This is a genomic window from Variovorax saccharolyticus (assembly GCF_030316765.1).
GTDB lineage: Bacteria > Pseudomonadota > Gammaproteobacteria > Burkholderiales > Burkholderiaceae_C > Variovorax > Variovorax saccharolyticus.
Window position 1 is genome coordinate 491,130 of sequence record NZ_JASZYT010000002.1, and the last position, 108,964, is coordinate 600,093.

The 108,964-nt window shown below is 68.6% G+C and carries 113 protein-coding genes and 1 other RNA gene (2 of these 114 only partly in view); 82 read left to right on the forward strand and 32 right to left on the reverse strand.

The annotated features are described in order from the left end of the window. The 5 genes from ligA to QTI45_RS08460 all read left to right on the forward strand — a co-directional run. Positions 1-30, forward strand: the 3' portion of a protein-coding gene (ligA, locus tag QTI45_RS08440) for a protocatechuate 4,5-dioxygenase subunit alpha (RefSeq protein WP_286372900.1). It extends 411 nt beyond the left edge of the window; only the last 30 of its 441 coding nucleotides appear in the window; its start codon lies beyond the left edge, outside the window; the stop codon is at positions 28-30. Between the two features lies 1 nt (position 31). Continuing rightward, positions 32-901: a class III extradiol dioxygenase subunit beta gene (locus QTI45_RS08445; RefSeq protein ID WP_286372901.1), complete on the forward strand. Its 870-nt coding sequence runs from the start codon at positions 32-34 to the stop codon at positions 899-901. Continuing rightward, complete coding sequence (locus QTI45_RS08450) at positions 898-1,854, forward strand: Gfo/Idh/MocA family oxidoreductase (RefSeq protein ID WP_286372902.1); 957 nt, start codon at positions 898-900, stop codon at positions 1,852-1,854. Before QTI45_RS08445 ends, QTI45_RS08450 begins: the two co-directional genes overlap by 4 nt. A gap of 8 nt (positions 1,855-1,862) precedes the next feature. Further along, positions 1,863-2,870: an aldo/keto reductase gene (locus tag QTI45_RS08455; RefSeq protein WP_286654029.1), complete on the forward strand. Its 1,008-nt coding sequence runs from the start codon at positions 1,863-1,865 to the stop codon at positions 2,868-2,870. Positions 2,871-3,011: 141 nt separating this feature from the next. Further along, positions 3,012-4,205 carry a Fic family protein gene (locus QTI45_RS08460; protein ID WP_286654030.1) on the forward strand — a complete coding sequence of 398 codons (1,194 nt, stop codon included), beginning with the start codon at positions 3,012-3,014 and terminating at the stop codon, positions 4,203-4,205. A 55-nt stretch (positions 4,206-4,260) separates the two neighbouring features. Here QTI45_RS08460 and QTI45_RS08465 read toward each other — a convergent pair whose 3' ends face one another. Continuing rightward, positions 4,261-5,067: a PaaX family transcriptional regulator gene (locus QTI45_RS08465; RefSeq protein WP_286654031.1), complete on the reverse strand. Its 807-nt coding sequence runs from the start codon at positions 5,065-5,067 to the stop codon at positions 4,261-4,263. A 74-nt stretch (positions 5,068-5,141) separates the two neighbouring features. On the opposite strand from QTI45_RS08465, the gene QTI45_RS08470 reads away from it, so the two are divergent. The 9 genes from QTI45_RS08470 (at position 5,142) to QTI45_RS08510 (ending at position 13,242) form a co-directional block, all read left to right on the forward strand. Next, a complete protein-coding gene (locus QTI45_RS08470) occupies positions 5,142-5,924 on the forward strand; it encodes a crotonase/enoyl-CoA hydratase family protein (RefSeq protein WP_286654032.1) in 783 nt (260 codons plus the stop codon). A 10-nt stretch (positions 5,925-5,934) separates the two neighbouring features. After that, positions 5,935-7,485 (forward strand): AMP-binding protein, encoded by a 1,551-nt coding sequence (locus QTI45_RS08475; RefSeq protein WP_286654033.1) that lies wholly within the window; start codon positions 5,935-5,937, stop codon positions 7,483-7,485. 85 nt (positions 7,486-7,570) lie between these two features. Further along, positions 7,571-8,779, forward strand: coding sequence for an ABC transporter substrate-binding protein (locus QTI45_RS08480; protein WP_286654034.1), 1,209 nt, complete (start codon positions 7,571-7,573; stop codon positions 8,777-8,779). Beyond that, positions 8,776-9,573: an ABC transporter ATP-binding protein gene (locus QTI45_RS08485; RefSeq protein WP_286372908.1), complete on the forward strand. Its 798-nt coding sequence runs from the start codon at positions 8,776-8,778 to the stop codon at positions 9,571-9,573. The genes QTI45_RS08480 and QTI45_RS08485 overlap by 4 nt, the downstream gene beginning before the upstream one ends. Next, the gene (locus tag QTI45_RS08490) at positions 9,557-10,273 is read left to right on the forward strand and encodes an ABC transporter ATP-binding protein (RefSeq protein ID WP_286654035.1); all 717 of its coding nucleotides are present in this window, start codon (positions 9,557-9,559) and stop codon (positions 10,271-10,273) included. The genes QTI45_RS08485 and QTI45_RS08490 overlap by 17 nt, the downstream gene beginning before the upstream one ends. A 21-nt stretch (positions 10,274-10,294) precedes the next feature. Further along, the gene (locus QTI45_RS08495) at positions 10,295-11,167 is read left to right on the forward strand and encodes a branched-chain amino acid ABC transporter permease (protein ID WP_286372910.1); all 873 of its coding nucleotides are present in this window, start codon (positions 10,295-10,297) and stop codon (positions 11,165-11,167) included. Positions 11,168-11,169: 2 nt separating this feature from the next. Continuing rightward, entirely contained in the window at positions 11,170-12,099 is a 930-nt protein-coding gene (locus tag QTI45_RS08500) for a branched-chain amino acid ABC transporter permease (protein WP_286654036.1), read from the forward strand. Between the two features lie 150 nt (positions 12,100-12,249). Further along, complete coding sequence (locus tag QTI45_RS08505; protein ID WP_286654037.1) at positions 12,250-12,675, forward strand: helix-hairpin-helix domain-containing protein; 426 nt, start codon at positions 12,250-12,252, stop codon at positions 12,673-12,675. Positions 12,676-12,789: 114 nt separating this feature from the next. Further along, positions 12,790-13,242, forward strand: a complete 453-nt coding sequence (locus tag QTI45_RS08510; protein ID WP_286654038.1) for a helix-hairpin-helix domain-containing protein — start codon at positions 12,790-12,792, stop codon at positions 13,240-13,242. A gap of 39 nt (positions 13,243-13,281) precedes the next feature. Here the strand turns inward: QTI45_RS08510 and QTI45_RS08515 are convergent, their stop codons facing one another. Genes QTI45_RS08515 through QTI45_RS08530 form a run of 4 tightly spaced genes read right to left on the reverse strand, consistent with a single transcriptional unit; the run spans position 13,282 to position 15,463 of the window. Beyond that, entirely contained in the window at positions 13,282-13,611 is a 330-nt protein-coding gene (locus tag QTI45_RS08515; protein WP_286654039.1) for a hypothetical protein, read from the reverse strand. 26 nt (positions 13,612-13,637) lie between these two features. After that, positions 13,638-13,859, reverse strand: coding sequence for a DUF7661 family protein (locus tag QTI45_RS08520; protein ID WP_286372915.1), 222 nt, complete (start codon positions 13,857-13,859; stop codon positions 13,638-13,640). 3 nt (positions 13,860-13,862) lie between these two features. Next, positions 13,863-14,516: a dihydrofolate reductase family protein gene (locus tag QTI45_RS08525; RefSeq protein ID WP_286372945.1), complete on the reverse strand. Its 654-nt coding sequence runs from the start codon at positions 14,514-14,516 to the stop codon at positions 13,863-13,865. 50 nt (positions 14,517-14,566) lie between these two features. After that, a complete protein-coding gene (locus QTI45_RS08530) occupies positions 14,567-15,463 on the reverse strand; it encodes a flagellar biosynthesis protein FlhF (protein ID WP_286654040.1) in 897 nt (298 codons plus the stop codon). Positions 15,464-15,701: 238 nt separating this feature from the next. Here QTI45_RS08530 and QTI45_RS08535 point away from each other — a divergent pair, with 238 nt between their 5' ends. The 4 genes from QTI45_RS08535 (at position 15,702) to QTI45_RS08550 (ending at position 18,597) form a co-directional block, all read left to right on the forward strand. Further along, positions 15,702-16,166, forward strand: coding sequence for a gamma-glutamylcyclotransferase family protein (locus tag QTI45_RS08535; RefSeq protein WP_286654041.1), 465 nt, complete (start codon positions 15,702-15,704; stop codon positions 16,164-16,166). Positions 16,167-16,473: 307 nt separating this feature from the next. Further along, positions 16,474-16,869 carry a nuclear transport factor 2 family protein gene (locus QTI45_RS08540; protein WP_286372918.1) on the forward strand — a complete coding sequence of 132 codons (396 nt, stop codon included), beginning with the start codon at positions 16,474-16,476 and terminating at the stop codon, positions 16,867-16,869. A 223-nt stretch (positions 16,870-17,092) separates the two neighbouring features. Next, positions 17,093-17,701: an HD domain-containing protein gene (locus tag QTI45_RS08545; RefSeq protein WP_286654042.1), complete on the forward strand. Its 609-nt coding sequence runs from the start codon at positions 17,093-17,095 to the stop codon at positions 17,699-17,701. Positions 17,702-17,865: 164 nt separating this feature from the next. Further along, the gene (locus tag QTI45_RS08550) at positions 17,866-18,597 is read left to right on the forward strand and encodes an oxygen-binding di-iron domain-containing protein (RefSeq protein WP_286654043.1); all 732 of its coding nucleotides are present in this window, start codon (positions 17,866-17,868) and stop codon (positions 18,595-18,597) included. A 77-nt stretch (positions 18,598-18,674) separates the two neighbouring features. Here the strand turns inward: QTI45_RS08550 and QTI45_RS08555 are convergent, their stop codons facing one another. From QTI45_RS08555 to QTI45_RS08570, 4 genes are all read right to left on the reverse strand, one after another. Continuing rightward, positions 18,675-19,070 (reverse strand): tautomerase family protein, encoded by a 396-nt coding sequence (locus QTI45_RS08555; protein ID WP_286654044.1) that lies wholly within the window; start codon positions 19,068-19,070, stop codon positions 18,675-18,677. Between the two features lie 60 nt (positions 19,071-19,130). Next, positions 19,131-19,994 (reverse strand): tRNA-uridine aminocarboxypropyltransferase, encoded by an 864-nt coding sequence (locus QTI45_RS08560; RefSeq protein WP_286654045.1) that lies wholly within the window; start codon positions 19,992-19,994, stop codon positions 19,131-19,133. Positions 19,995-20,072: 78 nt separating this feature from the next. Beyond that, positions 20,073-20,372: a hypothetical protein gene (locus tag QTI45_RS08565; RefSeq protein ID WP_286654046.1), complete on the reverse strand. Its 300-nt coding sequence runs from the start codon at positions 20,370-20,372 to the stop codon at positions 20,073-20,075. Between the two features lie 5 nt (positions 20,373-20,377). Further along, on the reverse strand, positions 20,378-20,800 hold the full coding sequence (locus QTI45_RS08570) for a hypothetical protein (protein WP_286654047.1): 423 nt from the start codon (positions 20,798-20,800) through the stop codon (positions 20,378-20,380). A 114-nt stretch (positions 20,801-20,914) separates the two neighbouring features. Between QTI45_RS08570 and QTI45_RS08575 the strand changes: the two genes are divergently transcribed. The 10 genes from QTI45_RS08575 (at position 20,915) to QTI45_RS08620 (ending at position 31,229) form a co-directional block, all read left to right on the forward strand. Beyond that, entirely contained in the window at positions 20,915-21,211 is a 297-nt protein-coding gene (locus QTI45_RS08575; RefSeq protein ID WP_286372925.1) for a hypothetical protein, read from the forward strand. Positions 21,212-21,369: 158 nt separating this feature from the next. Further along, the gene (locus tag QTI45_RS08580) at positions 21,370-22,053 is read left to right on the forward strand and encodes a TetR/AcrR family transcriptional regulator (protein WP_286654048.1); all 684 of its coding nucleotides are present in this window, start codon (positions 21,370-21,372) and stop codon (positions 22,051-22,053) included. A 75-nt stretch (positions 22,054-22,128) separates the two neighbouring features. Beyond that, on the forward strand, positions 22,129-23,925 hold the full coding sequence (locus QTI45_RS08585; RefSeq protein WP_286654049.1) for an acyl-CoA dehydrogenase C-terminal domain-containing protein: 1,797 nt from the start codon (positions 22,129-22,131) through the stop codon (positions 23,923-23,925). Between the two features lie 5 nt (positions 23,926-23,930). Continuing rightward, the gene (locus tag QTI45_RS08590; RefSeq protein ID WP_286654050.1) at positions 23,931-24,365 is read left to right on the forward strand and encodes a DUF2147 domain-containing protein; all 435 of its coding nucleotides are present in this window, start codon (positions 23,931-23,933) and stop codon (positions 24,363-24,365) included. Between the two features lie 33 nt (positions 24,366-24,398). After that, positions 24,399-26,798 (forward strand): 3-hydroxyacyl-CoA dehydrogenase/enoyl-CoA hydratase family protein, encoded by a 2,400-nt coding sequence (locus tag QTI45_RS08595; protein ID WP_286654051.1) that lies wholly within the window; start codon positions 24,399-24,401, stop codon positions 26,796-26,798. 11 nt (positions 26,799-26,809) lie between these two features. Next, a complete protein-coding gene (locus QTI45_RS08600) occupies positions 26,810-28,009 on the forward strand; it encodes an acetyl-CoA C-acyltransferase (RefSeq protein ID WP_286654052.1) in 1,200 nt (399 codons plus the stop codon). Between the two features lies 1 nt (position 28,010). After that, positions 28,011-28,913 (forward strand): alpha/beta hydrolase family protein, encoded by a 903-nt coding sequence (locus QTI45_RS08605; RefSeq protein WP_286654053.1) that lies wholly within the window; start codon positions 28,011-28,013, stop codon positions 28,911-28,913. Between the two features lie 28 nt (positions 28,914-28,941). Further along, the gene (locus QTI45_RS08610) at positions 28,942-29,772 is read left to right on the forward strand and encodes an acyl-CoA thioesterase (RefSeq protein WP_286654054.1); all 831 of its coding nucleotides are present in this window, start codon (positions 28,942-28,944) and stop codon (positions 29,770-29,772) included. A gap of 42 nt (positions 29,773-29,814) precedes the next feature. Next, a complete protein-coding gene (locus QTI45_RS08615) occupies positions 29,815-30,408 on the forward strand; it encodes a 2-hydroxychromene-2-carboxylate isomerase (RefSeq protein ID WP_286654055.1) in 594 nt (197 codons plus the stop codon). 56 nt (positions 30,409-30,464) lie between these two features. Continuing rightward, on the forward strand, positions 30,465-31,229 hold the full coding sequence (locus QTI45_RS08620) for an enoyl-CoA hydratase (RefSeq protein WP_286654056.1): 765 nt from the start codon (positions 30,465-30,467) through the stop codon (positions 31,227-31,229). An 18-nt stretch (positions 31,230-31,247) separates the two neighbouring features. Here the strand turns inward: QTI45_RS08620 and QTI45_RS08625 are convergent, their stop codons facing one another. Beyond that, positions 31,248-31,670, reverse strand: a complete 423-nt coding sequence (locus QTI45_RS08625) for an acyl-CoA thioesterase (RefSeq protein WP_286372935.1) — start codon at positions 31,668-31,670, stop codon at positions 31,248-31,250. Between the two features lie 61 nt (positions 31,671-31,731). Between QTI45_RS08625 and QTI45_RS08630 the strand changes: the two genes are divergently transcribed. Beyond that, complete coding sequence (locus tag QTI45_RS08630) at positions 31,732-33,564, forward strand: ABCB family ABC transporter ATP-binding protein/permease (protein ID WP_286654057.1); 1,833 nt, start codon at positions 31,732-31,734, stop codon at positions 33,562-33,564. A 32-nt stretch (positions 33,565-33,596) separates the two neighbouring features. Then, the gene (locus QTI45_RS08635) at positions 33,597-34,541 is read left to right on the forward strand and encodes a 2-hydroxyacid dehydrogenase (RefSeq protein ID WP_286654058.1); all 945 of its coding nucleotides are present in this window, start codon (positions 33,597-33,599) and stop codon (positions 34,539-34,541) included. A 235-nt stretch (positions 34,542-34,776) separates the two neighbouring features. On the opposite strand, the gene QTI45_RS08640 is transcribed toward QTI45_RS08635, so the two are convergent. Further along, a complete protein-coding gene (locus QTI45_RS08640; RefSeq protein WP_286654059.1) occupies positions 34,777-36,219 on the reverse strand; it encodes an amidase in 1,443 nt (480 codons plus the stop codon). Between the two features lie 60 nt (positions 36,220-36,279). Between QTI45_RS08640 and QTI45_RS08645 the strand changes: the two genes are divergently transcribed. The 7 genes from QTI45_RS08645 to QTI45_RS08675 all read left to right on the forward strand — a co-directional run bounded on the left by QTI45_RS08645 (position 36,280) and on the right by QTI45_RS08675 (position 41,351). Beyond that, a complete protein-coding gene (locus QTI45_RS08645; RefSeq protein ID WP_286372939.1) occupies positions 36,280-37,230 on the forward strand; it encodes a LysR substrate-binding domain-containing protein in 951 nt (316 codons plus the stop codon). Between the two features lie 253 nt (positions 37,231-37,483). Then, on the forward strand, positions 37,484-38,386 hold the full coding sequence (locus QTI45_RS08650; RefSeq protein WP_286372940.1) for a transporter substrate-binding domain-containing protein: 903 nt from the start codon (positions 37,484-37,486) through the stop codon (positions 38,384-38,386). A gap of 90 nt (positions 38,387-38,476) precedes the next feature. Then, on the forward strand, positions 38,477-39,205 hold the full coding sequence (locus tag QTI45_RS08655) for an amino acid ABC transporter permease (protein WP_286654060.1): 729 nt from the start codon (positions 38,477-38,479) through the stop codon (positions 39,203-39,205). Between the two features lies 1 nt (position 39,206). Next, positions 39,207-39,872 carry an amino acid ABC transporter permease gene (locus QTI45_RS08660; RefSeq protein ID WP_286374638.1) on the forward strand — a complete coding sequence of 222 codons (666 nt, stop codon included), beginning with the start codon at positions 39,207-39,209 and terminating at the stop codon, positions 39,870-39,872. Positions 39,873-39,901: 29 nt separating this feature from the next. Continuing rightward, entirely contained in the window at positions 39,902-40,639 is a 738-nt protein-coding gene (locus QTI45_RS08665) for an amino acid ABC transporter ATP-binding protein (protein WP_286654311.1), read from the forward strand. Between the two features lie 194 nt (positions 40,640-40,833). Then, positions 40,834-41,136: a type II toxin-antitoxin system MqsR family toxin gene (locus QTI45_RS08670; RefSeq protein ID WP_286654061.1), complete on the forward strand. Its 303-nt coding sequence runs from the start codon at positions 40,834-40,836 to the stop codon at positions 41,134-41,136. Then, positions 41,133-41,351, forward strand: coding sequence for a type II toxin-antitoxin system MqsA family antitoxin (locus tag QTI45_RS08675; RefSeq protein ID WP_286654062.1), 219 nt, complete (start codon positions 41,133-41,135; stop codon positions 41,349-41,351). Before QTI45_RS08670 ends, QTI45_RS08675 begins: the two co-directional genes overlap by 4 nt. Before the next feature lie 43 nt (positions 41,352-41,394). On the opposite strand, the gene QTI45_RS08680 is transcribed toward QTI45_RS08675, so the two are convergent. The 13 genes from QTI45_RS08680 to QTI45_RS08740 form a co-directional block, all read right to left on the reverse strand. Continuing rightward, the gene (locus QTI45_RS08680) at positions 41,395-42,429 is read right to left on the reverse strand and encodes a DctP family TRAP transporter solute-binding subunit (RefSeq protein WP_286368809.1); all 1,035 of its coding nucleotides are present in this window, start codon (positions 42,427-42,429) and stop codon (positions 41,395-41,397) included. A gap of 31 nt (positions 42,430-42,460) precedes the next feature. Beyond that, on the reverse strand, positions 42,461-43,759 hold the full coding sequence (locus QTI45_RS08685; protein ID WP_286368810.1) for a TRAP transporter large permease: 1,299 nt from the start codon (positions 43,757-43,759) through the stop codon (positions 42,461-42,463). After that, entirely contained in the window at positions 43,756-44,316 is a 561-nt protein-coding gene (locus tag QTI45_RS08690; protein WP_286368811.1) for a TRAP transporter small permease, read from the reverse strand. Before QTI45_RS08690 ends, QTI45_RS08685 begins: the two co-directional genes overlap by 4 nt. A 144-nt stretch (positions 44,317-44,460) precedes the next feature. After that, positions 44,461-45,396 (reverse strand): electron transfer flavoprotein subunit alpha/FixB family protein, encoded by a 936-nt coding sequence (locus QTI45_RS08695; protein WP_286654063.1) that lies wholly within the window; start codon positions 45,394-45,396, stop codon positions 44,461-44,463. Positions 45,397-45,407: 11 nt separating this feature from the next. Next, entirely contained in the window at positions 45,408-46,157 is a 750-nt protein-coding gene (locus QTI45_RS08700; protein ID WP_286654064.1) for an electron transfer flavoprotein subunit beta/FixA family protein, read from the reverse strand. Between the two features lie 30 nt (positions 46,158-46,187). Further along, entirely contained in the window at positions 46,188-47,174 is a 987-nt protein-coding gene (locus tag QTI45_RS08705; protein ID WP_444813258.1) for a Bug family tripartite tricarboxylate transporter substrate binding protein, read from the reverse strand. Between the two features lie 34 nt (positions 47,175-47,208). Continuing rightward, entirely contained in the window at positions 47,209-49,149 is a 1,941-nt protein-coding gene (locus tag QTI45_RS08710; RefSeq protein ID WP_286654065.1) for an acyl-CoA synthetase, read from the reverse strand. 66 nt (positions 49,150-49,215) lie between these two features. Continuing rightward, positions 49,216-50,214, reverse strand: coding sequence for a Bug family tripartite tricarboxylate transporter substrate binding protein (locus QTI45_RS08715; protein WP_286368815.1), 999 nt, complete (start codon positions 50,212-50,214; stop codon positions 49,216-49,218). A gap of 19 nt (positions 50,215-50,233) precedes the next feature. Next, positions 50,234-51,433, reverse strand: coding sequence for a CaiB/BaiF CoA transferase family protein (locus tag QTI45_RS08720; protein ID WP_286534002.1), 1,200 nt, complete (start codon positions 51,431-51,433; stop codon positions 50,234-50,236). Next, positions 51,433-52,569 carry an acyl-CoA dehydrogenase family protein gene (locus QTI45_RS08725; protein ID WP_286368817.1) on the reverse strand — a complete coding sequence of 379 codons (1,137 nt, stop codon included), beginning with the start codon at positions 52,567-52,569 and terminating at the stop codon, positions 51,433-51,435. Before QTI45_RS08725 ends, QTI45_RS08720 begins: the two co-directional genes overlap by 1 nt. A gap of 10 nt (positions 52,570-52,579) precedes the next feature. Continuing rightward, complete coding sequence (locus tag QTI45_RS08730) at positions 52,580-53,788, reverse strand: acyl-CoA dehydrogenase family protein (RefSeq protein ID WP_286654066.1); 1,209 nt, start codon at positions 53,786-53,788, stop codon at positions 52,580-52,582. Positions 53,789-53,798: 10 nt separating this feature from the next. Beyond that, positions 53,799-54,989, reverse strand: coding sequence for an acetyl-CoA C-acyltransferase (locus QTI45_RS08735; RefSeq protein ID WP_286654067.1), 1,191 nt, complete (start codon positions 54,987-54,989; stop codon positions 53,799-53,801). Positions 54,990-55,028: 39 nt separating this feature from the next. Then, a complete protein-coding gene (locus QTI45_RS08740; RefSeq protein WP_286654068.1) occupies positions 55,029-57,152 on the reverse strand; it encodes a 3-hydroxyacyl-CoA dehydrogenase NAD-binding domain-containing protein in 2,124 nt (707 codons plus the stop codon). 130 nt (positions 57,153-57,282) lie between these two features. Here QTI45_RS08740 and QTI45_RS08745 point away from each other — a divergent pair, with 130 nt between their 5' ends. The 11 genes from QTI45_RS08745 to htpX all read left to right on the forward strand — a co-directional run bounded on the left by QTI45_RS08745 (position 57,283) and on the right by htpX (position 65,941). Then, the gene (locus QTI45_RS08745; RefSeq protein ID WP_286368822.1) at positions 57,283-58,176 is read left to right on the forward strand and encodes a LysR family transcriptional regulator; all 894 of its coding nucleotides are present in this window, start codon (positions 57,283-57,285) and stop codon (positions 58,174-58,176) included. After that, entirely contained in the window at positions 58,173-58,337 is a 165-nt protein-coding gene (locus QTI45_RS08750; RefSeq protein ID WP_444813259.1) for a type 2 periplasmic-binding domain-containing protein, read from the forward strand. Before QTI45_RS08745 ends, QTI45_RS08750 begins: the two co-directional genes overlap by 4 nt. A 54-nt stretch (positions 58,338-58,391) precedes the next feature. Further along, positions 58,392-58,742, forward strand: a complete 351-nt coding sequence (locus tag QTI45_RS08755) for a DUF6463 family protein (protein ID WP_286654069.1) — start codon at positions 58,392-58,394, stop codon at positions 58,740-58,742. 68 nt (positions 58,743-58,810) lie between these two features. Further along, positions 58,811-59,137 (forward strand): type II toxin-antitoxin system RelE/ParE family toxin, encoded by a 327-nt coding sequence (locus QTI45_RS08760; RefSeq protein WP_286368823.1) that lies wholly within the window; start codon positions 58,811-58,813, stop codon positions 59,135-59,137. Positions 59,138-59,141: 4 nt separating this feature from the next. Next, positions 59,142-59,453 (forward strand): helix-turn-helix domain-containing transcriptional regulator, encoded by a 312-nt coding sequence (locus QTI45_RS08765; protein ID WP_286368824.1) that lies wholly within the window; start codon positions 59,142-59,144, stop codon positions 59,451-59,453. Positions 59,454-59,563: 110 nt separating this feature from the next. After that, the gene (locus QTI45_RS08770) at positions 59,564-60,826 is read left to right on the forward strand and encodes a putative DNA modification/repair radical SAM protein (RefSeq protein ID WP_286654070.1); all 1,263 of its coding nucleotides are present in this window, start codon (positions 59,564-59,566) and stop codon (positions 60,824-60,826) included. After that, on the forward strand, positions 60,826-62,268 hold the full coding sequence (locus QTI45_RS08775) for a UdgX family uracil-DNA binding protein (protein ID WP_286654071.1): 1,443 nt from the start codon (positions 60,826-60,828) through the stop codon (positions 62,266-62,268). The genes QTI45_RS08770 and QTI45_RS08775 overlap by 1 nt, the downstream gene beginning before the upstream one ends. A gap of 27 nt (positions 62,269-62,295) precedes the next feature. Beyond that, on the forward strand, positions 62,296-63,336 hold the full coding sequence (gene pyrC, locus QTI45_RS08780; RefSeq protein ID WP_286654072.1) for a dihydroorotase: 1,041 nt from the start codon (positions 62,296-62,298) through the stop codon (positions 63,334-63,336). After that, positions 63,333-64,136, forward strand: a complete 804-nt coding sequence (locus tag QTI45_RS08785; protein ID WP_286654073.1) for an NYN domain-containing protein — start codon at positions 63,333-63,335, stop codon at positions 64,134-64,136. The genes pyrC and QTI45_RS08785 overlap by 4 nt, the downstream gene beginning before the upstream one ends. Positions 64,137-64,143: 7 nt before the next feature. Then, positions 64,144-64,914 carry a DUF3025 domain-containing protein gene (locus QTI45_RS08790; protein ID WP_286654074.1) on the forward strand — a complete coding sequence of 257 codons (771 nt, stop codon included), beginning with the start codon at positions 64,144-64,146 and terminating at the stop codon, positions 64,912-64,914. 151 nt (positions 64,915-65,065) lie between these two features. Continuing rightward, positions 65,066-65,941 carry a protease HtpX gene (gene htpX, locus QTI45_RS08795; protein ID WP_286368831.1) on the forward strand — a complete coding sequence of 292 codons (876 nt, stop codon included), beginning with the start codon at positions 65,066-65,068 and terminating at the stop codon, positions 65,939-65,941. On the opposite strand, the gene QTI45_RS08800 is transcribed toward htpX, so the two are convergent. After that, a complete protein-coding gene (locus QTI45_RS08800) occupies positions 65,942-67,606 on the reverse strand; it encodes an NAD(P)/FAD-dependent oxidoreductase (protein WP_286654075.1) in 1,665 nt (554 codons plus the stop codon). A gap of 77 nt (positions 67,607-67,683) precedes the next feature. Between QTI45_RS08800 and QTI45_RS08805 the strand changes: the two genes are divergently transcribed. Both QTI45_RS08805 and QTI45_RS08810 read left to right on the forward strand, forming a co-directional pair. Then, the gene (locus tag QTI45_RS08805) at positions 67,684-67,950 is read left to right on the forward strand and encodes a ribbon-helix-helix protein, CopG family (RefSeq protein ID WP_286654076.1); all 267 of its coding nucleotides are present in this window, start codon (positions 67,684-67,686) and stop codon (positions 67,948-67,950) included. After that, on the forward strand, positions 67,925-68,347 hold the full coding sequence (locus QTI45_RS08810) for a type II toxin-antitoxin system VapC family toxin (protein ID WP_286654077.1): 423 nt from the start codon (positions 67,925-67,927) through the stop codon (positions 68,345-68,347). The genes QTI45_RS08805 and QTI45_RS08810 overlap by 26 nt, the downstream gene beginning before the upstream one ends. A gap of 94 nt (positions 68,348-68,441) precedes the next feature. On the opposite strand, the gene cysK is transcribed toward QTI45_RS08810, so the two are convergent. Then, positions 68,442-69,362: a cysteine synthase A gene (gene cysK / locus QTI45_RS08815; RefSeq protein ID WP_286654078.1), complete on the reverse strand. Its 921-nt coding sequence runs from the start codon at positions 69,360-69,362 to the stop codon at positions 68,442-68,444. A 72-nt stretch (positions 69,363-69,434) separates the two neighbouring features. On the opposite strand from cysK, the gene rnpB reads away from it, so the two are divergent. After that, positions 69,435-69,771, forward strand: an RNA gene (gene rnpB, locus QTI45_RS08820) — RNase P RNA component class A. A gap of 41 nt (positions 69,772-69,812) precedes the next feature. On the opposite strand, the gene QTI45_RS08825 is transcribed toward rnpB, so the two are convergent. From QTI45_RS08825 to QTI45_RS08835, 3 genes are all read right to left on the reverse strand, one after another. Beyond that, the gene (locus tag QTI45_RS08825) at positions 69,813-70,304 is read right to left on the reverse strand and encodes a tetratricopeptide repeat protein (protein WP_286654079.1); all 492 of its coding nucleotides are present in this window, start codon (positions 70,302-70,304) and stop codon (positions 69,813-69,815) included. A 129-nt stretch (positions 70,305-70,433) separates the two neighbouring features. After that, positions 70,434-71,144, reverse strand: a complete 711-nt coding sequence (locus tag QTI45_RS08830) for an RNA pseudouridine synthase (protein ID WP_286654080.1) — start codon at positions 71,142-71,144, stop codon at positions 70,434-70,436. Next, the gene (locus tag QTI45_RS08835; RefSeq protein ID WP_286654081.1) at positions 71,141-72,826 is read right to left on the reverse strand and encodes an MBL fold metallo-hydrolase; all 1,686 of its coding nucleotides are present in this window, start codon (positions 72,824-72,826) and stop codon (positions 71,141-71,143) included. The genes QTI45_RS08830 and QTI45_RS08835 overlap by 4 nt, the downstream gene beginning before the upstream one ends. 108 nt (positions 72,827-72,934) lie before the next feature. Between QTI45_RS08835 and QTI45_RS08840 the strand changes: the two genes are divergently transcribed. The 3 genes from QTI45_RS08840 to QTI45_RS08850 all read left to right on the forward strand — a co-directional run bounded on the left by QTI45_RS08840 (position 72,935) and on the right by QTI45_RS08850 (position 76,093). Further along, positions 72,935-74,257: an NfeD family protein gene (locus tag QTI45_RS08840; protein WP_286654082.1), complete on the forward strand. Its 1,323-nt coding sequence runs from the start codon at positions 72,935-72,937 to the stop codon at positions 74,255-74,257. Between the two features lie 21 nt (positions 74,258-74,278). Continuing rightward, positions 74,279-75,046: a slipin family protein gene (locus QTI45_RS08845; RefSeq protein WP_444813265.1), complete on the forward strand. Its 768-nt coding sequence runs from the start codon at positions 74,279-74,281 to the stop codon at positions 75,044-75,046. A gap of 72 nt (positions 75,047-75,118) precedes the next feature. Then, positions 75,119-76,093, forward strand: a complete 975-nt coding sequence (locus QTI45_RS08850) for a magnesium and cobalt transport protein CorA (protein ID WP_286368841.1) — start codon at positions 75,119-75,121, stop codon at positions 76,091-76,093. Between the two features lie 14 nt (positions 76,094-76,107). On the opposite strand, the gene QTI45_RS08855 is transcribed toward QTI45_RS08850, so the two are convergent. The 3 genes from QTI45_RS08855 to QTI45_RS08865 are packed head-to-tail and all read right to left on the reverse strand — an operon-like array spanning position 76,108 to position 79,111. Continuing rightward, complete coding sequence (locus QTI45_RS08855; protein ID WP_286654084.1) at positions 76,108-76,788, reverse strand: response regulator; 681 nt, start codon at positions 76,786-76,788, stop codon at positions 76,108-76,110. 10 nt (positions 76,789-76,798) lie between these two features. Then, the gene (locus tag QTI45_RS08860) at positions 76,799-78,412 is read right to left on the reverse strand and encodes an ATP-binding protein (RefSeq protein ID WP_286654085.1); all 1,614 of its coding nucleotides are present in this window, start codon (positions 78,410-78,412) and stop codon (positions 76,799-76,801) included. Positions 78,413-78,472: 60 nt separating this feature from the next. Next, positions 78,473-79,111, reverse strand: a complete 639-nt coding sequence (locus tag QTI45_RS08865; protein WP_286654086.1) for an ATP-binding protein — start codon at positions 79,109-79,111, stop codon at positions 78,473-78,475. A gap of 180 nt (positions 79,112-79,291) precedes the next feature. Here QTI45_RS08865 and QTI45_RS08870 point away from each other — a divergent pair, with 180 nt between their 5' ends. The 28 genes from QTI45_RS08870 to ftsZ form a co-directional block, all read left to right on the forward strand. Then, a complete protein-coding gene (locus QTI45_RS08870; protein WP_286368845.1) occupies positions 79,292-80,491 on the forward strand; it encodes an amidohydrolase family protein in 1,200 nt (399 codons plus the stop codon). 23 nt (positions 80,492-80,514) lie between these two features. After that, a complete protein-coding gene (locus QTI45_RS08875; protein WP_286368846.1) occupies positions 80,515-81,015 on the forward strand; it encodes a nucleoside deaminase in 501 nt (166 codons plus the stop codon). Positions 81,016-81,040: 25 nt separating this feature from the next. Then, the gene (locus tag QTI45_RS08880) at positions 81,041-81,541 is read left to right on the forward strand and encodes an ABC transporter ATP-binding protein (RefSeq protein WP_286654087.1); all 501 of its coding nucleotides are present in this window, start codon (positions 81,041-81,043) and stop codon (positions 81,539-81,541) included. A gap of 51 nt (positions 81,542-81,592) precedes the next feature. Then, positions 81,593-82,468, forward strand: coding sequence for a diaminopimelate epimerase (gene dapF / locus QTI45_RS08885; protein ID WP_286654088.1), 876 nt, complete (start codon positions 81,593-81,595; stop codon positions 82,466-82,468). Then, positions 82,465-83,154 (forward strand): DUF484 family protein, encoded by a 690-nt coding sequence (locus tag QTI45_RS08890; RefSeq protein WP_286368849.1) that lies wholly within the window; start codon positions 82,465-82,467, stop codon positions 83,152-83,154. Before dapF ends, QTI45_RS08890 begins: the two co-directional genes overlap by 4 nt. Then, positions 83,151-83,768: a YdcF family protein gene (locus QTI45_RS08895; protein ID WP_286368850.1), complete on the forward strand. Its 618-nt coding sequence runs from the start codon at positions 83,151-83,153 to the stop codon at positions 83,766-83,768. Before QTI45_RS08890 ends, QTI45_RS08895 begins: the two co-directional genes overlap by 4 nt. After that, the gene (locus QTI45_RS08900; protein ID WP_286654089.1) at positions 83,752-84,783 is read left to right on the forward strand and encodes a tyrosine recombinase XerC; all 1,032 of its coding nucleotides are present in this window, start codon (positions 83,752-83,754) and stop codon (positions 84,781-84,783) included. The genes QTI45_RS08895 and QTI45_RS08900 overlap by 17 nt, the downstream gene beginning before the upstream one ends. After that, the gene (locus tag QTI45_RS08905) at positions 84,780-85,982 is read left to right on the forward strand and encodes a class I SAM-dependent rRNA methyltransferase (RefSeq protein ID WP_286654090.1); all 1,203 of its coding nucleotides are present in this window, start codon (positions 84,780-84,782) and stop codon (positions 85,980-85,982) included. Before QTI45_RS08900 ends, QTI45_RS08905 begins: the two co-directional genes overlap by 4 nt. A gap of 95 nt (positions 85,983-86,077) precedes the next feature. Beyond that, on the forward strand, positions 86,078-87,130 hold the full coding sequence (locus QTI45_RS08910; RefSeq protein ID WP_286368853.1) for a CobW family GTP-binding protein: 1,053 nt from the start codon (positions 86,078-86,080) through the stop codon (positions 87,128-87,130). 425 nt (positions 87,131-87,555) lie between these two features. Further along, complete coding sequence (dksA, locus tag QTI45_RS08915) at positions 87,556-88,215, forward strand: RNA polymerase-binding protein DksA (protein WP_444813260.1); 660 nt, start codon at positions 87,556-87,558, stop codon at positions 88,213-88,215. Positions 88,216-88,245: 30 nt separating this feature from the next. After that, positions 88,246-89,817: an STAS domain-containing protein gene (locus QTI45_RS08920; protein ID WP_286654091.1), complete on the forward strand. Its 1,572-nt coding sequence runs from the start codon at positions 88,246-88,248 to the stop codon at positions 89,815-89,817. A gap of 53 nt (positions 89,818-89,870) precedes the next feature. Then, positions 89,871-90,419: an ATP-dependent protease subunit HslV gene (gene hslV / locus QTI45_RS08925; RefSeq protein ID WP_286368856.1), complete on the forward strand. Its 549-nt coding sequence runs from the start codon at positions 89,871-89,873 to the stop codon at positions 90,417-90,419. A 17-nt stretch (positions 90,420-90,436) separates the two neighbouring features. After that, positions 90,437-91,759: an ATP-dependent protease ATPase subunit HslU gene (gene hslU, locus QTI45_RS08930; RefSeq protein WP_286654092.1), complete on the forward strand. Its 1,323-nt coding sequence runs from the start codon at positions 90,437-90,439 to the stop codon at positions 91,757-91,759. Positions 91,760-92,019: 260 nt separating this feature from the next. Further along, positions 92,020-92,448: a division/cell wall cluster transcriptional repressor MraZ gene (gene mraZ / locus QTI45_RS08935; protein ID WP_286654314.1), complete on the forward strand. Its 429-nt coding sequence runs from the start codon at positions 92,020-92,022 to the stop codon at positions 92,446-92,448. Between the two features lie 8 nt (positions 92,449-92,456). Beyond that, positions 92,457-93,383 carry a 16S rRNA (cytosine(1402)-N(4))-methyltransferase RsmH gene (rsmH, locus tag QTI45_RS08940; RefSeq protein WP_286654093.1) on the forward strand — a complete coding sequence of 309 codons (927 nt, stop codon included), beginning with the start codon at positions 92,457-92,459 and terminating at the stop codon, positions 93,381-93,383. A 1-nt stretch (position 93,384) separates the two neighbouring features. Further along, on the forward strand, positions 93,385-93,726 hold the full coding sequence (ftsL, locus tag QTI45_RS08945) for a cell division protein FtsL (protein WP_286654094.1): 342 nt from the start codon (positions 93,385-93,387) through the stop codon (positions 93,724-93,726). Next, positions 93,726-95,474 carry a peptidoglycan D,D-transpeptidase FtsI family protein gene (locus QTI45_RS08950; protein WP_286368860.1) on the forward strand — a complete coding sequence of 583 codons (1,749 nt, stop codon included), beginning with the start codon at positions 93,726-93,728 and terminating at the stop codon, positions 95,472-95,474. Before ftsL ends, QTI45_RS08950 begins: the two co-directional genes overlap by 1 nt. Positions 95,475-95,479: 5 nt before the next feature. After that, a complete protein-coding gene (locus QTI45_RS08955; protein ID WP_286654315.1) occupies positions 95,480-96,982 on the forward strand; it encodes a UDP-N-acetylmuramoyl-L-alanyl-D-glutamate--2,6-diaminopimelate ligase in 1,503 nt (500 codons plus the stop codon). Next, the gene (locus tag QTI45_RS08960) at positions 96,979-98,436 is read left to right on the forward strand and encodes a UDP-N-acetylmuramoyl-tripeptide--D-alanyl-D-alanine ligase (protein ID WP_286654095.1); all 1,458 of its coding nucleotides are present in this window, start codon (positions 96,979-96,981) and stop codon (positions 98,434-98,436) included. The genes QTI45_RS08955 and QTI45_RS08960 overlap by 4 nt, the downstream gene beginning before the upstream one ends. 54 nt (positions 98,437-98,490) lie before the next feature. Next, positions 98,491-99,669 (forward strand): phospho-N-acetylmuramoyl-pentapeptide-transferase, encoded by a 1,179-nt coding sequence (mraY, locus tag QTI45_RS08965; protein WP_286368863.1) that lies wholly within the window; start codon positions 98,491-98,493, stop codon positions 99,667-99,669. Between the two features lie 4 nt (positions 99,670-99,673). After that, entirely contained in the window at positions 99,674-101,449 is a 1,776-nt protein-coding gene (gene murD, locus QTI45_RS08970; protein ID WP_286654096.1) for a UDP-N-acetylmuramoyl-L-alanine--D-glutamate ligase, read from the forward strand. After that, positions 101,446-102,738, forward strand: coding sequence for a putative lipid II flippase FtsW (gene ftsW, locus QTI45_RS08975; RefSeq protein ID WP_286368865.1), 1,293 nt, complete (start codon positions 101,446-101,448; stop codon positions 102,736-102,738). The genes murD and ftsW overlap by 4 nt, the downstream gene beginning before the upstream one ends. Then, positions 102,735-103,796, forward strand: coding sequence for an undecaprenyldiphospho-muramoylpentapeptide beta-N-acetylglucosaminyltransferase (gene murG, locus QTI45_RS08980; protein WP_286654097.1), 1,062 nt, complete (start codon positions 102,735-102,737; stop codon positions 103,794-103,796). The genes ftsW and murG overlap by 4 nt, the downstream gene beginning before the upstream one ends. Beyond that, positions 103,793-105,244 carry a UDP-N-acetylmuramate--L-alanine ligase gene (murC, locus tag QTI45_RS08985; protein WP_286654098.1) on the forward strand — a complete coding sequence of 484 codons (1,452 nt, stop codon included), beginning with the start codon at positions 103,793-103,795 and terminating at the stop codon, positions 105,242-105,244. The genes murG and murC overlap by 4 nt, the downstream gene beginning before the upstream one ends. Continuing rightward, positions 105,241-106,224, forward strand: a complete 984-nt coding sequence (locus QTI45_RS08990; RefSeq protein ID WP_286368868.1) for a D-alanine--D-alanine ligase — start codon at positions 105,241-105,243, stop codon at positions 106,222-106,224. Before murC ends, QTI45_RS08990 begins: the two co-directional genes overlap by 4 nt. Beyond that, positions 106,221-107,003 carry a cell division protein FtsQ/DivIB gene (locus QTI45_RS08995; RefSeq protein WP_286654099.1) on the forward strand — a complete coding sequence of 261 codons (783 nt, stop codon included), beginning with the start codon at positions 106,221-106,223 and terminating at the stop codon, positions 107,001-107,003. The genes QTI45_RS08990 and QTI45_RS08995 overlap by 4 nt, the downstream gene beginning before the upstream one ends. A gap of 22 nt (positions 107,004-107,025) precedes the next feature. Then, positions 107,026-108,255 (forward strand): cell division protein FtsA, encoded by a 1,230-nt coding sequence (gene ftsA / locus QTI45_RS09000; protein WP_286368870.1) that lies wholly within the window; start codon positions 107,026-107,028, stop codon positions 108,253-108,255. Positions 108,256-108,417: 162 nt separating this feature from the next. Continuing rightward, positions 108,418-108,964 carry the beginning of a cell division protein FtsZ gene (gene ftsZ, locus QTI45_RS09005; protein ID WP_286368871.1) on the forward strand. Its footprint extends 659 nt past the window's final position, so 547 of the gene's 1,206 nt are visible here — the first part of the coding sequence; it begins with the start codon at positions 108,418-108,420; the stop codon falls past the right edge of the window.

Genomic DNA, 108,964 nt, shown 5'->3' on the forward strand with positions numbered 1-108,964 from the left:
CAAGGCGCCGCTGGAAAAAAAGGCAACTGACATGGCCCGCATCACCGCATCCGTCTACACCTCGCACGTGCCCGCCATCGGCGCCGCGCTCGACCTCGGCAAATCGCACGAGCCCTACTGGCAGCCGCTGTTCGCGGGCTACGACTTCTCCAAGCAGTGGATGAAGGACAACAAGCCCGACGTCATCTTCCTGGTCTACAACGACCACGCGACGGCCTTCAGCCTGGACATGATCCCGACCTTCGCGATCGGCACCGCCGATTCGTACCAGCCGGCCGACGAAGGCTGGGGCCCGCGCCCGGTGCCGACCGTCATGGGCCACGCGCCGCTGGCTTCGCACATCGCGCAGAGCGTGATCCAGCAGGACTTCGACCTCACCATCGTCAACAAGATGGACGTCGACCATGGCCTCACGGTGCCGTTGTCGCTGATGTGCGGCCAGCCCCCGCAGTCCGACTTCCGCTGGCCCTGCCCGGTGATCCCCTTCGCGGTCAACGTGGTGCAGTACCCGGTGCCGAGCGGCCGCCGCTGCTTCATGCTGGGCCAGGCGATCCGCCGCGCCGTCGAGTCCTACGACGAGGACATCAATGTCCACATCTGGGGCACCGGCGGCATGAGCCATCAGCTGCAGGGTCCGCGCGCCGGCCTGATCAACGCCGAGTGGGACAACAAGTTCCTCGACCGCCTGATCGCCGACCCCGACGGCCTCTCGAAGGTGCCGCACATCGACTACGTGCGCGAAGCCGGCTCCGAGGGCATCGAGCTCGTGATGTGGCTGATCGCACGCGGCGCGATGGCCGACGTCGCCGGCGGCAAGCCGCCCAAGGTGGCGCACCGCTTCTTCCATGTTCCCGCGTCCAACACGGCCGTGGGCCACCTCATCCTGGAGAACCAACAATGACCAAGACCATCAAGGTTGCCCTCGCCGGTGCCGGCGCCTTCGGCATCAAGCACCTCGACGGCATCAAGAACATCGACGGCGTCGAAGTCGTCTCGCTGGTCAGCCGCGAACTCGACAAGACCCGCGAAGTGGCGGCCAAGTACGGCATCGGCCACGTCACGACCGACCTCGCCGACTCGCTGGCGCTGAAGGAGGTCGACGCTGTCATCCTCTGCACGCCGACCCAGATGCACGCCTCGCAGAGCATCGCGGCGCTCAGGGCCGGCAAGCACGTGCAGGTCGAGATTCCGCTGGCCGACTCGCTCAAGGATGCGCAGGCCGTGGTCGACCTGCAGAAGGAAACCGGCCTGGTCGCGATGTGCGGCCATACGCGCCGCTTCAACCCCAGCCACCAGTGGGTGCACAAGAAGATCAAGGCCGGCGAATTCAACATCCAGCAGATGGATGTGCAGACCTACTTCTTCCGCCGCACCAACATGAACGCGCTGGGCCAGGCGCGCAGCTGGACCGACCACCTGCTGTGGCACCACGCCGCGCACACGGTCGACCTGTTCGCCTACCAGGCCGGCAGCCCGATCGTGAAGGCCAATGCGGTGCAGGGCCCGATCCATCCGACCCTGGGCATCGCGATGGACATGTCGATCCAGCTGCAGGCGGCCAACGGCGCGATCTGCACGCTGTCGCTGTCCTTCAACAACGACGGCCCGCTCGGCACCTTCTTCCGCTACATCGGCGACACCGGCACCTACATCGCGCGCTACGACGATCTCTTCACCGGCAAGGAAGAAGCGATCGACGTCTCGAAGGTGGACGTGTCGATGAACGGCATCGAGCTGCAGGACCGCGAGTTCTTCGCCGCGATCCGCGAAGGCCGCGAGCCGAATTCGAGCGTCGCGCAGGTGCTGCCCTGCTACCAGGTTCTGCAGCAGCTGGAACAGCAACTGCAGAGCTGAGCCGCGCCATGCACAAGCGTCAACTCGGCCCGTTCTCGGTCAGCGCGATCGGCCTCGGCTGCATGAACCTGAGCCATGCCTATGGCGTGCCGCCGTCGGCGGAGCAGGGCGAGCGGCTGCTGCTGGCGGCGCTGGATGCCGGCGTGACCTTGTTCGATACTGCGGCGCTGTATGGCTTCGGGGCCAACGAGCAGTTGGTCGGGCGGGTGTTGAAGCCGCACCGCAGCGCCTTCACGCTGGCCAGCAAGGGCGGCATGGCGGGTGTGCGCGGCGACGACGGCACGCTGCGCCGCGTGATCGACGGCCGCCCGGCCACCTTGCGCCGCAACTGCGAAGACAGCCTGCGGAACCTGCAGACCGAGGTCATCGATCTCTACTACCTGCATCGCTGGGACAAGTCGGTGCCGATCGAGGACTCGGTCGGCGAGATGTCGCGCCTGGTCGAAGAGGGCAAGGTGCGCGCGCTGGGCCTGTCGGAGGTCTCGGCGGCGACCTTGCGGCGCGCGCATGCGGTGCACCCGATCGCTGCCGTGCAGAACGAATATTCGCTCTGGAGCCGCAACACGGAGATCGCCGTGCTCCAGGCCTGTCGCGAGCTGGGTGCGGCGCTGGTGGCCTTCAGCCCGCTGGCGCGCGGCTTCCTGTGCGACGTGTTGCACGACGTGTCGACGCTCGACGCCAAGGACATCCGGCGCGCGATGCCGCGCTTCTCGGCCGAGAACTACGCGCGCAACCTGGCGCTGCTGCCGGCCTACACCGCGCTGGCGAAAGAGGCCGGCTGCACGCCGGCGCAGCTGGCACTGGCCTGGCTGCTGTCGCGCGGCGAGCACGTGATCCCGATCCCCGGCACGACCCGCCTCGACCACCTGCAGGAAGACCTGCAGGCCGAGCAGGTCCGGCTGTCGCCCGAACTGCTTGCGCGGGTCGATGCGCTGATCAACCAGCGCACCGTGAGCGGGGCGCGCTATGGCGCGCAGAGCAGCACCGAGGTGGATACCGAGGTGTTCGAGGCGTGAAGGCGGCGGGGCGAAACCGGAAATGAAACCGGAAACGGAAGTGGGCGAATATCGATGAGAGTACAAATAAGTATTTGATACTTAAGGCATTTCTGGCGTATAAGACAGGAAATCCAACCGGAATCCATGTCGCAAAAGCCAGTGGCTCTCTCGGTCTATGACCAACCCCATCAGTTCGAGCCGCTGCTGCCCGCGCAAAAGCTGGACGAACTGCGAGAAGCCACGCGCCGAGTATTCGAGAAGTCCTCGGAGCTGAGGGCGGCATCCAGTCCCGAGGCGCGCGACTCTCTGCGCGAGATCGTCCGATCGATGAACTCCTACTACTCGAACCGCATCGAGGGGCAGGGGACGCATCCCGCCAACATCGAACGCGCGCTTCGGCATGACCTCTCTGAACGCCCTGACGTCGCAAGGGGCCAACGCGTGGCGCTGGCGTACATCGAGGCCGAGAAGGAACTGGAGCAGCAGGCCGGCACCGAGGCCGAGGCGCTCGCCAGCGGCTTTCTTCGCCAAGCGCATGCCAGCCTGTACAGCCGTCTGCTGCCTGATGATCGGCGCACCGACGATGGTCGGGTGATTGTCCCGGGAGAACTTCGCCAGCATGACGTGATGGTGGGCCGGCATCAACCCCCGGCTTGGCGGTCGATCCCGCAGTTCCTGCAACGCATGGATGCGGTCTATGGCCGGCTCACCGGCGTCGACGCCGTGATCTACACCATCGCCGCCGCGCATCACCGCATGGCCTGGACCCATCCCTTCGAGGACGGCAATGGTCGTGCGGTCCGACTGCAGACCCATTGCGCATTGTTTCCATTGAGCGCCGGTCTCTGGTCGGTCGATCGAGGCCTGGCGCGGCAGCGAGAGCGCTACTACGAACTGCTCGACAGCGCCGACGGCGCACGGCAGGGCGACCTCGATGGCCGCGGCAACCTCAGCCAGAAGATGTTGTGGGAGTGGTGTCGCTACTTCATCGAGCTTTGCGAGGACCAGGTGGCCTTCATGGCGACGATGCTCGACTTGCCGAAGCTCAGGGACCGCATTCGCGCCTTCGTGCTCGTCCAGCGTGCGACCACCGGCCTTGCCGAGTACCGCGAAGAGGCGATTCTTCCGCTGCAGACGGTTGTCGCAATGGGCTCGGTGTCGCGCGGCGACTTCATCCGGATGACCGGGCTCGAGGAGCGCACGGCACGCAAGGTCATCTCCCGATTGCTGGCCGACGGCCTGTTGGCCAGCGACGGTCATCGTGCGGAGCTGCGCATCGCCTTTCCGCTGTCATCGCTGGGCATCCTGTTGCCCAATCTCTACCCCGAAGCCTCGACCGCGCCGTCGGACTGAGACCGACACCGATTTCCGGAAGCCGCGTCGGCGGCGTTCGCGTCGGCAGATCGTCTCAAACCTCCAGCACCTCCCGCCAAAGCTCACGCGCCCGCGCCTGATAGCTGCGGGTCGCCTCGATCAGCGCCCGTCGCGGCGCGCCGGGCTGGATCGCCTCGGGCAGCAGCGGATCGCGCACGATGCCGCGGATCACGGTGCGGCCGACCAGCAGCGTCTCGCGGGCAGAGGCCTCGGGCGCCAGGCGCGGCAGGCGCGCGTTGCTGTCCTCGATCAGCTTCAGCGCGCCGCGGTAGGCGGCCGACAGCGCCGGCACGTCCCACAGCGCCCGCATCCGCGCAGCGGCGTCGGCGTCGAAGCCGCTGCCGCCGAACACCAGGCTGCCCGCCGCCAGGCCGAGCCGGGCCAGCGCCGCGCGCATCGCCTCGGCACCGCCGTCGAGGTTGTCGGGCCGCACCGAGAGGCCCGCCGCCAAGGTGCGGAAGCCGTTCAGGTCGAGCGCCCGCAGGTGGTGCCGCCAGGCGGTCTTGTCGCTGCGCGGCACGTCGCCGTCATGCACCAGCAGCCAGCCGCCGGCCCAATGGCCCATCCGGCTCTCCTTCTCGAACCAGTGCTGCACCTCGTAGTGCACCGAGTTGCCCTGCAACTGCACGGCATAGCAGCCGCGTCCGGTCTTGACGATCCGGTCCTGGCTCAGCAGGCGCGTCAGCGCCACCCGCACGCTGGGCGTGCTGAGTCCCATGATCTCGCCCGCACGCGCGAGCGTCTGCACCGTCATGTGCGGCTCGGGATGGGTGATCAGCAGGTCGAGCACCAGGTCCGCAGCCGAAGGTTCGCCTTCTTCGATGTTATGAAGTATGTCCATCTAGGTGAAAACGTGTAATCTTTCTTATTCTGCCGCCGATATCATTTTCATTGAAATATCAATGGAGCAAGCGAATGGCGGGTTCTTTCATCCGGACCGAGGTCGACGGCCCAGTGTGCACGATCATCCTGGACCGCCCCGCGGTGCGCAACGCGGTCGACGGCCCGATGGCGATCGAGCTGCGCCGCGCCTTCGAGGCCTTCGAGGCCGACGACGCGCAGCAGGTGGCGGTGCTGTGGGGTGCCGGCGGCCATTTCTGCGCCGGTGCCGACCTGAGCGCCGTCGGCGATCCTTCGCGCCGCCATGAGCTAGATCCCCAGGGCGGCGGCAGCGGGCCGATGGGGCCGACCCGCATGGCGCTGTCCAAGCCGCTGATCGCCGCGGTCAGCGGCTATGCCGTGGCCGGCGGCCTCGAACTCGCGCTGCTGGCCGACCTGCGGGTGGTCGAGCGCGATGCGGTGTTCGGCGTCTTCTGCCGCCGCTGGGGCGTGCCGCTGATCGATGGCGGCACGGTGCGGCTGCCGCGCATCGTCGGCATGGGCCGGGCGCTCGACATGATCCTGACCGGCCGCCCTGTGGGGGCCGAAGAAGCATTCGCGATGGGTCTGGCCAGCCGCCTGGTCGACCCAGGCACTGCGCGCGAGGCCGCCGACGCCCTGGCGCGCGAGATCGCTGCCTTCCCGACCCGCTGCATGCTGGCCGATCGCGCGTCGGCCTATGGCCAGTGGGATCTCCCGCTGGCAGAGGCGCTGCGCGCCGAAGGCGCCCAAGGCGTCCCGGTGGTGTTCGAGGAAGCCGTGGCGGGTGCCGCCCGCTTCGTCCAGGGCGCCGGCCGCCACGGCAGCTTTGGCAAATAGGAACCCGAACATGGCCCCCACCACCCTCGACCTGATCCGCCGCGGTGCCGCCCAGCACGGGCCCCGCACTGCCGTCAGCTTCGGCGGCCGCAGCCTGAGCTTCGCCGAGGTCGATGCGCTTAGCGCCCGCCTGGCCCACGCACTGCGCGCCCGCGGCGCCGAGCCCGGCACGCGCATCGCGCTGCTGGTCAACAACAGCCTCTACAGCGTGCCGCTCGACTTCGCCTGCGTGAAGGCGGCGCTCAACCGCGTCCCGCTCAATGCCCGGCTGTCGCTGCCCGAGCACGTGCGCATGCTGCAGGACACCGGCTGCCGCCTGCTGGTGTTCGGGGCCGACTTGGCCGAGCGCGCCGCCGCCCTGCGCGAGGCCCTGCCGGGCCTGGACTGCCATGGCCTCGATGCCAGCCTGCCCGGCGGCACCGACCTGATCGCCGCGGCGGCGCAGCAGCCGTCGCGCGACCCCGATCTTCAGGTGAGCGCCGACGACGTGATCCTGACCCTGTTCACCTCCGGCACCACCGGCACGCTCAAGGCCGCGCAGCACACGCAGGGCTCCTATGCCGCGATCTGCCGCAACGTGCTGCTCAACCTGCTGCCCGCGACGCCCGACGACGCGATGCTGCATGCCGCCTCGCTGATCCACGCCAGCGGCGTCTTCGTGCTGCCCTTCTGGCTGCGTGGCGGCCGCACCGTGATCCTGCCCGGCTTCGAGCCCGAGTCCTTCCTGGCCGCGATCGATCGCGAGCGCGCGACCGCGATCAACCTGGTGCCGACTATGCTGCAGATGCTGGTCGAGACGCCGGCCATGGCGACCTGCAAGGTCGATGCGCTGCGCTACGTGATCTACGGCGCGTCGCCGATGCCGCGCCCCGTGATCGAACGCGCGATGGCGCTCTGGGGCCAACACCGCTTCTGGCAGTACTACGGCCAGACCGAGGTGCCGCTGTGCCTCGCGGTGCTGCGGCCCGAAGACCATCATGGCGAGCGGCTGGGCGCCTGCGGCCAGCCGGCCATCGAGGTGGAAGTGCGGCTGCTCGACGAGTCCGGCCACGACGTGCCGCCGGGCCAGCCCGGCGAGATCGCGGTGCGCGCGCCGTCGGCGGTGGCCGGCTACCACGCGGCGCCCGAACTCACGGCACAGACCTTCAAGCCCGACGGCTGGGTGCTCACGCGCGACGTCGGCGTGTTCGACGAGCACGGCTTCCTGTTCCTCAAGGACCGCACCTCCGACATGATCGTCAGCGGCGGCTACAACGTCTATCCGCGCGAGGTCGAAGAGGCGCTGCTTGCCCATCCCGCGGTGCGCGAATGCGCGGTGGTCGGCCTGCCCGACCACAAGTGGGTGGAGGCGGTCACCGCGGTGGTGGCGCTTGCCCCCGGCCACGCCGAAAGCGATGCGCTGGCGGCCGAACTGATCGCGAAGGTCGCTGGCCAGCTGGCGTCGTACAAGAAGCCGCGGCGCGTGATCTTCGCCGAGCAGATCCCGAAGACCGCGGTGGGCAAGCTCAACCGCCGCGCCCTGCGCGATCGCCTGCGCGCCGCATCCGACCCGCCGGCCTGAAGCGCCGGCCGGTCAGCGTGGAACAAGAGACGGCCGAAGCCGTCCGCCGCCACACCGATCTGTCACACCACCCAGGGAGAGAACAATGCAGACACGCGACATTCGAAGGGCCGGCCGCTGGCTGGCCGTGGCCGTCCTCGCAGGCAGCGCCCTGCTGGCGCAGGCCCAGAAGCGCTACGACCCCGGCGCCACCGACACCACGATCAAGATCGGCAACACCATGCCGTACTCCGGGCCGGCCTCGGTCTATGGCACCGTGGGCAAGAGCGCGGCCGCCTACTTCCGCAAGGTCAACGCCGAGGGCGGCATCGGCGGCCGCAAGATCGAGTTCATCTCGCTCGACGATGCCTACAGCCCGCCGGTGGCCGTGGAGCAGACCCGCAAGCTGGTCGAGCAGCAGAAGGTGCTGCTGATCTTCGGCCCGCTCGGCACGCCCACCAATGCCGCGACCCAGAAGTACCTCAACATCAAGAAGGTGCCGCAGCTCTTCGTGAACTCGGGCGCCGAGCGCTGGGGCGACCACCGCCAGTTCCCGTGGAGCATCGGCTTCAACCCCACCTACGTGACCGAAGGCCGCATCTATGCCGCGCACATTCTGGCCAGCCGGCCCGATGCCAAGGTGGCGGTGCTCTACCAGAACGACGAGTTCGGCAAGGACATCGTGCGCGGCTTCCTCGATGGCCTCGGCGACAAGGCCAAATCGGTGGTCGTGGCTCAGGCCAGCTACGAGGTCAGCGACCCCACGGTCGACAGCCAGATCATCAGCCTCAGGAGCTCGGGCGCCGACACGCTGATGAACTTCTCGCAGCCCAAGTTCGCGGCCCAGACCATCCGCAAGATGGCCGCGATCGGCTGGAAGCCCGCGCACTACCTGACCAACGTGTCGAACTCGGTGGCGGCGGTACTCAAGCCGGCCGGCGCCGAGCATGCGAAGGGCATCCTCACCGCCACCTACCTGCGCGATCCGAGCGATGGCCGCGACACGCCGGAGGGGCGCGACTTCGCGGCCTTCATGAAGCAGTACTACCCCGAGGGCGACCCGAACGACACGCTCAACGTCACGGGCTACTCGATGGCGCAGGCGCTGGTGCAGCTGCTGACCCAGGCCGGCGACGACCTGACCCGCGCCAACCTCATGAAGCAGGCCGCGAGCCTCGACATGACCTTGCCGATGCTCTATCCGGGCATCCGCCTGAAGACCGGGCCCGACAACTTCTACCCGATCCGGCAGATGCAGCTGGTGCGCTTCGACGGCACCGGCTACGAGAAATCCGGCGACCTGCTCGGGCAGTGAACACGCCTTCAACCGGCGCGCCGCTGCTGCGCGTGGAGGCGGTGTCGGTGCGCTTCGGCGGCATCCTGGCGCTCGATGCGGTGTCGTTCAGCGTCGAGGCGGGCCAGATCTGCGGCCTGATCGGCCCCAACGGCGCCGGCAAGAGCACCGTCTTCAACTGCCTCTCGCGCATCTACGACTGCGGCGCCGGAAGCATCGAGTTCGATGGCCGGCGCATCTCGACGTTGCCGCGCCACCGCATGGCGGGCGAGGGCATCGGCCGCACCTTCCAGAACCTCGCGCTGTTCGGCAGCATGAGCGTGCGCCAGAACCTGCTGGTCGGCTGCCATGGCCGGCAGCCGGCCGGTTTCGTGGGCGCCCTGCTGCGCCTGCCCGCCGAGCGGCGCATGGAGCGCGAGGCGCAGGCGAGGGCGGACGAACTGTTGCGCTTCCTGGCGCTCGAAGACTGCGCCGAGCGCATCGTGGCCGACCTGCCCTTCGGCACCCAGAAGCGGGTCGAGCTCGGCCGCGCGCTCTGCGGCCGGCCGCGCCTGCTGCTGCTCGACGAGCCGGCCTGCGGGCTCAACCACGAAGAGCTCGAAGGCCTGGCCGCGCTGATCCGCGAGATCCGCGACCGGCTCGGCGTCACGGTGCTGCTGGTCGAGCACCACATGGGCCTGGTGATGGCGATCTCCGACCAGGTGGTGGTGCTGAACTTCGGCCGCAAGATCGCCGAGGGCACGCCCGCCGCGGTGCGGCAGCACCCCGAGGTGATCCAGGCCTACCTGGGAGGCGCCCATGCCGATGCTGCTTGAAGTTGAGGGGCTGCATGCGGCCTATGGCGCGAGCCGCGTGCTGCACGGCATCGACCTGTCGATGCGGGCCGGCTCGGTCACCGCGCTGCTCGGCGCCAACGGCGCCGGCAAGACCACGACCCTGCGCGCGCTGTGCCAGATGGCGGTGCGCACCACGGGCACGATCCGCATCGGCGGCGAGCGCGCCGACGGCCGGCCCACCGAGCGGATCGTGCGGCTCGGCGTCGCCCACGTGCCCGATGGCCGCGGCACCTTCCTCGCGCTGAGCACCGAAGAGAACCTGCGCCTGGGCGGCTACGGGCGGCGCGACCGCGCGGGCGTCGCCGAAGACTTCGAGCGGGTCTACGGTTACTTCCCGCGGCTCCGGGAGCGCAGCGGCCAGCAGGCCGGCACATTGTCCGGCGGCGAGCAGCAGATGCTGGCGATCGGCCGGGCGCTGATGTCGCGGCCGCGCCTGCTGCTGCTCGACGAGCCCTCCTTCGGGCTCGCGCCGCTGGTCGTGCGCGACATCTTCGAGATCATGCGGCGCATCAACGCGGAGCAGGGCGTCTCGATCCTGCTGGTCGAGCAGAACGCCGCGCTGGCGCTCGACATCGCCGATTCGGTCTATCTCATGGAGAGCGGCCGCATCGTGCTGCACGGCACGCCGCAAGAGGTCCGCGGCAACGACGCGGTGCGCCGCGTGTACCTCGGCGGCTGAGCACGAGCTCAAGGAGACAACATGCAAGCATTCCTGCACCAGCTGCTGGCCGGCCTGGCCACCGGCGGCATCTACGCCAGCGTCGCCCTGGCGCTGGTCATGATCTACCAGTCGACCCACCTCGTGAACTTCGCGCAGGGGGAGATGGCGATGTTCTCCACCTACCTCGGCTGGGCGATGCTGCAGGCCGGCCTGCCCTACTGGGCGATGTTCGGCCTCACCGTGGGCCTGTCCTTCGTGATGGGCGCGCTGGTCGAGCGGATCGTGATCCGTCCGATGCGCCATGCGCCGGTGCTGTCGGTGGTGGTCGTCTTCATCGCGCTGCTGATGATCTTCCACAGCCTGGCCGGCTGGTTGTTCGGCTACACGATCAAGCAGTTTCCCAGCCCGTTCCCGGAGCGCGCCTGGTACGGCACGGCGCTAATGTCCGCGCACGAGGTCGGCGCGATCGCGATCACGCTCGCGGTGATGGCGCTGATCTTCGGCTTCTTCCGCTTCACCGCACTCGGCCTCGCGATGCGCGCGGCGGCACAGAACCCGGTGTCGTCGCGGCTGGTCGGCATCGACGTCGGGTGGATGCTGATGCTCGGCTGGGGCCTGGCCGGCGCGGTCGGCGCGGTGGCCGGCATGCTGGTCGCGCCGGTGGTCTTCCTCGACCCCGGCATGATGGGCGGCGTGCTGCTTTACGCCTTCGCCGGCGCGCTGGTCGGCGGCATCGACAGCCCGGCGGGCGCGGTGCTCGGCGGCTTCATCGTCGGCGTGCTCGAGAACCTGATCGGCAGCTACGTGGTCGGCACCGAACTCAAGCTTACGGTGGCGCTGGTGCTGATCGTCGGCGTGCTGATCGTGCGTCCGAGCGGGCTGTTCGGCCGGACCATCGTGGTGAAGGTCTAGCCATGAGCCTCGTCGAACGCACCGCTTTCGCGCTGCTGCTGTTGCTGGCCCTCGCCTTTCCCTTCCTGGCTGAGGGCTACGCGGTGTTCCAGGCCACCATGGTGCTGTCGTACGCGGTGGCGCTGCTGGGGCTCAACATCCTGACCGGCTACAACGGGCAGATCTCGCTCGGGCATGGCGCCTTCTATGCCTTCGGGGCCTACACCGCGGCGATCCTCATGGACCGCTTCGGCCTGCCCTACTGGGCGACCATCCCGGCCGCGGGCGCGGTCTGCCTGGTGGCCGGCGTGCTGTTCGGCCTGCCGGCACTCAAGCTCGAAGGCCTGTACCTGGCGCTGGCCACCTTCGCGCTCGGCGTGGCGATGCCGCAGCTGCTCAAGTACAAGCACCTGGAGCCGTGGACCGGCGGCGTGCAGGGCCTGGTGCTGGCCAAGCCCGATGCACCCTTCGGCCTGCCGCTCACGCAGGACCAGTGGCTCTACCTGTTCGCGCTGGCCGTGGTGGTGGTCTTGTTCGCGCTGGCGCGCAACCTGCTGCACAGCGGCGCCGGCCGGGCGATCGTCGCGATCCGCGACCATCCGCTGGCGGCGCAGGCGATGGGCATCGACAACCGGCGCTACAAGGCCGGCGCCTTCGGCATCTCGGCGATGTACACCGGCATCGGCGGCGCCCTGTCGGCGATCGCGGTGCAGTTCGTGGCGCCCGATTCGTTCACGATGTTCCTGTCGATCTCGCTGCTGGTGGGCGTGGTGGTCGGCGGCGTCGGAACGCTCTCGGGTGCACTCTACGGTGCCCTGTTCCTCGTGTTCGTCCCGACTGCGGCCGAGAAGATCACCCAGTCCGCGCCGTGGGCGATCTACGGCGTGGTGCTGATCCTGTTCGTGTTCGTGATGCCGGGCGGGGTCGCGCGGCTGCTGCACCGGCGCGGATGAACCGGCCGCGTCGGACCGCGGCCGAACCAGCCATCAAATCGCAATCCGCTCGATGCGGACACTAGGGAGAATCCGCGCAGCGCTCCCTGCGGCCGAGCGTTGGAAAAGCACTAACGTTGAAGGCAAAAAAATGTCAGGGAGGAGCCCAACGTGTCACGTCGCATCGAGTCGGTTCAAGACCTTGCGCAACTGCCCCCGGAAGAACTGCTGCCCTGTCTCAGGGCACTGCGGGGTGCCATCGGCGAGGCCAGGCGAAAACGTGCGGAGGATCGGCGAGAGGGGCGGGTCGCCGCCGATGTGCCATTGAGTTTCCCCGCCTTCGACTGGTATCCCCGAGGGAGCCGCCGGATATCGCTTCCTGCCCGGATCGATCCTTCGACCCCGATCGACGAGATCCCGATACGGAGCGGGGCGAGGGCCGCGCTCAAGAGCCTCGGCATCTTCTATCTGGAGGATCTCTCCGCCATCACCGAGAGGGAACTGCTGGTGAAGGAGTCGATCGGGCGCCACACCGCCGAGCTTCTGAGGGAGGTCCTGCTGCGCGTGGGACTGGACTTCATGCCGAATCGAAGCTGAGCGCGCCGGCGCCGAGCCATCGTGTTGCACCAAGGTGCAGCCGCACACGCACCATGGTGCGAACACTTTCGCGTGGTGCTCGACTAAGCTCGTCCGAACGCGAAAGGTGCCTTCATGTCCTGCACGATCCGGTCTGTCAATGACCTCGCCCAACTCCCCGACGACCAGTTGCTCGGTTGCCTCAAGGCGCTGCGCGCGGCCATCCATCGAGAGAAGCAGGCGCACTCGGCCGCGCTTCGGGCGCATCGCATCCCGGCGGGAAGTCCTTTCGCCTTCGAGTCCTTCGACTGGTCCCCGCGCGGCGCCCAGCGCTGGGATATCGCCCAGGTCGAACCCCAGACACCGGTCGAGGAACTGCTGGTGCGCGCCGGCGCCAGGGATGCGCTCAAGAGGCTGCACATCTTCTGCCTGGAGGATCTGTCGGCCATCACCGAGCGCGAACTGCTCGACGAGCAGGCGATCGGCGTCAAGACGGTGGCGCGCCTGCGCGAGACGCTGGTTCGCGCCAACCTCGACTTCCTCCAGGATCCCGAGGCCGAGTTCAAGACGGCCTCCAGGCGCGCCTGAAGGCGCCGCAGCCGCCTTGGGGCGGCCCGGCGGCGGTCTTCACTGGCCGGTCGCAGGCTCTCCAACGCGGTCTGCTTCGAGGGAAGCCGCCGGCTCGACGATGAGACTCTCGGAGTCGGATGCGGGCGGCAGCGCGAGCTGCTCCGTGACATGAATGCGGCGCACCACCAGTTCGTCGATCTCCAGCCGCCGGATCCGGACCCGGCCGACCACCAGCCGCCCGATCGACAAGGCACCGATGGCCACCCCACCGATGGCGACGGCGCCGATCGCGATGGTGCCCAGGGCTCCGGTTCCGACGGCCTGCGCGCCGGTCGCGGCGGCGGGCGATTTCCGAGTGCGTGCGAACTTCGAATGCATCAGTTTCATGGCAACTCTTTGAGGAAGCGGGACGGTCAATGCCTCTGAACCTCGAAGACGTCGCCGTTGGTGGGCGATGCATCCTCGTGATAGACGTCATAGAGGTACTGCGCGAGCTCTTCGCGCGCGAGATCGGCGGGGATGGCGAGCTCGACCTTGCCGCGCTTGCCATCCGCCCCGATCAGATAGCTGGCCCATCGGCCATCGAGCCTTTCGATGGCCATGATCCGGCCGAAAACATTGAACAGATGCCGCATGGCCTAGTTCCCCTGGCGCCGGAGCACGACGTGGGTGGCTTTCTCCGTCGCGACGAACTGAACGCATTCGTATCCCAGAGCGCGCATGTCGATGCCTTCGAACAGCCGCTCTCCCGCGCCCAGCAGCACCGGCGAGATGGCGAGGTGCAGCTCGTCGATGAGGGCCGCACCCAGATACTGGCGGATGGTGTCGGGTCCGCCGCCGATGCGCACATCCATTCCGTTGGCCGCGTCGCGCGCCCGGTCCAGCGCCTCGTGAATGCCGCCCGTGACGAAGTGGAACGTCGTGCCGCCTTCCATCTGAATGGGCGGGCGCGCGTGATGCGTCAGGATGAACGTTGGAACGTGATAGGGCGGGTTGTCCCCCCACCAGCCTTTCCATTCCATGTCGGGCCAGGGACCGCGAATCGGTCCGAACATGTTCCTTCCGAGAATCCAGGCGCCCACGTTGTCGAAGCCCCGCGCAGCGAAGTCGTCATCGACCCCCGTCGTGCCACCGTCGGCGCCAAACAGGGTCTGTTGGAACGTGCGTGTCGGGAGCAGCCACTGATGCAGATCCGTCCCACCCACGCCGAGCGGATTCCCGAGATCCTGGTTCGGACCAGCGCCGTATCCGTCCAGCGAGAGGGTGAAGCCCTCGACTCGCACGCGTGCCATGTTCATGCCTTTCTGGCGATTGACCGCCAGGCGCAATATAGCCGCCTGCCTCAGCGAGCGGCGCCTCGTGTCGAGTAGTCGAACTGCGGCCCCGGCCCGGCCGCGATCGGCGGCCCCGGGTCGTTGCCGGCCGCGCTGGACGGGGCCCGAACCGCCGGGCGCCCGAAGTTGTACAGCGGCCCGGGGCCCGGCACGACGGGAGGCCCGGTATCCGCGAACCGTTGCGACGGCGCCTGCCCGCGGTCGTACAGCGGCAAGGGTCCGGCCGCGGTCGGCGGGCCGGGATCCGGCTCGACGCGCAAGGCGGAGCGCTCGGCCGCGCTCGGTGGCGGCGTCTCGGCCGGGCTGCGGCGCTGCGGCGAAGCGACGGCCGTCCGCGGCCGGGCGACCGGTCGCGGTGTCGCGGCAGGCGGCGGATTGGGGCGCGACGCCTGCGGCGCGGCGGCCTGGACCGGCCGCGCCGCGCTCTCGGCGGCAGGAGCAGCGGCAGGAGCGGCGGGAGCCATGCCCAGGGCGTCCAGCCGAGCGTCCTGCGCGGCGTCGGTCGATGCGCTCGAGACCGGTGGCACAGGGGCAACCGGCGCAACCCTGGAGGGCGGCGACTCCGGCAGCACGAGCGCCAGGATCTGTTCCTGCAGAGGAGGTGCGCCGGGCTTGTGCGTGACATGGAAGCACCAGGCCGCGAAGCCCACGACCATGGCCAGACCGACACCGCCGGCCTTCATCCAGAAGGCGGCGGTTTCCGCCGGCAGCACGGGAACGGCGGCGCCGTCGCGGCCGCCTTCACCACTGCGCGGCGCGGCCTCGGCGGCGGGGCGGATCGCCATCACGGCATCGAGCGCGGCGGGTCCCGAGGGCGTGAATCCGGGCAATGGATGCGCGCAGCCCACGCAGTACTTCGCCTTCGAGCGGTTGGCGCTTCCGCAGACATTGCATACGACCGGCATGGCCACTGGCTCCCTTGGCGACTGACACGAGTGCCTACTCTGCACGGCTGTGCGCCGCTGTATGTCGGTCGGCGCCTACACGGCGTGTCCGTGGGCCTTGCTTGCTTCTCGGGATGAAGTCGAGGCGGCAGCCAGAGGCTCAAGCTGGCGAACGGCGACAGTCGACCAGAGCCAGGCACTCGCATCCACTGCAAAATTCGAACGAGCTGGGTCGCAGCGATTCGCAGAAACTGAACGTATGCCGAACTACTTCGCCTATGGGTCCAACATGTCGCATGACCAGATCTGTGCACGTTGCCCGTCCCACAAATTCATCTGCGCCGCCGAGCTGCCCGGCTACAAATTGGCGTTCACCAGGTACTCACCCAAGCGCGAGTGCGGCGTCGCTGACATCGTCCCGGCGCCAGGGCAGTCTGTATGGGGCGCGGTGTTCGATGTGAGCGGCGAGGATTTGGCCGCACTTGACCGGCACGAAGGAGCCCACTTGACCCCGCCGGCCTATGTGCGCGTTCAAGTGCGGGTCGCTGCTGCGGATGGCCGCTCGCTGGATGCGATCACCTATGAGGTCCTCGACAAGGCGGCCTCCGGGCATGCCCCAAGCGGGGAGTACCTTGGCCTCATTCTCGATGGCGCTCGCAAGTGGGGCCTGCCACAGGCCTATCGAGAGGCACTGAGAAAGTTCGAGGGCCAATCTCAACGGTGAGCGCTGACACTGGCCGAGCGCGAGGAGATCTCACGTGCCATGGCGGCTGGCTTCTCGATTCGCTCGATCGCGAGCGGCAAACGCGATACGTGATGTGGGTCCAGATGGATGGCAAGGTCTCCCAGACCGTCGTCAATGCAATCATCGGCGGGGCGCTACGGGTGTCCGTTGATGGCCGATTTCAGGCGGTACTGGGCAGGCTCACGGAGGCACCAGATTCCCGCGGCAATCGTTACAACTGAACCGACTGCTGCGCACGATGTAGTACTAAGCTACTCGCCCCTTCAATCAGCCGAGGAGCGAAACCATGGGAAAACCAACCGAAATCGCCAAGCAAGCCTATTCTGCTTTCGCGACCGGCAACATACCCGCGCTTCTCGAAATGCTCACGGAAGACGTGGAATGGCGATTCTTTGCCAACCCGGAAACGGGAACGCCCTACGGCGGCACCTTCAAAGGCAGGCAGCAGGTGGTCGGGTTCTTCACGAAGCTTGCGGAGACGGTCGAGCTACTCGAGTTCGAGCCTCGCGAGTTTCTGGAGGGGCCCAATCACGTGACGACCATCGGCCGCTCCAAGGGAAGGGCTCGCCCCGATGGCAAGGTTCACGACACGGAATGGGTGCAAGTCTGCATCCTCGACGGCAATTCCAGAATCAGCCGCTGGGTCGGCACTGAAGATAGCGCAGCAAGGTTGGACAAGTAGCGGGCGGCGCCCGGCCAAGGGGCTTCGTTGTGACGCGAACTTCGTCGGCCGGAGCCCTTCAAGAGTACGGAGGGCCGACATCAAATCTCGCACCCGCCCATTCGAGAAACTTGGACCTGGCAAGCCCCGATGGCGCCCGACCTATGGCTACTTCGTACCACCTGTGGCAAGGTTCGTGGTGTCGAAATCACATTAGGCGGCGCGCCTGCTCTCAAGCACTTCCATGCCATCCGATACCCTGGTTCAACAACTCGCGTTCCTCCGCGAGATCGACAGGCTCAAGTCCGTGATACGGCAGTCACCGCTCTTGGATGGCAGTCGCAAGGAGAACAGTGCAGAGCACTCTTGGCACCTGGCCATGTATGGCTTGCTTCTGCGAGAACACGCCAGTTCAGGGGTCGATTCTGAACGAGTGATCAAAATGCTCTTGATACACGACATCGTCGAAGTCGACGTAGGTGATACGCCGCTACACGGCGGTTCCTCGCCGACCCTGCAAGCTGAACTGGAGCACAAGGCGGCCTGCAGGCTGTTTGGTCTGTTGCCCGAACCCCAAGGCTCGGAATTTCTGGAACTCTGGCAGGAGTTTGAAGAAGGCGACTCCGAGGACGCACGTTTTGCCAAGGCGCTCGATCGCGTGCAGCCACTGATTGCCAATGTCCTCACCGGCGGAGGAACGTGGACTGATGGTCGTGTCGACCTCATCCAGGTGCTGGAGAAGTACGGTCCCACGATCCGCCGCGGTTCGCCAGTACTCTGGAGCGCCTGCGAGGCCATGGTTCGCGAGCACTTTGCTCGCGACAGGCCGCCTTCGCGCACAGGTTCTGCCTGATTGGCGAACGGCCGGTTTTGTCCGCATTCTTGCCGGAGACTCCGGTTCCCTCGCACGCCATCTTTCAGTGCACAGCTCCCTCTGGCGCCGGACTATCAAACTGGAGTACTGTTTCGCCCTGACGACGTATCAGGTCGTCGCTCCGTAACGCACAGGAGACGCGCATGGTCACGAATTCACAGTCGGGCACCAACGTGCAGGAAATCGCGACGGACATATTCCGCATCAACACGCCGGTGCCCCTGCCCGACGGCAACCTATTCAGCTTCAACCAGTACCTCGTGGTCGACGACGAGCCGCTCTTGTTCCACTCCGGACCGCGCCAGCTTTTCCCGCTGGTGTGCGAGGCCATCGCGAGCGTGATGCCGGTCGAGCGTCTCCGCTACATCGGGCTCTCTCATGTCGAGGCGGACGAGTGCGGCGCCATGAACTTGCTTCTCGCGGCAGCACCGCAAGCAGTGCCGTTGTGCGGCAGCATTGCAGCCATGGTCTCGATGAGTGACCTGGCAGACCGACCACCGCGCGCGCTTGCCTGCGGTGAGGAGATCTCGCTCGGCAGCCACACGATGCACTGGTTCGACACGCCCCATCTTCCGCATGGCTGGGAATGCGGGCTGATGATGGACACGCGCACGCGCACGTTCTTTTGCGGCGACCTCTTCACGCAGCCAGGCGACAGCGAGAAGGCGCTCACCGATGCCGACATCCTGGGCCCCAGCGAGGCGTTCCGAAAGCAGATGGACTACTACGCGCATGCGCCGCAGACGGCCGCATTGCTGGCCGGGCTTGCGGAGCAGGAACCCCGCACGCTTGCCTGCATGCACGGCAGTGCATGGCAGGGCGACGGCGCCGCACTGTTGCGTCAGCTTTCAGTGGCGTTGTCGGCGCAGCGTTGAGTCAGGCGCACGGCCTCAGCGAAGGCCAGGTCTTGGCCGCATGCAGCCGGTCGCGCCCTCGGGCTCTCTTCGCCGCCTTACGCCTCGCCGGGTTTCCAGTCCGGGCTGTAACCGCCAAGCGCCGGGTGGTACATCTCGTCCCCATCGTGCTGAGTGAACTCGACGTTGAGTCGGTTTTCCTGCAGGCCGAGAATGTCGATGCAGTGCCGGCAGAGGGCCTTTGCCACTTGCATTCGCAGCTCGGCGGGTCGACCTCTGCGGATGTCCAGCATGAGCAGTGAGACGGGAGTCGGCTCGTCCCCCAGTTCTGGAATACGCCACAACCCGCCCTCGCCCAGCTCACGGATGGCGACGCTGATTCGCCGAATGTCCACGGACATCATGCGCGCGTAGGTCTCACTCATCGCCGCGGCCAACCGCTTCTTGTCGTCGACGGAATAGCTGCGGGTCACGTCCAGCTGAAGGTACGGCATAGGAACTCGATTGAACGAAGTGAGCGGATGTCCGGTTGAGGCCGGATTCTGCCCGACGCGTCACCGACGCCGGCGGCCTCCTGTTGGCACTTTCCGTGCCACCGTTTCTTCGCGATGTTCCCCGTTCCAAGGCATTGCTCGCACGCTTCCACAAGAAGCTGAATTGAGCCCGCTGTCCCGGCTTGTCAGCAGAGACACCTCATGCAGTCGCTGGTGGGCGAAGCCATCCCACGCGATGGGCTGTTGGCTCTTCGCGTGCAGGTAGTGGTGGGTAAACACTGCCAGGTAGGCTTCCAGCGTTTGCTCGGCAACAGGTTCACCAGCCAGGCTCATGCACAAGGCGGCCACCTCGCTGGTGCAGAAGTGGTCGGTGCGCCCGGAGTTGCGCAGCTTGTATTGCGAGGTCTGCCTGGGCTCCAGGCTCAACACCGGCAGTCGGTCCAGGTAAGGGCTTCTTCGGAACATCTTGCGCGCCTCGGACCAGGTCCCATCCAGAAGGATGAAGAGCGGGCGCGTCTGCCGGGCCTCATCCCGGAGGCCGTCGGACGGTTGAACGGTGCGCACCACCCGCTCGGGCTCTGCGTACTGGCCCGGGAACACCACGTAGGGCTGCCATTGCGGGTCACACAGCAGGGCCAGGAGGTCCGGGTCGGTTTCGGTGCGCGTCCAGCCGAATGCGAAGGTGTCGGCCACCACATCAGCGACCAACCAGCCCGTGTTGCTGGGTTTGAGCGGCTCGATGTCCGCCATGAGCAGGCACACCCCGGCGCGCGTGATCAACGAGGGGCGCAAGCTGCACATGCAATGGCTGGGCACCAGCCGGCAGTCCACGCAGCGCTCGCGCTTGAAGCCGCCACGAGCGAGAAAGGGTTTGGCGCTGCGCGCCAGGCGGGCGGCGCGCAGGTGGGAGACTGCGTGGGGCATGCGGAGATTCTCGTGCATCGCGGCCGAACCATGGGTTCTGGCCGACGCCAGCCGTCGCGGTTTCCCTAGCTTCGACCTCTAGCCCGCACTGTCCTTGCTGCGCTCCGCACGTCGGCGCAACCAGCGCAGCAGCCAGATGCCCAGCAGCAGGTTGAAGGACATGCAGGCCGCCAGCAGGATGCCCGCCAGCCAGGGCGAGTTGCCCGGCAGCATGCCCAGCAGCGGCAAGCCCCACGGCGAGGCAAGCACGATGGCAAACACGGCGGCGAGCGGGTCGGGCTCCGATCCGAACCATCCCTTGGCACTGACGGGGATGATGAGGAGCGAGAGCACGCCGACGACACCGTAGGCTTGGAGCAGCATGCGAAGGGCGCGCATGGGGCTCAGTTCACCACGGCAATCTTGAGCGTGTACGCAGCCGACTTGCCCTGGCGGGCGGCAGCACGATTGAGGAAGACGCGCACCCGATAGTCGCCGTTGGCGGGCAAGGCTCCCGACCACCTGGGTTCGCCAGCCACCTCGCCGCGGTAGAGCGCCTCCTCGCTGCCAGGCGCCAGCACGTTGAAGTAGGCCGAGGTGGACTTCGTCTGCATCTCGACGGTCATCTTCTGCCCTGCGCCAGCACGCACGACGTAGTCGCGTGCAGCGGCATCCGGACCTTGAAGCTTGCCTTGGACCGCCGCGCTCGAGGCGCCCTTCTTGAAGGCCACCGTGGTGGACGGGACGGCGGCGGGCTGGGCCGCAGTCATCAGCGGCGAGAGCAGCAAGGCAACGACAAACAAGGCTGCAGGGATTCGTGAGCGCATGCGAGGTCCTTTCGTGGCGGCCGACGCTGAGGGCCGACGAAAGAAATGTTACCTCCGCCTTGAAATATGGGAGCCAACGTATGACATTCGGACACCAGACGCCAGGCCGGCGAAATGGCCGGCAGCCAACCCCCTGTCGAAAGGGCCGATGTGGACATCTCGCTTGTCGAACGATTCCATTACCAGGGATGGCGTGTGCTGGTCTACGTCTGGTGGGACCGGCCCGAACAGCGATTTTCCGGCAGGGCCGAGCTCTACCGGCAGGGCGTGTTCAGGTGCCGGATCGCATTGGGCAAGGAGTTTGATTCCGCTGAAGACGGAGTCGCCTCGTTGCGGAGCAGGGCCCGCGCATTCATCACGGATTGGGAGCGACGTCTGCACGACGCCGATAGCGAGTTCAGTGAGTTGTAGCCCTCCCGGAGGGAGGCTGCCGAAGTTCGATTCCTGCGAGAACGCTCGCCACCAAGTGGCGTAAAGACCCGCGAAGTTCGTGGGTCATTGCACTTGGGGAACCCGGAAATCTCCTGCAAAATAGCACGACCGTTCGTTTTATTCCTTTCGCCTTCCTGATGCCCGACACCGCCACTTCCGCCAAGTCTTCCCGCGCGCCCGCCAAGGGCCAGCAGACCAAGGCCGTCATCATCGACGCGGCGCTGGGCCTGGCGGCCCAGATCGGCCTCGAGGGCCTGTCGATCGGCGCGCTCGCCGAGGTCACGAAGATGAGCAAGTCGGGCGTCTTCGCGCACTTCGGGTCGCGCGAGGAACTGCAGATCTCGGTGATCCGCGAGTACCACCTGCGTTTCGAGCACGAGGTGTTCTTTCCGGCGCTGCAGGCGCCGCGCGGCTTGCCGCGGCTGCGGGCGATGTTCGCCAACTGGATGAAGCGCACCTCGGCCGAGATCGACTCCGGTTGCATCTACATCAGCGGCGCGGTCGAGTTCGACGATCGCACCGGGCCCGTGCGCGACGCGCTGGCCGACTCGGTCAATACCTGGCTGGCCGCGATGTACCGCGCCGTTCTGCAGGCCCAGACCGAGGGCCACCTGCGCGAGGACGCCGACGCCAAGCAGATCGCCTTCGAGGTCCACGCGCTGATCCTGGCGCTGCACTACGAGGCCCGCTTCCTGCGCTCGCCCGATTCGCTGGCGCGTGCCAACGCGGGCTTCGACAACATCCTGCGCCGCTGCGGCGCCACCGACACCTTGCTCGCCGCGCCCGCACCGGCGCCGCGGCGCCTCAAGACCGCGCGCTGATCGCGCGCGGCCGGCTTCCCGCCTTTCGTTTTTCTTTTCTTTTTCTCTTCCCTCAGCCTTTCCGGAGACCTTTACATGCCCGCCTACACCCCACCTCTGCGCGACATGCAGTTCGTGATGCACGAAGTGCTCAAGATCACCGACGAACTCAAGGCCATGCCCAAGCACGCCGAGGTGGACGCCGACACCATCAACGCGATTCTGGAAGAGGGCGGCAAGTTCGCCTCCGAGGTCACCTTCCCGCTCAACATCGGCGGTGATGAAGAAGGCTGCGTGCTCGACAAGACCACGCACGAGGTGAAGACGCCCAGGGGCTTCAAGGATGCCTACGCCAAGTTCGTCGAAGGCGGCTGGCCGGCACTGTCCTGCGATCCGGCCTACGGCGGCCAGGGCCTGCCCTACGCGGTCAACCAGTGCGTCTACGAGATGCTCAACTCGGCCAACCAGGCCTGGACCATGTACCCGGGCCTTTCGCACGGCGCCTACGAGGCCCTGGCCGCGCACGGCACCGACGAGCAGAAGAAGACCTACCTGCCCAAGCTCACTTCGGGCGAGTGGACCGGCACCATGTGCCTGACCGAACCCCATTGCGGCACCGACCTCGGCCTGCTGCGCACCAAGGCCGAGCCGCAGCCCGACGGCACCTACAAGATCACCGGCAACAAGATCTTCATCTCGGCCGGCGAACACGACATGACGTCGAACATCATCCACCTGGTGCTGGCCCGCCTGCCGGACGCGCCCAAGGGCAGCAAGGGCATCAGCCTGTTCGTGGTGCCCAAGTTCAACGTCAACGCCGACGGTTCGCTCGGCAGTCGCAACGGCATCTTTTGCGCCGGCCTCGAGCACAAGATGGGCATCCACGGCAACGCCACCGCCCAGATCGTGATCGAGGGCGCCACCGGCACCCTGGTTGGCCAGCCCAACAAGGGCCTGGCGGCGATGTTCGTGATGATGAACGCGGCCCGCCTGGGCGTCGGCAACCAGTCGCTGGGCCTGACCGAAGTCGCGTTCCAGAACGCGCTGGCCTATGCCAAGGACCGCACCCAGATGCGCTCGCTGTCCGGCGTCAAGGCCAAGGACAAGGACGCCGACCCGATCATCGTGCACCCCGACGTGCGCAAGATGCTGATGACCGCCAAGGCCTATGCCGAAGGCGGCCGCGCGCTGGCGATCTTCTGCACCCTGCTGCTCGACAAGGAGCACAACCACCCCGACGAGAAGGTGCGCAAGGACTCGGGCGAAGTGGTCGCGCTGCTGACGCCGATCGTGAAGGCCTTCATCACCGACAACGGCCACACCGCGACCAACGCCTGCATGCAGGTCTTCGGCGGCCATGGCTTCATCAAGGAATGGGGCATGGAGCAGTTCGTGCGCGACAACCGCATCAACATGATCTACGAAGGCACCAACACCATCCAGTCGCTGGACCTGCTGGGCCGCAAGATCCTCGGCAACAACGGCGCGACCCTGAAGAAATTCGGCAAGCTGGTGGGCAAGCTGGTCGAGGAAGAGGGCGTCAACGAGAAGATGAGCGAGTTCATCACGCCGGTGGCGGTGCTGGGCGAGCAGCTCACCAAGTTCACGACCGAGATCGGCTTCAAGGGCTTCCAGAACCCCGACGAAGTCGGCGCCGCCGCGGTGGACTACCTGCGGGTCGCGGGCCACTTCGTGTTCGGCTACATGTTCGCGCTGATGGCGCGCACCGCGCTGCGCGAGATCGCGGCCGGCAACACCGACCCGTTCTACGTCGCCAAGCTGCAGACCGCGCGCTTCTATTTCGCCAAGCTGTTCCCCGAGACCGCGACGCTAATGCGCACCGCGCGTGCCGGCAGCGCGCCGCTGATGAACACCGACGCCGCGCTGGCCTGAACGCCATGAAAGCCCTGCTCGCAGCGATCGCCCTGGCGGCTTCGGCCGCCTCCGCCCTGGCCCAGATGACCCCGGTGGGCGTCTGGCGCAGCGTCGACGACAAGACCGGCGAGTCGAAAGCGGAGATCCGCATCGCCGAATCGGGCGGCGCACTGGCCGGCCGCATCGAGAAGACATTGCGCAAGGACGCCAAGCCCGACGCGGTGTGCGACGAGTGCACCGACGAGCGCAAGGGCAAGCCGATCGCCGGGCTGGAGATCATCCGCGGCGGCAAGAAGGCCGAAGGCAAGGACGTCTGGGAAGGCGGCCGGATCCTCGACCCCGAGAACGGCAAGGAATACCGCGCCAGCTTCACGCCGATCGACGGCGGCAAGAAGCTCGAAGTGCGCGGTTACCTGGGCCCCTTCTGGCGCACCCAAACCTGGATGCGTGTGCAGTAAGCACGCGCGTTCCACATCAAGAAGCAAACCACCATGTCCAGATTCCAAGTGAAAAAGGTCGCCGTGCTCGGCGCCGGCGTGATGGGCGCGCAGATCGCGGCCCACCTCGTCAATGTGCGCGTGCCGGTCGTGCTGTTCGATCTTCCTGCCAAGGAAGGCCCGAAGAACGGCATCGTCATGCGCGCCATCGACAACCTCAAGAAGCTCAAGCCTGCGCCGCTGGCCGACGTGGCCGATGCCGCCCTGATCGAGCAGGCCAACTACGAGACCGATCTCGCCAAGCTCGGCGAATGCGACCTCGTGATCGAAGCCATTGCCGAGCGCATGGACTGGAAGCTCGATCTCTACAAGAAGATCGCGCCGCACGTCGCCAAGCATGCGATCCTGGCCTCGAACACCTCGGGCCTGTCGATCACCAAGCTCAGCGAGGCATTGCCCGAGGCGCTCAAGCCGCGCTTCTGCGGCATCCACTTCTTCAATCCGCCGCGCTACATGTTCCTGGTCGAGCTGATCAATACGCCGACCACCGAGCCCGAAGTGCTCGACCAGCTCGAGACCTTCGTCACCAGCGCGCTCGGCAAGGGCGTGGTGCGAGCGCACGACACGCCCAATTTCATCGCCAACCGGGTCGGCATCGCCGGCATGCTGGCGACCCTGAAGGAAGTCGAGAAGTTCGGCCTCACGCCCGACGTGGTGGACGACCTCACGGGCAAGAAGCTCGGCCGCGCGAGCTCGGGCACCTTCCGCACCGCCGACGTGGTGGGCCTGGACACCATGGCCCACGTGGTCAAGACGCTGCAGGACAACCTCGACGAGAAGAGCGATCCGTTCTACACCAACTTCGCGACGCCGCCGGTGCTCGCCAAGCTGCTCGAACTCGGCAACCTGGGCCAGAAGACCAAGGCCGGCTTCTTCAAGAAGGCCGGGCGCGACATCCTGCGCTTCGACCTGGCCAAGGGCGAGTATGTGCCCTCGGGCGACAAGGCCGATGAGGTCTACGGCCGCATGCTCAAGAAGCCGGCGGCACAGCGCCTGAAGCTGCTGCGCGAGAGCGAAGGCGCACAGGGCCAGTTCCTCTGGGCGATCCTGCGCGACAGCTTCCACTACGCCGCGGTGCACCTGGCGACCATCGCCGAGAGCGCGCGCGACATCGACTTCGCGATGCGCTGGGGCTTCGGCATGAAGCAGGGCCCGTTCGAGCTCTGGCAGGAAGCCGGCTGGACGCAGGTCGCCAAGTGGATCCAGGAAGACATCGATGCGGGCAAGGCGCTGTCGACCGCACCGCTGCCCAAGTGGGTGTTCGAAGGCCCGGTGGCCGAAGCCGGTGGCGTCCACACGCCAGCGGGTTCGTGGAGCGCTTCGAAGAACAGCTTCGTCGCCGCCCGCAAGCTGCCGGTGCATGAACGCCAGCTGTTCCCCGAGAGCGTGCTTGGCGCCGATGCGCCCGACGCCAACAAGGCCGGCACCACGATCCAGGACGAGGGCGACGTGCGCCTCTGGACGCTCGACGGCGAGGTGCTGATCGCCAGCATCCATTCGAAGATGCATGCCATCAGCCCGGACGTCGCCGAGGCCCTGGCGGCCGGCGTCGAGCTGGCCGAGAAGGAATACAAGGCGATGGTGATCTGGTCGCCCGACGAGATGTTCTCGGTCGGCGCCGACCTGCAGGCGATGCTGCCGGCCTTCGTGGTCGCGGGCATCGGCGCGGTCGAAGGCGCCGAGCAGGAGCTGCAGAACGTCATGCTCAAGATCCGCTACGCCAGCGTGCCGGTGGTGTCCGCCGTGCGCGGCCTGGCGCTCGGCGGCGGTTGCGAACTGGCGGTGCATTCGGCGAAGCGTGTCGCCGCAATGGAAAGCTACATCGGCCTGGTCGAAGTCGGCGTTGGCCTGATCCCCGGTGCTGGCGGCCTGACCTACATCGCGCGCCGTGCGGCCGAGAACGCGGCCGCATCGACCGGCAGCGACCTGCTGCCCTTCCTGACCGAAGGCTTCACCGCCGCGGCCATGGCCAAGGTCGGCACCAGCGCGCTCGAATCGAAGAAGCTCGGCTACCTGCTCGACAGCGATGTCGTGGTGCCGAACAAGGACGAGCTGTTGTACGTGGCCTTGCAGCAGGCCAAGGCGATGGCCGACGCCGGCTGGCGCCCGCCGCTGCGCCGCCAGTTCAAGGTCGCGGGCCGCAGCGGCGCCGCCACCATCAAGGGCCAGCTGGTCAATATGCGCGACGGCGGCTTCATCAGCGCGCACGACTTCCACATCGCAAGCCTGATCGCCGAAGTGGTCACCGGCGGCGACATCGATGCCGGCTCGCTGGTCACCGAGGAATACTTGATGGCGCTGGAACGCAAGGCGTTCTGCTCGCTCATCGTGCACCCCAAGACGCAGGAACGCATCATGGGCATGCTCAGCACCGGCAAGCCGGTGCGCAACTAAGGACAGACACCATGAGCAAGCAAGTACAAGACGCCTACATCGTCTCCGCCACCCGCACGCCGATCGGCAAGTCGCACCGCGGCTACTTCCGCAACTACCGCCCCGACGACCTGCTCGCGACCACGCTGAAGGCGGCGCTGGCGGCCGTGCCCGGCCTCGATCCGAAGGCGATCGAGGACATCATCTGCGGCTGCGCGATTCCCGAATCGCAGCAGGGCCTGAACGTGGCGCGCATCGGCGCCGTGCTCGCCGGCCTGCCCAACAGCATCGGCGGCATCACGGTCAACCGCTTCTGCGCCTCGGGCCTGTCGGCGGTGCAGATGGCGGCCGACCGCATCCGCGTCGGCGAGGCCGAAGTGATGATCGCCGCCGGCGTCGAGAGCATGAGCATGGTGCCGATGATGGGCAACTCGCCCTCGCTGTCGCCCTCGATCTTCGAGCGCGAAGGCGACGTCGGCATCGCCTACGGCATGGGCCTGACCGCCGAGAAGGTGGCCCAGCAGTGGAAGGTCAGCCGCGAGGCGCAGGACGCCTTCGCGCTCGAGTCGCACCGCCGGGCGCTGGCCGCCCAGCAGGCCGGCGAGTTCGCCGACGAGATCACGCCGATCGAGGTCACCGACCGCACGCCCGATCTCGCCACCGGCGAATCGAAGGCCAGGAGCCGCATCGTCAGCCTCGACGAAGGCGCGCGCCCCGACACCACGCTCGAAGGCCTCGCCAAGCTGCGCACCGTGTTCGCGGCCCGCGGCTCGGTCACGGCCGGCAACAGCTCGCAGACCTCGGACGGCGCCGGCGCGCTGATCATCGCCAGCGAGAAGGCCTGCAAGCAGTACGACCTGAAGCCGCTGGCGCGCTTCGTGAGCTTCGCCAGCAAGGGCGTGCCGCCGCACATCATGGGCATCGGCCCGATCGAGGCGATCCCGGCGGCGCTGCGCTATGCCGGCCTGACGCAGGACGCGATCGACTGGATCGAGCTCAACGAGGCCTTCGCGGCGCAATCGCTGGCGGTGATCAACACGCTGGGCCTCGATCCGGCCAAGGTCAATCCGATGGGCGGCGCGATCGCGCTGGGCCATCCGCTGGGTGCCACGGGCGCGATCCGCTCGGCGACGGTGATCCACGCGCTGCAGCGCAAGAAGCTCAAGTACGGCATGGTCACGATGTGCGTGGGCATGGGGCAGGGCGCGGCGGGGATCTTCGAGCGGGTGTGAGATGGAGCACCGCAGCCTGCAGGTCGACGAGGGCGTGCGGATCGCCGTGCGCCTCTATGAGCCGGACGGAGCGCCGCGCGCCAGCGTGGTGATCGGCGGCGCGATGGGCGTGCGGCAGGCCTTCTACGAGCCTTTCGCACGCTGGCTCGGGCAACAGGGCCTGCGGGTCTGGACCTTCGACTACCGCGGCTGCGGCGATTCCCGTCCCGCCGATGCCGGCGCTTCGCTGCGCGGCTTCGAGGCCGATCTCTTCGATTGGGCGCGCGACTACGAAGCCGTCATCGGCGAGGCCAGGGCCTCGGGCCCGCAGCTTCCGTTGTATCTGCTGGGCCACAGCCTCGGCGCCCAGCTGCCGGGCTTCCTCGAGCGCCCGCAGCAGGTCGACGGCCTGCTGAGCATCGCCGCCGGCAGCGGCTACTGGCGCGAGAACGCGCCGCGGCTGAAGCGCAGCATCCTCTACTTCTGGTTTTTCCTGGTGCCGCTGGCCACCCGGATCTGGGGCTACTTCCCCGGTCGCAAGCTGCGCAAGGTGGGTGATCTGCCGCGCGGCGTGATCCTGCAATGGCGCCGCTGGTGCCTCGACCCTCGCTACGGTATGGGCGCCGAGGGCGAAGCGGCCGTTCGAAGCTACGGCAAGGTCCGCTTCCCGGTGCTGGCGCTGTCGATGACCGATGACGAACTGATGACGCTGGAGGGCACGCAAAGCCTGCTGAGCTTCTACAGCGGTGCACCCAGCGCGCTGCAGCGCATCGCGCCCTCGGATGTGCAGGCCCGGCGGATCGGCCATTTCGGGTTGTTCCGCGAGCAGTTCAGCCAGAGCCTGTGGCCGCGGGTGGCCGACAGCCTGCACGACCTGGCGGCGCTGACTGCGCCGGCCAGGAACGTCCCGCACACGACTGCGTGACAGGCCCTCACGGAGGCACACTGCGCCCATGAAGACACACCCCCTCGACAAGGCCCTCGACCTGGTGCACAGCGACATCCAGGCGGGGTGCTTCACCGGAGCCACCAGCCCGGACTACTGGAACATGGTCGGCCCCTTCGGCGGCACGACCGCCGCCGTGATGCTGCAGGCCGTGCTGAGGCATCCCGACCTGCTCGGCGAGCCGGTGGCGGTGACGGTGAACTATGCGGCAGCCGTGAGCGAGGGCGCCTTCGAAGTGCTGGCGATCCCGGTGCGCACCAACCGCTCCACCCAGCACTGGACGATCCAGATGTCGCAGGCCGGTGCCGACGGCAAGACCCATGTGACCACCACCGGGACCGCGGTCACCGCGCTGCGGCGCGAAACCTGGGGCACCAGCGATTTCCCGATGCCCGAGGGGCCGCTGCCCTCGGCGGTCGAGCGCGCCACCATCGGGCCGGCAAGGGCGGCCTGGATCGCCCAGTACGAGATGCGGCCGATCATCGGTTCGATCCCGACCGTGTGGGACGGCGGCGGCGACTCCAGCGAGACGCGGATGTGGCTGCGTGACGCCGAGCCGCGGCCGCTCGATTTCGCCGCGCTGATGGCGCTCAGCGACACCTTCTATCCGCGGGTCTGGCTGCGGCGCGCCACGCCGGTGCCGATCGGCACCGTGTCGATCACGACCTACTTCCATACCGACGCCGCGATGCTGGCCGAGGTGGGCACCGGCTACCTGCTGGGCCGGGCCACCGGGCAGCAGTTCCGCAACGGCTACTTCGACCAGGCGGCGCAGCTCTGGGGCGAGTCGGGCGCGCTGCTGGCCACCAGCAACCAGATCGTCTACTTCAAGGAATGAGTGCCCTGCCGCGACAATGATCGGCAGCACAAGGAGACCCGCATGACGACGAAATCCGTCGATTTCTATTTCGACTTCGGCAGCCCGGCCGCCTACCTGGCCTATACGCAGCTGCCGCACCTGTGCGCCGACACCGGCGCTGCGCTGGTCTGGAAGCCGATGCTGCTGGGCGGCGTGTTCCAGGCCACCGGCAACCGTTCGCCGGCCGAGGTGCCGGCCAAGCGGCCCTACATGAACGCCGACCTGAAGCGTTTCGCCGCGCGCTATGGCGTGCCATTCAGGCACAACCCGAACTTCCCGATCAACACGCTGCTGCTGATGCGCGGCGCCACCGGCCTGCAGATGCGCGAGCCCGAGCGCTTTCGCGCCTATGTCGATGCCGTCTACCACGCGATGTGGGTCGAGCCGCAGAATCTCAACGATGCCGCGACCGTCGGCGCCGTGCTGCAGGCGGCCGGCTTCGACGCGGCCCAGCTGCTGGCCTTGGCCAATGACCAGGAGGTCAAGGACCGGCTCAAGGCCAACACCGAAGAAGCCGTGCAGCGCGGCATCTTCGGCGCGCCGACCATGTTCGTCGGCGGACAGATGTTCTGGGGCCAGGACCGGCTCGACTTCGTTCGAGAAGCCCTGGCCTGACCGTGGGCCCCGCCCGGCGGCGGCCTGATCCCCCCCGTTTTTTTCAAGGACCTCCCATGAGCGACATCCTCGTCCACACCGAAGCCGGTGTGATGACCCTGACCTTCAACCGCCTCGACAAGAAGAACTCGATCACCAGCGCGATGTACGGCGAACTGGCCGACGCGCTGGCCCAGGCCGAGCAGGACGGCGCGGTGCGCGCGGTGCTGATCCAGGGCGACGCCACGATCTTCAGCGCCGGCAACGACATCGGCGACTTCCTCAACAAGCCGCCGTCGACCGAGGAATCGCCGGTGTTCCGCTTCCTGCGCGGCATCGCGAGCTTCCCGAAGCCGATCGTGGCGGCCGTCTGCGGCCCGGCGGTGGGCATCGGCACCACGATGTTGTTCCACTGCGATCTGGTCTATGCCGGCGACAACGCGGCCTTCTCGATGCCCTTCGTCAACCTGGGCCTGTGCCCCGAAGCCGCATCGAGCCTGCTGGTGCCGCAGATGTTCGGCTACCACCGCGCGGCCGAGGCGCTGCTGCTGGGCGAACCCTTCATGGCCGAGGCGGCGCTCGAGGTCGGGCTGGTCAACCGCGTGGTGCCGCCGACCGAAGCCAACGGCATTGCCCAGGCGCAGGCGCGCAAGCTCGCGGCCAAGCCGCTGAGCGCCCTGATCGAGACCAAGCGCCTCATGAAGAAGTCGCAGCTGCCGGCGCTGCTCGAGCGCATGGGCGAAGAGGGCCAGAGCTTCGGCCGCATGCTGCGCGAGCCGGCGGCGCGCGAGGCCTTCACGGCCTTCATGGAAAAGCGCAAGCCCGACTTCTCGAAGGTCTGAGCGGCCCGGAGGCCGCGGTCAGTCCTTCTCGATCGGCCGGGGCCGGCCGTCGTCGTCGATCGCGACGTACGTGAAGGTCGCCTCGGTCACCTTGATGTATTCGCCCTGCGCCCGGAAGCGCTCGGCGAAGACCTCGACCGTGACCGTGATCGAGGTGCGCCCGATGCGCACCAGCTTCGAGTAGAACGACAGGATGTCGCCCAGCCGCACCGGCTGCTTGAAGATGAATTCGTTGACCGCCACGGTCGCCATCCGGCCCTTGGCGTAGCGCGCCGGAATCACCGAGCCGGCCAGGTCGCACTGCGCCATGACCCAGCCGCCGAAGATGTCGCCATTGGCGTTGCAGTCGGCCGGCATGGGGATCACCTTGAGCACCAGCTCCATGTCGGCCGGTAGGCTCTTGAGCGTGGCGGGGAGGTTGGCGCTGGAATCTGCGGACATGGGCACAATCTGGGGTCGGGTCGTCAGACCCTTCTGAAAACAACAGCCACGATTGTCTCCCATGCGCCGCAGCGGCGAAGCACTTTCCTCTCCCCACCCCACCTCGGCGGGCACGCCCGCCCGCAGCGACCGATCCGACTGGGCGACGCTGCGGCGGCTGTTTCCCTACCTCTGGCGTTACAAATGGCGCGTGATGGCGGCGCTGGCCTTCATGGTCGGCGCCAAGGTCGCCAATGTGGGCGTGCCGGTGCTGCTCAAGAACCTGGTCGATGCGATGTCGATCAAGCCCGGCAGCGCCGCCTCGCTGCTGGTGGTGCCGGTCGGGCTGCTGGTCGCCTACGGGCTGCTGCGGCTGTCGACCGCGGTCTTCAACGAGCTGCGTGAGCTGGTCTTCGCCAAGGCCACCGAGGGCGCGGCGCGCAGCATCTCGCTGGAGGTGTTCCAGCACCTGCATGCGCTGAGCCTGCGCTTCCACCTGGAGCGCCAGACCGGCGGCATGACGCGCGACATCGAGCGCGGCACGCGCGGCGTGCATTCGCTGATCTCGATGTCGCTCTACAGCATCGTGCCGACGATCATCGAGCTGACGCTGGTGCTGACCATCCTGGGCGTGAAGTTCGACTCGGGCTTCGTCTGGATCACGCTGGCCGCGCTGGTGGTCTACATCTCCTTCACGGTGGTCGTGACCGAATGGCGGACCCAGTTCCGCAAGACCATGAACGAGCTCGACTCGGTGGCGCAGAGCCGCGCGGTCGATTCGCTGCTCAACTACGAGACGGTCAAGTACTTCAATAACGAAGGCTTCGAGGCCGGCCGCTACGACGCCAGCCTGGAGCGCTACCGCAAGGCGGCGGTCAAGAGCCAGACCACGCTCAGCATGCTGAACGCGGGCCAGCAGTGCCTGATCGCGGTCAGCCTGGTGGCGATGCTCTACCGTGCCACGCAGGGCGTGGTCGACGGCCACATGACGCTGGGCGACCTGGTGATGGTCAACGCCTTCATGATCCAGCTCTACATTCCGCTCAATTTCCTGGGCGTGATCTACCGCGAGATCAAGCAGAGCCTGACCGATCTCGACAAGATGTTCGTGCTGCTCGAGAAGGAGCGCGAGGTGCGCGACGCGCCGGAGGCCCGGCCGCTGGCGGGCCGCGATTCGACGGTGCGCTTCGAGGACGTCAGCTTCGCCTACGAGGCGGCGCGGCCGATCCTGAAGCACGTGAGTTTCGAGATTCCGGCCGGCAAGACGGTGGCCGTGGTCGGCCCGTCGGGCTCCGGCAAGTCGACGCTGGCCCGATTGCTCTACCGCTTCTACGACGTCCAGCAGGGCCGCATCACGATCGGCGGCGAGGACATCCGGCAGGTGACGCAGGCCAGCGTGCGGCAGGCGATCGGCATCGTGCCGCAGGACACGGTGCTGTTCAACGACACGGTCGAATACAACATCGCCTACGGCCGTCCCGGCGCTGGCCGGGAAGAGGTGGAGGAGGCCGCGCGGGCGGCGCGCATCCACGACTTCATCGTCCACACGCCCAAGGGCTACGAGACCATGGTCGGCGAGCGCGGGCTGAAGCTCTCGGGCGGCGAGAAGCAGCGGGTGGCGATTGCGCGCACCCTGCTCAAGAACCCGCCGATCGTGATCTTCGACGAGGCCACCTCGGCGCTGGACTCGGCCAACGAGCGGGCGATCCAGTCGGAGCTCAAGAGCGCGGCGCGCAACAAGACCACGCTGGTGATCGCGCACCGCCTGTCGACGGTGGTCGACGCGCACGAGATCCTGGTGCTCGAGAGCGGCGTGATCGTCGAGCGCGGCACCCATGCGCAGTTGCTGGAAAGCCAGGGCAAGTACGCCCAGATGTGGCGCTTGCAGAAGCTCGAGGCCGAGCCGGTGCTGTGAACCCTTTTTGTTGATTCAGGAGCATGTCGAGAATGTCGGAAAAGATTCCCCTGTTGGTACTCAACAGTCTGTCGCGAGCCCACCAGGCGCAGCTCGCCGCGGTCTACGACCTGACCTACCTGCCGCTGGCGGCGCAGGCCGAGCGCGAGGCGCTGCTCGCCGCCCAGGGCGGGCGCTTCCGCGCGGTGCTGACGATCGGCTCGATCGGTCTCACGGCCGCGGACATCGCCGCGATGCCGAAGCTGGAACTGGTGTGTTGCATGGGTGCGGGCTATGAAGGCGTTGCGCTGGAGGCGGCGCGCGCGCGGGGCATCGCGCTCGCGAACGGCGCAGGCACCAACGACGACTGCGTGGCCGACCACGCCATGGGCCTGCTGATCGGCGCGATGCGCCACATCCGCACGCTCGACCGCCTGTGCCGCGAAGGCGTGCGGCGCGAGACGATTCCGCATCCGCCCAACGTGTCGGGCAAGCGCCTCGGCATCGTGGGCCTGGGCATGATCGGCCAGAAGATCGCGCGGCGCGCGGCCGGCTTCGACATGCCGATCGGCTATCACAACCGGCAGCCGCGCGAGGGCGTTGCGCACCGCTACTTCGACAGCGTGCGGTCGCTGGCCGACTGGGCCGATATCCTGGTGGTCGCGACGCCGGGGGGTGCCGGCACGCGCCACCTGGTGGACGCGGCCATCCTCGATGCGCTGGGGCCGCAGGGTTTCCTGATCAACATCTCGCGCGGCAGCGTGGTCGATACCGAGGCCCTGGCGGCGGCCCTGCGCGAAGGGCGCATCGCCGGGGCGGGGCTCGATGTCTACGAGAGCGAGCCGCTGCCGCCGGAGCCCCTGATCGGACTCGACAACGTGCTGCTGACGCCGCACATGGCGGGCTGGTCGCCCGAGGCTACGCAGGCCTCGGTGGACCGCTTCATGGCGAATGCCGAGGGGCACTTTTCGGGGCGTGGGGTGGTGTCGCCTATCTGATCTGTTGGCGGCGTGGGCTGTGTGGGCGGCGGTGGCGGACGGTATGCCCCGGGCCGGCCGACGTCACCGGCCGCTGCGCGGCTGCCCTGCGCTGCTCACGGTACGCGGGGTCCGCGCAAACTCGCTTCGCTCAAACACGCGCGGCCCTTTTTCCGCGCACCGCTGCGCTGCTCGGCGGTGCCTCAACGGCCAGCCCGGGGCATACCGCCCACCACCGCTGACAGGTCGAGGCTCCTCAACCAATCGCGGAAGGCTTCAAGTTCCCCCACCCGCAGGCCAGGTCATACGCATGCCCCAGCTGCAGCACCGCCATGTCCGCGTGTGCCGGCCCCGCGATCTGCAGGCCCATCGGCAACCCCTCGCCGTTGAATCCTGCGCGCACATTGAGCGTCGGCAGCCCGGCCAGCGTGAAGGGCGTGACGATCTCCATCCAGCGGTGGTAGGTGTCGCTCTCCACGCCGCCGACCGACTTGGGCCAGGTCAGTGCCGCGTCGAACGGAAAGACCTGCGCCGTCGGTGCCACCACGAAGTCGAAGCGCTCGAAGGCCCGCAGGAACGCGCGGTAGACGTTGGAGCGATAGACCGAGGCCTGGTACAGCGCCGCGGCGTCGAGCAGGAGGCTCTGCTCGATCTCCCAGCGCGCCTCGGGCTTGAGCTTGGCGCGCAGCGTCGGGTCGGCATGCGCGGCGCCCAGCTTGCCGCCGACCAGCAGTTGGCGCAGCCGCAGCCAGGCGGTCCAGTTCTGCTCGCGCGGCACGTCTAGCTGGCACGGCTCGACCTCGCAGCCGAGATCGTCGAAGGTCTTCAGCGCGCCCTCGCACAGTTCGCGCACGCCGGGCGCCAGCGGCAGATCGGGCCAGATGCTGCCGAGCCAGCCGATGTGCAGGCCCCGCGTGTCGCTGTCGAGCCGCAGCGCATCGGGCGAGGGCAGGGCGCCTTCGAGCGACAGCGGCAGCCGTGGATCGAAGCCTGCCTGCACCGCGAGCAGGCGCGCCGCATCCTCGACGCTGCGCGCCATCGGTCCCTCGGTGCCGAGCTGCTGCAGGAACAGATCGTCATCCGGCGCACCGGGCACCCGGCCGCGCGAGGGCCGAAAGCCGATCACGTTGTTGAAGGCGGCAGGGTTGCGCAGCGAGCCGCCCATGTCGCTGCCGTCGGCAACCGGCAGCATGCCGAGGGCCAGCGCCACCGCGGCCCCGCCGCTGCTGCCGCCGGCGCTGAGCGCGGGCTGCCAGGCATTCAGGGTGGTGCCGAAGACCGTGTTGTAGGTGTGCGAGCCGAGCCCGAACTCGGGCGTGTTGGTCTTGCCGATGACGATCGCACCGGCGTCGCGCATGCGGGCCACATGAAGGCTGTCGCTGCGCGCCGGCGTGCGCGGCGCGATCGGCGATCCCATCGAGGTCGGCAGGCCGGCGGCATGGCTCAGGTCCTTGACCGCCAGCGGGAAGCCGTGCATCCAGCCAAGGCGCTCGCCGCGCGCGATCCGGGCATCGCGCTCGTCCGCTTCGACCAGCAGCTGCTCCGGGTCGCGCAGCGAGACGATCGCGTTGAAGCGCGGGTTCAGCGCCTCGATGCGCGCCAGCGCGGCGCTCATCAGCTCGCGGCAGGAGACCGCGCGGGTGGCGATCAGTCGTGACAGGCGGGTGGCGTCGAGGGCAAGAAGTTCGGCGGCGTTCATGGCGGCGGCGGGGCGGGTTGGCGATGCACCAGTATGTCGCAGCGCTCGCATAATCGCCCGATGGAAACCAAGTGGCTCGAAGACTTCGTCAGCCTGGCAGAGACCCGCAGCTTCAGCCGATCGGCCCAGCTGCGCCATGTCACCCAACCGGCCTTCTCGCGCCGGATCCAGGCGCTCGAAGGCTGGGCCGGCACCGACCTGGTCGACCGCAGCTCCTACCCCACGCGCCTGACGCCCGCCGGCCAGACCCTCTACGGCCAGGCGATCGAGATGCTGCAGGCGCTGCAGAGCACGCGCGCCATGCTGCGCGGGCATTCGGCGGTGGCGCAGGACGTGATCGAGTTCGCGATCCCGCACACGCTGGCCTTCACCTTCTTCCCGGCCTGGATCACCAGCCTGCGCGAGCAGTTCGGGCCGATGAAGAGCCGGCTGATCGCGCTCAACGTGCACGACGCCGTGCTGCGCCTGGTCGAAGGCAGCTGCGATGTGCTGATCGCCTATCACCACGCCTCGCAGCCGCTGCCGCTCGACGCCAATCGCTACGAGATGGTGAGCCTCGGCGAAGAGGTGGTCGCGCCCTGGGTCAAGCCCGATGCCGACGGCGCGCCGCGCTACCGCCTGCCGGGCCGTGCCGGGCAGCCGCTGCCTTATCTGGGCTATGCGCCGGGCGCCTATCTCGGGCGCGTCGTCGACCAGTTGCTCAAGGAATCCGGCACCGCGATACATCTCGACCGGGTCTACGAGACCGACATGGCCGAGGGCCTCAAGGTGATGGCGCTCGAAGGCCACGGCATCGCCTTCCTGCCGCAGAGCGCAGTGCGCAAGGAGGTTCGCGCGCGCACGCTGGTGAGCGCGTTGCCGCCCGAGATCGACCGCCTCGACGCCACGATGGAAATCCGCGCCTATCGGGAGCGGCCCGGCACGCCGGCCTCGAAGAGCGTCGGTCGTGTCGGCAAGGGAGCCGCGGACGCGTTGTGGGCCTACCTCGTGCAGGCGCAGGGTTCAGGCTGACTTCGTCGATTTGTGCACTGCACAATCTATGACCCGCCGACATGCCAACCGCCGCATTCGGCATTGGGCGCAAGCGCAAAGTGTGACTAAAGTCCGCCTCACGTTTTTTTCGGGCACAAAGGCTGCTTTGATCAAGGTGTTCGCGAATCGGTCCGCCCGTTCAAGGTGCATTGCGCACCGGGTTGGTCCGGGTATGGCGCAGAATGCGGGCGTCTAGAATTTCGAGTCTTTCTCTCAGTCTCAGGAGTCAAGTATGAAGAAGCAGGTATTGGCGTTGGCCGTGATGGTGCTCGCCGCAGGAGGAGCCTTCGCCCAGGCCAACGACACGCTGGCCAAGATCAAGTCGAGCGGTGCTGTGACGATGGGCGTTCGCGACTCGTCCGGCGCGCTGGCCTACACCATCGGCGACGGCAAGTACGTCGGCTTCCACACCGAAATGTCGGAGCGCATCCTGGCCGACATCCAGAAGCAGCTCGGCCTGCCCAAGCTGGAGATCAAGCGCCAGCTGGTGACCTCGCAGAACCGCGTGCCGCTGGTTCAGAACGGCACCGTCGACCTCGAGTGCGGCTCGACCACCAACAACGCCACGCGCCAGAAGGACGTCGGCTTCGCGATCACGACCTACGTCGAGGAAGTGCGCATCGCGGTCAAGGCCAATTCGGGCATCAACTCGATCAAGGACCTCAACGGCAAGAACGTCGCCACCACCACCGGCACGACCTCGGTCCAGACCCTGCGCAAGAACGAACGCGCCCAGGGCATCGACTTCAAGGAAGTCATGGGCAAGGACCACGCCGACAGCTTCCTGCTGCTCGAGTCGGGCCGTGCCGACGCCTTCGTGATGGACGGCCAGATCCTGGCCGGCAACATCGCCAAGTCCAAGGCTCCGGCGGACTTCAAGATCGTCGGCGAAGCGCTGTCGGTCGAGCCGATCGCCTGCATGCTGCGCAAGGACGACCCGGCCTTCCAGAAGGCGGTCGACGACAGCATCAAGCGCCAGATTGCCGACGGCTCGCTGGCCAAGCTCTACGACAAGTGGTTCATGCAGCCGATTCCGCCGACCAACACCAAGGTCGGCCTGCCTCTGTCGGAAGCGACCAAGGCCGCGTGGGCGAACCCCAACAACAAGCCGATGGAAGACTACGCCAAGAAGTGAGTCGCGTGGGCTGACGCATGAACCAACGCCCGCCTCTTCCGGCGGGCGTTTGTTTTATGAGATGCCTCCAACAATGATCGAGGAGTAGAAATGGGAAATTGGGATTGGCAGGTCTTCCTGCAAGATCCGGGCGGCAAGATACCGACCTACTGGCAATGGCTGGTGTCGGCCTGGGGCTGGACGGTGTCGGTGTCCTTGTGCTCGCTGGTCGTGGCGCTGGTGCTCGGCTCGCTGGTCGGCGTGATCCGCACGCTGCCCGACAGCCCCTGGCTGGTGCGCTTCGGCAATGCCTGGGTCGAGCTGTTCCGCAACATCCCGCTGCTGGTCCAGATTTTCCTCTGGTACCACGTGGTGCCGAAGATGTTCCCGGTCATGGCTGGCTTGCCGCCCTTCATCCTGGTGGTGTTCGCGCTCGGCTTCTTCACCTCGGCCCGGATCGCGGAGCAGCTGCGCTCCGGCATCCAGGCGCTGCCCAAGGGCCAGCGCTACGCGGGCATGGCGGTGGGCTTCACGACCTGGCAGTACTACCGCTACGTGATCCTGCCGATGGCCTACCGGATCATCATCCCGCCGCTCACCAGCGAGTCGATGAACATCTTCAAGAACTCGTCGGTCGCGTTCGCGGTGTCGATTCCCGAGATGATCCAGTTCGCGATGCAGGCCGGCGAGGAGACTGCGCGCGTGACCGAGATGTACATGGCCGTGACCGTGCTCTACGTGATCTCGGCGATGGTCATCAACCGCATCATGGCCTGGGTCGAGAAGAAGGTCCGCGTGCCGGGCTTCGTCGTGGCCGGCACCGGCGGCGGAGGACACTGACATGAATCTCGACCTCACATTCTTCAACTGGGCCGTCGTCAGCAGCTTCCTGCTGAAGGGCCTCTACTTCAGCGTCTTCCTGACCGTGGTCGCCACGCTGGGCGGCATCTTCTTCGGCACCCTGCTGGCGCTGATGCGGCTGTCGGGCAAGAAATGGCTCGACGTGCCCGCGGCCATCTACGTCAACGGCATGCGCAGCATTCCGCTGGTGATGGTGATCCTGTGGTTCTTCCTGCTGGTCCCCAACATCATCGGGCGGCCGATCGGGCCCGAGTACTCGGCGATCATCACCTTCATCGCGTTCGAGGCGGCCTACTTCAGCGAGATCATGCGCGCCGGCATCCAGTCGATTCCGCGCGGGCAGGTGTTCGCGGGGCAGGCGGTGGGCATGACCTACAGCCAGAACATGAAGCTGGTGATCCTGCCGCAGGCCTTCCGCAACATGCTGCCGGTGCTGCTGACGCAGACCATCATCCTGTTCCAGGACACCTCGCTGGTCTACGCCATCGGCGCCTACGACCTGTTCAAGGGCTTCGACACCGCAGGCAAGAACTTCGGCCGCCCCGAAGAGGCTTATCTGCTGGCCGCCGTCGTCTACTTCGTGTTGTGCTATTCGCTCTCCTGGCTGGTGAAGCGTCTGCACAAGAAGATCGCCATCATCCGCTGAGCTGAAGGAGCAAACCGATGTCCGACAAAATGATTGAAATCAAGAATGTTTCCAAGTGGTATGGCCCGGTGCAGGTGCTCAACGAGTGCTCGGTCAGCATTTCCAAGGGTGACGTGGTGGTGGTGTGCGGGCCCTCGGGCTCGGGCAAGTCCACGCTGATCAAGACCGTCAACGCGCTCGAGCCCTTCCAGAAGGGCGAGATCACGGTCAACGGCATTCCGCTGCACGACCCCAAGACCAACCTGCCGAAGCTGCGCTCCAAGGTCGGCATGGTGTTCCAGCACTTCGAGCTGTTCCCGCACCTGTCGGTGACCGAGAACCTCACGATCGCCCAGATCAAGGTGCTGGGCCGCAGCGCCGACGAGGCCAAGACGCGCGGCCTCAAGATGCTCGACCGCGTGGGCCTGATGGCGCACAAGGACAAGTTCCCGGGCCAGCTGTCGGGCGGCCAGCAGCAGCGCGTGGCGATCGCCCGCGCCCTTTCCATGGACCCTATCGTGATGCTGTTCGACGAGCCCACCTCGGCGCTCGACCCCGAGATGGTCGGTGAGGTGCTCGACGTGATGGTGGCGCTGGCCAAGGAAGGCATGACCATGATGGTGGTCACGCACGAGATGGGCTTTGCGCGCAAGGTGGCGAGCCGCGTGATCTTCATCGACGTCGGCGGCCGCATCCTGGAAGACTGCTCGAAGGAGGAGTTCTTCACCCACCCGGAGAACCGGCAGCCGCGGACCAAGGATTTCCTGAACAAGATCCTGCAGCACTAGCTCGCCCCCAGGTTGCCCGGCACTTCGTGTCCGGGCGCCCACCCCCTTCCGGGGGCGACACCAGCGGCCCGGCTGAGCCGGTTCCGCGGTGTCCCACCAACAGAAAGCCCCGCGGTGCGGGGCTTTCGCTTTTTCGGGGACTGGCGCGGATGCTTCGCCTTGGCCGCCCTTCGGACAAGCCGGATGATCCGGCGATGGAAAAGTCGAAGCCGCGCTGGAGTCTCTCGGTGGTTCGCGCGCTTGCGGTCGAAGGGCGGTGGGCGGTGAGCCATTCCGCGCTGGCGGGAGCCGCCCGTCTGGGGCTGGATGCGGCGGGGCTGCTCCGGCTCGTGATGGCCCTGGGCTCCGCGGATTTCCATCGCAGCATGAACCGTGCGGCCGATCGCCGTTCGTGGCAGGACGTCTACCGCACGGCCGGGGCCACCGGCTGCGTCGAACTCAAGCTCAGCGCGCAGGCCGAATTGCTGATTGCATCCTGCGAGGCGTGCAGGCCATGAAATGTCCCGCTTGCGCCGCGGCCGTCCTGGTGGCGGACATCCGCCACCTGCCTTGCGTCTACCGGCGCGAATCGATGCTGATTGCGGAGGTCGAAGGCCGCTTCTGCACGGCCTGCGGCGAATGCGTGCTGGGCCCCGTCGAGGCCGGGCGCGTCAGCGCGGCGCTGCTCGCGTTCCATCGGAAGGTGGACGGCGCGACCACCGGACGCGAATGAAAAAGCCCCGCATCGCGGGGCTCTTCGATCGGCGTGCGGCGGCCTACTTCTTGCGCGCCGCAATCGCCTGTTCGGCCTGCGTCACCAGCTCCTTGCCGATGGTCGGGGTCCACTTGGCGTACACCGGACGCGTCGCCTTGACGAAAGCCTCGCGCTCCGCCGGGCTCAGCTGGGTCACGGTCACGCCCATCGCGGCGATGTCCTTGAGTACCGGCTTGTCGGCCTCGACCAGTCCCTTGCGGGCCAGTGCGATGTTCTGCTTGCCGGCGTCGATGGCGGCCTGGCGCACGATCGCCTGGTCGGCCGGCGTCCACGAGCCCCAGACTTCCTTGTTGACCACGAAGATCAGCGGGTCGGCCATGTAGCCCCACGTGGTCACGAACTTCTGGCCGACCGTGTGCATCTTGAGAATGGTGAACAGGAACAGCGGGTTCTCCTGGCCGTCGACCGCGCCGCTGGCGAGCGCGGGCTGCGCATCGGCCCAGCTCATCTGGGTCGGATTGGCGCCCAGCGTGCTGAACATGTCGGAGAAGATCGGCGAGCCGACGACACGGATCTTCATGCCCTTCAAGTCTTCCGGCGACTTGATCGGGCGCTTCGAGTTCGTGACTTCGCGGTAGCCGTTCTCGCCCCAGGCCAGCGGCACCACGCCGGACTTGTCGAGTGTGGCGAAGATCTCCTTGCCGACCGCGCCCTGCGTCAGCGCGTCGACCGCCGCGTAGTCGGGCATCAGGAAGGGCAGCGAGAACAGGTTGAGCTGCTTGACCTGCGGCGACCAGTTGATGGTCGAGCCCACCGCCATGTCGATCACGCCCTGGCGCAGCGCGCTGAACTCGCGCGTCTGGTCGCCCTGGATCAGCGACACGCCCGGGTACAGCTTGATGTTGATGCGGCCCTGGGTGCGCTCCTTGACCAGGTCGGCCCAGATGCGGCCGGCCTCGCCCCACGGCGTGGGCGGGCCCAGCACCAGCGACATCTTGTACTCGGCCTTGTAGCTCTGCGCCTGTGCGGCGACCGAGAAGCCGCCGAGGGCGGCGGCGACGGCCAGCAGGCCGAGCAGGGAACGACGGAATTTCATGGATCAGTCTCCTTGGGAATAAATCGAGGAATCAGTAGCCCAGCTTGCGCGGCAGCCAGAGCGCAAGCTCCGGCCAGGCGATCACCGCCACCATCACGAGGAACATCGCGAACAGCATCCAGCCGACCCAGCGCACGGTTTCTTCCATGCGCACGTTGGCGATGCGGCAGGACACCATGAGGTTCACGGCCAGCGGCGGCGTGAACTGGCCCAGCGCCACCTTCAGCGTCAGGATGACGCCGAACCACACCGGGTCCCACTTGTAGTGCTGCACGATCGGCCACAGCAGCGGCACGAAGATCAGGAAGATCGAGACGCCGTCGAGGAACATGCCGACCGTGATCAGCAGCAGGATCAGCAGCGACAGCACGCCGTACTCGCCGAGGCCCGAATTGACGATCGCCCGCGTGACCGGATCGATCACGCCAAGGGTCGACAGCGAGTAGGCGAAGATGCCCGCCAGCGACACCACCAGCAGGATCACGGCCGACAGCTCGCCCGATTCGCGCAGGATCACGAACAGGTCGCGGACCTTGATCGTGCGATGCACCACCATGCCCACGAAGAGGCCGTAGAACACCGCCACCACTGCAGCCTCGGTCGGCGTGAAGAGCCCGGCGCGCATGCCCCCGAGGATCAGCACCGGCGCCGCGAGGCCCCAGATCGCGTCGCGGAAGCTGGACCAGAAGGCCGGACGCGGCAGGCTGGACTCGAGCGCGCCCATCTTGTTCGAGCGGGCCATCCAGACCGCCGGGACGATCAGCGCCACGCCGGCCAGGATGCCGGGGATCATGCCGGCGGCGAACAGCGCCGGCACCGAAGCACCGGGGACCAGCACCGAGTAGACGATGAAGGCGACCGAGGGCGGGATCAGGATGTCGGTGGCCGCCGCCGCGCCGACCACGCTGGCCGAATAGGCCGGCGGGTAGCCGGCGCGCGACATGGCGGTGATCATCACGGCGCCGACCGCGGCGGCGTTCGCCGGGCCCGAGCCCGAGATGCCGCCGAGGAACATCGCCACCACGATCGCCACCAGCGGCAGCATGCCGGGGCCGCGGCCGACGATGGCGATCGCGAAGTTGACCAGACGCAGCGCCACCCCCGAGCGGTCGAAGATCGAGCCGACCAGCACGAACATCGGGATCGCGAGCAGCGGGTACTTGCCGAGGCCGGCGTAGAAGTTCTGCGGCACGGCCAGGAGGCCGAACCATTGCGCGTCGCTGTTGGCCAGCGCGATGCAGGCGGCGCCGGCGAGGCCCAGCGCGGCGCCGATCGGCACGCCGATCAGCATCATCGCCACGAAGGCGACGAAGAGCAGGGTGGGAATCATCGATCGGAGCCGCCGTAGTTGGTCTTGCGGCCGCGGCGGATGAACAGGCCCAGCGCCCGCAGCGCGATCGCGAAGGAGACGATCGGCAGCCAGATCGAATACCACCACTGCGGCACGCCGATGCCCGGCGAGGTCTCCTCGAAGCGGTAATCGTCCCAGACCACGCGCACGCTGAGGGCACCGATCAGCAGGAACAGCAGCGCGACCATGATCGCGCCGAACTGCGCCAGGCGCTTGCGCCGCGCCATGCTGCCGCTCTCGGCGAAGTACTCGATGCGGATGTGGCGGTCGCGCGCCACCGCGGCGGAGCCCGCCACCAGCGCCAGCAGGATCATCAGGAAGACCGAGAACTCCTCGGTCCAGGCGAAGGAGGAGTCGGTGAAATAGCGCACCAGCACGTTGGCGAAGGTGATGCAGGCCAGCAGGCCCATGATCAGCACCGTGGCCCAGTCCTCGATCGCGAGGGGAACGCGGGTCGGCTCGTCGGCGGCTTCGATTTCAGGGGGGATGGGGCTGGCGGCGTCCAGCATGGAGCCGGACTCGGAGGGAGAGGTCATCGGGGGAAGCAGGAAGGTGGAACCACGTCGTGTCACCGGGCGGACGCGGGACGCGGTCCGAACGCCTCGACGGGGAAGCAGCCACGGATCCTAACGATCCATGACCATTTTCCTATCGGGGGTTTCCTTAGCTGCCGCCCCGGATCAGAGTGCCTTGACCAGTTCCGGCACTGCCGTGAACAGGTCGGCGACCAGGCCGTAGTCGGCCACCGAGAAGATCGGGGCTTCCTCGTCCTTGTTGATCGCCACGATCACCTTGGAGTCCTTCATGCCCGCCAGATGCTGGATCGCGCCCGAGATGCCGGCGGCGATGTACAGCTGCGGCGCGACGATCTTGCCGGTCTGGCCCACTTGCCAGTCGTTCGGGGCGTAGCCCGCATCCACGGCCGCGCGGCTGGCACCCAGGCCCGCGTTGAGCTTGTCGGCCAGGGGCGCCATCACTTCCTGGAACTTCTCGGCGCTGCCCAGCGCCCGGCCGCCCGAGACGATGATCTTGGCGGCGGTCAGTTCGGGGCGTTCGCTCTTGGTGACCTCGCGGCCGACGAAGCTGGACTTGCCGCTGTCGGCCACGCCTTCGACCTTTTCGATCGCTGCGCTGCCGCCGGTGGCGGCGGCCGCATCGAAGCCCGTGGTGCGCACCGTGACCACCTTGATCGCATCGCTGCTCTGCACGATCGCAATCGCATTGCCCGCGTAGATCGGACGCTCGAAGGTGTCGGGGCTGTCGACCTTGGTGATGTCGCTGATCTGGGCCACGTCCAGCAGCGCCGCCACGCGCGGCGCCACGTTCTTGCCGTTGGCGGTCGAGGGGAACAGGATGTGGCTGTAGTTCTTCGCAATCGCGAGGACCTGGGCTGCGACGTTCTCGGCGAGGTTCTCGGCCAGGCTGGCGCTGTCGGCGACGATCACCTTGGCCACGCCTGCGACTTGAGAAGCGGCCTTGCCGGCTTCGGCGGCATTGGCGCCGGCCACCAGCACATGGACGTCGCCGCTGGCGCAGGCGATCCCGGCGGTCACGGTGTTGAGGGTCGCCGGCTTCAGGGTGGCGTGGTCGTGTTCGGCAATAACAAGTACGGTCATGTCGTTGTTCCTCAGATCACCTTGGCTTCGTTCTTGAGCTTGTCCACCAGGGTGGCGACATCCGGCACCTTGATGCCCGCACCACGCTTCGGCGGCTCAGACACCTTGAGTGTCTTCAGACGCGGCTTGACATCCACACCCAGGTCTTCAGGCTTGAACGTGTCCAGCTGCTTCTTCTTGGCCTTCATGATGTTCGGCAAGGTCACGTAGCGCGGCTCGTTCAGGCGCAGGTCGGTCGTGATCACGGCCGGCAGCGACAGCGAGATGGTCTCCAGGCCGCCATCGACTTCACGCGTCACGCTGACCTTGTCGCCCGCCACTTCCACCTTCGAGGCGAAGGTCGCCTGCGGCAGGTCCGCCAGCGCCGCCAGCATCTGGCCGGTCTGGTTGGCGTCGTCGTCGATCGCCTGCTTGCCCAGGATGACCAGCGCCGGCTGCTCCTTGTCGACCAGCGCCTTCAGCAACTTGGCCACGGCCAGCGGCTGCAGCTCCTCGGTGGTCTCCACCAGGATGCCGCGGTCGGCACCGATGGCCATCGCCGTGCGCAGCGTCTCCTGGCACTTCGCATCGCCGCACGAGACCGCAATGATCTCGGTGGCCGCGCCCTTCTCCTTCAGGCGCACCGCCTCTTCGACCGCGATCTCGTCGAAGGGGTTCATGCTCATCTTCACATTGGCAATGTCGACGCCGGTGCCGTCGCTCTTCACGCGCACCTTGACGTTGTAGTCGACGACCCGCTTGACGGGGACCAGGATCTTCATGGTTGGCACTCCTTCAGTCTTGAATTGAATTCACTCGAGCTTGGCGCCCGATTGCTTGATCAGGCGCTCCCAGATCGGGCGCTCCTTCTGGTACGCGGCCGAGAAGGCCTCGGGCGAGCTGTCCTTGATCTCGAAACCCATGCCCGCGACCTTGGCCTGCACGTCGGGCTGCTGGGTGGCCTTGCGCACTTCGTCCGCGATGCGCTGCACGACGGGCTTCGGCGTGTTGGCGGGCGCGGCGATCGCGAGCCAGCCCGTGACCCGGTAGGCCTCGTCCTTGAGCCCCTGCTCGGCCAGCGTCGGCACGTTGGGCAGCGTGCTCATGCGGCGCTCGCCGGTAACGCCGATGGCCTTCAGCTTGCCGGCCTCGATGTGCGGCTTGGCGACCAGCGCGCTGGCGTAGGCCATCTGGATCTGGCCGCCGATCAGGTCCTGCAGCATCGGCGCCTCGCCCTTGTAGGCGACGTGGTTCATGTCGGCCTTCTGCGTCAGGCTCATGTGGGCGCCGGCCAGGTGCGGATAGGCGCCCACGCCGTAGGAGCCGTAGGCCAGCTTGCCCTTGTTCTCGCTCACGTACTTGAGCAGTTCGGGGCCGGTCTTGACCGGCACGCTCGGATGCACCACCAGCACCAGCGGCGCCATCGCGATCTGGTAGACCAGCGTCAGGTCGCGCTGCGTGTCGTAGGGCAGCTTCTCGTAGAGGAACTGGTTGGTCAGCAGGGAGTTGCTCAGCGACAGCACGATCGTGTAGCCGTCCGGTGCTGCCTTGGCGACCGCGTCGGTGCCGATGATGCCGGCGGCGCCGGGCTTGTTGTCGATGATCACGGGCTGGCCCATGCCGGCCGCCATCTTCTCGCCGATCACGCGTGCCAGCACGTCGGTGGCGCCGCCGGCGGCGAAGGGAACGACCATCTTGATCGGCTTGTTCGGGTAGGCCTGTTGCGCCTGGGCGGGCGCGATGGCGCAGAGGGCGGCGGCGCAGAGCCACGCGCGGCGGTTCGAGAGCAGGGGGGTCAAGGCTTGTCTCCGGTTCGGTTTCTTGAAAGTGGGGCTACTTCAGCAGCACCTGCGTCTTGAACGGCAGCCGTCCCAGCGCATCGTGCAACTGCAGTCGCAGCGATTCGGCCTGCGTGCCGGTGGCGGCCGCATCGATGAGCACCCGCAGCGCGCTGTCGCCGTCGGCCTCCACCTGCGGCCGCGCCGGGCCGGCGATGCCGAGCGCCGCGCAGGCTTCGTCGACCATCGCCGTGGCGACCTTGCGCGCGGCCATCGCGCGCAGCTCGGGCTTGTAGATCTTGCCGACGTTGGTCATCGGCATGGTCTCGATGACGATCACCGAACGCGGCTTGGCCGGGGCTTCGTCGACCCGCGCGGCCGTGAAGTCGAGCAGTTCGGACTCGCTCGCCGAGGCGCCGGGGATCAGGGTCGCGAACACCACCGGCAGCTCGCCCGCATAGGCATCGGGCGCCCCGACCGCGGCGCACAGCTGCACCGAGGGATGGGCGCCGAGCGCGTCCTCGATCACCTTCGGGTCGATGTTGTGGCCGCTGCGGATGATCAGGTCCTTGGAGCGGCCGCTGAGGTTGAGCCGGCCCTCGGTGTCGAGCCAGCCGAGGTCGCCGGTGGCCAGCCAGCCGTCGGCGGTGAAAGCCTTGGCGTTGTCGGCCGGATCGACGAAGCCAGAGAACAGGTTCGGCGACTTAAACAGCACCATGCCCTGCTCGCCCACGGGCAGGTCGCGCTCGCTGGCGTTGCCGTGTTCGTCGAGCGCCACGATGCGCAGCTGCGAATAGGGCAGGCGGAAGCCGACGCAGCCCGCGGGGCCGACCACGCCCGGCGGCGTGATGGTCGAGATCCCGGCCATCTCCGTCATGCCCAGGCTCTCGTGCACGTGCAGGCCGAACAGGCGCTCGAAGCGCGCGGCGAGCTCGGGCGCGAGCACCGCCGCGCCGGTGCGGCAGTAGTTGATCGACGAGATGTCGGCGCCGTCCAGCGGCACGTTCGCCAGCGCCGCGAGCACCGTCGGCACCGCCGACAGCGAGGTCGGCCGGTACGTCTCGACCAGCCGCCAGTAGTTGGCCAGCACCTGCTTGTTGCGCAGCAGCGTGGTGGTCGGGATGATGACTTCGACGCCGGCCGACAGCGAGGCCAGCGAGGCCGGCAGCACGCCGGCCACGTGGAACAGCGGGTAGCCGTTGATCGAGGCGTCGTTCGGGCCCTGGCCGGTCATATTGACGCTGGCCCAGGCGGTGAAGACCTGCGCCCCGTGGCTGTGGCGGGCGAGCTTGGGCGCGCCGGTGGTGCCGCCGGTGTGGAAGTAGGCGGCGATGTCGCCCGGCGCGATGTCGCGGCCGCTCACGAGCCGGTCGTCGGGCTCGGCGGCGCGCAGGGCGCCGAAGTCGGCCACGCCCGCGGGCAGTTCGCCCGCGCTGCCGGGCGCCTCGTCGTGCGGCGCCACGCGCAGCAGCGTCGTCAGCGTCGGCACCTGGCCGCGCAGCCGCATCGCCTTGGCCCACATGCCGGAGTCGGCATCGGAGCCGTAGGCGATCAGCACCTTGGCGCGGCCCGCGGTCATCAGCGCAACCAGCTTGTCATCGGTCAGCAGCGGGTTGAGCGGCTGCACGATGCCGGCCGCCTCGCCGCCCCACAGCGCGAGGTGGTAGTCGAGGCAGCCCGGCAGCAGCACGGCCACCGCGTCGTCGGGGCCGACGCCGAGCCGGTGCAGCAGGTTCGCGGTCTGGTGGATGCCGGCCAGCAGCTGGGCATAGGACCAGCGGATCGGTTCGTCCGCCGGATCGCCGCTGCGCAGGAAGGTCAGCGCGGTCTTGTCGCCGAAGGCGGCGCCGGCATTGCGGAAGATCTCGTAGGTGCTGCGCACCGTGAGCGCATCGGCCAGCGGCGTGGCCTCGAGCCTGCGGATGTCGTCGAGGCTGCGGATCGGAAACGATGCGCTGAAGGGCGCTGCGGCCCGGGGTTCGATGCGGCTGCTCATGGGTCGTGTCTCCTGCAGTTTCTTCCTTGCCATCATGCGCCGGCTCGGCGCCGGCGCCTACCGTGTCTACTGGTTCTTGATGTTGTTGTCGCGGATGACCTTGCCCCAGCGCTCGTAGTCCTGGCGCATGCGCGCGCTCATCTGCTCGGGCGTCTGGAAAGCCGCGAAGGTGCCTACGCCCTCGAGCTTCTCCTGCACTTCCTTGTCGGCCAATGCCTTCTTGAGTTCGGTGTTCAGGCGTGCGATCACGTCCTTGGGCGTGCCGGCCGGCGCCAGCATGCCGCCCCACGAAGTCGCGTCGAAACCGGGGAAGCCCTGTTCGGCCACGGTCTTGACATCGGGCAGCAGGCTCAGCCGCTTCGACGAGCCGACCGCGATCGCGCGCAGCGTGCCCGAGCGGATGTGCGGCAGCACCGCGATCAGGTCCGAGAACATCATCGGAACCTGGCCGCCGATCAGGTCGGTCACGGCCGGCGCGCTGCCGCGGTAGGGCACGTGCTGCATCTCGAACTTGCCCACGTTCTTGAGGCTTTCGGTCGTCAGGTGGCCGAAGCTGCCGGCGCCCGCGGTGGTGTAGTTGAACTTGCCGCCGTCGGCACGGGCCTTGGCGATCAGCTGCTGCAGGCCGGTGACCTCGGGCAGCGCCTTGGGGTTCACGACCATCACGATCGGCAGGTCGTAGGTGGTGCCGACCGGCGTGAAGCTCTTGAAGATGTCGTAGCTGGTCGGGCCGTAGAGGTGGCCGGCCAGCAGGGTCGGCGTGGCCAGCATCACCAGCGTGTAGCCGTCCGGCGCCGCCTTGGCCGCGATCGCCGCGCCGATGGTGCCGGAGGCGCCGCCGCGGTTGTCGATCAGCACCGGCTGCTTGAGGCCTTGCGCCATCTTCTGGCCGATGATGCGGGTCGCGACGTCGGTCGGGCCGCCGGCCGGGAAGGGCACGATGATGGTGATCGGCTTGGTCGGAAAAGCCTGGGCGAAGGCGGTGCCGGCGAGAAGCGGCAGTGCCAGGGCGAGCAGGGCGCGGCGCGCCGGATTGCGAACGGAAACGGGAAGGCGAAAGGACATTGGGTACGGTTCAGTGGCGTCAGAGGACGCCGTTGGATTTCAGTTGCGAGAGCTTTTCGTCGGACAGGCCAAGCAGCGACTGCAGCACCTCGTGCGTGCCTTCGCCGAGCTGGGGCGGCGCATTGCGCACCGGCAGCCGCTCGCCGTCGAAGCGGTAGGGCGGGGCCAGCACGTTGACCGTGCCGGCCACCGGGTGCGGCTGCGTGGTCACGAGGCCGGCCTCGGTGGCGCGCTTCGATTGCAGCGCCTCGAGCAGTCCGAGCACCTCGCCGCACGGGATGCCCGAGCGGGTCAGCTGCTCGAGCAGCGCGCGGCGCTTGCGCTTGCCGAGTTCGCGGTTGATCTCGGGCATCAGCAGCGCGCGGTTGGCGGAACGCAGGATGTTGGTCTTGAAGCGCTCGTCGGCCGCGAGGTCGGGCCGCTCGATCACGTCGGTGCAGAAGCGTGCGAACTGGCTGTTGTTGCCGACCGTGATGACCAGCGGGCCGTCTTCGGCGTCGAACACGCCGTAGGGCACGATCGACGGATGCGCGTTGCCGTAGCGCGGCGGGTCTTCGCCCAGCAGCAGCGCCTCGAGGCCGTAGTAGGCCGTGATCATCAGGCCGCAGTCGAACAGCGCCATCTCGACGTGGCGGCCACGGCCGGTCTTCTGGCGTTCGAACAGCGCCGCCAGGATGGCTTGCGCCGAGTACATGCCGGTGAACAAATCGACCGCGGCGACGCCGAACTTGAGCGGCGGCTGGTCGGCTTCGCCGTTGATCGCCATCAGGCCGGCCTCGCCCTGCACCACCAGGTCGTAGCCGGGGCGCGCGGCCTCGGGGCCGGTGCGGTCGTAGCCCGAGATCGAGCAATAGACCAGCCCCGGGTTGATCTCGCGCAGGGCCTCGTAGCCCAGGCCGAGCTTGTCGATGCCGCCGAACTTGAAGTTCTGGATCAGCACGTCGCACTTCTTGACCAGCTCGCGCACGATCTCCTGGCCTTCGGCCGTCTGCAGGTCGATCGCGACCGAGCGCTTGTTGCGGTTGACGCTGTTGAAGTAGGCGGTCTCGGTGTTGCCGACGCGCAGGCCCCAGTCGCGCGTGTCGTCGCCGCGCACCGGGTGTTCGACCTTGATCACCTCGGCGCCGAAATCGGCCAGCACCATGCCGCACCAGGGGCCGGCCAGGATGCGCGAGAGGTCGAGCACGCGGACGCCCGCGAGCGGCAGCGCGCCGTTCATCAGTGGACCTCCTTGCCGAGCGCGATGTAGCGCTGCAGGTGGTGGTCCTCGTCGCCGAGCTGGTGGTCGATCATGACCAGGCGCTTGGCGTAGTGGGCCAGTGGCAGTTCCCAGGTCATGCCGATGCCGCCGTGCAGCTGGATGCTCTCTTCGGCCACCAGCGAGCCGATGCGGCCGATGCTGAACTTGGCCGCCGACAGCGCGCGCTCGCGCGTCACGCGGTCGGCGTCGATGGCCGCTGCCGCGTTGATGACCGCCGAGCGGGCCTGCTCGATCTCGAGCAGCAGGTCGGCCATGCGGTGCTGCAGCGCCTGGAAGCTGCCGATCAGCATGCCGAACTGCTTGCGCGTGCGCAGGTACTCGAGCGTTTCGGTCTTGGCCGCTTCCATGGCGCCGAGCGCCTCGGCGCACAGGGCGAGCACGCCGCGGCCGATGGCGCGCTCCAGCGTTGCGTGGGCCTGCCCTTCGGTGCCGAGCAGTGCATCGGCGCCGAGCGCGAGCTTGTCGAAGCGGAGCTCGGCCACGCGGCCGCCATCGATCGCGGGGCAGTCGCGCAGCGCCAGGCTGGCGGTCTTCGCCGGCACCAGGAACAGCGAGATGCCGGCTTCGTCGTCGACCGCACCCGCGGTGCGCGCCGAGACCACGAACAGGTCGGCCTGCGCGCCCTGCTGCACCACCACCTTGGCGCCGTCGAGCACCCAGCCGTCAGCGCTTCGCGCGGCACGCGTCTCGACGCGCGCGAGTTCGTAGTGGCTGCCGGCTTCGTCGTGGGCCAGCGTCGCGATCGTGGTGCCGCCGATGATTTCGGCCAGCAGGGCCTTCTGCGTCTCGTTGCCCGCGGCCGAGATCGCCTCGCCGGCCATCACGGCGCCCAGCAGCGGCTCGACCACCAGGCCGCGGCCCAGCGCCTCGAAGACCACCGCGATATCGAAGCCGCCGCCACCGAAGCCGCCGTCGGCCTCGCCGAACAGCGCGCCGATCACGCCGAGCTCGGCGAACTGGCGCCAGATATCGGCGCTGAAGCCTTCGGGCGATTTCGCGATGCGGTCGCGCGTGTCGAAGGCGTACTGTTCCGCGATGAAGCGGTTCAGGCTGTCGGCGAGCATGCGCCGGTCTTCGCTGTGTTCGAAATTCATGATGTCGTCCTCAGAGTCCGAGGATCATCTTGGAGATGATGTTCTTCTGGATCTCGTTCGAGCCGCCGAAGATCGACAGCTTGCGGTTGTTGAAATAGCGCGCCGCCGCGGCGGCCGAATACTCGGGGCCGAACGGATGGCCGTCGAAGCCGTCCTCGAGCGCCTCGGCCACGAAGGGCCGCGCCTGCGCGCCCATCGCACGCCGCGCCAGCGACGAGATCTCCTGCCGGATCTCGGTGCCGCGGATCTTCAGCATCGAGCTCTCGGCCCCCGGCACGCCGCCGCCGGCCACCGCCGCGATCACGCGCAGGTTGGTGGTCTTCATGTTCTCGAGGTCGATCTCGACCTTGGCCATGCGCGCGGCGAAGGCCGGGTCCTCGGCCAGCGGTCGGCCGTTCTTGCGTTGCCTTGCGGCAATCGCCTTGAGCTGCGCCATCGCAGCCACCGAGAAGCCGACGCCCGCGATGTTGGTGCGCTCGTAAGTCAGCAGGTACTTGGCGCAGGTCCAGCCCTTGTCTTCCTCGCCGACCAGGTTCTCGGCCGGCACCCGCACGTCGGAGAAGAACACCTCGTTGACCTCGTGCTCGCCGTCGAGCGTGATGATCGGCCGCACCTCGACGCCGGGCGACTTCATGTCGATCAGCAGGAAGCTGATGCCTTCCTGCTTCTTGGCTTCGCGGTTGGTGCGCACCAGGCAGAAGATCATGTCGGCGTGCTGGCCGAGCGTGGTCCAGGTCTTCTGGCCGTTGACGATGTAGTGGTCGCCCTGGGCATCGATGCCGCGCACCGCCTGGGTCTTGACCGAGGCCAGGTCGGAGCCCGCGCCGGGTTCGGAGTAGCCCTGGCACCACCAGTCGCTGCCGTCGAGGATGCGCGGCAGCCAGTGGCGCTTCTGCGCCTCGTTGCCGTACTTGATCAGCACCGGGCCGAGCATGTTGACGCCGAAAGGCACGATGCGCGGCGCATGGGCGAGCGCGCATTCGTTCTCGAAGATGAACTTCTCGACCGCGGTCCAGCCCGGGCCGCCGTACTGTTCGGGCCAGTGGTTGGCGAGCCAGCCGCGGGCGTTGAGGATGGCATGCCATTCCTGCATGTCGGCCTTCGACAGATGCCTGCCGCTGGCGACCTTGTCGGAGAGGCGGGCCGGCAGCTTGTCGGCCAGGAAGGCGCGCACTTCGCGGCGGAAGGCTTCTTCTTCAGGGGTGAAGTTCAGGTCCATGTCCGGTACCTCAGTAAATTTCGAAGAGCCCGGCCGCGCCCATGCCGCCCGCAATGCACATCGTCACCACCGCGTACTTCGCGCCGCGCCGCTTGCCCTCGATCAGCACGTGGCCCGCGAGCCGTGCGCCGGTCATGCCGAAGGGGTGGCCGATCGAGATCGCGCCGCCGTCGACGTTGAGCCGCTCCGACGGAATGCCCAGCTTCTCCTGGCAGTAGATCGATTGGGAGGCGAAGGCCTCGTTGAGCTCCCACAGGTCGATGTCGTCGACCTTGAGGCCGTGGCGCGCCAGCAGCTTGGGCACCGCGAACACCGGGCCGATGCCCATCTCGTCGGGCTCGCAGCCGGCCACGGCCAGGCCGCGGAAGGCGCCCAGCGGCTTGAGGTTGGCGCGCTCCGCGTCCTTGGCTTCCATCAGCACGCAGGCCGCGGCGCCGTCCGACAGCTGCGAGGCATTGCCCGCGGTGACGAACTTGTCGGCGCCCATCACGGGCTGCAGCTTGGCGAGCGCCTCGTAGGTGGTGCCGCGGCGATTGCAGTTGTCCTCGGTGGCGATCACTTCGCGATGCGTGACGGCCTTGGTCTCCTTGTCGGTCACGGCCATCGTGGTGGTGCAGGCCACGATCTCTTCCTTGTAGCGGCCGGCGAGCTGCGCCTCTTCGGTCTTGCGCTGGCTCTCGGCCGAGAAACGGTCCTGCGCCTCGCGGCCGATGTTGTAGCGCTGGGCCACGATGTCGGCGGTCTCGATCATCGCCATGTAGAGCGCCGGCTTGTGCTCCTGGATCCAGGGGTCGATGCCGCTGTCGCCGGCATCGGTGGCGCTGCGGGTGCGGATCTGCGAGATGCTCTCGACGCCGCCGGCGATCATCGCCGGGGCGCCGTCGACCACGATGCGGCCCGCGGCCATCGCGATCGCCTGCAGGCCCGAGGCGCAAAAGCGGTTCACCGTGGTGCCGGCGATCGAGATCGGCAGGCCGGCGCGGATGATGCTCTGGCGCGCGATGTTGCGGCCGGTCGTGCCTTCGGGGTAGCCGCAGCCGAGGATCGCGTCCTCGATCAGCGCCGGGTCCAGGCCCGAGCGCTCGACCGCGGCCTTGACCGCGAAGGCGGCGAGCGTGGCGCCGGAGGTGATGTTGAATTCGCCGCGGTGCGCCTTGGTGAGCGGGGTGCGGGCGGTGGAAACGATGACGGCTTCGCGCATGGTGATCTCCTTGGTTTTGTGGGTTTGTCCCGCAGGGGCTCAGTCTTTGTTGAGGCTGGCGAAATCGGCGCCGCGCTCCACCAGCTCGACCAGCAGCGGCGAGGGCTTCCAGAACACCGGGTCCTGCTTGGCGAACTCCTGGATGTCGGCCAGCACCTTCGGCAGGCCCACCATGTCGGCGTACTTCATCGGCCCGCCGCGAAAGCGCGGGAAGCCATAGCCGTAGAGGAAGGTGACATCGACGTCGAGCGGCCTGAGCGCGATGCGCTGGTGCACGACATTGGCGCCCTCGTTGATCATGGCTGCCATGTAGCGGCGCATGATCTCGTCCTCGCTGAAGCTGCGCGGCGTGATGCTGGCGCGCTGGCGCTCGGCATCGATGATGGCGAGCACTTCGGGGTCGGGCTGGCCGGTGCGTGCGCCTTCGGGATAGAGGTAGTAGCCGCGCTGGGTCTTCTGGCCGAACCAGCCGCGTTCGCAGATGCGGTCGGCCACCTGCACGTAGCGCGCCTTGGGATCGCGCGTGGCGGCCTTGCGCTTGCGCGTGGCCCAGCCGATGTCGCCGCCGGCCAGGTCCGAGACCTGGAACGGGCCCATCGGGTAGCCGAAGTTGCGCACCGCCGCGTCGATCTCGTAGGGCGAGGCACCGTCTTCCATCATGTGGTCGGCCGCCTGGCGGTACACGGCCAGGATGCGGTTGCCGATGAAGCCGTCGCAGACGCCGGCACGCACCGGCACCTTCTTGAGTTTCTTCGCCAGCTCGAAGCCGGTCGCGACCACGTCGGCACTGACCTTGGCCGGCACCACGATCTCGAGCAGCTTCATGATGTTGGCCGGCGAGAAGAAGTGCAGGCCGACGACGTCGCCGGGGCGCGAGATGCTGGCCGCGATCTCGTCGATGTCGAGGTAGGAGGTGTTGGTGGCCAGCACCGCGCCGGGCTTGCAGACGCGGTCGAGTTCGGCGAACACCGCCTTCTTGACTGCCATGTCCTCGAACACCGCCTCGACCACGATGTCGGCCTGGGCCAGCGCATCGTAGGAGGTCGAGCCGGAGAAGCGCGACATCACGCTGACCTTGGCCTCGGGCGTCATGCGGCCCTTCTTGACCAGGCCGTCGTAGACCTTCTCGACATTGGCGCGGCCGCGCGCGAGCTGCACATCGTCGCGCTCGATCATCGTCACCGGCATGCCGGCGTCGAGCATCGCCACCGCGATGCCGGCGCCCATGGTGCCGCCGCCGATGATGCCGGCCGATTCGAGGGCGCGCGGCTTGGCGGCCTTGGTCTCGGGTGCCTTGAGCACCTCGCGTTCGGCGAAGAAGGCGTGGATCAGACCGGCACGCTGCGGGCTGTCGATGCACTGCAGGAACAGCTTGCGCTCGAGCGCCATGCCTTCGTCGAAGGGCTTCGTGAGCGCGGCCTCGACGGCTTCGATGATCTTCATCGGCGAGAACAGTCCGCGGCTCTTCTTCGCGGTGTCGGCGCGCGCGGCTTCGAGCGCGGCGCGGCTGGCTTCGGCATCGGCCAGCGCCTGGGCGTCGCGCGTGCGGCGCACCGGCGCCTTGGCTGCGATCAGTTCACGCGCGTAGGCCAGGCCTTCGGGCAGGGCCTCGCTGCCTTCGCCGAGGCGATCGACCAGGCCCAGCGCGAGTGCTTCCTTGGCGCCGGCGTGGCGGCCGCTCAAGATCAGTTCGAGCGCGGCCTTGGCGCCGATCAGGCGCGGTGCGCGCTGCGTGCCGCCCGAGCCCGGCAGCAGGCCCAGCGCGACTTCCGGCAGGCCCAGCTTGGCCGAGGGCACGGCCAGGCGATAGTGGGCGGACAGCGCGATCTCGAGCCCGCCGCCCAGGGCCGCGCCCTGGATCGCGGCCACCACCGGCTTGCTGCAGTTCTCGATCGCGGCGCAGACCTCGGGCAGCGACGGCGGCTGCGGGGTCTGGCCGAACTCGCGGATGTCGGCGCCGGCGATGAAGTTGCGTCCGGCACCGACGATCAGCACGGCCTTGGCCTCGCTGTCGGCCTCGGCCGCGGCGATCGCGGCGGCCAGGCCGCGCCGGACGTCGACGCCCAGGGCGTTGACCGGCGGGTTGTCGATGGTCACGACCAGCACGTCGGCTTGGCGCGTGAAGCTCACGGGGGAGGCGGAAGTTGCGGGGGTCTGGGCCATGGTGTGTCTCCGATTGCTTGACGGGGCGATGGGTCCGGGATGAACCCAGCATTCTTGACCCGGCTCCGGCCTTTGACAATTGCATTGACCATTGACAGACTGTCAAAGGATTTTTGACACAATGCTGGCCATGGACCTGCAATCGCTGACCCTTCTGGTCGAGATCCTCGATGCCGGCAACCTGAGTGCGGCCGCGCGGCGGCTCAAGATGAGCCGCGCCAATGTCAGCTACCACCTGAACCAGCTCGAGCGCTCGGTCGGCGCCCAGCTGGTGCGCCGCACCACGCGGCGGGCCGAGCCGACCGAGATCGGCCTGCGCCTTTACCAACATGGCCTGGCGATCCAGGGCGAGTTGTTGGCGGCCAGGGAATCGGTGACCACGCTGGGACAAAGCCTGCAGGGCCGTGTGCGCCTGAGCGTGCCGAGCGGCTACGGCCAGCTCGTGATGTCGGGCTGGCTGATCGATTTCAAGCGCATGTACCCGGGCATCGTGCTCGACGTGCTGTTCGAGAACCGCATCGAGGATCTGCTGCGCGACGAGGTCGACATCGCGATCCGCGTGATACCCGAGCCGCCGCAGAACCTCGTGGCGCGCGAGCTCGGGCCGGTGCGCTACGTGGCTTGCGCCTCGCGCGGCTTTGCCGAGGCGAACGGGCTGCCGACCCAGCTCGACCAGTTGCAGGGTGCGCCGGTCGTGACCTCGGCGGTGGTCGGGCGCCAGCTGCGGGTGTCGGCCTACCAGGGCGAGGAGCGGCGCGAGGTGATCCTCGAGCCGACGCTGATCTCGGAGAACTTCCTGTTCCTGCGCCAGGCGATCCTGGCCGGGCTGGGCATCGGTCTGGTGCCCGACTACGTGGTGCTGGACGACGTCCGCCGCGGCGAGGTCCTGACCACGCTCGACGACTGGCGGCTCAGCATCTTCGGCACCGGGATGTACATGCTCTACATGCCGAACCGGCAGCACACGCGGGCGATCCGGACTTTCATCGATTTCATTCTGGAGCGGGTGCGCGGGGCGGCATGAAGCCCTGGGTGCGCGAGGTGCTGCTGGAGTCGACCCGGATCTCCGAGATTTTTCTCCTTTTGCGCCAGGAGATTCTGGTCGGGCTGGGCATCGGCCGGGTGCCCGACCATGTGGTGCAGGATGACGTCCGGCGCGGTGACGCGAATCTGCTGGCCGCGTGATTCGTGGCCGGTGCCGTGCCGGCATGAAAGCAAGGTCGAACAGGAGAGGGCGCCATGAATAGACGCTGGATGGGTCGCTGGTTCATGGTGGTCGCGGTGTTGCACACTGCGCTGGCCGTCGTGATGTTCAAGGAGCAGTGGATGGAGATCGCGCAGTCCGGCGTGGTCGACGCAGTGACGGCATCGGCGATGCGCGGCAAGGCCGCCTGGTTCGGCTTGTTCGGCGTGCTGCTGTTCCTGTTCGGCGCGACGATCGATGCGCTGGAAAGCGTCGGGCGGCCCCAGCCTTTGTTGGTGAGCGCCGGGACGCTCTTGCTGGCCGTCATCGGCATCGCGCTGATGCCCAAGTCAGGCTTCTGGCTCGTGTTGCCCCCGGTGGTCGCGGCGTTGATACGTCGACCTTGATCGATTTCATTCCTGGAGCGTGCGCGGGCTCAAGGGCTTTGTTGATCTCTATTCGTTTATGAACGAAAATGAACGGCTATCAGATCGAGCACTACCTCACCGCAGGCGACCACCGCGACCTTTACCTGGACTGGTTGCAGCGATTGCGCGACAGGCAAACCAAGGTTGCGGTGATTCGCCGCGTGACCCGGCTCGAGTCAGGCAATTTCGGTGACCACAAGTTTTGTCGCGATGGCGTTTGGGAGTTGCGCATCGACGTCGGGCCCGGCTGGCGGGTGTACTACGCCTTGGCCGGCCGTCGCGTGGTGCTGCTGCTATGCGGTGGTGACAAGCGGGCGCAGGACGCGGATATCGCCAAGGCAGTGAGCTGTTGGCAAGATTGGCAACGGAGATAGAGAGATGCGAAGCAGACCTCATGACGAAGCAATGGCCGAGCTTTACCGCAGCGATCCGGCCTTGGCAGTGGAACTCATCAACGGCATCCTGGCTGATGGCGACCAAGTCGAACTGCTGATCGTGCTGCGCCAGATGGCACAGGCGTTCGGCGGCGTTCAGGCGGTGGCCGAAAAGGCCCACTTGAATCCGACGCAGCTCTATCGCACTCTGTCGCCAAAGGGAAATCCGGCACTCAGCAGCCTGTCGACCATCCTCAAGGTGATGGGATTGCAGCTTGCAGTCCAGCCGCTGGCCGCCACGGATCAGGCCGGCTGAGGAACTCTCGAGGCAACGAGCTGAAACAACGATCCATGCCTGCGGGCGCGGGAGGGTCTTGCAGCAAGCGCAGAATACTGTTTATTCATACAGTATTGAGGTGGGCCCCCATGGACCTCCAGCAGAAACTCGCCATCCTCGCCGACGCCGCCAAGTACGACGCCTCCTGCGCGTCCAGCGGCACGAGCAAGCGCGACTCGCTCGGCGGCCGCGGCATCGGCTCGACCGAGGGGGCCGGCATCTGCCACAGCTATGCGCCCGACGGCCGCTGCATCTCGCTGCTCAAGATCCTCCTGACCAACCACTGCCAGTACGACTGCCTCTACTGCGTCAACCGGGCCTCCAGCAACGTGCCGCGCGCGCGTTTCCGCGTCGACGAGGTGGTGCAGCTGACGCTCGACTTCTACCGCCGCAACTGCATCGAGGGCCTGTTCCTGTCGAGCGGCATCGTGAAATCGCCCGACCACACGATGGAGCAGGTGGTCGAGGTGGCCCGCGCGCTGCGCGAGGACCACGACTTCCGCGGCTACATCCACCTGAAGACGATTCCCGATGCCAGCGACGAGCTGCTGCTGCGCGCGGGCCGCTACGCCGACCGCCTGAGCATCAACGTCGAGCTGCCGACGGCCGCCGGCTTGAAGGCGCTGGCGCCCGAGAAGGACGAGGGCGCGATCCGGCGCTCGATGGCGCGGCTGCGGCTGCACATCGACGAGCGCGAGGACGACGCCCGCCGCGTGCTGCCGATCCGCGCGCTGCCGGCCGCGGCCCCCAGGGCCGCGAAGCCGCCCCGCTTCGCGCCGGCCGGGCAGAGCACGCAGATGATCGTCGGCGCCGACGCCACCGACGACCGCGGCATCCTGGCGTCGAGCGCCACGCTCTACGGCGCCTACCGCCTGAAGCGCGTGTACTACTCGGCCTTCAGCCCGATTCCCGATGCGGCGCGCGCCTTGCCGCTGCAGGCGCCGCCGCTGATGCGCGAGCACCGGCTCTACCAGGCCGACTGGCTGATGCGCTTCTACGGCTTCGCACACGACGAGATCGTGGCTGCACCGGACGGGCTGCTGCGGCTCGACGTCGATCCCAAGCTCGCCTGGGCGCTGGCGCATGAGGAACGTTTTCCGGTCGACCTCAACACGGCGCCGCGGGAGTGGCTGCTGCGCGTGCCCGGCCTCGGCGTCAAGGCGGTCGCGAGCCTGCTGCAAGCCCGGCGCGTGCGGCGCCTGCGGGCCGAGGACCTGCAGCGCCTGCACCTGCCGGTGCGCAAGGTGCTGCCCTTCGTGCAGGTCGACGGCCACCGGCCCGCGGCGCGGCCGCGCGCGGTGCACGAGGCCCGCGCGCGCCAGGCGCGGCAGCAGCAGGCGCCGCTGTTCTGATGGCGCGCCACAGCGTGCGCCTCGACGGCGCGGCCGACCGCGAGGGCTTCCGGCGCGCAGCGAGGCGGCTGCTCGGGCAGGGTGCCGAGCCCTCCGAGGTCGACTGGTCGGACGACGACACGCCGCGCGGCGCCACGGGCTCGCTGTGGGGCGACGAAGCGCCCGGCGAGCCCGGTGATGCGCTGGGAGCGCCAGCGGTGGTGCATGTGCCCGCAGGCTTCTCGGCGCTGTGCGACGAAGCCCTGCTGCACAGCGAGCCCCGGCGCTTCGGGCTGCTCTACCGCCTGCTCTGGCGGCTGCAGCGCGAGCCGGCCCTGCGGCACGATCCGCTCGACGCCGATCTGCTGCGGGCGCAGCAACTGGCCCGAGAGGTCCGCCGGGACATCCACAAGATGCGCGCCTTCGTGCGCTTCACCCGCGTCGACGGCGAGCGCCATGTCGCCTGGTTCGAGCCCGAGCACCACATCGTCGAAGCCAATGCGCCCTTCTTCATGCGCCGCTTCGCCCAGATGCGCTGGGCCATCCTGACACCCGAGCGCTGCGTCGAATGGGACGGCGCCGATCTGCGTTTCGGCCCGGGCGCCGACCGCCGCGAGAAGCCGCCGCCCGATGCCGGCGAGCAGCTCTGGCTGACCTACTACGCCCACATCTTCAATCCGGCGCGGCTCAAGCTGGCGATGATGCGGCGCGAGATGCCGCGGCGCTACTGGCACAACCTGCCCGAGGCGGCGCTGATCGAGCCGCTGTCGGCAGCGGCCGGCGAGCGCAGCCGCGCCATGATCGAAGCGCCGCCGACGCCGGCCCGCCGCATCCGGGCGCCGATCCCGCTGCATCCGATGCCGGCTGAAGGCGCCGTGCCGCAGTCGCTTGACGAACTGCGCCTTGCCGCCAATGGCTGCCGGGCCTGCCCGATCGGCGCCCTGGCGACGCAGGCGGTCTGCGGCGAAGGGCCGCCGCAGCCGGCGCACATGCTGGTCGGCGAACAGCCCGGCGACCACGAGGACTTGGTGGGCCGGCCCTTCGTCGGTCCCGCCGGGCAGCTGCTCGACCAGGCCATGGCGCACCTGGGCTGGCCGCGCGATGCGGTCTATCTGGCCAACGCGGTGAAGCACTTCAAGTACGAGTTGCGCGGCAAGCGCCGCATCCACAAGACGGCGGCCCAGCGCGAGGCCGAGGCCTGCGCGGGCTGGCTGGTGCACGAGATCGCGCTGGTGCGCCCGCGCGCGCTGGTCGCGCTGGGTGCCACCGCGGCACGGGCCCTGCTCGGCCGGGCGGTGGCCGTGCAGTCCGAGCGCGGGACTTGGCTCCGGGAGCGCAGCGACGGCTTGCCGGTCTTCGTGACCTTGCATCCCTCGGCGCTGCTGCGGCTGCCCGACGACCAGCGGGCCGACGCCTGGGCGCGCTGGCTGGCCGACCTGGCCCTTGCCCGGCAGCAGATCTGAGGTCCGCGCGATGGGACAATCGGCCCCATGACCACCCCCGCCGACACCCTCACGATCACCCGCCCCGACGACTGGCACCTGCATGTGCGCGACGGCGCCGCGCTCGAAGCCGTGCTGCCGCATTCGGCCCGCCAGTTCGGCCGCGCGCTGATCATGCCGAACCTGCGCCCGCCCGTGACCACCGCGCAGCAGGCGCTCGACTACCGCGCCCGCATCCTCGAGGCGCTGCCCGCCGGCGCCGCCTTCCAGCCCGTGATGTCGCTCTACCTGACCGACAAGCTGCCGCCCGACGAGATCGAACGCGCCGCAGCGGCCGGCGTCCGCGCCCTCAAGCTCTACCCTGCCGGCGCCACCACCAACAGCGATGCCGGCGTGACTGACATCAAGAAGACCTACGCCACCCTCGAGGCGATGCAGAAGCACGGTCTGCTGCTGCTGGTGCACGGCGAGGTGACCGACCCGGCCGTCGACCTGTTCGACCGCGAGGCGGTCTTCATCGACCGTGTTCTGATCCCGCTCCGGCGCGATTTCCCCGAACTCAAGGTGGTGTTCGAGCATCTGACGACGAAGGAAGGCGCCCACTACGTGCGCGACGCCAACCGCTTCACGGCCGCCACCATCACGGCGCACCACCTGCTCTACAACCGCAATGCGATCTTCACCGGCGGCATCCGGCCGCACTACTACTGCTTGCCGGTGCTCAAGCGCGAGACCCACCGCGTCGCGCTGGTCGAGGCCGCCACCAGCGGCAGCGACCGCTTCTTCCTCGGCACCGACAGCGCGCCCCACCCGGCCGCGCTCAAGGAGCATGCGCTGGGCTGCGCCGGCTGCTACACCGCGCTGACCGCGATCGAGCTCTACGCCGAGGCCTTCGACAACGCCGGTGCGCTCGACAAGCTGGAAGGCTTCGCGAGCTTCCACGGCCCCGACTTCTACGGCCTGCCGCGCAACACCGACAGCGTGACCTTGCGGCGCGAAAGCTGGACCGTGCCCGAGACCGTGCCCTACGGCGACGCCACGCTGAAGCCCTTGCGCGGCGGCGAAACCGTGGCCTGGAGGCTCGCATGAGTCTTTCGCCAAGAGTCATGCTGCTGGTCGACGCCGACAACGTGTCGGCCGACGTGATCGAGCAGGCGGTCGAACGCACCCTGGCCGAACACGGCGCGGTGCATGTGCGCCGCGCCTACTGCAATGCCGAGATGGCGCAGAAGCAGCAGTCGTTGTTCAAGCGGCTGTCGATCCGGCCGATGGTCAACCTGTCGGCCGGCAAGAACAGCACCGACATCGCCCTCGCGGTCGACGCCATCGACCTGGTGATCGCCGAGCGGCCGGATGTCGTGGTGCTGGTGTCGTCCGACTCCGATTTCGCGCCGCTGGTGATCCGGCTGCGCGAAAAGGGCTGCCGCGTCTGCGGCATCGGCCAGCAGGGCAAGACCGGCGAGGAGACCGTGGCGATCTACGACAGCTTCGTCGACCTGCAGCACCATTCGTCTTCGAGCAAGGCCGCCGTGGCCAGGCCCGCCGCCCGCCAGGCCGCCAAGGCCGAGCCCGCACCCAAGCCTGCACCCAAGCCCGCCGCCAAGCGCACCGCGCGGGCGCCGCGCCGCACCAAGGCCGAAGCGCCCGCCCCGGCGCCGCGCGCCCCGGTGCTGCCCGACGACGTGCTGCACATCCTCGATGCGGTGGCCGAGCTCGGCATGGGCAACAAGGTCGAGCTCAACGTCGCGGCCGAGCGGCTGCGGGCCGCCAAGCTGCTCGGCAAGAGCGCCAGTTCGCCCAAGCTGTTCAAGAAATACCCCGAGCTGTTCCTGCTGACCCCCGAAAAGACGCCCAACAAGGTGCAGTACATCGGGCCGATGCCGGCCTGATCCGGCGATGGCTGCCGGCCTGGACGTCGACGCCGCAGCGCCCTGGCTGGCGCCCTTCGTGCCCCGTGTGCAACGGGTGGCCGCAAGAACCGCGTCCGGCGCCGGCGTGGCCGAGGCGCTGGCGAGCGAGCCGTCGCCCATCGACCTGGCCGCCGGGCCGCTGCGCTTCGTCGCGGGCGACAGTGCGGGCGCCGAAGCCTACGAGGCCTTCATCTTCCGCACCGCCGGCGTGCCGACGCGCGACAACCTGCACGATCTCTTCAACGGCCTGGTGTGGCTGCGCTTTCCGCACGCCAAGCGGCGCCTGAACGAACTGCAGGCGGCGGAGATCGCACGCGCCGGCATCGGTGCCACGCGCGGGCCGCTGCGCGATGCGCTGACGCTGTTCGACGAGAACGGCGCGGTGCTCGACGCCCCGCCAGACCTGTGGGAGGCGCTTGTCGCGCGCGACTGGCAACGGCTCTTCGTCACGCGGCGCGACCTGTGGCGCGATGCCCGGCTGCAGCTCTTCGGCCACGCGCTGCTCGAGAAGCTCGCCGCCCCGCGCAAGGCGGCCACCGCCCATGTGCTGGTGGCGCCGGGCGCCAGCCCGTCGCTCGGCCCGGAAGACACAAGGATCGCGGCTGCGCTCGATCCCGCCTGGCTCGCCACCAAGCCCTTCGTGCCGCTGCCGGTGCTGGGCGTCCCGGGCTGGTGGACGCCCAACGAGGCGCCGGCCTTCTACGACGACCCGTTCGTGTTCAGGAGCCCGCGGCCGCGGCGCGAGATTTCCTTCTGATTCCAGTTGGTATTCGGTGCTTTGTCAGCCCTGAGGGACTTAATCTTGCTTCCCACGGTTCCTCCTATGATGGCGCCCGAACCCTTGCAAGCCGGGTCGCGACCCTCATGTCCAGAGGCGGACACCCCTGTTTTCCCACGGAGAATCCAACTTGAAACGCATCCTTCTTTTCGTCCTGACCAACGTGATGGTGGTCGCGGTCCTGGGCGTGGTTGCCAGCCTGCTGGGCGTCAACCGCTTCCTCACGGCCAACGGGCTCAACCTCGGGGCGCTGCTCGGCTTCGCCCTGATCATGGGTTTCGGCGGCGCGATCATCTCGCTCCTGATCAGCAAGCCGATGGCCAAGTGGTCGGCCGGCGTCCGGATCATCAACGACCCGCAGTCGCCTGACGAGGCCTGGATCGTCCAGACCGTGCGCAACTTCGCCGACAAGGCCGGCATCGGCATGCCCGAGGTCGGCATCTTCGAAGGCGACCCGAACGCCTTCGCCACCGGCGCCTTCAAGAACTCCTCGCTGGTGGCGGTGTCGACCGGCCTGCTGCAGAACATGACGCGCGAAGAGGTCGAGGCCGTGATCGGCCACGAGGTGGCGCACGTCGCCAACGGCGACATGGTCACGATGACCCTGATCCAGGGCGTGATGAACACCTTCGTCGTGTTCCTGTCGCGGGTCATCGGCTATGCGGTCGACAGCTTCCTGCGCCGCAACGACGAGCGCTCGTCGGGCCCCGGCATCGGCTACTTCGTGACCACCATCGTGCTCGACATCGTGCTGGGCTTTGCCGCCGCCATCGTGGTGGCCTGGTTCTCGCGCCAGCGCGAATACCGTGCCGACGCCGGCGCCGCCCAGCTCATGGGCCGCAAGCAGCCGATGATCAATGCGCTGGCGCGCCTCGGCGGCCTGCCGCCCGGCGAGCTGCCGAAGACGGTCGAGGCCATGGGCATCACCGGCAAGCTCGGCAGCCTGTTCGCCACCCACCCGCCGATCGAGCAGCGCATCGCGGCGCTGCAGGGCGCGCAGGGTTGATCAGCCGGCGCGCGCGGCCGCGCTGCGCGCCACCGCTTCGGCGACCTTGATGCCGTCGACACCCGCCGAGAGAATCCCGCCGGCATAGCTGGCGCCTTCGCCGGCCGGGTACAGGCCGCGCACGTTGAGGCTCTGGAAGTCCTCGCCGCGGGTCATGCGGATCGGCGACGAAGTGCGGGTCTCGACGCCGGTCAGCACCGCGTCGTGCAGGTCGAAGCCCTTGATCTTGCGGCCGAAGGCCGGGAAGGCCTCGCGCATGGCTTCGATCGCATAGTCCGGCAGCGCAGCGTGCAGATCGCCGGGCGTGACGCCCGGCTTGTACGACGGCTCGACACTGCCGAGTGCGGTCGAGGGCCGGCCGGCGATGAAGTCGCCGACCAGCTGGCCCGGCGCGCGGTAGTCGCCGCCGCCGAGCACGAAGGCATTCGATTCCAGCGAGCGCTGCAGTTCGATGCCGGCCAGCGCCGAGCCGGTGCGGCCTTCCTCCCAGCCCGGGAAGTCGCGCGGATCGATGCCCACGACGATGCCCGCATTGGCGTTGCGCTCGTTGCGCGAGTACTGGCTCATGCCGTTGGTCACGACCCGGCCCGGCTCGCTGGTCGCGGCCACCACGGTGCCGCCCGGGCACATGCAGAAGCTGTAGACCGAGCGGCCGTTGCTCGCGTGGTGCACCAGCTTGTAGTCGGCGGCGCCGAGCAGCGGATGGCCGGCATGCCGGCCCCAGCGGGCGCGGTCGATCAGGCCCTGCGGATGCTCGACCCGGAAGCCGATCGAGAAGGGCTTGGCCTCGATGTGGACGCCGCGCGCGTGCAGCATCTCGAAGCTGTCGCGCGAACTGTGGCCCAGCGCCAGCACCACGTGGTCGGCGCGCAGCTCTTCGGTCTTGCCGGTCTGCTGGTCGCGCACGACCAGCCCGCGCAGCGTCTTGGCGCCGTCCGGGCCGTCCTCGAGCAGCACGTCGGTCACGCGCTGCTCGAAGCGGATCTCGCCGCCGAGCCGGACGATCTGCTCGCGCATGTTCTCGACCACCTTGACCAGCTTGAAGGTGCCGATGTGCGGGTGGGCCACGTAGAGGATCTCGGGCGGCGCACCGGCCTTGACGAACTCCTCCATCACCTTGCGGCCGAGGAAGCGCGGGTCCTTGATCTGGCTGTAGAGCTTGCCGTCGGAAAAAGTGCCGGCGCCGCCTTCGCCGAACTGCACGTTCGACTCCGGGTTCAGCACGCTCTTGCGCCACAGGCCCCAGGTGTCCCGGGTGCGCTGTCGCACGGTCTTGCCGCGCTCCAGCACGATCGGCTTGAAGCCCATCTGGGCCAGCATCAGGGCGGCGAAGATGCCGCAGGGGCCGAATCCCACCACCACCGGGTGCAGCGGCAGCGCGCCCGGCGCCTCGACCGGTGCCTGCCAGGACATGTCGGGCGTCACGCCGATACGGGGGTTTTCGGCGAACTTCGCCAGCAGGCGGGCTTCGAGCGCGGGATCGGAGATCGCCACGTCGACGATGTAGACCTGCAGCAGTTCGGCCTTGCGGGCGTCGAAGCTGCGCTTGAAGACCGTGTGGCCGGCCATTGCGTCGGCACCGATGCCGAGGGTGGCGGCGATGGCCTGGGGCAGGGCCGTCGCGTCGTGCGCGAGGGGGAGCTTGATTTCGGAGATGCGGATCATGGCTGGAGGCCCGTATCGATCGGGCAAGGGCTGTGATCCCACGAGTGTATTACAATTTTGTATTACGGAGACGATCCATGACCCTGTCGATTCGATTGCCGGCGGAAGACGAGGTGCTGCTCGAGCGCGCCGCCGAGGCCCTGCGCATCAGCAAGTCGGAATTCATCCGCCGCAGCATTGCCGCCTATGCGGCCAAGGTGATGCCGATCGACCGCGCGGCGACCGAGATCGACGCGATGTACATCGGCCAGGGCGGCGGCCTGCGGCAGCCCGGGCAGGTGGCGAATCCGGCCAAGCGCGCGATCCTGGAGCGGCTGCGTGAAAAGCACGGATACGCTCGCTGACACCGGCTTCCTGGTCGCGCTTTTCAACGACGGCGACGCCCACCACGCGGGCGCCGTCGCGATGCTGCAGCAGCTGTCCGGCAGGCGTCTCTACACGGTCTGGGAAGTGCTGACCGAGGCCGGCCACCTGCTCGACGATCGCGCCTGGTTCCACCTGCTGCGCTGGGCCGCCGCCGGCCGGCTGACCGTGCTGGCCAGCGACCCGGCCGACCTGTCCGAGATCGACGATTTCACCGAGCGCTATGCCGACGGCGGCGCCGACCTGGCGGACGTGGCGCTGGTCTTCGCTGCGGATCGGACCGGCATCTACAACGTGCTGACGGTGGATCGCAAGGACTTCGACCGCTATCGAAGTCCGCGTGGGCAGCGGTTGAAGCGGATCTGGGTCAAGGATTGACGGACGGCTGCGTCTGATCAGTTGAGGACAGAGCAAAAACCGCTGCGCGGTTTCTTGGTCTGTCCCGCAAAGTCTCACGCTGTCCCGCAAAGCCTCACGAGGGGAGAAACCCCTCCACCGAAAGATAGCGCTCACCGGTGTCGTAGTTGAACCCAAGCACCACCGCATTGGCCGGCAGCGAGGGCAGCTTCTGCGCGATGGCGGCCAGGGTCGCGCCCGACGAGATGCCGACCAGCATGCCTTCCTCGCGGGCGCAGCGGCGCGCCATCTCGCGCGCCGGCTCGGCGTCGACCTGCAGCACGCCGTCGAGCAGCGCGGTGTCGAGGTTCTTCGGGATGAAGCCGGCGCCGATGCCCTGGATCGGATGCGGCGAGGGCTGGCCGCCGGAGATCACCGGCGAGGCCACCGGCTCGACCGCGAAGACCTGCAGCTTCGGCCACTTCTTCTTGAGCACGCGGGCGCAGCCCGTGATGTGGCCACCGGTGCCGACGCCGGTGATCAGCACGTCGATGCCATCGGGGAAGTCGGCCGCGATCTCCTCGGCCGTGGTGCGCTCGTGCACCGCGATATTGGCCGGGTTGTCGAACTGCTGCGGCATCCAGGCGCCGGGCGTGCCGGCGACGATCTCCTCGGCCCGCGCGATCGAGCCCTTCATGCCCTTCTCGCGCGGCGTCAGGTCGAAGCTGGCGCCGTAGGCCAGCATCAGCCGGCGGCGTTCGACCGACATGCTGTCGGGCATCACGAGGATCAGCTTGTAGCCCTTCACCGCGGCCACCATCGCCAGGCCGATGCCGGTGTTGCCGGAGGTCGGCTCGACGATGGTGCCGCCGGGCTTCAGGGCGCCCGAGCGCTCGGCATCCTCGACCATCGAAAGGGCGATGCGGTCCTTGATCGAGCCGCCGGGGTTGGCGCGCTCGCACTTGATCCAGACTTGCTGCGTCGCGTGGCCGAAGAGGCGCTGGATGCGGACGTGCGGCGTGCCGCCGATGGTTTGCAGGATGGTGTCGGCTTTCATTCGGTCTCCTTGGGGCCGGGCCCCGGGGTCGGAAAAAGGGGAGGAGCGCCATTGTGGCGATAATCCACGGGTGGAGCACGCCGGACCGCCGCTGGTGCAAGTCTCGAAAGAGCGCACTGGAGGAACGTCCGGACTGCACAGGACAGCGCAGGAGCTAACGGCTCCCCACCGCGAGGTGAGGATCAGAGCAACAGAGACGAGTCGGCCAGGGGCAACCCGGGCCGGGTGAAACGGGCAATCTCTGCGCGCAGCAACACCAAGTAGGCCAGCGTCGATGTGGTTCCGCAGAGCTGGCGGGTAGGTGGCATCGAGCCGTTTGGCGACAAACGGCCCAGAGTAATGGCGGTCACGCTGGGGGCTCGCAAGAGTCCTCAGTGCACAGAATCCGGCTTACAGGCGTGCTCCACACTTTTCGGCGTCGCGATCGGGCTCGCCGCCCGGTCGCCGGGTTCAACTCTTGCCGCCGTTGCCGTTGCGCTTGTAGTTCTCGATCTTCTCCTTCAGCTCGGTGTACTGCTCGCAGGGCAGCCAGCAGAGCTTGTCCAGCGCCTTGAGGTGCGCCTCGGCATCCTGGACGCGGCCCACCTGCAGGTAGGCCTCGCCGATGTACTCGTGGGCGTCGCGATGCTTCGGGTTGAGTTGCAAGGCGCGCTCGTAGTGCTTGAACGAGTTGTCCATGTCCCCGATGTGCCGGTATGAGAAGCCGAGCAGGTTCCAGGCATCGGCATTGTTCGGGTCGACCTGGATGACCAGCGTGAGCCGGCCGATCGCGTCCTTCCATTGCTCGGCCTTGATGGCGGCCTGGGCCGTGGTGTAGTTCGGGTCGACCGGCTTCGTTTCGACGCCGCCGCCACCGCCCCCGCCCCCGCCGCCACCGGCGGGCCATGCAGGAAGGCTCAGAACCGCCAGGCAGATCGCTGCCGCCAATGCTGACTTGCGCATGTGGATGCTCCCAGGATGGTTCGTCCCGGCTGCATTCAAATCCCGCGCGCCAGGGGTGTCAACACGGTCGCGGCATACGTATCCCGCGCTCAGGGTGTTTGCTGTGGCTGGCGCGCGGCGGCGCCGCGCTCAGAACCGTTCGTTCGGCGTCAGGTAGCGCCACTGGCCCGGCAGCAGCCCCGACAGCGGCACGCGGCCGATACGGATGCGCTTCATCGCCAGGATCTGCAGCCCGGCGTCGTCGCAGATGTGGGCGATCTGGCCCGGGCGGGCGCCCTTCAGCGCGAAGCGCAGGCCGGTGTGGCCTTCGGCCTGCTGGCCGATGCTGACGCGGGCCGGCGAGCGCTCCAGGCGGGCCAGCGTCTCGGGCCCGACCGGGCCGGCGACATCGACCATCACCTCGTGCTCGATGATGCCGGCGTCTTCCTGCAGCTTGCGCTCGACCCGGAACTCCTGCGTGAACACCACCAGCCCGCTGGCGCCGGTCTCCAGCGGCGTCATGCAGCGCTGGGCCGCCACGTGGCGCGGCAGGAAGCGCAGTCCGGCGCGTTCGGGATCCTGGTGGTTGGCCGCCACCAGCAGCCGGTGCGACGCGTCGGTCGCCATGCCGGCGGGCTTGTGCAGCAGCAGCGTGACCGGCACCACCGGCTCGGGCCGGGCGCCGGATTCGATCTCGACCTGCTGGTGCGCATGCACCCGCGCCTGCGGGACCAGCGCCGGCTGGCCGTCGACCCGCACCGCGCCGTTCTCGATCAGCAGCTCGGCCTCGCGCCGCGAACAGCCGGCCAGCGCGGCGACCCGCTTGGCCAGCCGGATGCCTTCGTCGTCGGCGTCCTTCATGGCTTGGCCGCCTGACGGATGCGTTCGACATGCGCCGCCAGCGAGCGCGCGGCCACCGGCCACATGCGTTCGGGCACGTCGTCGTAGGCCAATGGCAGCCACTCCTCGGGCGTGCCGTTCGGCAGCTGGCGCATCACCGCCTCGATCTTGGCTTCGCGCTTCAGGCGGTGCGCCTTCAGCTGCGCGATGGCGGCACGGGCCTCGCCGATCACGTAGCCGTGCGCCGGCAGGATGAAGCCGACGCCGCCCTTGGCGCAGGCCGCATCGAGCTTGTCGAGCGAAGCGAGGTAGGCGTCCATGTTGCCGTCCGGCGGATCGACCACGGTGGTGCTGCCGTTCAGGATGTGGTCGCCCGAGAACAGCAAGCCGTCTTCTTCCAGCAGCAGGCACAGGTGGTTGGCCGCGTGGCCCGGCGTGTGGATCGCGCGCAGCGTGTGGGCCGGCACCCGGGTCTCGCCGGTGTCGCTGATCGCCGGCGCGGTCAGCACCAGGCGCTCGCCGTCCTGCAGGACGCGGTCGGGCGTGAAGCGGGCGGTGGAGCGTGCCGTCGGCGCCGATGCCAGGCCGAGGATCGGCGGCTGGGTCTTGCACAGCTTCTGCAGCGGCAGGGCGCCCGGCGAGTGATCGGCGTGCGAATGGGTGCAGACGATCATCCGGATGTCGCCCTGGGTCGCGCGCCAGAGCCGGCCGATGTGGTCGAAGTCGTTCGGGCCCGGGTCGATCACGATGTAGCCGCTGTCGGCGTCGCCGACGATGTAGCTGTTGGTGCCGGGGCCGGTCATCGCGCTCGGGTTGGGCGCGGTCAGGCGCTGCACGTTCTTCAGCAGCGGCACGGCGTGCTCGCTCTGCCAGTCGAGCGGATGGACGATCTGGCCGTCGGGGCTGACCATGGCGAGTTCGCCGAAGGGCGATTCGTGCTCCATGTAGCGGGCTTCCTTGCCGGCCAGCCAGCCGGCGCGCGGGCAGCTGGTCCACAGCGGGCCTTCGCCGGCCGCGCGGTGGGCGCAGGCATCGAGCACCGCATCGACCGTCGGGTAGGCAACCATCCGCTCGAGCGTGCGCACGGTCGGGAAGATCATGAAGAAGCTGCCCGCCGCATGGCGCTCCAGCGCGTCGGCCGGCCGCACCCAGCAGGGCTCGAACTGCTCGGTCTCGTCGGCGGTCGGCGTCTGGCCCTCGGGCATCTTCGCCACCAGGAAGGGCACGTCGAAGCGCTTGGGCAGGTCGCGGTCGGTGATCCAGTGCGCGAAGGTGAAGATTCTGTCGGTCGACAGCTGCAGCCCGCGCTGCGCGCACTGGTCGGCGAAGGCCACCGTGGTGCTGGCGGTGCTGCGGTCCATCGCGGCGACCTCTTCGGCGCTCACCGGCCGGCCGTCGGCGTGGTGGGCCAGCAGCACGCCGAGCTCCTCGAAGCTCTCGCGCACGGCGGCAATGGCCTGCGTGAGCTGGACCCGGCTCTGGGTGCGGCGGCGGGTGGCGATGGCGCGCGCGGTGGTGTCGCCCTCGTCGATGCGGCCGCCGGGGAAGACGTAGGCGCCGGGCGCGAAGCTGGCGCTGGCGGAGCGCCGCGTCATCAGGACCTCGATGCCTTCGGGCGTATCGCGCAGCAGCAGCACGGTGGCGGCGGCGCGAACCGGCGCCGGCTCGCGCTGGGAATGGAGAAGTTGGGTGGGGCGTACCATGGCTCGCGATTATCGGGAGATCGGGCGCGCCGCGCGCGGCGGGCGCCGTGTGACAGCGCCGCGGTCGGTCCCTAGAATGAAGAAATGGGGTCCGCCGCGACATGGCTGATGGCACTGGTCCTCCTCGCCCACGCGGTGGGAGCGGCCGGCGCCCAAGCCGTGCCTGCCGCGGCGCCGGCTTCCAACTCCCCCGGCACCGTCGTCCTGATGGAGCTCGACGGCGCCATCGGACCCGCCGCGGTCGATCATGTGCGCCGCGGCCTCCGGCTGGCGTTGCGCCAGCAGGCCCGGCTGGTCGTGATCCAGCTCGATACGCCGGGCGGGCTCGACACCTCGATGCGCAGCATAGTCAAGGACATCCTGGCCTCGCCGGTCCCGGTGGCGACCTTCGTCGCGCCCGACGGCGCCCGTGCCGCGAGCGCCGGCACCTACATCCTCTACGCCAGCCAGATCGCCGCGATGGCGCCGGCCAGCAACCTCGGTGCCGCGACACCGGTGGCGATCGGTGCGGCACCGGCGCCGGCACCCGACCCGATGGCGGCCAAGCGGGTGGCCGACGCCTCGGCCTACATCCGCAGCCTGGCGCAGCTGCGCGGACGCAATGCGGAGTGGGGCGAGCAGGCGGTGCGCGACTCGGTCAGCCTGTCGGCCCCGGAGGCGCTGCAGAAGAACGTCATCACGCTGATCGCCCAGGACGTGGCCGACCTGCTGCGGCAGGCCGACGGCCGCGAAGTCCGCACCGTGCTGGGCGAGGTGCGGCTGGCAACCCGGCATGCACAGGTGCTGGTGTTCGATGCCGATTGGCGCAGCCGGGTGCTGTCGGTGATCACCGAACCCAGCCTGGCCCTGGTGCTGATGATGCTGGGCATCTACGCACTGCTGTTCGAGTTCTCCAATCCGGGCTTCGTGCTGCCCGGCGTGATGGGTGCGATCTGCCTGGTGCTGGCGCTCTTCGGGCTGCAGATGCTGCCGGTCAGCTACGCCGGCCTGGGGCTGATCTTCCTCGGCGTCGCCTTCCTGGTCGCCGAGGCCTACCTGCCGAGCTTCGGTGCGCTCGGGGTCGGCGGCATCGTCGCCTTCTCGATCGGTGCCGTGCTGCTCATCGACAACGACACGCCGGGCTTCGGCGTGCCGCTGTGGCTGGTCGGCGTGCTGGCCGTCGTGTCGGCGGCCTTCGTCCTGCTGGTCGCGGGGATCGCGGCGAAGACGCGGCGGCGGCCGCTGGTGCTTGGCGTCGCGACCCTGGTCGGCGCCACCGGTGAGCTGGTCGAGTTCGCCGATGGCGAGGGCTGGGCGCAGATCCAGGGCGACTACTGGAAGGTGCTCGGCGCGGACGGCCTGCGGGCGGGCCGCCGCATCCGCGTGACGCGCGTGCAGGGGCTGGCCCTGCAGGTGGCGGAGGACGACACGGAGGGCCCCGTGGGGGTTTGAACGATGTTCTTCAACGTCAACATGGTGTTGTCGGTGCTCTTCGTGCTGCTGCTGGCGATGCTCGCGGTGGCCTCGCTGCGCATCCTGCGCGAGTACGAGCGCGGCGTGGTGTTCCAGCTCGGCCGTTTCTGGAAGGTCAAGGGGCCGGGGCTGGTGATCCTGATTCCCGGCGTGCAGCAGATGGTGCGGGTCGGGCTGCGCGTGATGGTGCTCGACGTGCCGAGCCAGGACGTGATCACGCGCGACAACGTCTCGGTCAAGGTCAACGCGGTGCTGTATTTTCGTGTCGTCGATCCCGAGAAGGCGGTGATCCAGGTCGAGAAGTATTTCGACGCCACCAGCCAGCTCGCGCAGACCACGCTGCGCGCGGTGCTCGGCAAGCACGAGCTCGACGACCTGCTGGCCGAACGCGAGCGGCTCAACCTCGACATCCAGAAGATCCTCGCCGCCCAGACCGACCTCTGGGGCATCAAGGTGACCAACGTCGAGATCAAGCATGTCGACCTCAACGACAACATGGTGCGGGCGATCGCCCGGCAGGCCGAGGCCGAGCGCGAGCGGCGGGCCAAGGTGATCCACGCCGAGGGCGAGCTGCAGGCCGCTGCCAAGCTGGCCGAGGCGGCCGAGATCCTGGGCCGCCACCCGCAGGCGCTGCAGCTGCGCTACCTCGAAACCCTCACGGTGATCGGCGCCGATAAGAACTCGACCATCGTCTTCCCGCTGCCGCTCGAACTGCTCGGGGCGCTGCTGCGGCGGCTCGATGCGAGGCCGCAGGAGCCCGGCGGCTGACCCGCGGCGGACGGCGGCCCCGCAGGCCGGCCGTGGCAAGATCGATTCGTCTCCACTGCCCGGGCCTTCGCAATGCTCATCAACTGCGTCGTCTACGAAGACGGTTCCAAGCTCGCCGACATCCAGGTGTCCGAGATCGGCGAGTACCTGTCGCGGCCGGGCTGCTTCGTCTGGGTCGCGCTGCACGAGGCCACGGCGGCCGAGCTGGCCGAGCTGCAGCGCCAGTTCGGCCTCCACCCGCTGGCGGTCGAGGATGCCCAGCATGGCCACCAGCGGCCGAAGGTCGAGGAATACGCCGATTCGCTGTTCGCCGTGATGCACCTGCTGGAGCCCGGCACGGCGAGCATGGGTGAAGCGGGAGTCGGCGAGGTCGACGTCTTCGTCGGCCGCAACTATGTCGTCTCGGTGCGCAGCCGCAGCGAGCACGGCTTCGTCGAGGTCCGCGAACGCTGCGAGCGCGAGCCGGAACTGCTGCGGCAGGGCCCGGGCTTCGTGCTCTATGCGCTGATGGACGCGGTGGTCGACCGCTATTTCCCGGTGATCGACGCGCTCGAGGTCGAGCTCGAGACGATCGAGATGCGGATCTTCACCAAGGGCGCCGCGCGGGAGAGCATCCAGCGGCTGTACGAACTGAAGCGGCGGCTCACGGTGCTCAAGCACGCGGTCGCGCCGCTGCTGGAAGGCGCCGCCAAGCTGCACGGCGGCCGGGTGCCGCAGCTGTGCGCCGGGTCGCAGGAGTACTTCCGCGACGTGGTCGATCACCTGGGCCGGATCAATGCGTCGGTCGATGCCAGCCGCGACACCATCGGCACCGCCATCAGCGTCAACCTCTCGATGGTGACGATCGAGGACGGCGAGGTCACCAAGCGGCTGGCCGCCTGGGCTGCGATCTTCGCGGTCTGCACCGCGTTCGCGGGCATCTGGGGCATGAACTTCCAGCACATGCCGGAGTTGCAGTGGCGCTTCGGCTATCCGGCCGCCTTGCTGCTGATCGCGGCGACTTCGGGCTACCTCTACCACCGCTTTCGCCGCGCCGGCTGGGTCTGAGGCCGCGGCGGGCCTCAGCCCTCCGGTTCCTCGAAGGCGAAGCCCACACCGTAGACCGATCGGATCGTGTCGTGTGCCGGCACGGCCGCAGCCAGCTTGCGGCGCAGGTTCTTCACGTGGCTGTCGACCGCTCGCTCGGTCACATCGACGCTGTCCTCGTAGGCCAGGTCCAGCAGCTGGGCACGCGAGAAGATCCGCCCCGGCTGCCGCGACAGCGCCTGCAGCAGGCGGAACTCGAGCCGCGTCAGGTTGAGCGCCACGCCGTCGAAGCTGGCGCGCCAGTGCGTGTCGTCGAGCTGCAGCCGCCTGGGCGACGCAGGCGCCGCGGCCCCGCCAGCGCTGCGCCGCAGGACGGCGCGCACCCGGGCCACGACTTCGCGCGGCGAGAAGGGCTTGCAGATGTAGTCGTCGGCGCCGAGCTCCAGGCCGAGCAGGCGGTCGACCTCCTCGATGCGCGCGGTGAGCATGATCACCGGGTGCGTGCCGTGCAGGCGGGCGCGCCGCAGCACCTCCATGCCGTCCAGCCGCGGCAGCATGATGTCGAGCAGCGTGAGACCGGGCGGCTCCTGCAGCATGCGCTCGAGTGCGCGCTCGCCATCGGCGACGCGCTCGGTCTGGTAGCCCGCGTGCCGCAGGTAGTCGACCAGCACCGATGCGATGTCGTCCTCGTCCTCGACGATCAGGATGCGGTTCATCAGGGGCTCCTCAAGGCAGCGTTTCCGTGTGCGTCAGGGGCAGCGTCAAGACGATGCGCAGCCCTCCCAGCGGCGATGGCGCCGCGACGATGCTGCCGCCGTGCGCCTCGACCGTCGCGCGGCAGATCGCCAGCCCGAGCCCGGAGCCACCCAGGGCCCGGCTGCGCGAGGCCTCGCTGCGGAACAGCCGCTCGAACAGCCGCGGCAGCTCGGCGGCCGCGACGCCGGGCGCGCTGTCGTCGAAGCGCAATACCAGCCGCTCGCTGCCCGCCGCGCCCTCGATCCGCGCGCCGATCTCGAGCCGACCGCCGGCATCGGTGTAGGACAGCGTGTTTTCCAGCAGGTTCACACAGACCATGTGCAGGCGGCGCGGATCGCCCTGCAGCGCGGGGCGGCACTGTGCCGACAATTGTTCGAGTCCGGCCGCGTCGACGGCGATGCCGTGCTGCGCGAAGCGTTCGCGCGTCAGGGCCAGGGCCTCTTCCAGCAGCGCCAGCGGGAACACCGTGACGAAAGGGGGCGGGGCCTCCTCGCCGCGGTCGCGCATGCTGCTGCGCAGGTCGTCGACCAGCTGGCTGAGCCGCATCACCTGGCGGTGCAGGCGCAGCGCCGCCTTGTCGTCGAAGCTGCGCACGCCGTCCTGCAGCGCCTCGATCTCGGCCCGCATCGCGGCCAGCGGCGTGCGCAGCTCGTGCGCGACATCCGCCAGCCAGGCGCGGCGCGAGGACTCGATGCCGTCCAGGCGTTCGGCCATGTCGTTGAAGGTCCGGCCCAGCAAGGCCAGTTCATCCTGGCCGCGGACCGGCACGCGGGCGTCCAGGCGGCCTTGCGCGATGCGCTCGGCACCCTCGGTCAGGGCCTCGATCGGCGCGAACCAGCGCCGCGCCAGCAGCCACGACAGCAGCAGCGCGATGGCGAGGCCGGCGATGCCGGTCCAGACCACGAAGCTCGATTGCCGGGCGACGAAGGCGCGATCGGCCTCGGTCTCCAGGCCTTCGAGCGGTGCCAGCAGGAGCACGCCGATGATGCGATCGCCGTCGCGCAGCGGCAGCCGGGCCGCGGTGGCGGGATCGACGCGGGCGCCGGCGATCCAGTGGTCGGCGGCGTCGACCAGGCCCAGGCGCCGGTAGATCGAGTCGGGGTGGTTGCGAGGGTCCCTCATCGATCCCGGCGGGGGCAGCGGCAGGGTCATGCGCGGCGGCAGCAGTTCGGGCGGCAGCATCCCGCGCGGCCCGCTCGGGGGGGAGAAGGGCGGCCCGTCCTGCCACGGCGGCGGGCGGAAGTCGCGCGGCGGCCACGGCGGAACGGAGCGCTTGGCGCCGCTGTCCGGCTCGCTGGAAGGGGTACCGCCGCCGGGCCGTCCTTGCGGACGGAAGGGCGACATCTGCAGGTGAAACCAGGTCTCCTCGTCGTCGCGCAGCGAGTTCCAGTTGCCCTCGGCCGCGTGCTGCTTCTTGAGGATCTCCGCGAACCAGTCCATGCGCCGGAGCTCGACCTCGGCCACATAGGGGCCGAGTCCCCGCTGCAGGCCGAGCCAGGAGAAGCTCGCGAAGATCAGCAAGAGGGCCAGCAGCAGGACGGCGAGCGCGAGGAATATCTTTCGGAAGAGGGTCAGGCGAGGCATGGCGGGGGAGGGCGGGCCACATTCTGCGGCATGGTCCGGAAGAGCAAGGGAAGCGCAGGATCAGGAGAGCAGGGACGAGGCGCCGAAGCCGCGCGCGTGCTCGGCCGCCGTGCGTTCCAGCGGCAGGCGCAGCGTGATGCCCAGGCCGCCGAGCGGCGACGGCGCGGCATAGATGCGCCCACGGTGATCGCTCACGATCTGCTCGCAGAGGGCGACGCTCGCGATCGCGTCGAGGTCGCCGCGCAGGCGCGGACTGCGTGCCGCCGCGGCGTCGAAGCAGCGTGCGAGCCGCGGCTCGTCGAGGCCCGGTGCGGCATCGATGAAGTTGACCACGGCATGGGCGCCGTCGATTCGGCCGAGCACCTTCAGCGTGCTGCCTGCGTGCATCGCGCGGCAGGCCAGATCGACGATGCGGGCCAGCACCTCCTGCATGCCCGAGCGATCGAGCACCACCGGCAAGGCATCGGCCGGCAGCGCCAGTTCGAGCGCCATGCCGGCCGCCTGCAGCCGGCCGCGCAGCGACTCCGACATCTGGTGCAGCAGCTGGCGCACGTCGGTGCGCGCGCGCGGGCCGGGGGCATGGGCGAGGCGGGTGACGGCGGGCCGGTTCGGCGCGGCCGCCCGGGGCCGCAGCAGGCGCCAGGGCACGCAGAGCAGCAACGCAAGGAGGAGGGCGATGCAGGCGGGAATGGGGCTCATCGGGGGTGGAAATTCAGTTGCGACGCCGCGCATTAGTCCTTGCCTGCGGCTTTTGCGCAACAACTCCCGGCGGCGGCGGCAGGCCTTCAAGATGTCTCCCCATTCGGGGTGCAGCATGCGGTTCGGCATCGCCTCACCTCGTACCATGGAGGCTTCGTCGTCCTCCTGCCGAAGCGTTCCATGTCCCTGCCTCATGCCCTCCTGATCCGCAACGTCCGGCCCCTGGGCAAGGCGCCGGTCGACCTGCTCGTGCGCGACGGCCGGATCGCGGCGATCGGCGCCGCACTGGCGCCGCCCGCGGAGCTGCCGACCGAAGAGGAAGACGGCGGCGGCGCCTTGCTGCTGCCGGGTCTGGTCGAAGGCCATACGCATCTCGACAAGACGCTCTGGGGCATGGACTGGTACCGCAACGAGGTCGGCAGCCGGCTGGTCGACAAGATCGACAACGAGCGCGCCTTCCGCCATGCCAGCGGCCACGACGCCGCCGGCCAGTCGCTGGCGCTGGCCCGGGCCTTCCTGGCGCGCGGCACGACCCGGCTGCGCACCCATGTCGACATCGACACGCAGGCCGGGCTGCGCCACCTCGAGGGCGTGATCGGCACCCGCAGCGCAATGCAGGCGACGCAGCAGATCCAGATCGTCGCCTTTCCGCAGTCGGGACTGCTGCTGCGGCCCGGCACCGAGGCGCTGCTCGAGCAGGCGATGGCCGAGGGCGCCGACCTGCTCGGCGGCCTCGATCCCTGCGCCATCGACGGCGACCCGGTGCGCTCGCTGGACGTGCTGTTCGGCATCGCCGAGCGCCGCGGCTGCGGCATCGACATCCACCTGCACGAGCCCGGCGCCATGGGCGCCTTCTCGCTCGGGCTGATCATGGACCGCGTGGCCGCGCTCGGCATGCAGGGCCGGGTCGCGATCAGCCACGGCTTCTGCCTCGGCGACCTGCCGCCGCCCGAGCGCGATCCGCTGATCGCGCGCATGGCGCAGCTGGGCCTGGTGCTGATCACCAGCGCACCGGCGTCGCGCAGCGTGCCGCCGCTGATGGCCTGCCGCCAGGCCGGCCTCACGGTGCTGGGCGGCAACGACGGCATCCGCGACACCTGGTCGCCCTACGGGAACCCCGACATGCTCGAGCGCGCGATGCTGATCGGCCTGCGCTACAACCTGCGCCGCGACGACGAACTCGATGTCGCGCTCGACTGCGTCACCTACGCCGGTGCGCGCGGCTGCGGTTTCGCCGCCTACGGCCTGGCGCCGGGCGACCGTGCCGACCTGGTGCTGGTCGAGGCCCGGAGCGTCGCCGAAGCCATCGTGGCGCGGCCGGTGCGCCGCCGGGTGGTGGCCGGCGGCCGCATCGTCGCCCGCGACGGCGCATTGATCTGACATCCGGCAGCGAGGAACCCGCCATGTACCAGGAGCGATTCATGCGGCGCGCCATCGCGCTGTCGGCCCAGGCCCTGCAGACCCCCGGCACCGAGCCCTTCGGCGCCGTCGTGGTGAAGGACGGCGAGATCGTCGGCGAAGGCTTCAACCATTCGGTGGCGCATTCCGATCCGACCTCGCATGGCGAGATCGAGGCCATCCGGGACGCCTGCCGCAGGCTGCAGACCGTCGACCTGAGCGGCTGCGAGCTCTACACCTCCTGCGAACCCTGCGCGCTGTGCGTCGCGGCCATGCGCATCGCCGGCATCGGGCCGCTCTTCTATGCGGCTTCGCTGGCGCAGTCGGGCGCAGCCTTCGTGGGCCTGCCTGTCGCGGCGCGCCATCCGATCGATGTCGACCTGCTGCGGCAGGAAGCCGGCGCGCCGTTGGCGCAGCGCGTTCCGGCGGCCGAGCAGAAGCTGGATGACGAGGCGCTGAAAATTTTGGAAACCTGGGCGCGAGTACGAAAGTTGAAGCCCGACTGAGCATTCGAGGCAGAATCCGGTCCAGATGAATGTCCGGACCGCTGCGTCAATCAGCGTCGCCTTGATTTGCCTGGCGTCCCGGGGCGCCTTCGGCCAGTCGGCCGAAGTTCAGGATCCATTCAGCAAGCCTTGGTGGGAAGCGGTCGTCGGCCCTTTCGCGATCCACTTCAGCAACGAGGACGAGCACACGCATGTGTACCTGCTGGGCCTCGAGCGCAACCAGCCCGACGGCTGGATCTGGGGCTTCTCGGCGTTCCAGAATTCTTTCGGCCAGCCCTCCGCCTACGCCTACTACGGCTATCGCTGGGAGGGGCTGTTCGGCAACCCCGCGATCTACGCCAAGCTGTCGGGCGGCATCATTTACGGCTACAAGGACGAGTACAAGGACAAGGTGCCGTTCAATCACAACGGCTTCGGCCTCGGCATCATCCCGGCGATCGGCTACCGGCTGACCCGGGCGGATGCGGTGCAGGTGGGGGCGCTCGGCACCGCGGGGCTGATCTTCACCTACAACCGCAGGTTCTAGCTCGGTATCGCCGGTCTGGGACGCCGCTGCGGGGCAGCAGATAATCCCCGGATGCGAATCCGCTTCACCAAGATGCAGGGCGCCGGCAACGACTTCGTCGTGCTGGACGAAACCCGTGCGCCGCTCGGTCTCGATGCGGCGCAGTACCGCTTCCTGGCCGACCGCCACTTCGGCGTCGGCGCCGACCAGATCCTCTCGGTGCGGCCATCGCCCTCGGCCGACATCGACTTCCAGTACGTGATCCACAACGCCGACGGCGGCGAAGTCGAGCAATGCGGCAATGGCGCGCGCTGCTTCATGCGCTTCGTGCGCGAGCGCCAACTGACGGCCAAGGACGCGGTGCGCGTGCAGACCCTGTCGGGCGTGATCGAGCCGCGCATGGGGGCCGATGGCCGGGTCACGGTCGACATGGGCGCGCCGGTCTTCGAGACCGCCCGCGTGCCCTTCGACACCGCCGGGCTCGACCCGCAGCCCGAGGGCGGCTGGCACACCTGGCACCTGGCGCTCGACACCCACGCCGGCAGCGCCATCGTCGCCGTGGCCGTGCTGTCGATGGGCAACCCGCACGCGGTGCAGATCGTCGCCGACGTCGATACCGCGCCGGTCGCGGTCCAGGGCCCGCTGATCGAGCACCATCCCCGTTTTCCGCAGCGCGTCAACGCCGGCTTCATGCAGGTGGTGGACCGCGCGCAGGTTCGCCTGCGTGTCTTCGAGCGTGGCTCCGGCGAGACCCTGGCCTGCGGCACCGGCGCCTGCGCGGCGGTGGTGGCGGGCATCCGGCTCGGCCTGCTCGATGCCCGGGTCGATGTCCAGACCCGCGGCGGCCTGCTCACCATCGAATGGGCCGGCGACGGCTCACCGGTGCTGATGACCGGCCCCGCGGTCACCGTGTTCGAAGGCGACATCGAGGTGCCGGACGCGTCATGAACAATTTCAACTCCAACGCCATGAACCCGATCACCGAAGACGACATCGCCAACTACCTCTCGAACACGCCCGACTTCTTCGAGCGCCATGCCCAGCTGCTCGGGCAGGTGCAGCTGACCAGCCCGCACGGCAACCGTGCCGTCAGCCTGCAGGAGCGCCAGGCCGAGATGCTGCGCGAGAAGATCAAGGCGCTCGAGCACCGCGTGATGGACATGGTGCGCCACGGCACCGAGAACGTGGTCACGGCCGACCGCCTGCAGCGCTGGACCCGCGGCCTCTTGACCACGCGGGACCCGCGCCTGCTGCCGGCGCAGATCGCCGGCCAGCTGCAGAGCCTGTTCCTGGTGCCGCAGACCGCGATCAAGGTCTGGGACTGCGACAGCGCCTACCAGGCCGAGCCCTACGCCCAATGGGTCAGCGACGACGTGAAGGCGCTCGCCACCTCGCTGACTGCGCCGTACTGCGGCCTGAACTCCGGCTTCGAGGCGGCGGGCTGGCTGGCCGAGCCGCAGGCCGCGGTGTCGATCGCCCTGATCCCTCTGCGGCCCGAGCCCGAGGCCGCGGCCTTCGGCCTGCTGGTGCTGGCTTCGCCGGATGCCCAGCGCTACAACGCCGAGATGGGCACCGACTTCCTGGAGCGCATCGCCGAGCTGGCCTCGGGCGCGCTGTCGCGCCTGCGGCCTTGAACCGGCACCTGCGGCGCGGCGCCTGGGGCGCTCTCGCGATCCTCGTGGCCGGCTACGCCGCGATCCACCTGATGGTCTGGCGCAATGCGCTCGCCCGCCTGGCCGAGCCGCCGCAGCGCCCCGCCGATGCGGCGCTGATCCTCGGCAACCGGGCCTACAAGGATGGCCGGCCGAACCCCTGCCTGACCGGCCGGGTCGATGCCGGCCTGGCGCTGGCGCAGGCCGGCACCGTGCGTCAGCTGGTGTTCTCGGGCGGCGTCGATCGCGAGGACGGCCGCATCGAGGCCGAAGTGATGGAGCAGCATGCGCGCAGCGCGGGCTACACCGGTGCGCTGCTGCTGGAGCCGGCGTCGCAGTCGACCCGGGAGAACCTGTCGATGTCGCGCGGGGTGCTGGAGGCCGCGGGCATCCGCAGCGTGGTCATCGTGACCGAGCCCTATCACCTGTGGCGGGCCGAGCGGCTGGTGCGCGCGACCGGCTTCGACCGCCTGTTCGAGGTCCAGTTCGCCGCCGCGACCAGCAGCTGCTGGCAGACCTGGGGCATGGCCTTCAAGGGCGCGTTGCGTGAGCCCTTTGCAATCGTCAACAATGCTGCCAATGGCTACCTCCACTGACGCCGCGCTGCCCGCGCTGCCGGTCCAGATCGAGAAGTACCTCGAATACGTGCGGGTCGAGCGCCGGCTCGCGGCGCGTACGGTCGAGCTGTATGCCATCCACCTGGCGACGCTGGCGCGGAACGCCGCTACGGCCGGATTGGCGCTCGAACAGGTGCAGACCGCCCACGTCCGGCGCTGGATGGCCCAGCTGCACGGCGCCGGCCGCGAGTCGCGCGGCATCGCGCTGGTGCTGTCGTGCTGGCGCAGCTTCTACCGCTGGCTCGGCAACGAGGGGCGGGTCGGATCGAACCCGGTGCAGGACGTCCATGCACCGAAGGCTGCCCGGCCGCTGCCCAAGGCACTGGCGGTCGACGAGGCGGTGCGGCTGGCCGAACTGCACGACGCCGAAGCCGACCCCTGGGACGAAGCGCGCGACCGCGCGATCGTCGAGCTGCTCTACGGCTGCGGCCTGCGTGTGGGCGAGCTGGTCGGCCTGGACGTGCGCGCGAGCAGCGGCGCCCGGGGCTGGATCGACCCCGACGCCGCCGAGGCCCAGGTGCTCGGCAAGGGCAGCAAGCGCCGCATCGTTCCGGTCGGCAGCAAGGCGCTCGAGGCGCTGCAGGCCTGGCTGGCGCTGCGCGACGACTGCGCCGGGCTCGAAGCCGCGCGGCTGCGCGATCCCGGCAGCGCCGCGGCCCTCTTCATCGGCCGCAACGGCAACCGCCTGTCGGCCCATGCGGTCTGGAAGCAGCTGCGCGCGCGCAGCCTCAAGGCCGGCTTGACCGCGCCGGTGCACCCGCACATGCTGCGCCACTCCTTCGCCAGCCACCTGCTGCAGTCCAGCAGCGACCTGCGCGCGGTCCAGGAACTGCTGGGCCATGCCAACATCTCCACCACCCAGGTCTACACGCGGCTCGATTTCCAGCATCTGGCCAAGGCCTACGATGCCGCCCATCCGCGGGCCCGGGCCCGCGACGACAGTCCGCCGCCGATCGGCGACGCGCTGCGAAAGAACAAGAGCAGGAACCCATGAAGCTTCTCCGTCTGCGGTCCGGCAAGGAGCGTTCGCTGCTGCGCCGCCACCCCTGGGTCTTCGAATCCGCGATCGCCAAGGGCGGCGGCGACGCCGGCGAGACGGTCCGCATCGAGGCCGAGGACGGCCGTTTCCTGGCCTGGGCAGCGTACAGCCCGCACTCGAAGATCCGCGCCCGCGCCTGGAGCTTCGACGAGGCCCAGCGCATCGACGCCGCCTTCCTGGCGGGGCGGGTCGCTCAGGCGGTCCGGGCGCGCGCGCTGTTCGACCTCCAGAGCGACGGCATGCGCCTCGTCCATGGCGAGGCCGACGGCCTGCCGGGCCTGATCGTCGACCGCTATGGCGACACGCTGGTGGCGCAGTTCCTGTCGGCCGGCGTCGAGCGCTGGAAGGCGCCGCTGGCCGATGCCCTGCTGGCCGCCACCGGCCTGGACAAGCTCTACGAGCGCTCCGATGCGAGCGGCCGCGAGCGCGAGGGGCTGAAGCCGGTCACCGGCTGGCTGCGCGGCAGCGGCCCGACCGAGCTGCGCATCCGCGAGCACGGCTGGCAGCTGGGCCTGGACATCGCGACCGGCCACAAGACCGGCTTCTACCTCGACCAGCGCGACAGCCGCCGGCGCTTCGCCGAGCTGGCCGAGCGGCGCCGCTTTCGGCGCGTGCTCAACTGCTTCTGCTACACCGGCGGCTTCACGGTCGCCGCCCTGGCCGGTCTCGAGGCGGCGGGCGCGATCGAGGGCGCCGAGCTGATCTCCATCGATTCGTCGCAGCCGGCGCTGGAGCGCGCGCGGGCCCACGTGGCGCTCAACGGCTTCGATGCGGCCCGCACCGAGTTCCTGGACGCCGATGTCAACGCCAGCCTGCGCCGCTTCGTCGACGAGGGCCGGCAGTTCGATGCGATCGTGCTCGACCCGCCGAAGTTCGCCCCCACGGTGGCCCACGCCGAGCGCGCCGCGCGGGCCTACAAGGACCTCAACCGGCAGGCCTTCAAGCTGCTGGCGCCGGGCGGCCACCTGCTGACTTTCTCGTGCTCGGGCGGCATCGGCGCCGACCTGTTCCACAAGATCGTGGCGTCGGCCGGCATCGATGCCGGGGTCGACGGCTACATCACCGAGCGCCTGGGCGCCGCGCCCGACCATCCGATGACCGTCGAGTTCCCCGAGGGCGAGTACTTGAAAGGTCTGGTGGTGGTGCGCAAGTAGCCTTTGTCCCTGCCGACGCGGGGCCGGGCGGCCGTCGCTAAACTTCCCGCCTTCCCCCGCACTACCCGTTCCCCTCGTTTCCCCGGAGCATCCCCATGGCCCTCATTCCCGCCACCATCCTCACCGGCTTCCTCGGCTCCGGCAAGACCACCCTGCTCAAGCGCATCCTGAGCGAGGCCCACGGCCAGAAGATCGCCGTGATCGAGAACGAGTTCGGCGAGGAGAACATCGACAACGACATCCTGGTCACCGAGTCGAAGGAGCAGATCGTCCAGATGAGCAACGGCTGCATCTGCTGCACCATCCGCGAAGACCTGCGCGAGGCCTTGCAGCTGCTGGCGGCCAAGAAGCGCAAGGGCCTGCTCGACTTCGACCGCGTCGTGATCGAGACCACCGGCCTGGCCGACCCCGGCCCGGTGGCCCAGACCTTCTTCATGGACGACGAGATCGCCGAGAGCTACCTGCTCGACTCGATCCTGACCCTGGTCGATGCCAAGCACGCCCCGCAGCAGCTCAACGACCGCCAGGAGGCGCGCCGCCAGGTCGGCTTCGCCGACCAGATATTCATCAGCAAGAGCGACCTGGTCGCCGAGGAAGAAACCGAGGCGCTGATCCACCGGCTCAAGCACATGAACCCGCGCGCGCCGCAGCAGAAGGTGCATTTCGGCGAGGTGCCGATCAAGGACGTGTTCGACCTGCGCGGCTTCAACCTCAATGCCAAGCTGGACATCGACCCGGACTTCCTCAAGGAGGAAGAGGCGCACGACCACGACCATGACCACGCGCATGGCGAGCATTGCGACCATCCCTCGCATGCGCACGAGGGCCATGGCCACCACCACCATCACGACGACGACGTCAAGAGCTTCGTCTACCGCTCCGACCGGGCCTTCGATCCGGCCCGGCTGGAAGACTTCCTGGGCGCCATCGTCAACATCTACGGCCCGCGGATGCTGCGCTACAAGGGCGTCCTCCACATGCAGGGCACCGAGCGCAAGGTGATCTTCCAGGGCGTGCACCAGCTCATGGGCAGCGACCTCGGCCCGGCCTGGGGCGCCGACGAAAAGCGCACCAGCCGCATGGTATTCATCGGCATCGACATGCCGCGCGAGATCCTGGAACAAGGCCTGGACCAGTGCCTGGTCTGATCCAGCGGCCCGCCGGCCGGGGTTCTCTATACAATCGCGCGCCTGTTCCGGGAGCTGCGATCGACCTTCTTTGACCAAGTGTGACTTCCGGCATAGGGCCGGGCGCGTTTCGAGGCTGAATTCGGGGGTATAACCCCGGGGTTCGCCATTCGGCGAGCCCCCATGATTTGAATGCGCGTCCGAGTCCAACGAAGGAGCCAGTCACCGTGAAGAAACCCGCCGCCAAGCCCACGCCCGCTTCGAAGCCGGCCGTCAAGAAGACGGTGGCGGCCAAGCAGGCTGTACCCGCGGCGAAGAAGGTTTCCGCCAAGCCCGCCGCGGCGCCCAAGCCTCCCACCCGGAGCCCGGCCCCTGCGGCGGTCGCAAGCACCCCCTCCTCCAAACCGGCCGGCCCCCACGCCGCGCCACCTGCACCATCGAGTCCCATGAAAAAAACGGCTGCCGCCTCCACCACCTCCGTCCCGGCGACGCCCGCAACGACTGCCGCCCCCGCCCGCGGCGGCCGGGTGTCGCGGCTGTCCCAGCTCACGGTTCCTTCCATGCCGCAATCGGTGGCTTCCACGGCGGCCAAGTCCAGCTTCGTGCAGATCACCTCGAACGCGCTGGTGCCGCCGCCGCCGATCGCGGTCAAGAAAGACCCCAAGCTGGTCAACAACTGGAAGACCAAGTCGCCCGAGGAGCTCTCCGACGCCGAAGTGATCGCGATGCCGGACTCCGAGTACATGAACGAGAAGCAGATGGCGTTCTTCCGCCTGAAGCTGCAGGAACTCAAGCGCGGCATCCTCGAGAACGCCGGCGAGACCACCGAGCACCTGCGCGAGGACACCGTGGTCGTGCCCGATCCGGCCGATCGCGCCACCATCGAGGAAGAGCACGCGCTCGAGCTGCGCACCCGTGACCGCGAGCGCAAGCTGCTGAAGAAGATCGAACAGTCGATCCAGCGCATCGACGCCGGCGACTACGGCTACTGCGACGAGACTGGCGAACCGATCGGCGTCGGCCGCCTGCTGGCGCGCCCGACCGCCACGCTGTCGCTCGAAGCACAGCAGCGCCGCGAGCTGAAGCAGAAAATGTTCGGCGACTGATTCCCCGGGAGTCGAACGGAGACGCTGCGCATGGCCAAGGAAGATTCCGGTCGCTTGCTGTCGAAGGTGGCGAAGTTCGTTCGCAATCCCCTGAAGGATTGGTCCGAACTCGACGCCGACGACTCGTCGACGCTCGAAAACGGCTACAGCCGTGAAATGCTCAAGGAGATGATCGAGCGGCGGCAGCGCAACGACTTCGTGCGCCGCCGCGAGTTCGACATGCTGCGCAAGCTGCGCCAGCGCGAGGCGGCCGGCGGACGCGATCCGGCGGCCACGCCGTCTTCCTTCAACGTCAGCAGCACCTCCGGCAAGTCGGATGGCCGGGCACTCACGCTCAAGAAGATCGACGAGATCGAAGAGCAGATGTCCCAGCAGTGGTGGAAGGGACGCGACCCCCGCGCTGCGGCACCGGCCGCTGAGGGGGCGCCGCCCGCCGATGGTTCGCAGATGGCCGAGCAGCATGCGCGGGCCTATGCCGACACCGTGCCTGGCGTGCCGCAGGGCGGGGTCCAGGGGCTGCAGGTGCAGCTGCCGGCGCACGACGGCAGCATCGAAGAGGCCGCGATCCGCTATGCCCATGGCGACGATGCGGGCGCCGAGGCGATCCTGCTGCAGGCGCTGGCGCCCGACAGCCAGACCAGCGAGCACGACGACACCTGGCGCACGCTGCTCGATCTCTATCGCGCCACCGGCGATGCCGAGAAGTTCGTGGCCGCCAGCACCCGCTATGCGCAGCGCATGAAACTGGCGGCGCCCGAATGGATGTCGTTCCGGGCCTTGGCGAATTCGGCCCGTGCCTCGAGCGCGGCGCAGCCGCAGCCACCATCGTCCGTGGCGGCCGGCGAGGCCGACTGGGCCAGCCCGCCGCGGCTGGCGCGCGAGGGCCTGATCGGCCTGACGCGCGCCCTCGGCGCCGCGGGCCCGTCCTGGCGGCTCGACTGGAGCGGGCTCGAGGCCATCGAGCCCGACGCCGCCGGGCCGTTGCGGGCCCTGTTCACCCATTGGGCCGACTCCACCGTGCAGCTGCGTTTCCGCGGCGGCGACCGGCTGCTGCTGGCGCTGGCCGAAGCCACGCCGGCCAACGACCGCGGCGTCGATGCGGTCTGGTGGCAGTTGCACATGGCCGCGCTGCGCGTGATGCACCGGGCCGACGAGTTCGAACTGCTGGCGCTCAACTACTGCATCACCTACGAGGTGTCGCCGCCGCCCTGGGAGGATCCCAAGGGCAACTACGCGTCGCTCGATCCGGACACGCCGGCGCCGAAGCCGGCCGCGAAGGCCTTCTCGCTCGATTCCGACGCCCCGGCGCCGGCCGCTGCAGGCGCCGGGCGCGGCCAGCTGGTCGGCGAACTGGTCGGCGAATCGCTTTCGACCTGGCAGCGGCTCGACGCCGAGCTGGCCGAGGAGCCGGCGCCCGTCGTCTCGTGCGCGGCCCTGGTGCGGATCGATTTCGCTGCCGCCGGCACGCTGCTCAACTGGGTCACCGACCACCACGGCCGCGGCCAGAGCCTGCAGTTCGTCGATGCCCACCGGCTGGTCGCGGCCTTCTTCGACGTCATCGGCATCGCCGACCACGCCTCGGTTTCGCTCAGAAAAGACTGACCGCGGCCGACGCCGGGGCTTGAGATCCGGGCCTTCGCCCTGAAGTTGCTTCGATGGAACAATTTCACGGAACCACGATCGTCAGCGTCCGCCGCAAGATTGCCGGCGCCCCTGACCAGGTCGCCATCGGCGGCGACGGCCAGGTCACGCTCGGCAACATCGTCATCAAGGGCACGGCGCGCAAGGTGCGCCGGCTCTACCACGGCAAGGTGCTGGCCGGCTTCGCGGGCGCGACCGCCGATGCCTTCACTCTGTTCGAGCGCTTCGAGGCCAAGCTCGAGAAGCACCAGGGCCACCTGGCGCGTGCCGCCATCGAACTCACCAAGGACTGGCGCACCGACCGCGTGCTGCGCCGCCTCGAGGCCATGCTGGCGGTGGCCGATGCCACCACCTCGCTGATCATCACCGGCAACGGCGACGTGCTGGAGCCCGAGAACGGCATCATCGCGATCGGATCCGGCGGCGCCTACGCGCAGGCCGCGGCCAAGGCGCTGCTCGACAATTCCGAGCTGTCCGCAGAGCAGATCGTGAAGAAATCGCTGGAGATCGCCGGCGATCTCTGCATTTACACGAACATGCACCACACGGTCGAGACCCTTTGAGAAGCGCGAGTCCCTCCATGTCCATGACCCCCCAGGAAATCGTCTCCGAGCTCGACCACCACATCGTCGGGCAGCCCGATGCCAAGCGCGCGGTCGCCATCGCGCTGCGCAACCGCTGGCGCCGCCAGCAGGTCGAGGAGAAGCTGCGCTCCGAGATCACGCCCAAGAACATCCTCATGATCGGCCCCACGGGCGTCGGCAAGACCGAGATCGCTCGTCGGCTGGCACGGCTGGCCGATGCGCCCTTCATCAAGGTGGAAGCCACCAAGTTCACCGAGGTCGGCTATGTCGGCAAGGATGTCGACTCGATCATCCGCGACCTGGCCGAGATCGCGATCAAGCAGACCCGCGAGACCGAGAGCGCCAAGGTCCGGATGCGGGCCGAGGACGCGGCCGAGGAGCGCATCCTCGACGTGCTGCTGCCGCCGGCCCGGCTGCCCGACGGCGCCGCCAGCGACACCGCCAACCCGACCCGCCAGGCCTTCCGCAAGAAGCTGCGCGAGCGCGAACTGGACGACAAGGAGATCGAGATCGACCTGGCCGAGGCGCGCCAGCCGCTCGAGATCATGGGGCCGGCCGGCATGGAGGAAATGACCGAGCAGCTGCGCGGCATGTTCGGACAGCTGGGCCAGGCCAAGCGCAAGACCCGCAAGCTCAAGATCGCCGAGGCGATGCGCCTCTTGATCGACGAGGAGGCTGCCAAGCTGGTCAACGAGGACGAGATCCGCTCGCAGGCGATCCACAACGCCGAGCAGAACGGCATCGTCTTCATCGACGAGATCGACAAGGTCGCGACCCGCAGCGAGGCGCAGGGTGCCGACGTCTCGCGCCAGGGCGTGCAGCGCGACCTGCTGCCGCTGGTCGAGGGCACCGCGGTCAGCACCAAGTACGGCGTGGTGCGCACCGACCACATCCTGTTCATCGCCAGCGGTGCCTTCCACCTGAGCAAGCCGAGCGACCTGATCCCCGAGCTGCAGGGCCGCTTCCCGATCCGGGTCGAGCTGCAGTCGCTGTCGGTGGCTGACTTCGAGAGCATCCTGACCCAGACCCAGGCCTCGCTGGTGAAGCAGTACCAGGCCCTGCTGGCGACCGAGGGCGTCACGCTGGAGTTCACGCCCGAGGGCATCACGCGGCTGGCGAGCATCGCCTTCGAGGTCAACGAGCGGACCGAGAACATCGGTGCGCGCCGCTTGTCGACCGTGATGGAGCGCCTGCTCGACGAAGTGAGCTTCGATGCCGCCAAGCTCGACGGCCAGGCGGTGCGCATCGACGCGGCCTATGTCGACCAGCGGCTGCAGGCACTAAGTCACGACGAAGACCTTTCTAGATTCATTCTTTGAGGCCTCCGTCGTAGGACGCGGCTCACGCATTACTTTCAGTGCGTGAGCTAAGTGCTTCATTTGCAACGGAATTCGGTGTTTTGCCAGTTGCAAAAACACCGCTAAGTCGTTGATTCCATTACAAAAAATACCCCCGAAGCCCGGTTGCGGAGTAGGCGTTTCCTGCTACAGTGCAAAAAAGTGCAGTTAAGTGGGAAAAAGTGTCGAGCAAGACCTGATTCGGGTCCTGCGGCAAGTCCCACCACCGGGGTCTCGTGGTCGTGTTTCAAGGCGCTTCATCGCTCAGTCTGGATGCCAAGGGGAGGCTCTCCGTGCCGACCCGGCATCGTGACGTCCTGAGCGCGACCGCCGCCGGCCAACTCACCATCACCAAGCATCCGCACGGCTGCCTGATGGTGTTCCCGCGGCCCGAATGGGAGAAGTTCCGCGAGCGCATCGCCGCGCTGCCGATGTCGGCGCAGTGGTGGAAGCGGGTCTTCCTCGGCAATGCCGTGGACGTCGAGATGGACGGCACCGGCCGCGTGCTGATCTCCCCGGAATTGCGTGCCGCTGCGGGCATCTCGCGCGACACTCTGCTGCTGGGCATGGGCAATCACTTCGAACTCTGGGACAAGGCGACCTACGAAGCCAAGGAAGCCGAAGCCACCCAGGGCGAGATGCCCGATGTCTTCCAGGACTTTTCGTTCTGAGGCGCGCAGTGGAACAGCCGTGGACCCACACCACCGTCCTGCTGAAGGAGGCGGTGGATGCTCTTTTTCCGGACCCGTCGCAGGCCGCGGGCACCTATGTGGATGCGACTTTCGGGCGCGGCGGCCATGCCCGCGCGATCCTGGCCAGGCTGGGGCCGGAGGGCCGGCTGATCGCGTTCGACAAGGACGCGGAAGCGGTGGCCGAAGCAGCGCGCATCGAGGATGCGCGTTTTTCCATTCGGCACCAGGGGTTCCGGGACCTCGGGGAACTGCCGCCTCGCAGCGTGGCCGGCCTGCTGATGGACCTCGGCATCAGTTCCCCCCAGATCGACAACCCCGCACGGGGTTTTTCTTTTCGTTTCGACGGACCGCTCGACATGCGCATGGACACCACGCGCGGCGAGAGCGTGTCCGAATGGCTGGCGACAGCCGAGCAGCAACAGATTGCGGAGGTGATTCGTGACTATGGCGAAGAACGGTTTGCTGTTCAGATTGCAAAGGCGATTGTTGCTCGCCGACAAGAACGGGGCTCAATTTCAACCACCGCCGAGCTGGCCGAGCTCGTGGCTGGCACGGTCAAAACCCGCGAGCCGGGCCAGAACCCTGCAACGCGCACATTTCAGGCTTTTCGGATTTTCATCAACGCCGAGCTTGAAGAGCTGCAACAGGCGCTAGAGGCGAGCCTCTCCGTGCTGCAGCCCGGGGGCCGCCTCGCGGTGATCAGCTTCCATTCGCTGGAAGACCGCATCGTGAAGCAGTTCATCGCCCAGCATTCGAAGGAGGTCTACGACCGCCGCGCGCCCTTCGCGGCGCCGAAGGCGATGAAGCTCAAGGCCCTGGCGCGCGTCAAGCCTTCGAAGGCCGAGGTCGACGGCAACCCGCGCTCGCGCAGCGCGATCCTGCGCGTCGCCGAACGCACGGCCGAGGGGCTCTGACATGGCCCGCCTCAACTTGCTGCTGCTGATCGCCGTGCTCGGCTCGGCGGTCTACCTCGTCCACACGCAGTACCTGTCGCGCCAGCTCTTCACCGAGCTGCACCGCATCGAGCTCGAGGCGCGCCGCCTGGAGCTCGACCGCGACCGGCTTCAGGTCGAGAAGCGCGCCCAGGCGACGCCGCTGCGGGTCGAGAAGCTGGCCAAGGAGCAGCTCAAGATGCGCACCACCACGCCGGCCATCACGCAGTACGTTCGCGCCGACGGCACCGTGATCCCGGCCGTGGCGCCGCCGCCGGCCACCACGCCGGCCGGCCGCGCCGCGCCTTCGAAGGGAGCGCACTGATGGCTCGTCGCAGCGTCCAGTACACGACCAGCCCCCTGCTGGCCAGCAAGACCCCGGTCTGGCGCAGCAAGTTCATCGTCGCGGCGATCGCCGGCGGCTTCGTGCTTCTGGCGGCCCGCGCGGCCTATGTGCAGGTGCTGGACAACGCCTTCTTCCAGCGCCAGGGCGAGGTCCGCTTCACGCGCACGCTGGAGCTGCCCGCCAACCGCGGCCGGATCCTCGACCGCAATGGCCTGCTGCTGGCCTCCAGCGTGGTGGCGCCGAGCATCTGGGCGATCCCCGAGGACATCGAGCGCGACGACCCGGAGGTCAAGGCCAAGCTCAAGCAGGTCGCCAAGCTGCTCGAGATGCCGCAGAAGGAGTTCGACAAGAAGCTCGAGGACGAGGACAAGACCTTCGTCTGGGTCAAGCGACAGGTCGACGAGCCCATTGCCAAGCAGATCGCCGCGCTCAACATCAAGGGCATCTACCAGCGCAAGGAATACAAGCGCCAGTACCCCGAGGGCGAATCCGCCGCGCACGTGGTGGGCTTCACCAATGTCGAGGACCACGGCCAGGAAGGCATCGAGCTGGCCTTCAACAAGGACCTGGCCGGCAAGGCCGGCTCGCGCCGCGTCATCAAGGACCGCCTGGGCCGCGTGGTCGAGGGCGTCGGCGAGCAGGTGCCGCCGCTGGATGGCAAGGACATTCAGCTCAGCGTCGACAGCAAGGTGCAGTTCTTCGCCTACCAGAAGCTGCGCGACGCCGTGACGATGCACAAGGCCAAGGCCGGCAGCGTGGTGGTGCTGGATGCCATCACCGGCGAGGTGCTGGCGCTGGCCAACTACCCGAGCTACGTGCCCGACAAGCGGCAGAACCTGACCGGCGAACAGTTACGCAACCGCGCGCTGACCGACACCTTCGAGCCCGGTTCGACCATGAAGCCGATCACGGTCGGGATGGCGCTGGAGGCCGGCCGCGTGACGCCGCAGACGGTGATCTCCACCGCCCCCGGACGCATGAGCCTGGGCGGCTTCACGATCAGCGACACCCACAACTACGGCTCGCTGACGGTCGAGGGCGTGATCCAGAAGTCGAGCAACATCGGCGCGCTCAAGATCGCCCAGAAGATGGCGCCGCGCGAGATGTGGGACACCTACACCGCGCTGGGCTATGGCCAGAAGCCGCAGATCCAGTTCCCGGGCGCGGTCACGGGGCGGCTGCGGCCCTGGAAGTCGTGGAAGCCGGTCGAGCAGGCCACCATGGCCTACGGCTACGGCCTGTCGGCCTCGCTGTTCCAGATGGCGCATTCGTACACCGCCTTCGCGCACGACGGCGACATCATCCCGGCGACGATCCTCAAGAGCCCCGAGCCGGCGGTCGGCGTCAAGGTGTTCTCGGCCCAGAACGCGCTGGCGGTGCGCAAGATGCTGCAGATGGCGGCCGGCCCCGGCGGCACCGGTCCGCTGGCGCAGACCATCGGCTACTCGGTGGGCGGCAAGTCGGGCACCGCGCACAAGCAGGTCGGCAAGGGCTACGCGAGCAAGCAGTACCGTTCGTGGTTCACCGGCATGGCGCCGATCGAGAAGCCCCGCATCATCGTCGCGGTGATGATCGACGAGCCGAGCAACGGACAGTACTTCGGCGGCCTGGTGGCGGCGCCGGTGTTCAGCGAAGTCGTGCAGCAGACCCTGCGCATGATGAACGTGGCGCCCGATCTCGCAGTCAAACCCCTGGTCGTGACCAAGGGCGTGGAAGAGAGCTTCTGATGACCATGACGACGCTGCACAGCCCCGATGAAGCCGCTGCCTGGCTGCGCTCGCGCGTGCGCGGCGCGCTGCATGCCGACAGCCGCCCGGTGGCTGCGGGCGATGGCTTCATCGCCTGGCCCGGCGCCGCGACCGACGGCCGGCGTTTCGTCGCCCAGGCGCTCGCGCAGGGCGCTGCGGCCTGCCTGGTCGAAGCGGAGGGCAGCGCGGCCTATGCCTTCGAGGGCGAGGCGATCGCCACCTATGCCGGCCTCAAGGCCGCGACCGGACCGATCGCGGCCGCCTATTACGACACGCCCTCGGCCGAACTCGAACTGGTCGCGGTCACCGGCACCAACGGCAAGACCTCGACCGCCTGGTGGCTGGCGCAGGCGCTGTCGGTCGGGACGCCCGATGCCGTGGGCAAGCCCTGCGCCGTGGTCGGCACGCTGGGCATCGGCGTGCCGCCCGACCTGACCTACACCGGCCTCACGACGCCGGACCCCGTGATGCTGCAGCGTGAACTGCGCGCCTTCGTCGACCGCGGATTCGGCGCCTGCGCGATCGAGGCCTCGTCGATCGGCATCGCCGAACGCCGCCTCGACGGCAGCCGGATCGCGGTGGCGGTGTTCACCAACTTCACTCAGGATCATCTGGACTACCACGGCAGCATGGATGCCTACTGGCAGGCCAAGGCCGAGCTGTTCCGCTGGCCCGGCCTGCGTGCCGCGGTGGTCAACATCGACGACGTGCACGGCGCGGCCCTGGTGGCCAACCTGATCGAGCACGGTGTCGGCGCGCTCGATGTCTGGACCGTGTCTGCCGAGGGCGCCCCGGCCCGGCTGCGGGCGGACGACATCGGCTACGACGCGCAAGGACTGGTCTTCTCGGTGCTCGAGGATGGCGTGGCGCCGCAGCGTCTCGCGACCTCGCTGATCGGCCAGTACAACGTCGCCAACCTGCTGGGCGTGCTGGGTGCGCTGCGCGCGCTCGGCCTGTCGCTGGAGGCGGCCGTGCGCGCCTGCAGCGGCCTGGACAGCGTGCCGGGCCGCATGGAGCGCCTGAGCCTGCCCGGGCGTCCCCTGGTGGTGGTCGACTACGCCCACACGCCCGATGCGCTCGACAAGGCGCTGGCCGGCCTGCGGCCGCTGGCACGCCAGCGCGGCGGCGCACTGTGGTGCCTGTTCGGCTGCGGCGGCGACCGCGACAGCGCCAAGCGGCCGATGATGGCCGCGGTGGCCGAGACGCAGGCAGACCGCGTGGTGGTGACCAGCGACAACCCGCGCAGCGAGAAGCCCTCGGCGATCATCAGCCAGATCCTGCTGGGCCTGGCGCGGCCCGAAGCGGCGCAGGTCGAGCCCGACCGCGCGCGGGCGATCGCCGGGACGCTGGCCCAGGCGCGCGCCGAAGACGTCGTGCTGCTCGCCGGCCGCGGCCACGAGGCGTGGCAGGAGATCGCCGGCGAGCGGATCGCGTTCTCGGACCGCAGCCACGCGCTCGATGCGCTCACGGCGAGGAGCGCGACATGACCGGCACCACCGCAGCGACCCCCATGATGACCCTCGGCGAGGCCCTGGCCTGGATCCCCGGCGCGCGCCTGGTCGGCGATCCCGCGACACCGATCCAGCGGGTCCACACCGACACCCGCACCCTGGCGGCCGGCGACCTGTTCGTCGCCTTGAAGGGCGAGCGCTTCGACGCCAACCAGTTCCTGCCCGACGCCCGCGCCCGCGGCGCCGTGGCCGCGATCGCCCATGGCGGCCTCGAGGCCGCGGGCCTGCCGGGCCTCGAAGTGCCCGACAGCCTGGCGGCGCTGGGCGCCTTGTCGGCCGGCTGGCGCGCCCAGTTCGAGCTGCCCCTGATCGCGGTCACCGGCAGCAACGGCAAGACCACCGTGACGCAGATGGTGGCGTCGATCCTGCGCGCCGCCTGCGGCGAGGGCGCGCTGGCCACGGCCGGCAATTTCAACAACGAGATCGGCGTGCCGCTGACCTTGCTGCGGCTGCGCGCGCGCCACCAGCGCTCGGTGGTCGAACTCGGCATGAACCATCCGGGCGAGATCGAGCGGCTGGCGCGGATCGCGCGGCCGACCATCGCGCTGGTCAACAACGCGCAGCGCGAGCACCAGGAATTCATGGCCACGGTCGAGGCGGTGGCGCGCGAGAACGGCGCGGTGTTCGAGGCGCTGCCGCCGCAGGGCACCGCGGTGTTCCCGTACGCGGACGAATTCACTCCCCTGTGGAGGGAGATCGCGCAGCGGGGCGCGCCGCGCCGCTGCCTGACTTTCGGCGAGCAGGCCGGCGCCGACATCGCGCTGGCGGCCGCCGACTGGTCCGACGGCGCCTGGCAGGTTGCCGCCCGCACGCCGCTGGGCGAGCTGCGCTTCGCCCTGCGCATCGCCGGCCGGCACAACGTCGTCAATGCGCTGGCGGCGATCGCCTGCGCGCTGGCCAGCGGCGTCTCGCTCGACCGCATCGCCGACGGCCTGTCGGCCTTCGAGCCGGTCAAGGGCCGCTCGCGGGCGATCGCGCTGGCGCTGGCCGGCGGGCGCTCGATCACGCTGGTCGACGACACCTACAACGCCAATCCCGATTCGATGCTGGCCGCGATCGACGTCCTCGCCGCGCTGCCGGGCCCGCGCCTGCTGGTGATCGGCGACATGGGCGAGGTCGGCGACCAGGGTCCGCAGTTCCATGCCGAGATCGGCGTGCGGGCGCGCGAGCGCGGCATCGAGGCGGTGTTCGCGCTCGGCCGCGAATCGGCGCACGGCATCGCCGCCTATCGCGAAGCCGGCGCCGCCGGCGAGGGCCGGCATTTCGAAGACATCGATTCGCTCAACGCCGCCGTCCGGGCGCAGCTGCCGCAGGCCGCCAGCGTGCTGGTCAAGGGCTCGCGCTTCATGCAGATGGAGCGCGTGGTCCAGGCCGTCGCCGGCTGGGCCGAATCACAACAACAAGACAAGGAGGCCGGTCATGCCGCATGAGTCGCGCATCGAGGCCCGTTCCGCCATGCATCAATTTCCGACGAGGTCGCGCCCATGCTGCTGAGCCTCGCCATGTGGCTGCAGACGCTGTCGCCGGACTTCGGCTTCCTGCGCGTCTTCCAGTACCTGACCTTCCGCGCGCTGATGGCGGCGCTGACCGCGCTGCTGCTCGGGCTGGCTGCCGGCCCCTACGTGATCCGGCGCCTGACCGCACTGAAGATCGGCCAGCAGGTGCGCAGCTACGGCATGCAGAGCCACCTGACCAAGAGCGGCACGCCGACCATGGGCGGCGTGCTGGTGCTGTTCTCGATCGCCTTCTCGACGCTGATGTGGTTCGACCTCTCGAACCGGTTCGTCTGGATCGTGCTGTGGGTCACGCTGGGCTTCGGCGCCATCGGCTGGGTCGACGACTGGCGCAAGGTGGTGCGCAAGGACCCCGAGGGCATGCGCTCGCGCGAGAAGTACTTCTGGCAATCGGTGGTCGGGCTGGTGGCCGCGTTCTACCTGCTGTTCAGCATTTCCGAGAGCTCCAACTGGCGCGTGCTCGAACTGTTCTATGCCTGGGTGCGCTCGGGCTTCGACCTCGACTTCCCGCCCAAGATCAACCTGCTGGTGCCCTTCTTCAAGGAGATCAGCTATCCGCTCGGCGGCATCGGCTTCGTGATCCTGACCTACCTGGTGATCGTCGGCGCCAGCAACGCGGTGAACCTCACCGACGGCCTCGACGGCCTGGCGATCATGCCGGTCGTGATGGTCGGCTCGGCGCTCGGCGTCTTCGCCTATGTCACGGGCAGCGCGGTGTATTCGCGCTACCTGCTGTTCCCGCACATCCCGGGTTCGGGCGAGCTGCTGGTGTTCTGCTCGGCGATGGCCGGTGCCGGCCTGGCCTTCCTGTGGTTCAACACCCACCCGGCGCAGGTCTTCATGGGCGACGTGGGCGCGCTCGCCCTCGGCGGCGCGCTCGGCACCATCGCCGTCATCGTGCGCCAGGAGATCGTGTTCTTCATCATGGGCGGCATCTTCGTGGTCGAGGCGATCTCGGTGATGGCGCAAGTCAGTTACTTCAAATACACGAAGAAGCGTTTCGGCGAAGGCCGGCGCGTGCTCAAGATGGCGCCGCTGCACCATCATTTCGAAAAGAGCGGCTGGCGCGAGACGCAGGTCGTGGTCCGCTTCTGGATCATCACGATGCTGCTGTGCCTGGTCGGCCTGTCGACTCTGAAGCTGCGTTGACACCATGCGGCATCTGAAAGACCTCCACGTCCTCGTCCTCGGCCTCGGCGCGTCCGGCCTGGCGATGGCGCGCTGGTGCGCGCGCCACGGCGCAGTGCTCACGGTCGCCGACACCCGCGAGGCGCCGCCGCAGCTGGCGACGCTGCGCGCCGAACTGCCCGACGCGGTGTTCGTCGGCGGGCCGCTGTCGGCCGCGCTGGTCGAAGGCACGCCGGTGCGCGCGGTCTATCGCTCGCCGGGCCTCTCGCCTGCCTCGGTGGCGGTGGTGGTCGATGCGGCGCGGGCCATGGGGCTGCCGGTGGGCGGCGAGCTGGACCTGTTCGCGCGCGCGCTGGCGGACCTGCGCACGGTCGAGGTGGTCGAAGCGCCCGAGCCTGCGCCTGCCGCCGAAGCCGCCGAAGCCGCCGAGCCGCCGGCGCTGGAGCCGCCTGCCGCCACGCAGGCCGACCTCCACGCCAGCGACTTCGAGCCGCAGCCGCCCGCGGCCGACGCACCCGAGTTCGAAGCCGCCCGGCCGGCCGAGGCGATCACGGCCGCGCTGCCCGACGACGACGAGGATTCGTTCACGCCGCCGCCCGAGGTCGTGCTGCCGCCGCCGGTGCCGCAGGGCTATACGCCGGCGGTGCTGGCCATCACCGGAACCAACGGCAAGACCACCGTCACGGCGCTGACCGGCCAGCTGGTCGAGCGCGCCGGCAAGTCGGTCGCCGTGGCCGGCAACATCGGGCCGACGCTGCTTGATACGCTGGCGGCCCGCATGGATGCCGATGACCTGCCCGAGGTCTGGGTGCTCGAGCTGTCGAGTTTCCAGCTGGACGGCGTGCAGGGTTTCGAGCCGACCGCCGCGACCGTGCTGAACCTGTCGCAGGACCACCTGGACTGGCATGGCGACATGGCGAACTACGCCGCCGCCAAGGCCCGCATTTTCGGCGGCAAGGGCGTGATGGTGCTCAACCGCGAGGACGAAGCCGTCATGGCGATGCGGCCGGCGCCAGTCAAGCTGGCGCGCGGCCAGGTGGCGCGCAGCGTCGTCACCTTCGGCGCCGCGATGCCGCTGCGCCCGGGCGACTACGGCCTCGAGCGCCTGAACGGCATGGCCTGGCTGGTGCGCGCCCTGGAGGCCGACGAAACGCAGAAGCGCAAGCGCGGTGCGGCCGTGGAGGAAGAAGAGATCTTCATCCAGCGCCTGATGCCCGCGGACGCACTGCGCATCCGCGGCCGCCACAACGCGCTCAATGCGCTGGCCGCATTGGCCCTGGCCACCGCGGCCGGCTGCCAGCTGGCGCCGATGCTCTACGGCCTGCGCGAATACCGCGGCGAGCCGCACCGGGTCGAGCCGGTGGCGATCGTCCGCGATGTCGAGTACTTCGACGACAGCAAGGGCACCAACGTCGGTGCCACCGTGGCGGCGCTGGTCGGCCTCGGCGAGGAACGCCGGCTGGTCGTGATCCTCGGCGGCGAGGGCAAGGGCCAGGACTTCACGCCGCTGGCCGCGCCGGTCGCGCAGTACGCTCGTGCCGTGGTGCTGATCGGCCGCGACGCGCCGCAGATCGAGGCCGCGCTGGCCGCCACCGGCATCGCGCTGCTGCATGCGCCATCGCTGCCCGAGGCGGTGACGATGGCGGCCGGGCGCGCCCATCCGGGCGACGCGGTGCTGCTGTCGCCGGCCTGCGCCAGCTTCGACATGTTCCGGGACTATGCGCACCGGGCCGCAGTCTTCTGCGAGGCCGTGGAAGCGCTCGCCGACCTGCCGGCCAACCCGGCGGAGGACCTGCAATGAACAGCGCGACCAGCGCCTCGCCCGACAAGGCCGGCCGCTTCGGCGGCTGGTTCAGCCGCGCCAAGAGCGGCATCGATGCGCTGCCCATGCACCTGCCCGTGCGGCTCGGCAACGCCGGCATGACGCAGACCAAGGCGGCGCCGGTGCGCGTGCTCGGCTTCGACCAGGCGCTGGTCTGGGTCACGGTGGCGCTGCTGGCCTGGGGCCTGGTGATGGTGTATTCGGCCTCGATCGCGCTGTCCGACAGTCCGCGCTTCGCGCGCGCCGGCTACACGCCGACCTACTTCCTCACCCGCCATGCGGCCTCGCTGGTGATCGCCGCGATCGCCGGCCTGCTGGCGTTCCAGGTGCCGATGAAGACCTGGGAGCGCGCCGCGCCCTGGCTCTTCGTCGCCTCCCTGCTGCTGCTGGTGGCGGTGCTGATCCCGCACATCGGCATCAACGTCAACGGCGCCCGGCGCTGGCTGCCGCTGGGCTTCATGCGCTTCCAGCCCTCGGAGCTGGCCAAGCTCGCGATGGTGCTCTATGCCGCCAGCTACATGGTGCGCAAGATGGAGATCAAGGAGCGCTTCTTTCGCGCCGTGCTGCCGATGGGCATCGCGGTGGTGGTGGTCGGCATGCTGGTGATGGCCGAGCCCGACATGGGCGCCTTCATGGTGATCGCGGTGATCGCGATGGGCATCCTGTTCCTGGGCGGCGTCAATGCGCGCATGTTCTTCGTCATCGCCGCGCTGGTGGTGGTGGCCTTCGGCACGATCGTCGCGACCAGCCCGTGGCGGCGCGAGCGCATCTTCGCCTATCTCGATCCGTGGAGCGAGGAGCACGCGCTCGGCAAGGGCTACCAGCTCTCGCATTCGCTGATCGCGATCGGCCGCGGCGAGGTCTTCGGCGTCGGCCTGGGCGGCAGCGTCGAGAAGCTGCACTGGCTGCCCGAGGCCCACACCGACTTCCTGCTGGCGGTGATCGGCGAGGAGTTCGGGCTCATCGGCGTGCTGCTCGCGATCGGCCTCTTCTTGTGGCTCACGCGCCGCATCATGCACATCGGCCGCCAGGCGATCGCGCTCGACCGCGTGTTCGCGGGCCTGGTGGCGCAGGGCATCGGCATCTGGATCGGCTTCCAGGCCTTCATCAACATGGGTGTGAACCTCGGTGCCTTGCCGACCAAGGGCCTGACCTTGCCGCTGATGAGCTTCGGCGGCTCGGCGATCCTCATGAACGTGGTGGCGCTGGCCGTGGTGCTGCGCATCGATTACGAGAACCGCGTTCTCATGCGCGGAGGCCGCGTATGAGTCGTTGCGCATTGGTCATGGCCGGCGGCACGGGAGGTCACATCTTCCCGGGTCTGGCCGTGGCCGAGGCCCTGCGCGAGCGCGGCTGGCGCGTGCATTGGCTCGGCGCCCCGGGCAGCATGGAAGAAAAGCTGGTGCCGCCGCGGGGCTTCGCCTTCGAGCCGGTGCAGTTCGGCGGCGTGCGCGGCAAGGGGCCGCTGACGCTGGCCTTGCTGCCCCTGCGCCTCCTGCGGGCCTTCCTGCAGAGCATTGCCGTGGTGCGCCGCGTCAAGCCCGACGTGGTGGTCGGCCTCGGCGGCTACATCACCTTCCCGGGCGGCATGATGAGCGTGCTGCTGGGCAAGCCGCTGGTGCTGCACGAGCAGAACTCGGTCGCGGGACTCGCCAACAAGGTGCTCGCGGGCGTCGCCGACCGGGTCTTCACCGCCTTCCCGAACGTGCTCAAGAAGGCGCAGTGGGTCGGCAATCCGCTGCGCCCCGCCTTCACCTCGCAGCTCGAGCCGGCCAAGCGCTTTGCCGGCCGTGGCGGCCCCCTCAAGCTGCTGGTGGTCGGCGGCAGCCTCGGTGCGCGAGCGCTCAATGCGGTGGTGCCGAAGGCGCTGGCCCTGATCGCGGCAGCCGAACGGCCGCAGGTCACGCACCAGAGCGGCGCCAAGCAGATCGACGAACTGCGCGCCAACTACGCCGCCGCCGGCGTCGACGGCGAACTCACGCCCTTCATCGAGGACACGGCCGAGGCCTATGCCGAGGCCGACCTGATCGTCGCCCGCGCCGGCGCCAGCACCGTCACCGAAATCGCGGCCGTCGGCGCAGCAGCGCTGTTCGTGCCTTTCCCTTCCGCCGTGGACGACCACCAGACCACCAATGCCCGCTTCCTTGTCGACGCGGGCGGGGGCTGGCTCGTTCAACAAACCGAACTGACTCCTGAATTGCTGGCCGAATTGCTGAAGAACACCGGGCGCGCTGCGCTCCTGGAACGCGCCGAGAAGGCGAAGACGATGCAGAAAACCGAAGCGGTCGACCATGTCGTCCGCGCCTGCGAGGAGCTGGCGAAATGAAGCACGCGATCCGTCACATCCATTTCGTCGGCGTCGGCGGCTCGGGCATGAGCGGCATCGCCGAAGTGCTGCTCAACCTCGGCTACCGGATCTCCGGCTCGGACCTGTCCGACAGCGCGACCCTGAAGCGCCTGGCCAGCCTCGGCATCGCGACCTTCGTCGGCCATGACGCGGCCCACATCGCGGGCGCCGACGCGGTCGTCACCTCGACCGCGGTCAACGCCGAGAACCCCGAGGTGGTGGCGGCGCGCGAGAAGCGCATCCCCGTGGTGCCGCGCGCCATGATGCTGGCCGAGCTGATGCGGCTCAAGCAGGGCATCGCGATCGCCGGCACCCACGGCAAGACCACCACCACCAGCCTGGTGGCGAGCGTGCTGGCGGCGGCCGGGTTCGATCCGACCTTCGTGATCGGCGGCCGGCTCAACAGCGCCGGCGCCAACGCGCAACTGGGCAGCGGCGACTACATCGTGGTCGAGGCCGACGAATCCGACGCCTCGTTCCTGAACCTCCTGCCGGTGATGGCGGTGGTCACGAACATCGATGCCGACCACATGGAGACCTACGGGCACGACTTCGCGAAGCTCAAGAAGGCCTTCGTCGACTTCCTGCACCGCATGCCCTTCTACGGCGTCGCGATCCTGTGCACGGACGATCCGGCGGTGCGCGAGATCGTGACCCAGGTGTCCTGCCCGGTGACCAGCTACGGCTTCGGCGAGGAGGCCCAGGTGCGCGCGGTCAACGTGCGCGCGGTCGGCTCGCAGATGCACTTCACGGCCCAGCGCCGCAACGGCGTCACGCTGCCCGACCTCGACATCGTGCTGAACCTGCCGGGCGAGCACAACGTGCGCAACGCGCTGGCGGTGATCGCGGTGGCGGTCGAGCTCAACGTGCCCGACGAAGCGGTGCAGCGCGGGCTGGCCGACTTCAAGGGCGTGGGCCGGCGCTTCCAGGGCTATGGCGAGGTGCCGCTGTCGGGTGCCCGCACCGGCCGCTTCACGCTGATCGACGACTACGGCCACCACCCGGTCGAGATGGCGGCCACCATCGCGGCGGCGCGCGGCGCCTTTCCGGGCCGGCGCCTGGTGCTGGCCTTCCAGCCGCATCGCTTCACGCGCACTCGCGACTGCTTCGAGGATTTCGTCAAGGTCATCGGCCAGGCCGATGCGGTGCTGCTGGGCGAGGTCTATGCCGCCGGCGAGGCGCCGATCGTGGCGGCCGACGGCCGCTCGCTGGCGCGCGCGCTGCGTGTCGCGGGCAAGGTCGAGCCGGTGTTCGTCGACCAGATCACCGCCATGCCGCAGGCGATCCTCGACAACGCGCGCGAGGGCGACGTGGTGATCTGCATGGGGGCCGGCTCGATCGGTGCCGTGCCGGCCAAGGTGGTCGAGATCGGTGGGCTGGCGCCGCAGAAGTCGGAGCGCTTCACGCGCGAAGGGAGGGCGCTGTGAGCGTCGTTGATCCGAAGACCCTCGGCAAGGTGGCGGTGCTGTTCGGCGGCAGCTCGGCCGAGCGCGAGATTTCCATCATGTCGGGCACCGGCGTGCTCGAGGCCCTGCGTTCGCGCGGCGTCGACGCGCATGCCTTCGACCCGGCCGGACGCGATCTGTCCGAACTCAAGCGCGAGGGCTTCGCGCGCTGCTTCGTCGCCCTGCACGGCCGCCACGGCGAAGACGGCACGGTGCAGGGCGCGCTCGAATTGCTCGGCCTTCCCTACACCGGCTCGGGCGTCATGGCCTCCAGCGTGGCGATGGACAAGGTCATGACCAAGCGCATCTGGCAGGCCGACGGCCTGCCGACGCCGCGCTACGTGCGCCTGGCCTTCGACCAGCAGAGCCGCGAGCAGATCAACGCCGTGCCCGACGTGCTGGGCCTGCCGCTGATCGTGAAGCCGCCGCGCGAGGGCTCCTCCATCGGCGTCACCAAGGTCGAGGGCTACTCGCAGATGCAGGATGCGGTGGCGCTGGCGGTGCGCTACGACGCCGACGTGTTGTGCGAGGAGTTCATCGAGGGCGAGGAAGTGACCTGCGCCGTGCTCGGCAGCGGCCTCGACGCCGTGGCGCTGCCGGTGGTGCGCATCGCCGCGCCCGAAGGCGCCTACGACTACCAGAACAAGTACTTCACCGACGACGTGAAATACCACTGCCCGAGCGGCCTGCCCGAGGCCGAGGAGCACGAGATCCGCCGCATCGCGCTGGCCGCCTACCACCAGCTCGGCTGCCGCGGCTGGGGCCGCGCCGACCTGATGATCCGCGCCAGCGACCGCAAGCCCTTCCTGCTCGAGATGAACACCTCGCCGGGCATGACCAGCCACTCGCTGGTGCCGATGTCGGCCCGCGCGGCCGGCATCGCCTACGAGGACCTGTGCCTGCGCGTGCTGGCGACGGCCACGCTCGATTCCGGCCTGCCTGGAGGCGCCGCCACGCCATGACACGAAGCATCCCCGTGCCCTTCGACGTCAAGCTCATGAACGTGCTCGCGAGCCTCGTGTTCGCGCTGTTCGCGTTCATGCTGCTGGCGGCGGGCGGCTGGTGGGTGCTGCGTCAGCCCTTCTTCCCGCTGGCCGGCATCAAGGTCGACGGCGAGGTCACGCACAACAACGCGGTCACCCTGCGCGCCAACGTCGCGCCGCAGCTGGCGGGCAACTTCTTCACGGTCGACCTGGCGCGCGCGCGCAGCGCTTTCGAGTCGGTGCCGTGGGTGCGCAAGGCGGTGGTGCGGCGCGAGTTCCCGAACAAGCTGCGCGCCACCCTGACCGAGCACGTGCCGGTCGCGCACTGGGGCGATGAAGCCGGCTCGAGGCTGATCAACGGCTTCGGCGAAGTCTTCGAGGCCAACGTGGCGGAGGTCGACGACAGCCTGCCGCGGCTGGACGGTCCGACCGAGCAGGCCGGCCAGGTGCTCGGCATGTACCGCGTGCTGGCGCCGCTGTTCCAGCCCTACGAGCTGGCCATCGACCAGCTCACGCTGACCAGCCGCGGCAGTTGGCGCGTGCTGCTCGACACCGGGGCCGTGATCGAGCTCGGGCGCGGCCAGGGCGAGGAGGTGGTGGCACGCACGCAGCGCTTCCTGCGCACCGTGACGCCGGTGGCGGGGCAGTACGGGCGCACGGTGGCGTCGGTCGAGGGCGCCGACCTGCGACACAACGAGGGCTACGCGCTGCGGCTGCGTGGCGTGACGACGGTCGTTGCCGACCCGAAGAAAAAGTAGAGAGAGCGAACAGAGGAAGCACATGTCCAAAGAGTACAAAGATCTCGTTGTCGGCCTCGACATCGGCACCGCCAAGGTGATGGCGGTGGTCGCCGAGGTGCTGCCCAACGGCGAGCTCAAGCTGGCCGGGCTCGGCATCGCGCCGAGCAACGGGCTCAAGCGCGGGGTGGTGGTCAACATCGACGCCACCGTGCAGAGCATCCAGCAGGCCCTCAAGGAGGCCGAGCTGATGGCCGACTGCAAGATCAGCCGCGTCTACACCGGCATCACCGGCAGCCACATCCGCGGCATCAATTCGAGCGGCATGGTGGCGGTGAAGGACAAGGAGGTCACGCCGGCCGATGTCGCCCGCGTGGTGGAAACGGCACGCGCGATCAACATCTCGAGCGACCAGCGCCTGCTGCTGGTCGAGCCGCAGGAGTTCGTGATCGACGGCCAGGACGTCAAGGAGCCGATCGGCATGAGCGGCATGCGGCTGGAGGCCAAGGTGCACATCGTCACCGGCGCCCAGAGCGCGGCCGAGAACATCATCAAGTGCGTGCGCCGCTGCGGCCTCGAGGTCGACCAGCTGATGCTGAACCCGCTGGCCTCCAGCCTCGCGGTGCTGACCGAAGACGAGCGCGAGCTCGGCGTGGTGCTGGTCGACATCGGTGCCGGCACCACCGACGTCGCGATCTTCACCAACGGCGCGATCCGCCACACGGCCGTGATCCCGATCGCCGGCGACCTGATCACCAGCGACATCGCGATGGCGCTGCGCACGCCGACCAAGGACGCCGAGGACATCAAGGTCGAGAACGGCTATGCCAAGCAGCTGCTGGCCGACCCCGACACCCAGGTCGAGGTGCCGGGCCTGGGCGACCGCGGCCCGCGCATGCTGAGCAAGCAGGCGCTGGCCGGCGTGATCGAGCCGCGCATCGAGGAGATCTTCTCGCTGGTGCAGCAGGTGGTCCGCGAGTCGGGCTACGAGGAGGTGCTGTCGTCCGGCGTGGTGCTGACCGGCGGCAGCGCCGTGATGCCCGGGATGGTCGAGCTCGGCGAGGACATCTTCCTCAAGCCGGTGCGGCGCGGCATTCCGAAGTATTCGAGCGCGCTGTCGGACATGGTCGCGCAGCCGCGCGCCGCCACCGTCATGGGCCTGCTCGAGGAGGCCCGCTATGCGCGCCTGCGCGGCTTCAAGGTGGCGCAGAAGAACGGCTCCGTCAAGACCGCCTTCGGACGCTTCAAGGACTTCATCGTGGGGAACTTCTGACCATGAATCCTCACCGTCTCTGGCTGGCGCGCGGCAGTCCGCCTCTGCACTTCAACGAGCGATGGCGGCGAACAGGACCTCCGCCCTGACGAAGCTCTACGGTTACCCACAAAAAATTCATTCATCAATACACGGCAACTGCAAATTCAAGGAGTCAGAAAAATGGCTATCGAAATGATCGAGATCGAAGAGTTCAACCAGGGCACCCAGATCAAGGTGATCGGCGTCGGCGGTGGTGGCGGCAATGCCGTCGCCCACATGATGGAGCGCGGCGTGCAGGGCGTTCAGTTCGTCTGCGCCAACACCGATGCGCAGGCGCTGTCGCGCAGCAACGCGCACAAGACCATCCAGCTCGGCACCAACGGCCTGGGCGCCGGCAGCAAGCCCGAGAAGGGCCGCGACGCCGCAGAGGCAGCGATCGACGACATCCGCGAATCGATCGCCGGCGCCCACATGCTGTTCATCACCGCCGGCATGGGCGGCGGCACCGGCACCGGCGCGGCGCCCGTGATCGCGCGCGTGGCCAAGGAGATGGGCATCTTGACCGTCGGCGTCGTGACCAAGCCTTTCGACTGGGAGGGCGGGCGCCGCATGACCAACGCCGATGCCGGCCTGGCCGAGCTCGAAGCCAACGTCGATTCGCTGATCGTGGTGCTCAACGAGAAGCTGCTCGACGTGCTCGGCGAGGACGTGACGCAGGACGAGGCCT

Excerpts from the sequence above, each read along its gene's own strand:
- QTI45_RS08445 (WP_286372901.1), top strand. The coding sequence starts at position 32 with ATGGCCCGCATCACCGCATCCGTCTACACCTCGCACGTGCCCGCCATC.
- QTI45_RS08450 (WP_286372902.1), top strand. The coding sequence starts at position 898 with ATGACCAAGACCATCAAGGTTGCCCTCGCCGGTGCCGGCGCCTTCGGC.
- QTI45_RS08455 (WP_286654029.1), top strand. The coding sequence starts at position 1,863 with ATGCACAAGCGTCAACTCGGCCCGTTCTCGGTCAGCGCGATCGGCCTC.
- QTI45_RS08465 (WP_286654031.1), bottom strand. The coding sequence starts at position 5,067 with ATGGACATACTTCATAACATCGAAGAAGGCGAACCTTCGGCTGCGGAC.
- QTI45_RS08470 (WP_286654032.1), top strand. The coding sequence starts at position 5,142 with ATGGCGGGTTCTTTCATCCGGACCGAGGTCGACGGCCCAGTGTGCACG.
- QTI45_RS08475 (WP_286654033.1), top strand. The coding sequence starts at position 5,935 with ATGGCCCCCACCACCCTCGACCTGATCCGCCGCGGTGCCGCCCAGCAC.
- QTI45_RS08480 (WP_286654034.1), top strand. The coding sequence starts at position 7,571 with ATGCAGACACGCGACATTCGAAGGGCCGGCCGCTGGCTGGCCGTGGCC.
- QTI45_RS08490 (WP_286654035.1), top strand. The coding sequence starts at position 9,557 with ATGCCGATGCTGCTTGAAGTTGAGGGGCTGCATGCGGCCTATGGCGCG.
- QTI45_RS08495 (WP_286372910.1), top strand. The coding sequence starts at position 10,295 with ATGCAAGCATTCCTGCACCAGCTGCTGGCCGGCCTGGCCACCGGCGGC.
- QTI45_RS08500 (WP_286654036.1), top strand. The coding sequence starts at position 11,170 with ATGAGCCTCGTCGAACGCACCGCTTTCGCGCTGCTGCTGTTGCTGGCC.
- QTI45_RS08510 (WP_286654038.1), top strand. The coding sequence starts at position 12,790 with ATGTCCTGCACGATCCGGTCTGTCAATGACCTCGCCCAACTCCCCGAC.
- QTI45_RS08515 (WP_286654039.1), bottom strand. The coding sequence starts at position 13,611 with ATGAAACTGATGCATTCGAAGTTCGCACGCACTCGGAAATCGCCCGCC.
- QTI45_RS08520 (WP_286372915.1), bottom strand. The coding sequence starts at position 13,859 with ATGCGGCATCTGTTCAATGTTTTCGGCCGGATCATGGCCATCGAAAGG.
- QTI45_RS08525 (WP_286372945.1), bottom strand. The coding sequence starts at position 14,516 with ATGGCACGCGTGCGAGTCGAGGGCTTCACCCTCTCGCTGGACGGATAC.
- QTI45_RS08530 (WP_286654040.1), bottom strand. The coding sequence starts at position 15,463 with ATGCCGGTCGTATGCAATGTCTGCGGAAGCGCCAACCGCTCGAAGGCG.
- QTI45_RS08535 (WP_286654041.1), top strand. The coding sequence starts at position 15,702 with ATGCCGAACTACTTCGCCTATGGGTCCAACATGTCGCATGACCAGATC.
- QTI45_RS08540 (WP_286372918.1), top strand. The coding sequence starts at position 16,474 with ATGGGAAAACCAACCGAAATCGCCAAGCAAGCCTATTCTGCTTTCGCG.
- QTI45_RS08545 (WP_286654042.1), top strand. The coding sequence starts at position 17,093 with ATGCCATCCGATACCCTGGTTCAACAACTCGCGTTCCTCCGCGAGATC.
- QTI45_RS08550 (WP_286654043.1), top strand. The coding sequence starts at position 17,866 with ATGGTCACGAATTCACAGTCGGGCACCAACGTGCAGGAAATCGCGACG.
- QTI45_RS08555 (WP_286654044.1), bottom strand. The coding sequence starts at position 19,070 with ATGCCGTACCTTCAGCTGGACGTGACCCGCAGCTATTCCGTCGACGAC.
- QTI45_RS08560 (WP_286654045.1), bottom strand. The coding sequence starts at position 19,994 with ATGCCCCACGCAGTCTCCCACCTGCGCGCCGCCCGCCTGGCGCGCAGC.
- QTI45_RS08565 (WP_286654046.1), bottom strand. The coding sequence starts at position 20,372 with ATGCGCGCCCTTCGCATGCTGCTCCAAGCCTACGGTGTCGTCGGCGTG.
- QTI45_RS08570 (WP_286654047.1), bottom strand. The coding sequence starts at position 20,800 with ATGCGCTCACGAATCCCTGCAGCCTTGTTTGTCGTTGCCTTGCTGCTC.
- QTI45_RS08575 (WP_286372925.1), top strand. The coding sequence starts at position 20,915 with ATGGCCGGCAGCCAACCCCCTGTCGAAAGGGCCGATGTGGACATCTCG.
- QTI45_RS08580 (WP_286654048.1), top strand. The coding sequence starts at position 21,370 with ATGCCCGACACCGCCACTTCCGCCAAGTCTTCCCGCGCGCCCGCCAAG.
- QTI45_RS08585 (WP_286654049.1), top strand. The coding sequence starts at position 22,129 with ATGCCCGCCTACACCCCACCTCTGCGCGACATGCAGTTCGTGATGCAC.
- QTI45_RS08590 (WP_286654050.1), top strand. The coding sequence starts at position 23,931 with ATGAAAGCCCTGCTCGCAGCGATCGCCCTGGCGGCTTCGGCCGCCTCC.
- QTI45_RS08595 (WP_286654051.1), top strand. The coding sequence starts at position 24,399 with ATGTCCAGATTCCAAGTGAAAAAGGTCGCCGTGCTCGGCGCCGGCGTG.
- QTI45_RS08600 (WP_286654052.1), top strand. The coding sequence starts at position 26,810 with ATGAGCAAGCAAGTACAAGACGCCTACATCGTCTCCGCCACCCGCACG.
- QTI45_RS08605 (WP_286654053.1), top strand. The coding sequence starts at position 28,011 with ATGGAGCACCGCAGCCTGCAGGTCGACGAGGGCGTGCGGATCGCCGTG.
- QTI45_RS08610 (WP_286654054.1), top strand. The coding sequence starts at position 28,942 with ATGAAGACACACCCCCTCGACAAGGCCCTCGACCTGGTGCACAGCGAC.
- QTI45_RS08615 (WP_286654055.1), top strand. The coding sequence starts at position 29,815 with ATGACGACGAAATCCGTCGATTTCTATTTCGACTTCGGCAGCCCGGCC.
- QTI45_RS08620 (WP_286654056.1), top strand. The coding sequence starts at position 30,465 with ATGAGCGACATCCTCGTCCACACCGAAGCCGGTGTGATGACCCTGACC.
- QTI45_RS08625 (WP_286372935.1), bottom strand. The coding sequence starts at position 31,670 with ATGTCCGCAGATTCCAGCGCCAACCTCCCCGCCACGCTCAAGAGCCTA.
- QTI45_RS08630 (WP_286654057.1), top strand. The coding sequence starts at position 31,732 with ATGCGCCGCAGCGGCGAAGCACTTTCCTCTCCCCACCCCACCTCGGCG.
- QTI45_RS08635 (WP_286654058.1), top strand. The coding sequence starts at position 33,597 with ATGTCGGAAAAGATTCCCCTGTTGGTACTCAACAGTCTGTCGCGAGCC.
- QTI45_RS08640 (WP_286654059.1), bottom strand. The coding sequence starts at position 36,219 with ATGAACGCCGCCGAACTTCTTGCCCTCGACGCCACCCGCCTGTCACGA.
- QTI45_RS08645 (WP_286372939.1), top strand. The coding sequence starts at position 36,280 with ATGGAAACCAAGTGGCTCGAAGACTTCGTCAGCCTGGCAGAGACCCGC.
- QTI45_RS08650 (WP_286372940.1), top strand. The coding sequence starts at position 37,484 with ATGAAGAAGCAGGTATTGGCGTTGGCCGTGATGGTGCTCGCCGCAGGA.
- QTI45_RS08655 (WP_286654060.1), top strand. The coding sequence starts at position 38,477 with ATGGGAAATTGGGATTGGCAGGTCTTCCTGCAAGATCCGGGCGGCAAG.
- QTI45_RS08660 (WP_286374638.1), top strand. The coding sequence starts at position 39,207 with ATGAATCTCGACCTCACATTCTTCAACTGGGCCGTCGTCAGCAGCTTC.
- QTI45_RS08665 (WP_286654311.1), top strand. The coding sequence starts at position 39,902 with ATGATTGAAATCAAGAATGTTTCCAAGTGGTATGGCCCGGTGCAGGTG.
- QTI45_RS08670 (WP_286654061.1), top strand. The coding sequence starts at position 40,834 with ATGGAAAAGTCGAAGCCGCGCTGGAGTCTCTCGGTGGTTCGCGCGCTT.
- QTI45_RS08675 (WP_286654062.1), top strand. The coding sequence starts at position 41,133 with ATGAAATGTCCCGCTTGCGCCGCGGCCGTCCTGGTGGCGGACATCCGC.
- QTI45_RS08680 (WP_286368809.1), bottom strand. The coding sequence starts at position 42,429 with ATGAAATTCCGTCGTTCCCTGCTCGGCCTGCTGGCCGTCGCCGCCGCC.
- QTI45_RS08685 (WP_286368810.1), bottom strand. The coding sequence starts at position 43,759 with ATGATTCCCACCCTGCTCTTCGTCGCCTTCGTGGCGATGATGCTGATC.
- QTI45_RS08690 (WP_286368811.1), bottom strand. The coding sequence starts at position 44,316 with ATGACCTCTCCCTCCGAGTCCGGCTCCATGCTGGACGCCGCCAGCCCC.
- QTI45_RS08695 (WP_286654063.1), bottom strand. The coding sequence starts at position 45,396 with ATGACCGTACTTGTTATTGCCGAACACGACCACGCCACCCTGAAGCCG.
- QTI45_RS08700 (WP_286654064.1), bottom strand. The coding sequence starts at position 46,157 with ATGAAGATCCTGGTCCCCGTCAAGCGGGTCGTCGACTACAACGTCAAG.
- QTI45_RS08710 (WP_286654065.1), bottom strand. The coding sequence starts at position 49,149 with ATGAGCAGCCGCATCGAACCCCGGGCCGCAGCGCCCTTCAGCGCATCG.
- QTI45_RS08715 (WP_286368815.1), bottom strand. The coding sequence starts at position 50,214 with ATGTCCTTTCGCCTTCCCGTTTCCGTTCGCAATCCGGCGCGCCGCGCC.
- QTI45_RS08720 (WP_286534002.1), bottom strand. The coding sequence starts at position 51,433 with ATGAACGGCGCGCTGCCGCTCGCGGGCGTCCGCGTGCTCGACCTCTCG.
- QTI45_RS08725 (WP_286368817.1), bottom strand. The coding sequence starts at position 52,569 with ATGAATTTCGAACACAGCGAAGACCGGCGCATGCTCGCCGACAGCCTG.
- QTI45_RS08730 (WP_286654066.1), bottom strand. The coding sequence starts at position 53,788 with ATGGACCTGAACTTCACCCCTGAAGAAGAAGCCTTCCGCCGCGAAGTG.
- QTI45_RS08735 (WP_286654067.1), bottom strand. The coding sequence starts at position 54,989 with ATGCGCGAAGCCGTCATCGTTTCCACCGCCCGCACCCCGCTCACCAAG.
- QTI45_RS08740 (WP_286654068.1), bottom strand. The coding sequence starts at position 57,152 with ATGGCCCAGACCCCCGCAACTTCCGCCTCCCCCGTGAGCTTCACGCGC.
- QTI45_RS08745 (WP_286368822.1), top strand. The coding sequence starts at position 57,283 with ATGGACCTGCAATCGCTGACCCTTCTGGTCGAGATCCTCGATGCCGGC.
- QTI45_RS08750 (WP_444813259.1), top strand. The coding sequence starts at position 58,173 with ATGAAGCCCTGGGTGCGCGAGGTGCTGCTGGAGTCGACCCGGATCTCC.
- QTI45_RS08755 (WP_286654069.1), top strand. The coding sequence starts at position 58,392 with ATGAATAGACGCTGGATGGGTCGCTGGTTCATGGTGGTCGCGGTGTTG.
- QTI45_RS08760 (WP_286368823.1), top strand. The coding sequence starts at position 58,811 with ATGAACGGCTATCAGATCGAGCACTACCTCACCGCAGGCGACCACCGC.
- QTI45_RS08765 (WP_286368824.1), top strand. The coding sequence starts at position 59,142 with ATGCGAAGCAGACCTCATGACGAAGCAATGGCCGAGCTTTACCGCAGC.
- QTI45_RS08770 (WP_286654070.1), top strand. The coding sequence starts at position 59,564 with ATGGACCTCCAGCAGAAACTCGCCATCCTCGCCGACGCCGCCAAGTAC.
- QTI45_RS08775 (WP_286654071.1), top strand. The coding sequence starts at position 60,826 with ATGGCGCGCCACAGCGTGCGCCTCGACGGCGCGGCCGACCGCGAGGGC.
- pyrC (WP_286654072.1), top strand. The coding sequence starts at position 62,296 with ATGACCACCCCCGCCGACACCCTCACGATCACCCGCCCCGACGACTGG.
- QTI45_RS08785 (WP_286654073.1), top strand. The coding sequence starts at position 63,333 with ATGAGTCTTTCGCCAAGAGTCATGCTGCTGGTCGACGCCGACAACGTG.
- QTI45_RS08790 (WP_286654074.1), top strand. The coding sequence starts at position 64,144 with ATGGCTGCCGGCCTGGACGTCGACGCCGCAGCGCCCTGGCTGGCGCCC.
- QTI45_RS08800 (WP_286654075.1), bottom strand. The coding sequence starts at position 67,606 with ATGATCCGCATCTCCGAAATCAAGCTCCCCCTCGCGCACGACGCGACG.
- QTI45_RS08805 (WP_286654076.1), top strand. The coding sequence starts at position 67,684 with ATGACCCTGTCGATTCGATTGCCGGCGGAAGACGAGGTGCTGCTCGAG.
- cysK (WP_286654078.1), bottom strand. The coding sequence starts at position 69,362 with ATGAAAGCCGACACCATCCTGCAAACCATCGGCGGCACGCCGCACGTC.
- QTI45_RS08825 (WP_286654079.1), bottom strand. The coding sequence starts at position 70,304 with ATGCGCAAGTCAGCATTGGCGGCAGCGATCTGCCTGGCGGTTCTGAGC.
- QTI45_RS08830 (WP_286654080.1), bottom strand. The coding sequence starts at position 71,144 with ATGAAGGACGCCGACGACGAAGGCATCCGGCTGGCCAAGCGGGTCGCC.
- QTI45_RS08835 (WP_286654081.1), bottom strand. The coding sequence starts at position 72,826 with ATGGTACGCCCCACCCAACTTCTCCATTCCCAGCGCGAGCCGGCGCCG.
- QTI45_RS08840 (WP_286654082.1), top strand. The coding sequence starts at position 72,935 with ATGGCACTGGTCCTCCTCGCCCACGCGGTGGGAGCGGCCGGCGCCCAA.
- QTI45_RS08845 (WP_444813265.1), top strand. The coding sequence starts at position 74,279 with ATGGTGTTGTCGGTGCTCTTCGTGCTGCTGCTGGCGATGCTCGCGGTG.
- QTI45_RS08850 (WP_286368841.1), top strand. The coding sequence starts at position 75,119 with ATGCTCATCAACTGCGTCGTCTACGAAGACGGTTCCAAGCTCGCCGAC.
- QTI45_RS08855 (WP_286654084.1), bottom strand. The coding sequence starts at position 76,788 with ATGAACCGCATCCTGATCGTCGAGGACGAGGACGACATCGCATCGGTG.
- QTI45_RS08860 (WP_286654085.1), bottom strand. The coding sequence starts at position 78,412 with ATGCCTCGCCTGACCCTCTTCCGAAAGATATTCCTCGCGCTCGCCGTC.
- QTI45_RS08865 (WP_286654086.1), bottom strand. The coding sequence starts at position 79,111 with ATGAGCCCCATTCCCGCCTGCATCGCCCTCCTCCTTGCGTTGCTGCTC.
- QTI45_RS08870 (WP_286368845.1), top strand. The coding sequence starts at position 79,292 with ATGTCCCTGCCTCATGCCCTCCTGATCCGCAACGTCCGGCCCCTGGGC.
- QTI45_RS08875 (WP_286368846.1), top strand. The coding sequence starts at position 80,515 with ATGTACCAGGAGCGATTCATGCGGCGCGCCATCGCGCTGTCGGCCCAG.
- QTI45_RS08880 (WP_286654087.1), top strand. The coding sequence starts at position 81,041 with ATGAATGTCCGGACCGCTGCGTCAATCAGCGTCGCCTTGATTTGCCTG.
- dapF (WP_286654088.1), top strand. The coding sequence starts at position 81,593 with ATGCGAATCCGCTTCACCAAGATGCAGGGCGCCGGCAACGACTTCGTC.
- QTI45_RS08890 (WP_286368849.1), top strand. The coding sequence starts at position 82,465 with ATGAACAATTTCAACTCCAACGCCATGAACCCGATCACCGAAGACGAC.
- QTI45_RS08900 (WP_286654089.1), top strand. The coding sequence starts at position 83,752 with ATGGCTACCTCCACTGACGCCGCGCTGCCCGCGCTGCCGGTCCAGATC.
- QTI45_RS08905 (WP_286654090.1), top strand. The coding sequence starts at position 84,780 with ATGAAGCTTCTCCGTCTGCGGTCCGGCAAGGAGCGTTCGCTGCTGCGC.
- QTI45_RS08910 (WP_286368853.1), top strand. The coding sequence starts at position 86,078 with ATGGCCCTCATTCCCGCCACCATCCTCACCGGCTTCCTCGGCTCCGGC.
- dksA (WP_444813260.1), top strand. The coding sequence starts at position 87,556 with ATGAAAAAAACGGCTGCCGCCTCCACCACCTCCGTCCCGGCGACGCCC.
- QTI45_RS08920 (WP_286654091.1), top strand. The coding sequence starts at position 88,246 with ATGGCCAAGGAAGATTCCGGTCGCTTGCTGTCGAAGGTGGCGAAGTTC.
- hslV (WP_286368856.1), top strand. The coding sequence starts at position 89,871 with ATGGAACAATTTCACGGAACCACGATCGTCAGCGTCCGCCGCAAGATT.
- hslU (WP_286654092.1), top strand. The coding sequence starts at position 90,437 with ATGTCCATGACCCCCCAGGAAATCGTCTCCGAGCTCGACCACCACATC.
- ftsL (WP_286654094.1), top strand. The coding sequence starts at position 93,385 with ATGGCCCGCCTCAACTTGCTGCTGCTGATCGCCGTGCTCGGCTCGGCG.
- QTI45_RS08950 (WP_286368860.1), top strand. The coding sequence starts at position 93,726 with ATGGCTCGTCGCAGCGTCCAGTACACGACCAGCCCCCTGCTGGCCAGC.
- QTI45_RS08955 (WP_286654315.1), top strand. The coding sequence starts at position 95,480 with ATGACGACGCTGCACAGCCCCGATGAAGCCGCTGCCTGGCTGCGCTCG.
- QTI45_RS08960 (WP_286654095.1), top strand. The coding sequence starts at position 96,979 with ATGACCGGCACCACCGCAGCGACCCCCATGATGACCCTCGGCGAGGCC.
- mraY (WP_286368863.1), top strand. The coding sequence starts at position 98,491 with ATGCTGCTGAGCCTCGCCATGTGGCTGCAGACGCTGTCGCCGGACTTC.
- murD (WP_286654096.1), top strand. The coding sequence starts at position 99,674 with ATGCGGCATCTGAAAGACCTCCACGTCCTCGTCCTCGGCCTCGGCGCG.
- ftsW (WP_286368865.1), top strand. The coding sequence starts at position 101,446 with ATGAACAGCGCGACCAGCGCCTCGCCCGACAAGGCCGGCCGCTTCGGC.
- murG (WP_286654097.1), top strand. The coding sequence starts at position 102,735 with ATGAGTCGTTGCGCATTGGTCATGGCCGGCGGCACGGGAGGTCACATC.
- murC (WP_286654098.1), top strand. The coding sequence starts at position 103,793 with ATGAAGCACGCGATCCGTCACATCCATTTCGTCGGCGTCGGCGGCTCG.
- QTI45_RS08995 (WP_286654099.1), top strand. The coding sequence starts at position 106,221 with ATGACACGAAGCATCCCCGTGCCCTTCGACGTCAAGCTCATGAACGTG.
- ftsA (WP_286368870.1), top strand. The coding sequence starts at position 107,026 with ATGTCCAAAGAGTACAAAGATCTCGTTGTCGGCCTCGACATCGGCACC.